This is a genomic window from Streptomyces sp. Alt3 (assembly GCF_030719215.1).
Lineage (GTDB): Bacteria > Actinomycetota > Actinomycetes > Streptomycetales > Streptomycetaceae > Streptomyces > Streptomyces glycanivorans.
Genome location: NZ_CP120983.1, coordinates 4,626,404 through 4,738,959, shown reverse-complemented (window position 1 = coordinate 4,738,959; position 112,556 = coordinate 4,626,404). Strand labels below are relative to the sequence as shown.

109 protein-coding genes, 2 tRNA genes and 2 pseudogenes (2 of these 113 running past the window's edge) are annotated in these 112,556 nt (G+C 70.8%); 44 read left to right on the top strand and 69 right to left on the bottom strand.

Features of this window, described 5'->3' with window-relative positions; translation table 11 throughout:
* Positions 1-60, bottom strand: the 5' end (the start) of a protein-coding gene (locus P8A20_RS20985; RefSeq protein WP_147964479.1) for a TetR/AcrR family transcriptional regulator. Its footprint begins 513 nt before the window's first position; the window shows 60 of its 573 coding nt (coding positions 1-60); it begins with the start codon at positions 58-60; its stop codon lies off the left edge, out of view.
* 177 nt (positions 61-237) lie between these two features.
* On the opposite strand from P8A20_RS20985, the gene P8A20_RS20980 reads away from it, so the two are divergent.
* Entirely contained in the window at positions 238-3,753 is a 3,516-nt protein-coding gene (locus tag P8A20_RS20980) for a S41 family peptidase (protein ID WP_306104026.1), read from the top strand.
* A gap of 113 nt (positions 3,754-3,866) precedes the next feature.
* Here P8A20_RS20980 and P8A20_RS20975 read toward each other — a convergent pair whose 3' ends face one another.
* The 4 genes and pseudogenes from P8A20_RS20975 to P8A20_RS20960 form a co-directional block, all read right to left on the bottom strand.
* Complete coding sequence (locus P8A20_RS20975) at positions 3,867-4,076, bottom strand: hypothetical protein (protein ID WP_147963852.1); 210 nt, start codon at positions 4,074-4,076, stop codon at positions 3,867-3,869.
* Between the two features lie 86 nt (positions 4,077-4,162).
* Positions 4,163-5,047, bottom strand: coding sequence for an SDR family oxidoreductase (locus tag P8A20_RS20970; RefSeq protein WP_147963853.1), 885 nt, complete (start codon positions 5,045-5,047; stop codon positions 4,163-4,165).
* Positions 5,044-5,997 carry an alpha/beta fold hydrolase gene (locus P8A20_RS20965; protein ID WP_147963854.1) on the bottom strand — a complete coding sequence of 318 codons (954 nt, stop codon included), beginning with the start codon at positions 5,995-5,997 and terminating at the stop codon, positions 5,044-5,046. The genes P8A20_RS20970 and P8A20_RS20965 overlap by 4 nt, the downstream gene beginning before the upstream one ends.
* Positions 5,994-7,513: pseudogene (locus tag P8A20_RS20960) on the bottom strand (flavin-containing monooxygenase). Before P8A20_RS20960 ends, P8A20_RS20965 begins: the two are co-directional and overlap by 4 nt.
* 169 nt (positions 7,514-7,682) lie before the next feature.
* Here P8A20_RS20960 and P8A20_RS20955 point away from each other — a divergent pair.
* Positions 7,683-8,324 (top strand): MerR family transcriptional regulator, encoded by a 642-nt coding sequence (locus tag P8A20_RS20955; protein ID WP_147964149.1) that lies wholly within the window; start codon positions 7,683-7,685, stop codon positions 8,322-8,324.
* Between the two features lie 25 nt (positions 8,325-8,349).
* Here P8A20_RS20955 and P8A20_RS20950 read toward each other — a convergent pair whose 3' ends face one another.
* On the bottom strand, positions 8,350-8,730 hold the full coding sequence (locus P8A20_RS20950) for an antibiotic biosynthesis monooxygenase family protein (protein WP_147963856.1): 381 nt from the start codon (positions 8,728-8,730) through the stop codon (positions 8,350-8,352).
* Positions 8,731-8,835: 105 nt separating this feature from the next.
* The gene (locus tag P8A20_RS20945; protein ID WP_147963857.1) at positions 8,836-9,654 is read right to left on the bottom strand and encodes an exodeoxyribonuclease III; all 819 of its coding nucleotides are present in this window, start codon (positions 9,652-9,654) and stop codon (positions 8,836-8,838) included.
* 50 nt (positions 9,655-9,704) lie between these two features.
* On the opposite strand from P8A20_RS20945, the gene P8A20_RS20940 reads away from it, so the two are divergent.
* Positions 9,705-10,193, top strand: coding sequence for a GNAT family N-acetyltransferase (locus tag P8A20_RS20940; RefSeq protein ID WP_306104025.1), 489 nt, complete (start codon positions 9,705-9,707; stop codon positions 10,191-10,193).
* Between the two features lie 39 nt (positions 10,194-10,232).
* On the opposite strand, the gene P8A20_RS20935 is transcribed toward P8A20_RS20940, so the two are convergent.
* Complete coding sequence (locus P8A20_RS20935) at positions 10,233-11,018, bottom strand: SAM-dependent methyltransferase (protein ID WP_147963859.1); 786 nt, start codon at positions 11,016-11,018, stop codon at positions 10,233-10,235.
* 102 nt (positions 11,019-11,120) lie between these two features.
* The gene (locus P8A20_RS20930; protein WP_147963860.1) at positions 11,121-11,633 is read right to left on the bottom strand and encodes an ATP-binding protein; all 513 of its coding nucleotides are present in this window, start codon (positions 11,631-11,633) and stop codon (positions 11,121-11,123) included.
* Positions 11,634-11,848: 215 nt separating this feature from the next.
* On the opposite strand from P8A20_RS20930, the gene P8A20_RS20925 reads away from it, so the two are divergent.
* Positions 11,849-12,694, top strand: coding sequence for a helix-turn-helix domain-containing protein (locus P8A20_RS20925; protein ID WP_147963861.1), 846 nt, complete (start codon positions 11,849-11,851; stop codon positions 12,692-12,694).
* A complete protein-coding gene (locus P8A20_RS20920) occupies positions 12,691-12,897 on the top strand; it encodes a DUF397 domain-containing protein (RefSeq protein ID WP_147963862.1) in 207 nt (68 codons plus the stop codon). Before P8A20_RS20925 ends, P8A20_RS20920 begins: the two co-directional genes overlap by 4 nt.
* Positions 12,898-12,910: 13 nt before the next feature.
* On the opposite strand, the gene P8A20_RS20915 is transcribed toward P8A20_RS20920, so the two are convergent.
* Together P8A20_RS20915 and P8A20_RS20910 are read right to left on the bottom strand one after the other, a co-directional pair.
* The gene (locus tag P8A20_RS20915) at positions 12,911-13,891 is read right to left on the bottom strand and encodes a MarR family transcriptional regulator (RefSeq protein WP_306104024.1); all 981 of its coding nucleotides are present in this window, start codon (positions 13,889-13,891) and stop codon (positions 12,911-12,913) included.
* Positions 13,892-14,241: 350 nt separating this feature from the next.
* Entirely contained in the window at positions 14,242-14,820 is a 579-nt protein-coding gene (locus tag P8A20_RS20910) for a TetR/AcrR family transcriptional regulator (RefSeq protein WP_147963864.1), read from the bottom strand.
* Positions 14,821-14,910: 90 nt separating this feature from the next.
* Here P8A20_RS20910 and P8A20_RS20905 point away from each other — a divergent pair, with 90 nt between their 5' ends.
* Positions 14,911-15,357 (top strand): anthrone oxygenase family protein, encoded by a 447-nt coding sequence (locus P8A20_RS20905; RefSeq protein ID WP_147963865.1) that lies wholly within the window; start codon positions 14,911-14,913, stop codon positions 15,355-15,357.
* Between the two features lie 106 nt (positions 15,358-15,463).
* On the opposite strand, the gene P8A20_RS20900 is transcribed toward P8A20_RS20905, so the two are convergent.
* From P8A20_RS20900 to galU, 9 genes are all read right to left on the bottom strand, one after another.
* Complete coding sequence (locus tag P8A20_RS20900; RefSeq protein ID WP_306104023.1) at positions 15,464-16,327, bottom strand: alpha/beta fold hydrolase; 864 nt, start codon at positions 16,325-16,327, stop codon at positions 15,464-15,466.
* Between the two features lie 268 nt (positions 16,328-16,595).
* Positions 16,596-17,660 carry a saccharopine dehydrogenase family protein gene (locus P8A20_RS20895; RefSeq protein WP_187282420.1) on the bottom strand — a complete coding sequence of 355 codons (1,065 nt, stop codon included), beginning with the start codon at positions 17,658-17,660 and terminating at the stop codon, positions 16,596-16,598.
* A gap of 241 nt (positions 17,661-17,901) precedes the next feature.
* Positions 17,902-17,975, bottom strand: a tRNA-Ala gene (locus P8A20_RS20890).
* Positions 17,976-18,231: 256 nt separating this feature from the next.
* Entirely contained in the window at positions 18,232-19,329 is a 1,098-nt protein-coding gene (gene sepX, locus P8A20_RS20885; RefSeq protein WP_442812086.1) for a divisome protein SepX/GlpR, read from the bottom strand.
* Between the two features lie 157 nt (positions 19,330-19,486).
* Positions 19,487-20,116 (bottom strand): GNAT family N-acetyltransferase, encoded by a 630-nt coding sequence (locus P8A20_RS20880; protein WP_147963869.1) that lies wholly within the window; start codon positions 20,114-20,116, stop codon positions 19,487-19,489.
* 17 nt (positions 20,117-20,133) lie between these two features.
* On the bottom strand, positions 20,134-20,676 hold the full coding sequence (locus P8A20_RS20875) for a MogA/MoaB family molybdenum cofactor biosynthesis protein (protein WP_147963870.1): 543 nt from the start codon (positions 20,674-20,676) through the stop codon (positions 20,134-20,136).
* Positions 20,673-21,173: a cyclic pyranopterin monophosphate synthase MoaC gene (gene moaC / locus P8A20_RS20870; protein ID WP_147963871.1), complete on the bottom strand. Its 501-nt coding sequence runs from the start codon at positions 21,171-21,173 to the stop codon at positions 20,673-20,675. The genes P8A20_RS20875 and moaC overlap by 4 nt, the downstream gene beginning before the upstream one ends.
* A 126-nt stretch (positions 21,174-21,299) precedes the next feature.
* Positions 21,300-22,610, bottom strand: a complete 1,311-nt coding sequence (glp, locus tag P8A20_RS20865; RefSeq protein ID WP_147963872.1) for a molybdotransferase-like divisome protein Glp — start codon at positions 22,608-22,610, stop codon at positions 21,300-21,302.
* A gap of 4 nt (positions 22,611-22,614) precedes the next feature.
* Positions 22,615-23,517, bottom strand: coding sequence for a UTP--glucose-1-phosphate uridylyltransferase GalU (gene galU, locus P8A20_RS20860; RefSeq protein WP_147963873.1), 903 nt, complete (start codon positions 23,515-23,517; stop codon positions 22,615-22,617).
* A gap of 107 nt (positions 23,518-23,624) precedes the next feature.
* On the opposite strand from galU, the gene P8A20_RS20855 reads away from it, so the two are divergent.
* Positions 23,625-24,215, top strand: coding sequence for a 5-formyltetrahydrofolate cyclo-ligase (locus P8A20_RS20855; RefSeq protein ID WP_147963874.1), 591 nt, complete (start codon positions 23,625-23,627; stop codon positions 24,213-24,215).
* Here the strand turns inward: P8A20_RS20855 and P8A20_RS20850 are convergent.
* On the bottom strand, positions 24,202-26,946 hold the full coding sequence (locus tag P8A20_RS20850; protein ID WP_147963875.1) for a penicillin acylase family protein: 2,745 nt from the start codon (positions 26,944-26,946) through the stop codon (positions 24,202-24,204). The genes P8A20_RS20855 and P8A20_RS20850 overlap by 14 nt on opposite strands.
* Positions 26,947-27,224: 278 nt before the next feature.
* Between P8A20_RS20850 and P8A20_RS20845 the strand changes: the two genes are divergently transcribed.
* From P8A20_RS20845 to P8A20_RS20820, 6 genes are all read left to right on the top strand, one after another.
* On the top strand, positions 27,225-28,769 hold the full coding sequence (locus P8A20_RS20845; RefSeq protein WP_261989008.1) for a potassium/proton antiporter: 1,545 nt from the start codon (positions 27,225-27,227) through the stop codon (positions 28,767-28,769).
* 358 nt (positions 28,770-29,127) lie between these two features.
* Positions 29,128-30,408 carry an MFS transporter gene (locus P8A20_RS20840; protein WP_306104021.1) on the top strand — a complete coding sequence of 427 codons (1,281 nt, stop codon included), beginning with the start codon at positions 29,128-29,130 and terminating at the stop codon, positions 30,406-30,408.
* Positions 30,409-30,474: 66 nt separating this feature from the next.
* Positions 30,475-30,816, top strand: coding sequence for an FmdB family zinc ribbon protein (locus P8A20_RS20835; protein ID WP_147963878.1), 342 nt, complete (start codon positions 30,475-30,477; stop codon positions 30,814-30,816).
* 90 nt (positions 30,817-30,906) lie between these two features.
* Positions 30,907-31,749, top strand: a complete 843-nt coding sequence (locus P8A20_RS20830) for an S-methyl-5'-thioadenosine phosphorylase (protein WP_147963879.1) — start codon at positions 30,907-30,909, stop codon at positions 31,747-31,749.
* A 363-nt stretch (positions 31,750-32,112) separates the two neighbouring features.
* Positions 32,113-32,673 (top strand): RcpC/CpaB family pilus assembly protein, encoded by a 561-nt coding sequence (locus P8A20_RS20825; protein WP_306104020.1) that lies wholly within the window; start codon positions 32,113-32,115, stop codon positions 32,671-32,673.
* Positions 32,674-32,792: 119 nt separating this feature from the next.
* On the top strand, positions 32,793-33,254 hold the full coding sequence (locus tag P8A20_RS20820; protein ID WP_306104019.1) for an MscL family protein: 462 nt from the start codon (positions 32,793-32,795) through the stop codon (positions 33,252-33,254).
* A 109-nt stretch (positions 33,255-33,363) separates the two neighbouring features.
* On the opposite strand, the gene P8A20_RS20815 is transcribed toward P8A20_RS20820, so the two are convergent.
* From P8A20_RS20815 to P8A20_RS20790, 6 genes are read right to left on the bottom strand one after another with little or no spacing between them, the layout of a single operon-like run.
* On the bottom strand, positions 33,364-33,591 hold the full coding sequence (locus tag P8A20_RS20815; RefSeq protein ID WP_306104018.1) for a hypothetical protein: 228 nt from the start codon (positions 33,589-33,591) through the stop codon (positions 33,364-33,366).
* A gap of 21 nt (positions 33,592-33,612) precedes the next feature.
* The gene (locus P8A20_RS20810; RefSeq protein ID WP_147963883.1) at positions 33,613-34,017 is read right to left on the bottom strand and encodes a hypothetical protein; all 405 of its coding nucleotides are present in this window, start codon (positions 34,015-34,017) and stop codon (positions 33,613-33,615) included.
* The gene (locus P8A20_RS20805; RefSeq protein WP_147963884.1) at positions 34,014-34,724 is read right to left on the bottom strand and encodes a QcrA and Rieske domain-containing protein; all 711 of its coding nucleotides are present in this window, start codon (positions 34,722-34,724) and stop codon (positions 34,014-34,016) included. The genes P8A20_RS20810 and P8A20_RS20805 overlap by 4 nt, the downstream gene beginning before the upstream one ends.
* Positions 34,721-35,323, bottom strand: a complete 603-nt coding sequence (locus tag P8A20_RS20800; RefSeq protein WP_147963885.1) for a 4Fe-4S dicluster domain-containing protein — start codon at positions 35,321-35,323, stop codon at positions 34,721-34,723. The genes P8A20_RS20805 and P8A20_RS20800 overlap by 4 nt, the downstream gene beginning before the upstream one ends.
* A 7-nt stretch (positions 35,324-35,330) precedes the next feature.
* Positions 35,331-37,655 (bottom strand): molybdopterin oxidoreductase family protein, encoded by a 2,325-nt coding sequence (locus tag P8A20_RS20795; RefSeq protein WP_306104017.1) that lies wholly within the window; start codon positions 37,653-37,655, stop codon positions 35,331-35,333.
* A complete protein-coding gene (locus tag P8A20_RS20790; RefSeq protein WP_147963887.1) occupies positions 37,652-38,812 on the bottom strand; it encodes an MFS transporter in 1,161 nt (386 codons plus the stop codon). The genes P8A20_RS20795 and P8A20_RS20790 overlap by 4 nt, the downstream gene beginning before the upstream one ends.
* A gap of 356 nt (positions 38,813-39,168) precedes the next feature.
* On the opposite strand from P8A20_RS20790, the gene P8A20_RS20785 reads away from it, so the two are divergent.
* Both P8A20_RS20785 and P8A20_RS20780 read left to right on the top strand, forming a co-directional pair.
* Positions 39,169-39,915 (top strand): DUF6227 family protein, encoded by a 747-nt coding sequence (locus tag P8A20_RS20785; RefSeq protein ID WP_306104016.1) that lies wholly within the window; start codon positions 39,169-39,171, stop codon positions 39,913-39,915.
* 158 nt (positions 39,916-40,073) lie between these two features.
* Positions 40,074-41,063 (top strand): helix-turn-helix transcriptional regulator, encoded by a 990-nt coding sequence (locus tag P8A20_RS20780; RefSeq protein WP_147963888.1) that lies wholly within the window; start codon positions 40,074-40,076, stop codon positions 41,061-41,063.
* A gap of 115 nt (positions 41,064-41,178) precedes the next feature.
* On the opposite strand, the gene P8A20_RS20775 is transcribed toward P8A20_RS20780, so the two are convergent.
* Positions 41,179-42,180 (bottom strand): sigma-70 family RNA polymerase sigma factor, encoded by a 1,002-nt coding sequence (locus tag P8A20_RS20775; RefSeq protein ID WP_147963889.1) that lies wholly within the window; start codon positions 42,178-42,180, stop codon positions 41,179-41,181.
* Between the two features lie 147 nt (positions 42,181-42,327).
* Between P8A20_RS20775 and P8A20_RS20770 the strand changes: the two genes are divergently transcribed.
* Entirely contained in the window at positions 42,328-42,909 is a 582-nt protein-coding gene (locus P8A20_RS20770; protein WP_147963890.1) for a GNAT family N-acetyltransferase, read from the top strand.
* On the opposite strand, the gene P8A20_RS20765 is transcribed toward P8A20_RS20770, so the two are convergent.
* On the bottom strand, positions 42,857-43,636 hold the full coding sequence (locus tag P8A20_RS20765) for a dioxygenase family protein (RefSeq protein ID WP_147963891.1): 780 nt from the start codon (positions 43,634-43,636) through the stop codon (positions 42,857-42,859). The two genes, P8A20_RS20770 and P8A20_RS20765, sit on opposite strands and share 53 nt — an antisense overlap.
* Before the next feature lie 184 nt (positions 43,637-43,820).
* Between P8A20_RS20765 and P8A20_RS20760 the strand changes: the two genes are divergently transcribed.
* On the top strand, positions 43,821-44,333 hold the full coding sequence (locus P8A20_RS20760) for a MarR family winged helix-turn-helix transcriptional regulator (RefSeq protein ID WP_306104015.1): 513 nt from the start codon (positions 43,821-43,823) through the stop codon (positions 44,331-44,333).
* A 99-nt stretch (positions 44,334-44,432) separates the two neighbouring features.
* Here the strand turns inward: P8A20_RS20760 and P8A20_RS20755 are convergent, their stop codons facing one another.
* A complete protein-coding gene (locus P8A20_RS20755; RefSeq protein ID WP_147963892.1) occupies positions 44,433-45,953 on the bottom strand; it encodes an MFS transporter in 1,521 nt (506 codons plus the stop codon).
* 193 nt (positions 45,954-46,146) lie between these two features.
* Positions 46,147-46,809: a TetR/AcrR family transcriptional regulator gene (locus P8A20_RS20750; protein ID WP_147964150.1), complete on the bottom strand. Its 663-nt coding sequence runs from the start codon at positions 46,807-46,809 to the stop codon at positions 46,147-46,149.
* Between the two features lie 261 nt (positions 46,810-47,070).
* Here P8A20_RS20750 and P8A20_RS20745 point away from each other — a divergent pair, with 261 nt between their 5' ends.
* A complete protein-coding gene (locus P8A20_RS20745; protein WP_147963893.1) occupies positions 47,071-48,348 on the top strand; it encodes a M6 family metalloprotease domain-containing protein in 1,278 nt (425 codons plus the stop codon).
* 74 nt (positions 48,349-48,422) lie between these two features.
* On the opposite strand, the gene P8A20_RS20740 is transcribed toward P8A20_RS20745, so the two are convergent.
* Positions 48,423-50,153 (bottom strand): class I adenylate-forming enzyme family protein, encoded by a 1,731-nt coding sequence (locus P8A20_RS20740; protein WP_371934408.1) that lies wholly within the window; start codon positions 50,151-50,153, stop codon positions 48,423-48,425.
* Between the two features lie 289 nt (positions 50,154-50,442).
* Between P8A20_RS20740 and P8A20_RS20735 the strand changes: the two genes are divergently transcribed.
* Positions 50,443-50,515, top strand: a tRNA-Arg gene (locus P8A20_RS20735).
* Positions 50,516-50,603: 88 nt separating this feature from the next.
* Here the strand turns inward: P8A20_RS20735 and P8A20_RS20730 are convergent.
* Together P8A20_RS20730 and P8A20_RS20725 are read right to left on the bottom strand one after the other, a co-directional pair.
* Positions 50,604-51,038 carry a hypothetical protein gene (locus P8A20_RS20730; RefSeq protein ID WP_306104014.1) on the bottom strand — a complete coding sequence of 145 codons (435 nt, stop codon included), beginning with the start codon at positions 51,036-51,038 and terminating at the stop codon, positions 50,604-50,606.
* A gap of 269 nt (positions 51,039-51,307) precedes the next feature.
* A complete protein-coding gene (locus P8A20_RS20725; protein ID WP_306105178.1) occupies positions 51,308-52,438 on the bottom strand; it encodes a helix-turn-helix transcriptional regulator in 1,131 nt (376 codons plus the stop codon).
* 147 nt (positions 52,439-52,585) lie between these two features.
* On the opposite strand from P8A20_RS20725, the gene P8A20_RS20720 reads away from it, so the two are divergent.
* Together P8A20_RS20720 and P8A20_RS20715 are read left to right on the top strand one after the other, a co-directional pair.
* On the top strand, positions 52,586-53,008 hold the full coding sequence (locus P8A20_RS20720; RefSeq protein WP_306104013.1) for a VOC family protein: 423 nt from the start codon (positions 52,586-52,588) through the stop codon (positions 53,006-53,008).
* A 142-nt stretch (positions 53,009-53,150) separates the two neighbouring features.
* Entirely contained in the window at positions 53,151-54,272 is a 1,122-nt protein-coding gene (locus tag P8A20_RS20715) for a winged helix DNA-binding domain-containing protein (RefSeq protein ID WP_147964153.1), read from the top strand.
* Between the two features lie 19 nt (positions 54,273-54,291).
* Here the strand turns inward: P8A20_RS20715 and P8A20_RS20710 are convergent, their stop codons facing one another.
* Entirely contained in the window at positions 54,292-55,179 is an 888-nt protein-coding gene (locus tag P8A20_RS20710; protein WP_306104012.1) for an aminoglycoside phosphotransferase family protein, read from the bottom strand.
* Between the two features lie 86 nt (positions 55,180-55,265).
* Here P8A20_RS20710 and P8A20_RS20705 point away from each other — a divergent pair, with 86 nt between their 5' ends.
* Positions 55,266-56,015 (top strand): ATP-grasp domain-containing protein, encoded by a 750-nt coding sequence (locus tag P8A20_RS20705; RefSeq protein ID WP_306104011.1) that lies wholly within the window; start codon positions 55,266-55,268, stop codon positions 56,013-56,015.
* Between the two features lie 33 nt (positions 56,016-56,048).
* Here the strand turns inward: P8A20_RS20705 and P8A20_RS20700 are convergent, their stop codons facing one another.
* The 3 genes from P8A20_RS20700 to P8A20_RS20690 all read right to left on the bottom strand — a co-directional run bounded on the left by P8A20_RS20700 (position 56,049) and on the right by P8A20_RS20690 (position 61,830).
* Positions 56,049-56,966: an adhesin gene (locus tag P8A20_RS20700; RefSeq protein WP_261989011.1), complete on the bottom strand. Its 918-nt coding sequence runs from the start codon at positions 56,964-56,966 to the stop codon at positions 56,049-56,051.
* Positions 56,967-57,014: 48 nt separating this feature from the next.
* Positions 57,015-58,847 (bottom strand): DUF8823 domain-containing protein, encoded by a 1,833-nt coding sequence (locus tag P8A20_RS20695; RefSeq protein WP_147963898.1) that lies wholly within the window; start codon positions 58,845-58,847, stop codon positions 57,015-57,017.
* Positions 58,848-59,100: 253 nt separating this feature from the next.
* On the bottom strand, positions 59,101-61,830 hold the full coding sequence (locus P8A20_RS20690) for a D-alanyl-D-alanine carboxypeptidase (protein ID WP_306104010.1): 2,730 nt from the start codon (positions 61,828-61,830) through the stop codon (positions 59,101-59,103).
* 195 nt (positions 61,831-62,025) lie between these two features.
* Here P8A20_RS20690 and P8A20_RS20685 point away from each other — a divergent pair, with 195 nt between their 5' ends.
* The 4 genes from P8A20_RS20685 to P8A20_RS20670 all read left to right on the top strand — a co-directional run bounded on the left by P8A20_RS20685 (position 62,026) and on the right by P8A20_RS20670 (position 66,458).
* Entirely contained in the window at positions 62,026-62,745 is a 720-nt protein-coding gene (locus P8A20_RS20685) for a GOLPH3/VPS74 family protein (RefSeq protein ID WP_147963900.1), read from the top strand.
* Between the two features lie 239 nt (positions 62,746-62,984).
* Positions 62,985-63,842, top strand: a complete 858-nt coding sequence (locus tag P8A20_RS20680) for a helix-turn-helix domain-containing protein (protein ID WP_147963901.1) — start codon at positions 62,985-62,987, stop codon at positions 63,840-63,842.
* A gap of 247 nt (positions 63,843-64,089) precedes the next feature.
* The gene (locus P8A20_RS20675) at positions 64,090-64,296 is read left to right on the top strand and encodes a DUF397 domain-containing protein (RefSeq protein WP_147963902.1); all 207 of its coding nucleotides are present in this window, start codon (positions 64,090-64,092) and stop codon (positions 64,294-64,296) included.
* A 578-nt stretch (positions 64,297-64,874) separates the two neighbouring features.
* The gene (locus tag P8A20_RS20670; RefSeq protein ID WP_147963903.1) at positions 64,875-66,458 is read left to right on the top strand and encodes a sodium:solute symporter family protein; all 1,584 of its coding nucleotides are present in this window, start codon (positions 64,875-64,877) and stop codon (positions 66,456-66,458) included.
* A 107-nt stretch (positions 66,459-66,565) separates the two neighbouring features.
* Here the strand turns inward: P8A20_RS20670 and P8A20_RS20665 are convergent, their stop codons facing one another.
* From P8A20_RS20665 to P8A20_RS20650, 4 genes are all read right to left on the bottom strand, one after another.
* Positions 66,566-67,681: an ADP-ribosylglycohydrolase family protein gene (locus tag P8A20_RS20665; protein ID WP_147963904.1), complete on the bottom strand. Its 1,116-nt coding sequence runs from the start codon at positions 67,679-67,681 to the stop codon at positions 66,566-66,568.
* 255 nt (positions 67,682-67,936) lie between these two features.
* Positions 67,937-68,410, bottom strand: coding sequence for a carboxymuconolactone decarboxylase family protein (locus P8A20_RS20660; protein ID WP_306104009.1), 474 nt, complete (start codon positions 68,408-68,410; stop codon positions 67,937-67,939).
* Between the two features lie 92 nt (positions 68,411-68,502).
* On the bottom strand, positions 68,503-68,700 hold the full coding sequence (locus P8A20_RS20655; RefSeq protein WP_147963905.1) for a hypothetical protein: 198 nt from the start codon (positions 68,698-68,700) through the stop codon (positions 68,503-68,505).
* A gap of 105 nt (positions 68,701-68,805) precedes the next feature.
* Positions 68,806-69,912: an alkene reductase gene (locus P8A20_RS20650; RefSeq protein WP_306104008.1), complete on the bottom strand. Its 1,107-nt coding sequence runs from the start codon at positions 69,910-69,912 to the stop codon at positions 68,806-68,808.
* Between the two features lie 58 nt (positions 69,913-69,970).
* On the opposite strand from P8A20_RS20650, the gene P8A20_RS20645 reads away from it, so the two are divergent.
* The gene (locus P8A20_RS20645; protein WP_147963907.1) at positions 69,971-70,345 is read left to right on the top strand and encodes a MerR family transcriptional regulator; all 375 of its coding nucleotides are present in this window, start codon (positions 69,971-69,973) and stop codon (positions 70,343-70,345) included.
* 29 nt (positions 70,346-70,374) lie between these two features.
* On the opposite strand, the gene P8A20_RS20640 is transcribed toward P8A20_RS20645, so the two are convergent.
* From P8A20_RS20640 to P8A20_RS20630, 3 genes are all read right to left on the bottom strand, one after another.
* Positions 70,375-70,812 carry a type II toxin-antitoxin system VapC family toxin gene (locus tag P8A20_RS20640; protein WP_306104007.1) on the bottom strand — a complete coding sequence of 146 codons (438 nt, stop codon included), beginning with the start codon at positions 70,810-70,812 and terminating at the stop codon, positions 70,375-70,377.
* Positions 70,809-71,078 (bottom strand): ribbon-helix-helix domain-containing protein, encoded by a 270-nt coding sequence (locus tag P8A20_RS20635; protein WP_306104006.1) that lies wholly within the window; start codon positions 71,076-71,078, stop codon positions 70,809-70,811. The genes P8A20_RS20640 and P8A20_RS20635 overlap by 4 nt, the downstream gene beginning before the upstream one ends.
* Before the next feature lie 84 nt (positions 71,079-71,162).
* Entirely contained in the window at positions 71,163-73,739 is a 2,577-nt protein-coding gene (locus P8A20_RS20630) for a bifunctional FO biosynthesis protein CofGH (RefSeq protein ID WP_147963910.1), read from the bottom strand.
* Positions 73,740-73,859: 120 nt separating this feature from the next.
* Here P8A20_RS20630 and P8A20_RS20625 point away from each other — a divergent pair, with 120 nt between their 5' ends.
* Positions 73,860-74,657, top strand: a complete 798-nt coding sequence (locus tag P8A20_RS20625) for an HAD family hydrolase (protein ID WP_306105177.1) — start codon at positions 73,860-73,862, stop codon at positions 74,655-74,657.
* Positions 74,658-74,691: 34 nt separating this feature from the next.
* On the opposite strand, the gene P8A20_RS20620 is transcribed toward P8A20_RS20625, so the two are convergent.
* Positions 74,692-75,432 carry a FadR/GntR family transcriptional regulator gene (locus P8A20_RS20620; protein ID WP_306104005.1) on the bottom strand — a complete coding sequence of 247 codons (741 nt, stop codon included), beginning with the start codon at positions 75,430-75,432 and terminating at the stop codon, positions 74,692-74,694.
* A 243-nt stretch (positions 75,433-75,675) separates the two neighbouring features.
* Here P8A20_RS20620 and P8A20_RS20615 point away from each other — a divergent pair, with 243 nt between their 5' ends.
* From P8A20_RS20615 to P8A20_RS20585, 7 genes are all read left to right on the top strand, one after another.
* Complete coding sequence (locus P8A20_RS20615) at positions 75,676-77,037, top strand: MFS transporter (protein WP_147963912.1); 1,362 nt, start codon at positions 75,676-75,678, stop codon at positions 77,035-77,037.
* Positions 77,037-78,773, top strand: coding sequence for a dihydroxyacetone kinase family protein (locus tag P8A20_RS20610; RefSeq protein ID WP_306104004.1), 1,737 nt, complete (start codon positions 77,037-77,039; stop codon positions 78,771-78,773). The genes P8A20_RS20615 and P8A20_RS20610 overlap by 1 nt, the downstream gene beginning before the upstream one ends.
* Positions 78,773-79,267: a ribose-5-phosphate isomerase gene (locus tag P8A20_RS20605; RefSeq protein ID WP_147960537.1), complete on the top strand. Its 495-nt coding sequence runs from the start codon at positions 78,773-78,775 to the stop codon at positions 79,265-79,267. The genes P8A20_RS20610 and P8A20_RS20605 overlap by 1 nt, the downstream gene beginning before the upstream one ends.
* On the top strand, positions 79,267-80,085 hold the full coding sequence (locus P8A20_RS20600) for a triose-phosphate isomerase family protein (RefSeq protein ID WP_306104003.1): 819 nt from the start codon (positions 79,267-79,269) through the stop codon (positions 80,083-80,085). The genes P8A20_RS20605 and P8A20_RS20600 overlap by 1 nt, the downstream gene beginning before the upstream one ends.
* On the top strand, positions 80,070-80,867 hold the full coding sequence (locus P8A20_RS20595; protein ID WP_306104002.1) for a sugar phosphate isomerase/epimerase family protein: 798 nt from the start codon (positions 80,070-80,072) through the stop codon (positions 80,865-80,867). The genes P8A20_RS20600 and P8A20_RS20595 overlap by 16 nt, the downstream gene beginning before the upstream one ends.
* On the top strand, positions 80,867-81,736 hold the full coding sequence (locus P8A20_RS20590) for a phosphogluconate dehydrogenase C-terminal domain-containing protein (RefSeq protein ID WP_147960534.1): 870 nt from the start codon (positions 80,867-80,869) through the stop codon (positions 81,734-81,736). The genes P8A20_RS20595 and P8A20_RS20590 overlap by 1 nt, the downstream gene beginning before the upstream one ends.
* Positions 81,737-81,933: 197 nt before the next feature.
* Positions 81,934-83,088 carry a hypothetical protein gene (locus P8A20_RS20585; protein ID WP_306104001.1) on the top strand — a complete coding sequence of 385 codons (1,155 nt, stop codon included), beginning with the start codon at positions 81,934-81,936 and terminating at the stop codon, positions 83,086-83,088.
* Positions 83,089-83,146: 58 nt separating this feature from the next.
* On the opposite strand, the gene P8A20_RS20580 is transcribed toward P8A20_RS20585, so the two are convergent.
* The 4 genes from P8A20_RS20580 to P8A20_RS20565 all read right to left on the bottom strand — a co-directional run bounded on the left by P8A20_RS20580 (position 83,147) and on the right by P8A20_RS20565 (position 89,141).
* A complete protein-coding gene (locus P8A20_RS20580; protein ID WP_147960532.1) occupies positions 83,147-84,631 on the bottom strand; it encodes a peptidoglycan D,D-transpeptidase FtsI family protein in 1,485 nt (494 codons plus the stop codon).
* A 136-nt stretch (positions 84,632-84,767) separates the two neighbouring features.
* Complete coding sequence (locus P8A20_RS20575) at positions 84,768-85,613, bottom strand: LLM class F420-dependent oxidoreductase (protein WP_147960531.1); 846 nt, start codon at positions 85,611-85,613, stop codon at positions 84,768-84,770.
* 222 nt (positions 85,614-85,835) lie between these two features.
* Positions 85,836-87,749 (bottom strand): AMP-dependent synthetase/ligase, encoded by a 1,914-nt coding sequence (locus P8A20_RS20570; protein ID WP_147960530.1) that lies wholly within the window; start codon positions 87,747-87,749, stop codon positions 85,836-85,838.
* A 114-nt stretch (positions 87,750-87,863) separates the two neighbouring features.
* Positions 87,864-89,141 carry an acetyl-CoA C-acetyltransferase gene (locus P8A20_RS20565; protein ID WP_147960529.1) on the bottom strand — a complete coding sequence of 426 codons (1,278 nt, stop codon included), beginning with the start codon at positions 89,139-89,141 and terminating at the stop codon, positions 87,864-87,866.
* 74 nt (positions 89,142-89,215) lie between these two features.
* On the opposite strand from P8A20_RS20565, the gene P8A20_RS20560 reads away from it, so the two are divergent.
* Positions 89,216-90,538, top strand: a complete 1,323-nt coding sequence (locus P8A20_RS20560; RefSeq protein ID WP_147960528.1) for a 3-oxoacyl-ACP reductase — start codon at positions 89,216-89,218, stop codon at positions 90,536-90,538.
* A 3-nt stretch (positions 90,539-90,541) separates the two neighbouring features.
* The gene (locus P8A20_RS20555; RefSeq protein ID WP_306104000.1) at positions 90,542-91,381 is read left to right on the top strand and encodes a MaoC family dehydratase; all 840 of its coding nucleotides are present in this window, start codon (positions 90,542-90,544) and stop codon (positions 91,379-91,381) included.
* Between the two features lie 4 nt (positions 91,382-91,385).
* Here the strand turns inward: P8A20_RS20555 and P8A20_RS20550 are convergent, their stop codons facing one another.
* Positions 91,386-92,006, bottom strand: coding sequence for a TetR/AcrR family transcriptional regulator (locus tag P8A20_RS20550; protein ID WP_147960538.1), 621 nt, complete (start codon positions 92,004-92,006; stop codon positions 91,386-91,388).
* Between the two features lie 246 nt (positions 92,007-92,252).
* On the opposite strand from P8A20_RS20550, the gene P8A20_RS20545 reads away from it, so the two are divergent.
* Entirely contained in the window at positions 92,253-93,440 is a 1,188-nt protein-coding gene (locus P8A20_RS20545) for an alpha/beta hydrolase family protein (protein ID WP_147960385.1), read from the top strand.
* A 39-nt stretch (positions 93,441-93,479) separates the two neighbouring features.
* On the opposite strand, the gene P8A20_RS20540 is transcribed toward P8A20_RS20545, so the two are convergent.
* The 6 genes from P8A20_RS20540 to P8A20_RS20515 all read right to left on the bottom strand — a co-directional run bounded on the left by P8A20_RS20540 (position 93,480) and on the right by P8A20_RS20515 (position 96,757).
* Positions 93,480-94,583: a methyltransferase domain-containing protein gene (locus P8A20_RS20540; RefSeq protein ID WP_306103999.1), complete on the bottom strand. Its 1,104-nt coding sequence runs from the start codon at positions 94,581-94,583 to the stop codon at positions 93,480-93,482.
* Positions 94,580-94,705, bottom strand: a complete 126-nt coding sequence (locus P8A20_RS20535; protein ID WP_306103998.1) for a hypothetical protein — start codon at positions 94,703-94,705, stop codon at positions 94,580-94,582. Before P8A20_RS20535 ends, P8A20_RS20540 begins: the two co-directional genes overlap by 4 nt.
* 215 nt (positions 94,706-94,920) lie before the next feature.
* A complete protein-coding gene (locus tag P8A20_RS20530; RefSeq protein ID WP_187282120.1) occupies positions 94,921-95,082 on the bottom strand; it encodes a hypothetical protein in 162 nt (53 codons plus the stop codon).
* Positions 95,083-95,170: 88 nt separating this feature from the next.
* Positions 95,171-96,016: a helix-turn-helix domain-containing protein gene (locus P8A20_RS20525; protein ID WP_306103997.1), complete on the bottom strand. Its 846-nt coding sequence runs from the start codon at positions 96,014-96,016 to the stop codon at positions 95,171-95,173.
* The gene (locus P8A20_RS20520) at positions 96,016-96,543 is read right to left on the bottom strand and encodes a DUF6879 family protein (RefSeq protein ID WP_147958963.1); all 528 of its coding nucleotides are present in this window, start codon (positions 96,541-96,543) and stop codon (positions 96,016-96,018) included. The genes P8A20_RS20525 and P8A20_RS20520 overlap by 1 nt, the downstream gene beginning before the upstream one ends.
* Positions 96,515-96,757 (bottom strand): hypothetical protein, encoded by a 243-nt coding sequence (locus P8A20_RS20515; RefSeq protein WP_306103996.1) that lies wholly within the window; start codon positions 96,755-96,757, stop codon positions 96,515-96,517. The genes P8A20_RS20520 and P8A20_RS20515 overlap by 29 nt, the downstream gene beginning before the upstream one ends.
* A gap of 201 nt (positions 96,758-96,958) precedes the next feature.
* Between P8A20_RS20515 and P8A20_RS20510 the strand changes: the two are divergent.
* Positions 96,959-97,045, top strand: a pseudogene (locus P8A20_RS20510) (HD domain-containing protein); the annotation flags it as partial.
* A gap of 142 nt (positions 97,046-97,187) precedes the next feature.
* Here P8A20_RS20510 and P8A20_RS20505 read toward each other — a convergent pair.
* The 5 genes from P8A20_RS20505 to P8A20_RS20485 all read right to left on the bottom strand — a co-directional run bounded on the left by P8A20_RS20505 (position 97,188) and on the right by P8A20_RS20485 (position 101,773).
* A complete protein-coding gene (locus P8A20_RS20505) occupies positions 97,188-98,549 on the bottom strand; it encodes a dicarboxylate/amino acid:cation symporter (RefSeq protein ID WP_147958961.1) in 1,362 nt (453 codons plus the stop codon).
* 393 nt (positions 98,550-98,942) lie between these two features.
* A complete protein-coding gene (locus tag P8A20_RS20500) occupies positions 98,943-99,239 on the bottom strand; it encodes a DUF4229 domain-containing protein (protein WP_147958960.1) in 297 nt (98 codons plus the stop codon).
* 161 nt (positions 99,240-99,400) lie between these two features.
* Positions 99,401-99,928, bottom strand: coding sequence for a GNAT family N-acetyltransferase (locus P8A20_RS20495; protein WP_147958959.1), 528 nt, complete (start codon positions 99,926-99,928; stop codon positions 99,401-99,403).
* Between the two features lie 135 nt (positions 99,929-100,063).
* On the bottom strand, positions 100,064-101,227 hold the full coding sequence (gene mqnE / locus P8A20_RS20490) for an aminofutalosine synthase MqnE (protein ID WP_147958958.1): 1,164 nt from the start codon (positions 101,225-101,227) through the stop codon (positions 100,064-100,066).
* 90 nt (positions 101,228-101,317) lie between these two features.
* The gene (locus P8A20_RS20485) at positions 101,318-101,773 is read right to left on the bottom strand and encodes an Lrp/AsnC family transcriptional regulator (RefSeq protein ID WP_147958957.1); all 456 of its coding nucleotides are present in this window, start codon (positions 101,771-101,773) and stop codon (positions 101,318-101,320) included.
* 121 nt (positions 101,774-101,894) lie between these two features.
* On the opposite strand from P8A20_RS20485, the gene P8A20_RS20480 reads away from it, so the two are divergent.
* Entirely contained in the window at positions 101,895-102,044 is a 150-nt protein-coding gene (locus tag P8A20_RS20480) for a hypothetical protein (protein ID WP_187282202.1), read from the top strand.
* A 10-nt stretch (positions 102,045-102,054) separates the two neighbouring features.
* Here P8A20_RS20480 and P8A20_RS20475 read toward each other — a convergent pair whose 3' ends face one another.
* Entirely contained in the window at positions 102,055-102,738 is a 684-nt protein-coding gene (locus tag P8A20_RS20475) for a UbiX family flavin prenyltransferase (RefSeq protein ID WP_147958956.1), read from the bottom strand.
* Between the two features lie 94 nt (positions 102,739-102,832).
* On the opposite strand from P8A20_RS20475, the gene P8A20_RS20470 reads away from it, so the two are divergent.
* Positions 102,833-103,438, top strand: a complete 606-nt coding sequence (locus tag P8A20_RS20470) for a rhomboid family intramembrane serine protease (protein WP_306103995.1) — start codon at positions 102,833-102,835, stop codon at positions 103,436-103,438.
* Here P8A20_RS20470 and mqnP read toward each other — a convergent pair.
* Complete coding sequence (gene mqnP / locus P8A20_RS20465; protein WP_306103994.1) at positions 103,428-104,339, bottom strand: menaquinone biosynthesis prenyltransferase MqnP; 912 nt, start codon at positions 104,337-104,339, stop codon at positions 103,428-103,430. The genes P8A20_RS20470 and mqnP overlap by 11 nt on opposite strands.
* Complete coding sequence (locus P8A20_RS20460) at positions 104,336-105,793, bottom strand: menaquinone biosynthesis decarboxylase (protein ID WP_147958955.1); 1,458 nt, start codon at positions 105,791-105,793, stop codon at positions 104,336-104,338. Before P8A20_RS20460 ends, mqnP begins: the two co-directional genes overlap by 4 nt.
* Positions 105,794-105,882: 89 nt before the next feature.
* On the opposite strand from P8A20_RS20460, the gene P8A20_RS20455 reads away from it, so the two are divergent.
* Positions 105,883-106,290: a PLD nuclease N-terminal domain-containing protein gene (locus P8A20_RS20455; RefSeq protein WP_147958954.1), complete on the top strand. Its 408-nt coding sequence runs from the start codon at positions 105,883-105,885 to the stop codon at positions 106,288-106,290.
* A gap of 63 nt (positions 106,291-106,353) precedes the next feature.
* On the opposite strand, the gene P8A20_RS20450 is transcribed toward P8A20_RS20455, so the two are convergent.
* Positions 106,354-106,794 carry a MarR family winged helix-turn-helix transcriptional regulator gene (locus tag P8A20_RS20450; RefSeq protein WP_147958953.1) on the bottom strand — a complete coding sequence of 147 codons (441 nt, stop codon included), beginning with the start codon at positions 106,792-106,794 and terminating at the stop codon, positions 106,354-106,356.
* Between the two features lie 176 nt (positions 106,795-106,970).
* Here P8A20_RS20450 and P8A20_RS20445 point away from each other — a divergent pair, with 176 nt between their 5' ends.
* Positions 106,971-107,666 (top strand): type 1 glutamine amidotransferase domain-containing protein, encoded by a 696-nt coding sequence (locus tag P8A20_RS20445; protein ID WP_147958952.1) that lies wholly within the window; start codon positions 106,971-106,973, stop codon positions 107,664-107,666.
* Positions 107,663-108,979, top strand: coding sequence for an aldehyde dehydrogenase family protein (locus P8A20_RS20440; protein ID WP_306103993.1), 1,317 nt, complete (start codon positions 107,663-107,665; stop codon positions 108,977-108,979). Before P8A20_RS20445 ends, P8A20_RS20440 begins: the two co-directional genes overlap by 4 nt.
* A gap of 67 nt (positions 108,980-109,046) precedes the next feature.
* Here P8A20_RS20440 and ccsB read toward each other — a convergent pair whose 3' ends face one another.
* The 3 genes in view from ccsB to P8A20_RS20425 are tightly spaced (at most 4 nt apart) and all read right to left on the bottom strand, a layout consistent with a single transcriptional unit that may run on beyond the window.
* On the bottom strand, positions 109,047-110,126 hold the full coding sequence (ccsB, locus tag P8A20_RS20435) for a c-type cytochrome biogenesis protein CcsB (RefSeq protein ID WP_147958950.1): 1,080 nt from the start codon (positions 110,124-110,126) through the stop codon (positions 109,047-109,049).
* Entirely contained in the window at positions 110,123-111,823 is a 1,701-nt protein-coding gene (gene resB, locus P8A20_RS20430) for a cytochrome c biogenesis protein ResB (RefSeq protein WP_147958949.1), read from the bottom strand. Before resB ends, ccsB begins: the two co-directional genes overlap by 4 nt.
* 4 nt (positions 111,824-111,827) lie before the next feature.
* A protein-coding gene (locus P8A20_RS20425) for a cytochrome c biogenesis CcdA family protein (RefSeq protein WP_147958948.1) crosses the window boundary here: on the bottom strand, positions 111,828-112,556 show its 3' portion. The gene runs 45 nt beyond the window's last position; the window shows 729 of its 774 coding nt (coding positions 46-774); its start codon lies off the right edge, out of view — the gene reads right to left on this strand; it ends in the stop codon at positions 111,828-111,830.

Below are 112,556 nucleotides of genomic sequence, written 5' to 3'. Positions count from 1 at the left end.
ATCGAGCACGGCGGCGTACAGCTCACCCTCGCGCTCGGGTGTGAGCCGGCTGCGTGCCATGGTCGACCTCCTCCGAAACTGCGCCTGCTGGATGGTACGTCAGCCGAAGATCAACTAACGGAACGAAACTGTTTCGTACACTTCGAAGGTACTCCCCGTTCGAGCGAAACGAGACAGTTACGCTTGTGTCCTGCACCACAAGTTGCCGCGGGCCCTTCGCGCGGAAAGCATTGGAGGGTGAGTGACGACGTCGCGTATCTCCGTTTCCCGCACCTCCACAAGGACTTGCTCTGCTTCGCGGCGGAGGACGACCTATGGGTCGCTCCCCTCGCCCCGGCAGGACAGCGGCCCGGCCGGGCGTGGCGGCTGACCGTCGACCGGACCAGGGTCGGTCATCCGCGCTTCTCGCCCGACGGCAGCCGTATCGCCTACACGACCTGGCGCACCCTCGATCCCGAGATCCACCTCGTCCCCGTCGAGGGCGGGCCCGCCCGCAGACTCACCTACTGGGGATCGACCGATGCCCGGGTCTGCGGCTGGAGCCCCGACCCCGGGGACTCGTCGCAGATCCTGGCCGTCTCCTCGCACAACCAGCCGTTCTCCTACTTCTCGTGGGCGTACAGCGTCCCGACCGACGGCAGCCCCGGCGGAAAACTCCCCTGGGGGCCCGTCTCCGACATCGCGGTCGCCGACATCGACGGCGAGCGGCGGACCCTGCTGCTCACCGGGAAGCCGCCGCACGAGCCCGCGGCCTGGAAGCGGTACCGGGGCGGCGCCATGGGCCGGCTGTGGCTGCACGGCGAACGGCTGCTGCCGGACATCGGCGGCCACCTGGACGCGCCCATGTTCGTCGGGCGCCGGATCGCCTTCCTCTCCGACCACGAGGGCGTCGGCAATCTGTACTCCTGTCTGATGGACGGCAGTGATCTGCGCCGGCACACCGACCACGACGCGTTCTACGCCCGGCACGCCTCCAGCGACGGCCGCCGGGTCGTCTACCAGTGCGGCGGGGACCTGTGGCTGGTCGAGGACCTGGAGTCGCCGGACGCGGTGCCCCGGAAGCTGGAGGTGCGGCTCGGCGGCCCCCGGACCGGCCGGCGTACGTACCAGGTGCCGGCGTCCAGCCATGTCGACTCGCTGTCCGTCGACGAGACGGGCCGCGCGAGCGCCGTCTCCGTGCGCGGCAGCCTGTACTGGCTCACCCACCGCGACGGCCCGGCCCGCACGATCGCCGACACCCCCGGGGTACGGGTCCGGCTGCCGGAGATGCTGGGCAGCAGCGGACGGGTCGCGTACGTCACCGACGCGGAGGGCGACGACGCGGTCGAGATCGCCTACCTACCCCGGGCCAGCGGCGACCGTCCGCCCCGACGGCTGGCAGCCGGACGGCTGGGCAGGATCCACGAGATGGTCTCCGACCCGGAGGGCGAGCGGCTGGCCGTCGCGTCGAACGACGGCCGGCTGCTCCTGCTGGACACCACGGAGGACGACGTCGAACCGGCCGTGGACCTCCTGGGCCCGGACGGGGATCCCCCTGAAGGGCCCGTACCGCCCGAAGAGCCGGACCAGGGCGTGGCCCCGCCGAGGACCGTCGCCCCGCTGGACGTCCTCACCAGGACGGCCGACCCCGGCGATGCGCCGCAGGGCGCCGGGCCATCGGACGACGGGGACGGGCCTCCTGACGGCGGAACCCCGGACGAGGCTCCGGCGGACGGAACCCCGGACGACGGGCTCACCGAGCTCATCCGCTCCGTGAACGGCCCGGTCCGCGATCTGGCGTTCTCCCCGGACGGCCACTGGCTGACCTGGTCGCACCCCGGCATCGGCCGCTCGCTGCGGCAGATCAAACTCGCCCGGATCACCGGCCCCGGCGCCCCGGTGATGGTGGACGTCACCAACGGCCGCTTCGAGGACGAGAACCCCGTCTTCACGGGCGACGGCCGCTATCTCGCGTTCCTGTCCTGGCGCGGCTTCGACCCGGTGTACGACGTCCACACCGGCGACCTCTCCTTCCCGCTGGGCTGCCGCCCGTATCTGGTCCCCCTCTCCTCGGCCACCCCCTCCCCCTTCGCCCTGCTCCCGGACGGACGTCCGGCGGCGGGCGGCCTGGACCCGGTGGACGTCCCCGAGGGCCCGGTCGAGGGAACGACGGTCATCGTGGAGTTCGAGGGGCTGGAGAACAGGGTGACCCCGTTCCCGGTGTCGGCGTCGAAGTACTCGGCGCTCCAGCCGGTCAGCGGCGGCGGTCTCGTCTGGCTGCGCTGGCCGATCTCCGGCGCACTGGGCGAGACGTTCGCGAACCCGGCGGACATGTCGGGCCGCCCCACGCTGGAACACTTCAACATCGCCAAGGCCCGCAAGACCGAACTGGTCGGCCACCTGGACTGGTTCGCGGTCAGCGGGGACGCGACCCGGCTGGTCGTCATGGACGACGGCGAACTGCGCGCCGTGCCCTCCAACGAGAGCGGCGACAACGACACGACGGTCTTCCTCGACCTGCGCCGCATCCTGCACGACGTCGACCCGGCGGCCGAGTGGCGCCAGGCGTACGGGGAGGCGGGGCGGATCATCCGGTCCTACTTCTGGGAACCCGACATGTGCGGCATCGACTGGGAGGGCGTGCTGGACCAGTACCGGCCCCTGGTCGAACGGGTCTCCTCCCCCGACGAGTTCGCCGATCTGCTGCGCGAGGTACTCGGCGAGCTGGGCACCTCCCATGCCTACGTCTCGCCCGCCCGCCGCAACGAGGGACCCCCGCACTACCAGCGGGCGATCGGGCTGCTGGGCGCCAACCTCGTGTGCAGGGACGGCGAGTGGATGGTCCAGCGCATCCTGCCGGGCGACTCCTCGGACTCGAAGGCGCGGTCACCGCTCGCCGGTGCGGGCATCCGGGACGGCGCCGTCCTCACCCACGTCGACGGCCGGCAGGTGGACCCGGTCGCGGGACCGTACCCGCTGCTGACGGCGGCGGGCGGCACCACGGTGGAGCTGACGTTCCGCCCGGCCGGAGGCGAGTGCGGCGGCCGGTCACGCCGTATCGCGATCGTCCCCCTGGTCGACGAGCGTCCGCTGCGCTACCAGGACTGGGTCGCCAAACGGCGCGAGGTCGTACGGGAGTTGAGCCACGGCAAGTGCGGATACCTGCACATCCCCGACATGGGCGGCTCCGGCTGGGCGCAGTTCAACCGCGATCTGCGGCTGGAGGTGTCGCGCCCGGCACTGATCGTGGACGTACGGGGCAACGCGGGCGGCCACATCAGCGAGCTGGTCGTCGAGAAGCTCACCCGTACCATCCTCGGCTGGGACCTGACCCGCAACGCCCAGGCGGTCTCGTACGCCTCCAACGCCCCCCGGGGCCCGGTCGTCGCCCTCGCGGACGAAGCCACGTCCTCCGACGGCGACATGATCACCGCCGCGTTCCGGCTGCTGAAGCTGGGACCGGTGGTGGGCCAGCGCACCTGGGGCGGAGTGGTCGGGATGACCGGGCGGCACCGGCTCGGCGACGGCACGGTGATCACGGTGCCGATGAACGCGGCCTGGTTCGACACCTACGGCTGGTCCGTCGAGAACCACGGTGTCGAGCCCGACCTGGAGGCGCTGCGCACCCCGCTCGACTGGGCCGAGGGGCGCCACGCGGTGCTGGACGACGCCGTCAGGGTGGCCCTGGACCTCCTGGCCGCCCACCCGGCGGCGACACCCCCCAGCTACGACACCGCCCCGAATCTGCGCAGGCCCCCGCTCCCCCCGAGGTGACCTGCCGGGCCGCCCCTCCGGGGCAGGTTCAACCGGCCCTGGACGCACGAGAAGGGGCGTACCCGGCACCCGGGTACGCCCCAACAGACCGCGGACGTCAGACGCGTCGGCCGTCAGCGCTCGGAGCGCTCACGCGCCTGCTCGCCGGCGTCGCGCGCCCGGTCCCGCGCCTCGGGCCGACGGCCCTGCGCCTGGTCCTGGGCACGCTCCGGGCGGCCGGCGGAGCGCTCGCGCGCCTCGGGCCGCTTGCCGCCCGCCTTCTGCTGCTTGGCCTGGTCGGCGAGCTCCTGCGCCTTGTCCTTGAACTGGTCTGCGATACCCATGCTGTTCACTCCTATGTGGGTGCGTGGGGTCGGCCCCGGTGGGACCTCGCTCAGACTTACACACCCGGACATTCACCGCATTTCGATCATCCGCCCTGGACGCGCTCCGTCTGATCGGCCCGTCCTCCGGCCCCCACGAGCCCCTTGCCGACGCCGTCGAGCCGGGGCCCGAAGCGCTTCATCTCGCGCTGCCCCACGGTCCCTATCACCGTCGGCAGGTACCCCCGGATCGACTGCATCCCGCGCAGCCACCACTGGGCGTAGACGTGCGCGGAGCGCCGTTCGATCCCCGCCACGATCCGGTCGACCGCCGGGCCCAGGGGGTAGGTGCGGTTCGTCGGCCACGGCAGCCGCTGCCTCAACTCCCGCATGACGTCGTCCTCGTCGGCGCCGCGCACCATGTCGGTGTCGGTCCAGGACAGATAGCCGACCCCGACCTTCACGCCCCGGTAGCCGACCTCGCCGCGCAGACAGTGGGCGAACGCCTCCACGCCGGACTTGGACGCGCAGTACGCGCTCATCATCGGCGCCGGGGTGATCGCGGCCAGCGACGCTATCTGCAGGAAGTAGCCGCGGCTCTCCATCAGCACCGGCAGGAAGGCCCGCGCGGTGACCGCGCCGCCTATCAGGTTCACCTCGATGACCCGCCGCCACGCCTCCGGGTCCGAGTCGACGAGCGGCCCCCCGGTGGCGACACCGGCGTTGGCGACGACGACGTCGATCTTCCCGAAGCGCTGCTTGACCTCTTCGGCGACCCGGCTCATCGCCACGTGGTCGGTGACGTCGGCGTGCCAGTGGTCGCTCTCGGAGTGCAGCCGCTCCGAGACCTTCTTCAGCTCGTCCGGCTCCAGGCCGACCAGCGCCAGCGTGGCGCCCCGCGCCGAGAGCTTCCGGGCCAGCAGTTCGCCCACTCCCCGCGCCGCGCCCGTGACGACGACGACCTGTCCTTCGAGACTGCGCCTGCCGCTCATGCGACCTCCTCCTCGCTCACGGCTTCCGCCGTGCTGCCCGCACCTTCAAGAGTGACGTACGAGGCCACCAGCTCGCGGAGCTTCGCCGTGACCACCTCGGGCGCCTCGACCGGTGTCATGTGCCCCATGCCCGCCAGTTCGGTGAGCCCGAGGCTGTGCGGCAGCGCCGCCTCGACGGCCCTCGCGTGCACGGGCGGCGTCAGCCGGTCCTCCGTACCCGCGATCACCGCGGTCGGCAGCCGCAGCTCACGCAGCCGCGCCTCCAGGTCCAGCTCCGCGAGCACGTGCCCCCAGGCGACACGTGCCCCGCGGGGACACGCATGCACGATCCTGGCACAGATATCCACGCGTTCCGGGGCAGAACCACGTCCCATCGTGGCGTACTTGAGGATCATCTTCGAAACCGCGTTGACCGGCCCGAGGGGCGCACGCGCGCCGAGCACCGCCGCGGTCATCCGGGTCCGGAGGGCACCGGCCCGCAGCGGGAGCACCAGCGACTCGGCCGTCAGCCGCGAGCTGCCGGTGCTGCACAGCAGCACGGCCGCCCCGTGCTCCCGTACGGCGTCACGTCCGGCGGCCGCCATCAGCGTCATCCCGCCCATGGAGTGCCCGCCGAGCACCGCCTTCCGCCCCGGTTCGAGCGTGGCTTCGAGAACCGCTTCGAGGTCGTCGGCCAGTGCGCGCGTGCTGTATCCGCCGGGGCCGGCCTCGGGGCTGCGGCCGTGGCCCCGCTGGTCGTAGACGACGACCCGGTGGTCCACCGCCAGATCGCGCACCTGCGCGTCCCAGAAGCGGGTGTTGCAGGTCCAGCCATGGGCCAGGACCACGGCGGGCGCGTCCTCGGGCCCGTGCAGTTCGACGTGGACGCGCGCACCGTCGGCCGAGACGACACTCAGCTCGCGTACGGGCACGGGTGCGGACATGTCCGCCGCCTGCGTCAGCCGGCTCATCGTGCGGCCTCCTCGGTCACGGCCTGCGCCGCGGTTCGGGTGAGTGCGGGGGGACGGACGACCTCGTACTCACCGAGGTCGACCGATCGGGTGGCCCGCCGGAACTCGGCAGTCGTGCCCGGCCAGACCGTGGTGTTGCGGCCGTTGGCGTCGAGGTACCAGCTGGTGCAGCCCCCGGTGTTCCAGACGGTCCGCTTCATCCGCTCCTGGACCCGCCGGTTCCAGGCGCCGACGGCGGAGGGCCTCGCGTCGAGTGCGGCGCGGCCCCCCAGGACGTCCAGCTGGCGCAGGTAGTCGGCCATGTAGTTCAGCTGGGACTCGATCATGAGGATCATGGAGGAGTTCCCGAGCCCCGTGTTGGGGCCGATGATCGTCATCCAGTTGGGGAAGCCCGCGGCGGTCGCACCCCGCAGCGCCTGCATCTCGTCCTTCCAGGACTCGGCGAGGGTGATGCCGTCGGCGCCGACGACCCGGCTGGCGATCGGCATGTCCGTCACATGGAATCCGGTGCCGAGGACGATCACGTCGGCCTCGGTCTCCGAGCCGTCCGACCCGACCAGGGTCGATCCCCGCACCTCGGACAGACCGGAGTCGACCACGTCGACATTCGGCTGCGCGAGCGCCGGGTAGTAGGCGTTGGAGAGCAGGATGCGCTTGCAGCCGATGCGGTACGAGGGCGTCAGCTTGGCCCGCAGGGCGGGGTCCTTGATGGCACGCGCCATGTTGGACTTGGCTATCGACTCGACGAGCCCGAGCTGGTTGGGATGCTTGGTGAAGGCCCCCACCTGCAACTCCCGGATCCCCCAGAGGAGTCCGCGGCGCGCGGTGGCGGTGAGGGGGAGCGCCCTGTGCAGCCACTTCTCGGCGCCGCTGATGGCACGGTCCATGCGCGGCATCACCCAGGGCGGGGTCCGTTGGAAGAGGGTGAGCCGGCCTTCGGCTGGATCTCCGGGACGATCTGGATCGCGGAGGCGCCGGTGCCGATCACCGCGACGCGCTTGCCGCTCAGGTCGTAGTCGTGGTCCCACTGCGCGGAGTGGAAGACCTTGCCGGGGAAGTCGGCCAGCCCGGGGATGTCCGGCAGCTTCGGGTCCGACAGCGGCCCGGTGGCGGACACGACCGTGTCGGCGGTGATCGTGGAGCCGTTGGCCGTCTCGATCACCCAGTGCAGCTCGTCGTTGTCCCAGCGCATGACGGTGACTTCGTGGTCGAGCCTGATGTGCGGGCGCAGCCCGAAGGTGTCGGCCACGTGCTCCAGGTAGGCGCGGATGTGCTGCTGTCCGGAGAAGGTGCGCGGCCAGTCGGGGTTGGGCGCGAACGAGAACGAGTACAGGTGGGACGGTACGTCGCAGGCGCAGCCCGGGTAGCTGTTGTCTCGCCAGGTGCCGCCGACGGAACCGGCGCGTTCGAGGACCAGGAAGTCGGTGATGCCTTCGCGACGGAGGCGGACCGCGGCTCCGAGTCCCCCGAATCCGGATCCGATCACCGCCACTCGTACGTGCTCGTGCTGGGCCATGCTGCCGCCTCCCCGCGGTACGTGCCACGACTCTGCCAGCAATCACTGGCATGGTTGGGAGGGTAGAGCAGCTCCGTACCGATGGGTAGGGGGCGGGACGAGGAAAGTTACCGGCGGTACAACATAGGGTGCGGGGGTGGCTGAAGGACGCGAGCACCGTGAGTACCGCATGGAGGAGCTGGCCGAGGAGGCCGGCATCACCGTGCGCACCCTGCGCTTCTACCGGGAGCGCGGCCTGATCCAGCCACCCCGCCGCGAGGGCCGCATCGCCTGGTACGACGACCACCACCTGGCCCGGCTGCGCACCATCACGGGCCTGCTGGAACGGGGCCACACCCTCAACGGCATCGCCGACCTCGCCGCCACCTTCGACAGCGGCCGCGACGTCGCCGAGGTCCTGGGCCTGGGCGAACCCACCGAGGAGACCCCGGTCCGGCTCACACCCGAGCAACTCGCCGACTACTTCAAGGACCAGGCCACGGCGGAGAACCTCTCCGCCTCCATGGAGCTTGGCTACCTGGGGATCGACGGCGACGAGATCGTCCACATCAGCCGGCGTCTCCTGGACGCCTCGTCCGAACTGGTACGGGCCGGCGTCCCGCTCGACGCCGTGCTCTCCTCGGGCCGCCAGGTGCGTGAGCACGCCGACGCCCTGGCCGACCTCTTCGTACGCGTCCTGCGCACCCACACCGCCGACAGCGATCCGGAGCAACTGCGCACGCTCGCACACGCGGTGGTCGACGCCGAGCTGTCGATGGCTCTGGACCGCAGACTGCGTGAGGACAAGACCCCGGACGGGCCCGGGGAATGACGCCGGACCCCAGGAGTGACGCGGGTCAGCCCGCCGTCGGCCCCTGCGGCGCCGGGGGACGCACGAACGTGTGGCTCCGCTCCACCTTCGCCACGTGCAGCGTGTAGCTCTCGTACCACTCGGCCCGCCCGCGCTCCTGCGCCTCACGGTGCTCGGCGTGGGTCCGCCACGCCGTGAGCGCGTCGGCGTCACGGAAGTACCCGACGGTGATGCCCAGCCCGCCGGGCGTCTGCGCGTGGTCCATCCCCAGATACCCGGGGATGCCCTTCACCAGCTCCTCCATGCGCGCGTCGGTCTCGCCGTAGCCGTCCTGGCTCGGAGTGCGGACCACGGTGAAGACAGCCACGTAGTAGGGCGGTTCAGGGGCCTCGACGGGCGCGACAGGCTCTGAGGAGTGAGCGCTCATGGCGTCACCGTAGAGCGGGCGCACCGGCCGATCCAGCGCCTTCACCGAACAGGCCGGACACCGTGACGCACCGGCCGGTACGTCACGGGCGTACGTACCGGTGCGTCACGGCCGTTCGTAGGTGACCGTCACCGGCGCGTGGTCGCTCCACCGCTCGCCGTGCGTGGCGGCACGCTCCACCCACGCCTTCGCCGCGCGCCCGGCGAGGCCCGGGGTCGCCACCTGGTAGTCGATCCTCCAGCCCGCGTCGTTGTCGAAGGCCCGGCCTCGGTAGGACCACCAGGAATAAGGGCCATCCTGCTCCGGATGCAGCGCGCGGACCACGTCCACGTACGCCGCCTCGTCGAACACGCGGGTCAGCCACTCCCTCTCCTCGGGGAGGAAGCCGGAGTTCTTCTTGTTGGACTTCCAGTTCTTGAGGTCGGCCTCGCGGTGGGCGATGTTCCAGTCGCCGCAGACCACCACCTCACGACCGCCGGCGGCGGCCCGCGCCTTCAGCCCCTGGAGATAGGGAAGGAAGGCCGCCATGAAGCGCTCCTTCTCCTCCTGCCGCTCCGTGCCGACCTCACCGGACGGCAGGTAGAGGCTGGCGACCGTCACCCCGGGGAGATCCACCTCGACGTAGCGGCCGGAGGTGTCGAACTCCTCGCTCCCCGGCACCTCGAACCCGCCGAACCCGATCTGGACACGCTCCGGCGCGCGCCGCGTGAGGATGCCCACACCCGCACGCCCCTTTGCCGCCGCCGGGGCGTACACGGCGTGCCAGCCCTCGGGCTCACGCACCTCCTCCGGGAGCTGCTGCGCCTCCGCGCGGACCTCCTGGAGGCAGATCACCTCGGCCTCGGTCCGCCCCAGCCACTCGACGAAGCCCTTCTTCGCGGCGGCACGGATCCCGTTCACGTTCACGGTGGTAACAGTCAGCATCCAGGTACAGTACCTACGCGGGGCGTGCGCATACATGTACCATTATCCGCATGAATATCCAGCCGCGGCCGTTCGATCACCCCGACGCCGTGAAACTCAACGACTTGGTGCAGCTCGAGTACGCCGAGCGTTACGGCGACGAGGGCGACGTCACACCGCTCGACGCCACCATGTTCGACCCCCCGCACGGGCTGTATCTGCTCACCTACGACGAGCAGGACCGTCCGCTGGCCACCGGCGGCTGGCGCAGCCAGGAGCGGAACCCGGAGGGCTACTCCGACGGCGACGCCGAGATCAAGCGCATGTTCGTGATCGCCGAGGGCCGCGGCCGGGGCCTCGCGCGCCGTGTCCTCGCCGCCCTGGAGGCCGACGCACGCGCCGCAGGCCGGACCCGCATGGTCCTGGAGACCGGGGACCAGCAGCCCGAGGCGATCGCGCTGTACACGTCGAGCGGCTACACGGTCTGCGAGAAGTTCGGCCACTACCGCACGTACGACAGCAGCATCTGCATGGCCAAGCCGCTGGTCGAGCCCTCCTGAGACGCCTGCCTGCGTCAGCCTGAGGCGGTCCGCGACCGCTCAGGGCACCCGCGCCACCCCGACGTGGAACCCGCTCCGCTCGTACACCGGGGCCGGCTCCTCCCGGTACCACTCGGGTGCGGTGACCAGCCCCGGCTCGACGAGTTCCAGCCCCTCGAAGAACGGCTCGACCTCGGCGCGCGTACGCATGCGCAACGCGATCGCGCCCTTCCTGTACGCGGACTCCGTCTCCTTCCTGAGCTCCGGATGCTGGTCGGCGGTCCCGTGCGAGAGAACCAGGTGACTCCCCGCGGGCAGCGCCTCGACCAGGGTGCGGGTGATGCCGTAGGGATCCTGCTCGTCGGGCAGGAAGTGCATCAGCGCGATGAGGGACAGCGCGACGGGCCTGGTGAAGTCCAGCAGCTTCGCGGCCCGTTCGAGGATCTCCTCCGGCTGCCGCACATCGGCGTGGATGTAGTCGGTGGCGCCCTCCGGACTGCTCACCAGCAGCGCCTCCGCGTGACGCAGCACGATCGGGTCGTTGTCCGCGTAGACGACCCTGGCGTGCGGGGTGACGGCCTGGACGACCTGATGCAGGTTGGGGGCGGTGGGGATGCCGGTACCGATGTCCAGGAACTGGTCGACACCCTGCCCGGCGAGCCAGGCGGACGCCCGGTGCATGAACGCCCGGTTCCGGGCCGCGTTCGCCCTCGCCTCGGCGGGCAGCTTCTCCGCGACCTCCTGATCGACCGGGTAGTTGTCCTTCCCGCCGAGCAGCCAGTCGTAGACCCGTGCCGGGTGCGGCTTGCCGGTGTCGATACGGGAGCTGGGTATACCGGCTGTCACAGGGCGCCCTCCATACGGAACCACGGACACACGACCCGCGCCTGACCTGCGCGACCCTCAACAGCGTTCACCAGGAGGGCGGGTGAGCGAGGACGGCCCAGGCTACCGTCCGGCCGCCCTGACGGAAGGGGTCACTCCTCCCCCGGCCCCGATCGCGGGCGAGGCGTCGATCTCGGCCCACACGGTCTTGCCCGGCGCTCCGTCGCGGGGCACCACACCCCACGCCTGGGCGAGCGCCCCCACGATCACCAGCCCCCTGCCCGGCTCCGCCTCCGACCTCGACCTCGACCTCGACCTCGACAGGCCTGGCAGGCTTCCGTCCGGGACGGGCCACCGCTCACCCCGCGTGTCCGAGACCTCCACACGGATGCTGCCCCGCGCCGGCCGTACCAGCCTGAGCAAGGCCCCTCGTCCCGGCACCAGCCCGTGCGTGACCGCGTTGGCGGCCAGCTCGCCGACGACCAGGCTGACGGTGTCGTTCGCCTCGGTGCCGTAGCGGTGACCCCACTCGTGGACACGGTGCGAGGCCAGCCGCCGGGCGAGACGGGCACCACGCGGGGTGGCGTAGAAGCGGAGCTCGAAGGTGTCGCCCGAGGGCTGCGCGGGAGTCGTCATACGCCGAAGATCCCGCGCCCCGGACAGCCCTGACCAGCACCGACACCCGTACGGAACGGCTCTGTCGGGGCACACCCGGTCCGGGACGGGGCTGTACGGCAGGCACGCCCGCTCACCCGCACGGAGTGCGTGCCGGGAAACCGCCTCGCGCCGGACCCGGCCGGTCATAACCTGCTGCCCTGATGCCACTGAGGGCGGACCGGGAGCGAGGAAGCATGGACGGTGCGGTGACGGTGACCGGTACCGCCGAGAGCCCCGTGGACCCGGGCGCAGGATTCCTGCGCAGCTTCGGCCGCCAGGTGAAGCTGCTGCGCGAGGCTGCGGGACTCACCCAGGCGGAACTGGGAACGAGCGTCGGCTACGGCGAAGCGCACATCGCCTCGGTCGAGCAGGGACGGCGCATCCCGAAGCCCGAGATGGTCGAGGCGATGGACCGCGCGGTGGGCGGGCGCGGGGTTCTGGTGGCGATGAAGGGAGAGGTGGAACGGGCTCGTTACCCGTCGTTCTTCCGGCAGTACGTCCGCCTGGAGGCAGAGGCAGCCCAACTGCACGCCTACGACAGCCATGTGGTGAAGGGCCTGCTCCAGACGGAGGAGTACGCACGGGCGGTGTTCGAGATGTGGCGCCCCCTCCTGGACGCCGACACGGTGGAGCAGCGAGTGGCCGCACGCATGGAGCGACAGAGGCTCTTCTCACGCCGACCGGCTCCGCTGCTGAGCTTCGTCATCGAAGAGACCGTCCTCCGACGCCCGCTCGGCGGACGGATTGTCCTGCGCGCCCAGTTGGAGCAACTCCTGCTCCATGGCCACGAGCGCAACATCGAGATCCAGGTCATGCCGACCGAACGGGAGGAACATGCCGGGCTGGCGGGGGCGTTCACGTTGCTACACATCGGGGATCGGCGCAGGATGGCGTACATGGAGGTGCAGAACGAGAGCGCACTGCACTCGGATCCGAAGAAGGTCGGCGCCTTCGAGTCCACCTACGGAGTGCTCCGCGCGCAAGCGCTCACTCCGAGGGAGTCGCTGACCTTCATCAAGAAGCTGTTGGGAGAGCAATGAAGACTGAACTGCCGGCGTCGCCGACGGACGCGCCGAACTGGTTCAAGAGCAGCTACAGCGCGGGCAACGGGGGCGACTGCGTCGAGGTGGCGGCAACCCCCACCTCCGTCCACGTCCGCGACTCCAAGCACACGGACGGGCCGGTCCTGACGGTCGGGCAGGGTCAGTGGGCCGCGTTCGTGCGGATGACGGCGCGAGGCTGAGCCCCGTCCCGACTCAGGGCATCCGCAGCTTGTCGCGGAGGATCCGCACATGGGCCTCGATGTCCCGCTCGGCGACCGGTACGTCAGACGTCGGGACCGCCCCTTCCGGGGCCCGGCGGCAGGCGCGGCAGAGGCCGTCGGGCAGGGCTTCGGCCGGTCCGGGGCGCCCGCATTCCGTGCATTCGACCAGGACGGTGCGTACGGACGCGGCCGGAGCGGCGACGGCCTCCGGCAGTCGCGCCGGAACCTTGTCGGTGAGGCGGCGACGGACGAAGCCGACCGGCGAACCGATCCGGTCGGGCAGTCCGGAGATCAGGGCCCGGGTGACGTACTCGGCGTCCACGCCGCGCTCGAACCAGGCCGCCGCCAGGCCCTCCAGGACGGCGCAGTCGGCGGCGGAGAGCGCCAGACGCGGTTCCACACGCCCGAGTCGGGCCAGGGCCAGGTACGCCGGGGACGGCCCCTCGGCGGCAGCGGCGACCGGAGCTTCAGGGACGCGCTGCCGGGGAACGGCGGGCGTCGCACTCTCCGGCTCCGTGGGCGCCGCCTCCACGGCGGCCTGTCCGACGGCGGCCTGTCCGGGAGTCCCGTCGGCGTCCGACGCGAGCTGCGCCGCCCACCACTCGTTGTCGCGGGCGGTGCGGGACCAGAAGGTGAGGGTGACCCAGCGGCTCTGCCCGAGGCTCTCCACACGGCAGCGCACATGTCGGAGGTGCCCGGCCACGGCCAGCCGCCTGAGCGCGGTGCCGATGGCCATCTGGCCGTACAGCGGAAGGTCCTTGGCCAGGGACTTGATGTCCATGGCGGCCCCGTCGGGCAGGTGGTCGACGTAACCGGCGAGATACCGCTCCCGCTCGGGCAGCAGGGCGAAGTCAGCGGGACCGGGGAGGCGTTGACCGGGCGCGGATCGCTTGCCGTAGCCGGTGCGGGCCTGGCGGTACGGGCGCGAGGGTGCGGGTGCGTGCGGGGCGGAGCTAAGGTGCTGGGCAGCCACGAGATCGTCTTTCTTGGTTGCGATCTTGAGGTCAGACCCCGGCCGGTGCGCTAACACCGCGTCGGGGTCGACGCGTTGTGGGCACCGTAAACAGTCGCGACTCTGCGCCGCAACTCGCTCACGATTAGTCATACTTGCTGGCCGTGACGGGGTGGGGAGGGTGGGGAGGTTTCCTCAACCCCCTTTTTCCACCCCCCGGATGAACAACAGGGCTCGACCCCCGGACCTCGGATCCCGGCTCCCGAAGCCCGAAGCTCAAGCGCCGGACAGGGGACCGTTCATGGCCCCTCGAACGAGTGATGCGGCGATTCCGGAGCTCGGGCCCCGAGCTTCGGGGCCCGAGCTTCTCGTCAGAACGCGGCGAGGCGGTCCACCAGCAGGCCCACCCTGACCTCGGTGTGCTCCGGCGGGAGCCGTCCCGCCCGGGTCAAGGTGACCAGCCCGTGCAGGGCCGCCCAGAACGTCTCGGTGTACAGCCCCGGGTGGACACCGTCGCCCGCGACTTCGCCGAGGGTCTCCAGCAGGGCGGCGAAGGCGTCCTTCAAGGGCTCCGGCGTGTCCTCCCGTGCGTACGCGAGACCGCCGTCGAGCTGGAAGATGGCGTCGTAGACCGCCGGGTTGCGTGCGGCGAAGTCGAGGTAGGCGCGGGCGAGGGCGGTGACCCGGGCGCGCGGCCCGTCCGCGGCGGAGGTCGCGGCCCGCACCGCCGCGGCCATCTCTGTGGCACCTTCCAGGGCGACCGCGCCGATGATCTCGCGCTTGCCCCGGAAATGGCTGTAGAGGACGGGCTGACTGTATTCGATGCGCTCGGCGAGCCGACGGGTGGTGACCGCGTCCCAGCCCTGCTGCTCGGCGAGTTCGCGGGCCGTGGCCACGATGAGGCGCTCGCGGCCCGCCCGCTCACGCTCCTTGCGTTCCTGGACTGACATGTCGCGACCCTAGCACCGCTAGACAATCGAGCGGCAGCAGGACTAGCGTTGCTTCATCAGCTAGCAACGCTAGATCCCAGGGGGCTCGGCATGCTCGACGCACTTCAGGTCTTCACCGTCGTGGTCGTCGGTGTGATGGTGGGGGTGGAGTTCTCCGTCGCCTTCGTCATGAACCGCATCTTCGACGCACTGCCCGGCGACGGCGGCCAGCTCGGCCGCGCTCACGGAGGCCGGATGCTCGGCGCCGTGATGCCGTTCTGGTACATCGGCTCGCTCGTCCTCGTCGCGGTCCGGGCCGTCGCGGGGTGGCACCACGACGGCACCGGCCTCACCGTCACCGCCGGCGCGCTGCTGATCGTCAGCGTGATCATGTCGGTCCTGCTGCTCGTCCCGATCAACAACAGGGGCAAGACGTGGACCCCGGAGAACCGGCCCGAGGACTGGAAGGAGCAGATGAACCGCTGGGACCGCTTCCACTACGTCCGCGTCGCCGTCATCGTCGCCGCCTTCACCCTGCTGGTCGCCGCCGTCGCCTGAGCCTGCGGGCGGGCACCCGTCGATCACCGGCCGACAGGTGCCCTGGGCGCGACGAGAAGCTTCCCCAGCACGGACCTCGGACGCCCATCCGCGCCGGGTCCGCAGGTCAGGAGTCTGCGGTCACGAGCGCGGCGATCTCACCCAGGACCCGGGCCGCCGGCGCCGGCTCGACCAGCCACTTCAGGTGGCTGCTGGTGAGCGTCCGGACGTCGTAGGGGTTCTCAGGCGTCAGCGCGTCACCCTCGCGGATCATCCGGTCCTGCATGGCGAGCGGCACGCTGGTGTCCTCGGTCAGCCGGACGTACGACTTGGGGATCAGCCCCCAGGTGTGGGCCTGCGCCCGGTCGTCGGGCGTGCCGACGTCGAGGTTCTCGTCGGGCTGGAAGGTGTTGAGGAGGGCCATGAACTCCTCGTCCGTCCCGTCGGCGAGGAAGGCAGCCTTGAAGGCCGCGAGGACGCCGGGGTCCGCGGTGCGGAAGTTCGAACGCAGCAGCCCGAGTTCGGCAGGGTTCCCGACCATCCCCGAGGCCAGCCCCTTGGCATCGACCGTGGCCATCTCGGGCTCGGCATAGTAGGCGCCGACGTCGAGGTCGACGGGGCACCAGGCGGAGACGTGGACGAGACGGTCGATCAGGTCGGGCCGCTGGTTGGCCGCGACGGTGGCCGTCATGCCGCCGCGGCTGTGCGAGACGAGGACGACGGGCCCGTTCCGCTTGGCCCGCTCCAGTATCCCGACGAGGTACGCGGCGTTGTCGGCGAGCGTGACGCCCCTGATGGCCCCGGGCGCGGTGGCGAGCACTTCGAGGTCCTGCGGCGCCTGGTAGGCGCGCGAGTACGTGGCCGCGAACCCGTGCCCCGGAAGGTCGACGGCGACGGAGCGGTGCCCGAGGAGGCCGAGTTCGGCTTGGAGCGGCGCGAAGGAGAAGGAGTTCGCGAAAGCGCCGTGAACCAGTACGAACGTAGGTTGCATCTGTCTGCTCACTTTCTGGCCTCTGCGACGTCGGCGGCACGCGCACTACCGGTTCCGGCGACGCGAACCACCGCACGGCCGGGGCCGGGGCCGGTTGAGAAGTGTCGAGCACGGTGTTCCGAGGGCGGCCCAGGGCAAGCTGCCCATCGTTCGACGCTTGACAGTACTCAGCGAAATGTCATGCGCACTACGCGGACGAGTGCTTCCGCTTGTGTATTTCCGCCGGACGGCCGACCTCGTCACCGTTCGTGCGTGGGGGCCGTTTCCATCACCTACTGGCTTGCGGCCGAGAAGACGCCCCCCGGTCGCGCAGCTCGAAGGAGAGGTGCGCGGATAGTGCTCGGAGGAAGTCGGCAGCATCGAAGATCCCGCCCGCGGAGGCGACCCCGACCGTCCTGGTCCGCCCCGCGAGGATGCGGGACACCGCCTCCACCGCCAGCGGCGCGGTGACGGCGTAGATGTCCTGGCCCCGCGCCACCGCGCGGCGCTCCTCTTCACCCGAGCGCACGACGACGTCGACGAGGAACGTCTGCGCGGAGCGGCCTGTCCCGTCGACCGCGGTCGGCGCCGGGGTCCGAGGGGCCGACAGATCCCCGGCCGCGTCGGTGGTCATGTAGGTGGTCACCTCGGGGACGGACAGATGGCTGGGGACGGTGACGACGTCGGCCATCGTGAACTCGCCGAGGACGGCCCTGGTGCCCATCGGCTCGGGGAAGGACCACTCCACGGTGGGCAGGGCGTCGTCGTGGTACTCCAACTGCCCCTTCGCGTAACGGACGCGCCGGCCGTCGCGCCGCTCCCCCGAGACCTTGCCGGCGGCCCGTGTCCCCTCCGTGGGATGCCAACTGCTCAGCCCGTACGCGATGTGCGCCTCGTCCGCCGTGGCCCAGTCACCTATCGCAGCGGTGACCAGCAGATCACCCAGGCCGCCGAAGAAAGCCATGGCGGGAACGACCACGACTCCGGCGGCGCGGGCCCGGTCCGCGAAGTGGGCGAACGTGTCGACATTGGCCTCGATCTCCGCCGCCACGTCCACGTACGGAATCCCTGCCCGCAGCGCCGCCTCGATCAGCGGGGCGGCGGTCGTGGCGAAGGGACCGGCACTGTTCACGACGGCCGCCGCACCGGCCAGGGCACGGTCGAGGGACTCCGGATCGCCCACCGACGCCGGTCTGACGTCGAGCCCGGGACGTTCCTCCGCGAGGGCTCTCAGCTTCTTCTCGTCGCGCCCGGCGAGAACGGGCACGAACCCACGCTCCAGCAGCTCGGCCACCACGAATCGTCCGGTGTGCCCGTAAGCCCCGTAGACCGCGACCGTGTTGTTCGTCGTCATGACCTCTCCCCGTGCCTCGTCGACCGATGACGACCATCGTGGCGCGGACTCACACTCGTCCGTGAGTGTCCGGAACGACAGCACCCGTACAGTTCCGGACACGGCCATGGCCACGGACACGGCCGCACCACGTTTCGTGCCGACCGCCATCGAGCCGATACGGCGTCCGGCTGTGTCCCACGGCAGAGAAACGACGAGATCCCGCCCGATCTTTCGATCGGACGGGATCTCGTGTGTGCGGTGGACCTGTGGGGATTTGAACCCCAGACCCCCTCGATGCGAACGAGGTGCGCTACCAGACTGCGCCACAGGCCCTTGCAACGAGTGAAACTCTAGCACCCCTGTGGGGGTGCTCGGAAATCCGTATCCCGGCAGGTCACCGAGCCGGGCCCGCGGGCTTCTCCGGCGGGAAGTGCCGAAGTCGCTCGGGGTCGCCGGGGCGCCGTACGGGCCGAGGCCGATCAGGGGACGCGGAACGCCGTCACCGGGGCCTGAGCGGGGCTCGACGCCGTCGCAGCCGTCGCCGTGGCGGCATCGGACAGGGAAGAAGGACGTTCGGGGTGGGGCCGGGTCACTCGTTGGCCGCGCGCGGCCTGTCCTCGTCGTCGTACTGGTCGAAGAGGGGCGTGCGGCCTCGGTCGCGGGTGCGCTTGGGCGGGGTGCCGCGGCGGCGCGGGGCGGGCTCGGCCTCGGGTGCGGGGACGTCGTGGCTGCCGGTCCGGGTGGGATCGGACTGGCTGGACCGGGCCGCGCTCCACGTCTCCGGGTCGCCGACCTCCACCCCGCCCCTGGTGCGCGGGGCGACGGGGGCGGTGACATAGGTCGGCAGCGGCACCGGGACGGGCTCCCAGCTGTCGCCCTGGGCCGGTCCGCGTTCGCGCTGCTGGTCCACCCACTCCGCATGGTCGGTCTGCTCGACCAGGGCGCGGCGGCCGGCCTCCTGAGGAGAGACCGTCGGAGCCGGTGCGGGCGCCCCTCCAGGCTCCTCGTCCGGCTCGGCGGGAGCCGGGGACGCGGGCTGGTGCCTGCGGGGGTGGTTCTCGCGCAGCCGCTGCGCGGCGACCTCGGCACGCCGTCGGTCCATGGTGAAGACGAACCGGCGGCGTTCCTGACCCCGCAGATGAACGATGTAGGTGCTCAGCAGCACGGCGGGAACGGCCGGCGCCCACAGGAAGCGGAGTCCGCCCACCGCCGCGACGATCGCGCCGAGCGTGAAGGCCATGAAGAGCATCGTGGTCGTACGCCGTCGGCGCGCCAGGACCTGCGACCGGCGGCGCCGCTCGCGCTCCGACTCCGCGCCGGAGGGGCGTCGGCGTCGCGCCTGGGCCGGCAGGCGGTCCTGCTCGGCCCGGTCGGATGCCAGGTCGTGCAAGCGCACTTCCGTATGTGCCGGGGGCGCGGAAAAGGCCCGGACGTCGACGGACTCCATACGGTCCGTGACGGCATCCGGGTCCACGTCGCCAGGCGCCTCCTCGGCATCCCGCTCCCGCAGCTCCTTGGCGTAACGGCGCTCCATGGCCGCCCGTCCGGACAGCAGCCGGATGGCGGTGCTGAAGCGTTCCGTCGGACGCGCTTCGTTGAGCTCGTCCTGCCTGCGGAGCCACATCGGGACCAAGTAGGCGGCCCATGCACCGACGATGACTGCGTAGATGAGGCCGCTGCTGCTCACGCTCACACCGTAGAGGGGTTTGCACGGCAGCATCCGCCAATTGGCCCGGTGTGTCGCACGATCAGGCTCATATGACGGACTTTTTTTGCGATTGTTCGGGTCAACAGTCGACGAAAGTGATGCCGATTACCTTCGCGGACCGATCAAATTCGAACACTTATTTCATTTCCCCGGGCGTGTGCGACGTACCCGGCGTACCCGGCCGCACCCTGCGCCAACGCCGCAGCAGCCCGTCCGGAACTTCCTCGGCGGTGAGGGCGAAGATCAGGTGGTCCCGCCATGCGCCGTCGATGTGCAGATAGCGTGGACGCAGCCCTTCCGCACGAAATCCGAGTTTCTCCACGACCCGTCGGCTGGGGCCGTTCTCGGGCCGAATGCAGACCTCGATCCGGTGCAGTCCGACGTCACGGAAACAGTGGTCGACGGCGAGCGCGACCGCGGTCGGCATGACACCCCTGCCCGCCACGCTCCGGTCGACCCAGTAACCGACATGGCCCGAGCACATCGAGCCCCAGGTGATGCCGGCCACCGTCAACTGCCCCACGAGACGGCCCTCGTACTCGATGGCGAAGGGCAGCATCCGGCCGGCGTTCGCCTCGGCGCGCAGGTGGCGGATCATCTGCCGGTAGGTGGGGCGCTGAGCCACCGGGCCGCCGGGGGCCGGCGGCGGGACGGTGGCCTCCCAGGGGCGCAGCCAGTCCCGGTTGCGCCGGTTGACCTCGCGCCACACGCTCTGGTCACGCAGCTTTATGGGGCGGAGGGTGACGGTGCCGTCGGTCAGGATCACCGGCCAGGTCCGGACGTTCAGCTCGGGCTCCCCGGTCGGGGGTGATCGCCGCCGCGCAGCTGGTCGACGGCGTGCACCAGCAGCCTGCTCAGGACCGCGAGGCCGTCGCGCACTCCGCCGGTCGAGCCCGGCAGGTTCACGACGAGGGTGCCGTCCGCGATGCCCGCGAGGCCGCGGGAGAGCGCGGCAGTGGGTACCTTGTCGCGGCCCTCGGCGCGGATCGCCTCGGCGATGCCCGGGATCTCGCGGTCCAGGACGCGCCGGGTGGCCTCGGGTGTGGCATCGGTGGGCGAGATCCCGGTACCGCCGGTGGTGACGATCACGTCGTAACCCGCGGCGACGCCGGCCCGCAGGGCGGCCTCCACCGGATCGCCGTCGGGCACGATCTGCGGGCCGTCGACGGCGAAACCGAGACCGGTGAGGGCCTCGGAGATGAGCGGGCCGCCCTTGTCGGCGTACACACCGGCGGAGGCGCGGTTGGAGGCGGTCACGACGAGGGCGGAGTACGGGGCGGCCGAAGCGCCGCCGAGCGGGGCCTCTCCGCTGCCGGGCGCGGTCATGCGTCGGCCCCCTCCGGCGCGGGGCGCCTGTAGTCGCCGGACTTGCCGCCCGACTTCGCCTCGACCCGCACGTCCGTGATCACCGCGTTCTTGTCGACCGCCTTGATCATGTCGATCACCGTGAGCGCGGCGACCGACACGGCGGTCAGGGCCTCCATCTCGACCCCGGTGCGGTCCGTGGTCTTCACCGTGGCCAGGATCTCCACCGCGTCGTCGGCGACGCTCAGGTCGACCTTCACTCCGGACACGGCCAGCGGGTGGCAGAGCGGGATCAGGTCCGGGGTGCGCTTGGCACCCATGATCCCGGCGATGCGCGCGGTGGCGAGCGCGTCCCCCTTCGGGACGCCCTCGCCCCTGAGGAGTTCGACGACACGCGGCGACACGAGGACCCGGCCGCTCGCCCGGGCGACACGCGCGGTGACGTCCTTCTCCGACACGTCGACCATGCGGGCGGCGCCCGCCTCGTCGATGTGCGTCAGCCTGTTCTGCGTACTCAACTCACTCCGCCTAGCGGTAGGGCGCCGGTTGCCCGCCCGTCCCGCGCCGAGGGGCGGAGCGAGGGGCCCGGGGAGCTTCCCCCGGTAAGGCACAGCGCCAGATACCGTACCGCCACCGCCGGGAAGTCAGCGGAGGAGGATCACCTCGACCTCCGCGCCGGGCTCGGCGGAGGTGACGTCCTCGGGCAGGACGATCAGCGCGTCCGCCTGTGCGAGGGCGGCGATCAGATGCGATCCGGGCCCTCCGACGGGCGTCACGGTGCCGGCCTCCGCGTCATGGGTGCCCCGCAGGAACTGACGCTTGCCGGACGGCGAGGGGAGCGCCTCACCGGTGTTCAGCGTGGCCCGGACCGATGGGCGGTGGACGTCCTCCATGCCCATGAGCGTCAGGATCGCCGGCCGGACGAACAGCTCGAAGGAGACGTACGAGGAGACCGGGTTGCCGGGCAGTGCCAGCAGCGGCGTGTGGTCGGGGCCGATCGACCCGAAGCCCTGCGGTTTGCCCGGCTGCATGGCGAGCTTGCGGAAGTCGACGCCCCCGCCCGCCTCGTCCGCGTCGCCCACGGACGACAGGGCCTCCTTGACCACGTCGTACGCCCCGACGCTCACACCGCCCGTGGTCACGACGATGTCAGCACGGATCAGCTGGTCCTCGATCGTGGCCCGCAGCGTCTCGGCGTCGTCGGCGACCGCCGGCACGCGGTAGGCGATGGCTCCCGCGTCCCTCGCGGCAGCCGTCAGCGCGAAGCTGTTGGAGTCGTAGATCCGGCCGCCGGTCAGCTCCTCACCCGGCTGTGCCAGCTCGCTGCCGGTGGACAGCACCACGACGCGCGGGCGGGGCCGCACCCGCACCGTCGAGCGGCCGATCGCGGCGAGCAGGCCGATCTGAGGGGGGCCGACGACCGAACCCGCGCGCAGCGCCAGGTCCCCGGGGGTCACGTCGCTGCCCTTGGCCCGGACATGGGCGCGGGGCTTCACGGGCCGGTGGACGCGGACCTCGCCGCTCGCCCCCTCCGGGGCGTCGCTGTGGGCCCGCATGGTGTCGGCCGGGCCGCCGCCCGTGCCGCCGTCGGTCCACTCGACCGGGACGACCGCCTCGGCGCCCGCGGGCAGCGGGGCACCCGTCATGATGCGGGCGGCCTCGCCGGGGCCCACGGACCGGCCGTCGGGCAGGCCTCCGTCGCCCGCCGCGACGTCACCGATGACGGTGAGGACGGCGGGGAACTCCTCGCTGGCGCCCTCGACGTCGGAGATCCGGACGGCGTACCCGTCCATCGAGCTGTTGTCGAAGGGCGGCAGGGCCACCTGCACCACGACGTCCTCGACCAGGACGCATCCCTGGGCGTCGGGCAGTTGCAGCTCGATGGGCTCGAGCGGCTTCACCGCGGCGAGGATGTCCTCAAGGTGCTCGTCCACCGACCAGATCGTGCCGCTCAAGCTTTTACAACTCCTCGGTGACGTAACTGCGCAGCCAGGTCCGGAAGTCCGGGCCCAGGTCCTCACGTTCGCACGCGAGTCTGACAATGGCACGCAGATAGTCGCCACGGTCACCGGTGTCGTAGCGGCGGCCCTTGAAGACGACACCGTGCACCGGGCCGCCGATCTTCTCGTCCTCGGCCAGCAACTGGAGGGCGTCCGTGAGCTGGATCTCGCCGCCGCGGCCGGGCTCGGTCCGTCGCAGTATGTCGAAGACCGCGGGGTCCAGGACGTAGCGGCCGATGACGGCGAGGTTGCTGGGCGCGTCAGCCGGGTCCGGCTTCTCGACGAGCCCGGTGACCCGGACGACGTCCCCGTCGGCGGTCGCCTCGGTGGCGGCGCAGCCGTACATGTGGATCTGCGCGGGGTCGACCTCCATGAGCGCGACGACGCTGCCGCCCTCACGCTCCTGGATCTCGACCATGCGGGCGAGAAGGGGGTCGCGCGGGTCGATGAGGTCGTCGCCGAGGAGGACGGCGAAGGGCTGGTCGCCCACGTGCGGCGCGGCGCAGAGGACGGCGTGACCGAGACCACGCGGGTCGCCCTGGCGTACGTAGTGCATGGTGGCCAGGTCGCTGGACTCCTGGACCCGGGAGAGACGTTCCGCGTCTCCCTTGCGGGTGAGCGCGGACTCCAGCTCGTAGTTCCGGTCGAAGTGGTCCTCAAGGGGACGCTTGTTCCGGCCGGTGACCATCAGTACGTCGGAAAGACCCGCCGCGACCGCCTCCTCGACCACATACTGGATGGCCGGCTTGTCGACGACAGGCAGCATCTCCTTGGGAGTGGCCTTGGTGGCCGGCAGGAACCGGGTGCCGAGACCTGCAGCTGGGATGACAGCTTTGCTGATCCTGGGGTGCGACTGAGTCATGCGCCGAACTCTAACGCGCGCATATGGGCGGAAGATGAGCGTCCGGTTAACTTCGTTCTCATACATCCACATAAGCGAGCAGATGCGAGCACCCGTTGAGCCATGACATGTCCCAAAAGGCAGCCTTGCGGCGTGAACTGCTCGCTGCACGGAGGCTCCTCACCCAGGATGACGTCGGAAGGACCGCTGCGGTTCTGTCCGCGTCGGCCCAGAATCTTCCCGAGCTGACCGAAGCCCGGACCGTGGCGGCCTATGTGTCCGTGGGCCGCGAGCCGGGGACGCACGCGCTCCTGGACGCGCTGCGGGCGCGGGGCGTCCGCGTGCTCCTGCCGGTCCTCATGGAGGACAACGACCTGGACTGGGCTCTGTTCGAGGGCGCGGAGCACCTCGTGCCCGCAGGCCGGGGACTCCTGGAACCGGACGGCGCACGTCTCGGGCCACGGGCGGTCCTGGACGCGGACGCCGTGCTGCTGCCGGGACTGGCCGTGGACGGGCGCGGGATGCGGCTGGGCCGCGGCGGGGGCAGCTACGACCGGGTGCTGGCCCGGCTCTCGTCGGCCGGCGCCCACCCCGCCCTGGTCGTCCTGCTGTACGACGACGAGGTGGTCGCGCGGGTTCCCGAGGAACCGCACGACCACCCCGTGGATGCCGTGGTCACGCCGGCCGGAGCGCGGCGCTTCCCTTCTAGGGCTTCTTGAGCGTCAGGGTGTCGACGGTGGACTTCTTCACCGCGTCCTCCCCGTAGGACCAGTCGAGCAGCTCACCGTCGACCCACTTGTCGGTCTGGTCGGTGTAGTGGGCGCTGAAGGCGTGCCCCGAGGAGCCGGTGAGGTTGATCCACCGGGACTTGTCCCAGTCCCCCACGTTCACGACCATCCGCATGGACGGGACCCAGACGACCTCGTAGCCGCCGGCCGCGTTCCAGCCGGTGGCGTTGACCGCCGCCTCGCCGCCGCCGAGGTCCCAGGGACCGCGGTTCAGGGCCCGCTGCAGGAGGTCGGGGCCCTCCTTGCCGAGCGTCTGGTTGCGCAGGGTCATCCGGTGCAGCCGGCCCCAGCTCCAGGTGTTCATGTTCTTGCCGAGCTTGGCGGTCAGCTCCCAGCGGGCGTCCTCCATGGCGCGGGCGAAGAGCTCGTCACGGCTGTCGATCGCCTCTTCGCGCCCCTTGGCCGGGACCTTCCACCACTCGTTGTCCTGGTCGTCCAGGATGTTCTCGACCACCTCGTACCAGCGGTCGCCGCCGTCGGGCTGCGCCGCATCCGGGGCGCGCTGACCGCACTCGCGCACGAGCTTGTCCTGCTCGTCCACCGGCCCGGTGCCGGCGACCGGCCGCACGTAGATGCAGTCGCCCTTGGCACGCATCTCCTTGGGGAGCTTGTTGCCGAAGGCCAGCTTGAGGATGTTGCGCCAGACGCCGTTGAAGTAGGCGGCGGCGGCGGAGTCGGACTCCTGGGTGTAGTCCCAGCCCTCCAGCAGCTTCTGCGCCTCACGGACGCTCTTGTCCGAGATGCCGATCTTCTTCAGCTCGGGCACCAGCTTCGCGGCGATCGCGCTCTGGTTGTCCATCTGCATCGTCTGCATGTCGTCGGTCGAGATCTTCTCGCCGCCGTCGAGCTTCTTCTGGATCAGGTCGTTGATCCGCTGGCTGCGGGTGCCGTAGCCCCAGTCCTTGGTGAGCATGTGCTCGTAACCGTCGCCGATGACCGCCTGGTTGGCGGTGACGATGTAGCCACGGTCGGGGTTGTACTCGTACGGCAGCTCGTCGAACGGGACGGGGTCCTTCTCCCAGCCGTACTTCGGGTTCCAGCCGGGGCTCGGCATCGTGCCGTCGCCCTGTGTGCGGACCGGGATCTTGCCGGGCGCCTGGTAGCCGATGTTGCCCTTGGTGTCCGCGTAGATCAGGTTCTGCGAGGGCACCTCGAAGTTCGCGGCCGCCTTGCGGAAGCTCTTGAAGTCCTTGGCCCGGTTCAGCTGGAAGACGGCGTCCATGGACTTGCCGGGGTCCAGTGCCGTCCACCTCAGGGAGACCCCGTACCCGTCGCCGCGGTCGGGCGCGTTGCTGGTGACGGGAGCCTTCTTGCCGACCTTCGAGAGCTCGTTGCTCCGGTCGGACACGAGCGGGCCGTTGTTGGTCTCGCGGACCGTGATCTTCCGGCTCCTGCCGCCCGCGACCTTGATGGTCTCCTCGCGGGTGACGAAGGGCTCGGTCCTGCCGTCGTACTGGTAGCCGTCGGCGGAGACCTTCTCCAGGAAGAGGTCGGTGACGTCGGCCCCGAGGTTCGTGAAGCCCCAGGAGATGTCCTGGTTGTGGCCGATGATCACACCGGGCATCCCGGAGAACGTGTACCCGGCCGTGTCGTACTGGCAGGACTCCGAGACCTGACGGCAGTGCAGCCCCATCTGGTACCAGAGCGAGGGGAGCTGCGGCGCCAGGTGCGGGTCGTTGGCCAGGAGCGGGTTCCCGGTCGTCGTGTGGTCGCCGGAGACGACCCAGGAGTTCGATCCGATGCCGTTGCCGTTGGGGCCGAGCAGCGCCGGGATCTCGTCCAGGGTGTCGGAGAGCGCGGAGAGCTGGGTGTTCAGGCCCTCGGTCGCACCCTCGACGGTCTGGGAACCGATGCTGTCCGACGGCTCGGCCTCGGGGTCGAACTCCCCGGTGACCGGGGAGACCGCACCCTGGTCGACGATCGGCTTGTTCTTCTCGAACGGATAGTCCGGGTAGAGGTCCTTGATCTGCTCCGTGCTGAGCCTGCTGGTCATCAGCGAACGGTCGATCTCGTCCTGCATGTTGCCGCGCAGGTCCCAGGCCATCGCCTTCAGCCAGGCGACCGAGTCGACCGGGGTCCACTCGGTGGGCTCGTAGTCGTTGGTCAGGCCGAGTGCCGCGTACTCGACGGAGATGTCCTTGCCGTCCTTGCCGTCCAGATACGCGTTCACCCCCTCCGCGTACGCCTGGAGGTTCTTCTTGGTGTCCTCGTCCAGGACCTTGTCGTACTCCTCCTGCGCGACCTTGCGCCAGCCCAGCGTGCGCAGGAAGGAGTCGGTCTCGACCTGGCCGGAGCCGAACATCTCGGAGAGCCGTCCGGACGTCATGTGACGGCGTACGTCCATCTCCCAGAAGCGGTCCTGGGCCTGGACGTACCCCTGGGCGCGGAAGAGGTCGCTGTCGGTGTCGGCGTATATCTGCGGGATCCCGTAGTCGTCGCGTCTCACGTCGACGTCTCCGGAGAGGCCCTTGAGCTCGATCGACCCGGTGGTCTGCGGGTAGGAGGCCCGGACCGTGGAAACGGACCAGTACGCGCCGTACCCGACACCCGCGACAAGCGCCAGCACCAGGACGATCACGAACAGGCGGGCGCGACGCCCCTTCTTCCGGCCGGTCTTCTTCGCATCGGAAGACCCGGAAGGGGCGGTTGTGTTGGCGGGCATCGCTGTCCTTAGAGGGGCAGGGTGGTCCTGGGAGTGCAGGAGCAACCATAGGCGCCCCGCGGAAGCCACTCGGACGCGGTATGGGGATGCATCCATTTGCGCACCGGTTCGCACGAACACTCGAAGGCGTCAAGAAAACGTTAAAGATTAGGTAAGGTAACGAAGTACTGGCCGCCGGAGGCCGATCCGGAAGGCGTACGCAGGGAAGGAAACGGACCCTGACTGTCCACGCGCTCAACGAACTTCTGCTCGTCTGCTCACTCGTCCTGCTGGTCGCCGTGGCGGCCGTACGCATTTCGTCCCGCAGCGGGCTCCCCAGCCTGCTCCTGTACCTCGGCATCGGTATCGCCATGGGCCAGGACGGCATCTTCGACGTCAAGTTCGACAACGCCGAGCTGACCCAGGTGATCGGCTACGCCGCCCTGGTCGTCATCCTGGCCGAGGGCGGGCTGGGCACGAAGTGGAAAGAAGTGAAACCCGCTCTTCCGGCGGCGGCGGTCCTGTCGACCGTCGGTGTGGGCATCAGCGTGGGTGTCACCGCGAGCGCGGCGCACTATCTCGTCGGCCTCGACTGGCGGCAGGCCCTGATCATCGGCGCCGTCGTCTCCTCCACCGACGCCGCGGCCGTCTTCTCCGTCCTGCGCAGGGTTCCGCTCCCCTCCCGGATCACGGGTGTCCTGGAGGCCGAGTCCGGCTTCAACGACGCCCCCGTGGTCATCCTGGTGGTGGCGTTCTCCGCCGTCGGCCCGGTGGAGCACTGGTACGTGCTCGTCGGCGAGATAGCCCTGGAACTGGCCATCGGCGCGGCGATCGGCCTGGCCGTGGGCTGGCTCGGCGCCTACGGCATCCGCCACGTGGCGCTGCCCGCGTCCGGGCTCTACCCCATCGCCGTGATGGCCATCGCGGTGTCCGCGTACGCCGCCGGCGCCATGGCGCACGGCAGTGGATTCCTGGCCGTCTACCTGGCCGCGATGGTCCTCGGCAACTCCAAGCTTCCGCACTGGCCCGCCACCCGCGGCTTCGCCGACGGGCTCGGCTGGCTGGCGCAGATCGGCATGTTCGTCCTGCTCGGACTGCTGGTCACCCCGCACGACCTCATCGACGACTTCTGGCCCGCCGTGGTCGTGGGGCTGGTCCTCACCGCCGTCGCCCGGCCACTGTCCGTCTTCATCAGCCTCGCGCCGTTCCGCCTGCCCAAGCGGGAGAAGACGTTGATGTCCTGGGCCGGGCTGCGCGGCGCCGTCCCCATCATCCTGGCGACCATCCCGATGGTGTCCGGGATCGAGGGCAGCACCCGGGTCTTCAACATCGTCTTCGTGCTCGTCATCGTCTACACCCTCATCCAGGGGCCGACACTGCCCTGGCTCGCCAAGGCCCTGAAGATCTCCGAGGACCCGTCCGAGACAGCGGACCTCGGCATCGAGTCGGCTCCGCTGGAGCGGCTGCGCGGCCATCTGCTCTCGGTGGCCGTCCCCGGCAGGTCCAGGATGCACGGCGTGGAGGTGGCGGAACTCCGGCTGCCCGCCGGGGCCGCGGTCACCCTCGTCGTGCGGGAGGGGACGAGCTTCGTCCCCGCCCCCTCGACAGTGCTGCGCCGCGGGGACGAGCTGCTGGTCGTCGCGACCGACCCCGTGCGCGACGCCACCGAGGCGCGTCTGCGTGCGGTCGGCGAGGGCGGCAAGCTGGCCGGCTGGCTGGGCACCGGCGGGGCGACCGCCCCGGCTGCGGAGGTGCCGCACCTCGCGAAACTGGCCAGGAAGCTGACCAAGGGCGGCGAGGAGCACGAAGGGGACAAGGCGGGCAGCAGGCGGGCCCGCCACTGAGCTCGGACCACCTCCGGGGGACGTGGGGCGCCTGTATGCAATCGCGGGCGCACCACGACCCGCAAGGTGCGCCTGACCTGCACTCACGGGCAATCACAGGCTCACCCAGGAACAGAACCTGTAACATGAAGGACCGGATCTCTTGATCCACACGATTCGAACCTGATCGACCAACTCTGTCTGATGCAGAGCTGGCGCGACCGTATGGCGGTCGTGGCGTCCTCTCGCCCCTGGAGCGAGCCGCCCGGCATCTACCGCAGTCCCGCGCGAAGAGGACAGCTCTCGGCAGTTCCCGCATGCCCCGCACCCCGGTGCGGCCCCGGGGACACGGCCACCAGGCGGCAGAAAGGCATGGACCGTGGCGTCCACGGTCTCCGACCGCCCCGGTTACGGGCAGTTGCTGCGCACCCCGGGTGCGTGGACCTTCCTCCTCCCGGGCTTCGCCGCCCGGCAGCCCTTCGCGATGCTGACCATCGGCATCGTGCTCCTGGTTCAGCACACCACAGGCTCCTACGGCAGCGCGGGTGCCGTGGCCGCCGTCTCCGGTGTCTCCATGGCCCTGTTCGCGCCGCAGAGCGGCAGGCTCGCCGACCGGTTCGGCCAGCGCGCCGTCCTGGTGCCGGGCGTCCTGGTGCACGCGGCGGCCGTCGGCACCCTCACCGCGCTCGCCCTGGCGGACGCGCCCCTGTGGGCGCTGTTCCTGGCCGCGGTGCCCACGGGGGCGTCCATCCCGCAGGTCGGGCCGATGGTGCGCGCCCGGTGGGCCGCCCTGCTCGGCGCGGCGCCGGGTCGTCCCGCCTCCCCGCTGATGGCCACGGCCGCCGCCTTCGAGTCCGTGACGGACGAGTTCACGTTCGTCATCGGCCCCGTGCTCGCGACGGCGCTGTGCACGGGCGTGCACCCGGCGGCCGGACTGATCGCCGAGGCGGCGCTGACGCTGCTGGGCGGCGTACTGTTCGCCGCCCAGCGCTCCACCCAGCCCGCACCCAACGGCGCCGCCACGGCCTCCGAGCCGCACCGGTCGGCGCTCTCCGTTCCCGGGGTGAGGGTCCTCGCGGTCACGTTCCTGGGCATCGGCTCCGTCTTCGGCGGCATGCAGGTCTCCCTGACGGCGTTCTCCGAGGAGATCGGCCGGCCCGGCGTGAACGGGCTGCTGTACGGCGTCTTCGCGGCCGGCAACATGCTGGCCGGCATCGCCTGCGGCGCCATCGCTTGGAAGAGCAGCCCGCGCCGCCGGCTGGTCGTCGGCTACGTGGCCCTGACACTGACCGCGTCCGGGCTGTGGGCCGTGCACTCCGTACCGCTGCTGGCGGGACTCGGTCTGCTGGTCGGCCTGTGCATCGCTCCCGCGCTGATCAGCGGCTACACGTTGGTCGAGGCACTGGTGCCCTCGTCCGCCAGGACCGAGGCCTTCACCTGGCTGACCGGCGCGGTGGCACTCGGCCAGGCGGCGGCCGTCACGGTGGCCGGACAGCTCGCCGACGCCCACGGCGCGAGCACCGGTTTCGTGGTCCCGCTGGCCGGTACCGCCCTGGCCCTGGCGACCCTGCTGGCCCTGCGTTCACGGCTCACGCCGCGGCTCCCAGGACGGACGGTGGCACGTGGGATCGGTCACCGCGAGCCGGTCACGGTGGACTGATCGCTCGGAATACGTCAGTATGGAGCGTCGTTAGCACTCATTGAGTGAGAGTGCCAGGAGGAGCAAGTGCCGACCTATCAGTACCAGTGCACCGAATGCGGCGAGGGCCTCGAAGCGGTGCAGAAGTTCACCGATGATGCCCTGACCGTGTGCCCGAACTGCGAGGGACGCCTCAAGAAGGTGTTCTCGGCCGTCGGCATCGTCTTCAAGGGATCCGGTTTCTACCGGAACGACAGCCGCGGCTCGTCGTCGAGCAGCACGCCGGGCACGTCGTCGTCCTCGAAGACGTCCGACTCGTCCAGCGGGTCGGCCTCGTCGAAGACGGACGCCAAGCCCGCCGCTTCCGCGTCGTCCTCGGCCTCCTCCTCGGCTTCCACGTCGTCGTCGAGCGGCACCTCGGCCGCCTGAGGCAGCCCTCGGACACCACACGTTCCACCCGGACCCCGCTGATCGACTCGGCGGGGTCCCGGTCGTGCGCGCCCGGTTAGTGTGACCCGCATGGTGAACGCAGACACAGCGGAAATCGGCGTCATCGGCGGATCGGGTTTCTACTCCTTCCTCGACGACGTGACCGAGGTCAAGGTCGACACCCCGTACGGGGAACCGAGCGACTCCCTCTTCCTGGGCGAACTCGGGGGCCGCCGCGTGGCCTTCCTCCCACGCCACGGCCGCGGCCACCACCTGCCTCCGCACCGGATCAACTACCGCGCCAACCTCTGGGCGTTGCGCTCCGTCGGCGTACGCCAGGTGCTCGGCCCCTGTGCGGTCGGAGGTCTGCGTCCGGAGTACGGGCCGGGCACCCTGCTGGTGCCGGACCAGATGGTCGACCGCACCAAGGCCCGCACCCAGACGTTCTACGACGGTGAGCCCTGGGCGGACGGCACCCGGCCGAACGTGGTGCACCTCGGCTTCGCCGACCCGTACTGCCCCGGGGGACGCAAGGCGGCCCTGGCGGCGGCGCGCGGACGCGACTGGGAACCGGTGGACGGAGGAACCCTGGTCGTGGTCGAGGGCCCGCGCTTCTCGACCCGTGCCGAGTCGCGCTGGCACGCGGCGATGGGCTGGTCGGTCGTCGGGATGACGGGCCACCCGGAGGCGGTACTCGCCCGCGAACTGAACCTCTGCTACACGACGCTGACGCTGGTCACGGACCTCGACGCCGGGGCGGAGGCCGGCGAGGGCGTCAACCACTCGGAGGTGCTGGAGGTGTTCGCGGCCAACGTCGACCGACTGCGGTCGGTGCTCTTCGACGCGGTGGCCGCTCTGCCCGCGAACGAGGACCGCGACTGCGTCTGCGCGCACGCGCTGGACGGGCTCGACACGGGTATCGCCCTGCCGTAGCCGGCGGGGAGGGTGAAGTCCGCTGGGCCGGTCGGGCCGGGACGGTGAGACCGGGGTGGGCGGGCGGCTGGGAGGGTGGCTCGGAGGGCGGGCCTGGTGGGCCGGTCGGGACGGCTCGGCTCGGTTGGTACACCCGAGGGCCATCTCCCGTACGGGTGGCCAGGTTGTCCACATCCTGTGAGTTGTCCACAGGCATCAGCGGCATCTCCGAGCAGGGTGGATCGTGAGGGGAGTCCGGCGGGTCGGCCCGCCGGACTCCCCTCACGCTTTCCCCGGTCGGTTCCTCGCGGCTTTCGCGCCTTCCCGCGCGATCCCCCGCGCGGAAATGCCTGGGGATCGCCCTCACGGCAGGTGGTGCTGGCCATGTCCCCTTCGATGCCCGATACGCGTCCCGCGTCCCCCGCCCCGTGCGGCGTACCGTCCTTCGGACCCCTGCGGGTGCGGGGCGGTGGTGGCCGACGGCTCCGGCGGGCGTTGCGCGGACAACGGCGGGCGCTGGCAGCCGGGTTCGCGCTGGCCTCCGCCGTGCTCGCGCTCTCGGGATCGGGCGGCGAGAAGGGGGCGCTCGCCGCCGCCGGGGGCGCGCCACCGGGGCCCGAGCGGCGGGCGGTCCGGCTGGTGTCCGCCCCGGTGCGGATCGCCGACGCCGCGACGGTCGGGCTGCTGCGGCCCGGTGACCGCGTCGATGTGATCGCCGCGGTCGAAGGCGACGCGGAAGCCAGGGTGGTGGCACGCGACGTCCGGGTTGCGGAGGTCCCACGCGGTGCGGGCGTCGGAAAGACCCTGTTCCCGGAGGCAGGCAGCCTGGCGGGCGCCGGGAGCGGAGCTCTGGTGGTCCTGTCCGTCGAGCGGGAGACCGCGGCGGCCCTGGCGGGTGCCGGTGCGTCGGGGCGGCTCGCGGTGGCGGTGTCCTATGCCGAATAGAACAGGTATCGCGTCAACTCACTCGTCGGATGTACCCGATTGGACACTGCGGTCCTCTGCCGCCTTATGTGGCGGGGCAGTTCACTCCCCCCAAGGCACGTACAGAGGAAGGCCCACCTGTGAGCGAGAAGAAGGTCGGCCTGCTGGAGGGTTTCAAAGCCTTCCTGACGCGGGGCAATGTGATCGACCTTGCGGTCGCCGTCGTGATCGGCGCCGCTTTCACGAACGTGGTGAACGCGGTCGTGAAGGGACTCATCAATCCGGTGGTCGGCGCCTTCGGCACCCAGGACCTGGAGAAGTACACGTCCTGTCTCCGCGGTCCCTGCGTCGAGGACCCGGAGACCGGCAGGACGGACGGCATCGAGATCCTGTGGGGCTCGGTGCTCAGCGCCACCCTCAGCTTCCTGATCACCGGCGCCGTCGTCTACTTCCTGATGGTGCTGCCCATGGCGAAGTACCTCGCCAGGCGTGCGGCGGCCCAGGCGGCGAAGGAGGGGGTGCAGGAGACGTTGGAGGTGAGCGAACTGGAGGTGCTGAAGGAGATCCGGGACGTGCTGGTCGCCCAGCGTGGCCAGGCGTAGGCGCAGCGGAACCGGGGCCGGGCATAGCGGAACAGGGGCCGGCCCGGCAGGACCGTGGCCAGGCGTGACGGGGCCGGGGCCGGTGGGCCCGGATCGCCACCGGCGGCTGTCAGATGTGGTGAGGCGGCTTCTCGTCGAGGAAGCGCGCGAGGTCGGCGGCACCGCCACCGGCGGGAGCCCGCTCACCCCACCCCTGGTCCGTGTCGTCCGAGGACTGCCTGTCCAGCGGATCGTCGAAGATCAGAGCCGGGGGCTTGGGTCCGGGCTCCTGGGTCGGCCGCTGCCGCGGCTGCGACGGCTTCGGTTCTCGCGGTCCGGGGGCGGGGGCGGTACTCATGTCTCCAGGGTACGGCCGGGCTCAGCGGTCCTTCGGATCGAGCAGCCAGAGCCCCAGCACGACCAGGAACGACAGGCACAGGAACCCGGCCCCCCACCAGGCGGTGCCCGTGTCGCCCTCCATCCACACGTTCACGACCTCCGTGAGCGCCCACAGCTGGCCGACGACGACGCTCAGGGCCAGCACCAGCCGGGCCGTCAGCTTCGCGGAGCGCTCGGGTTCCTGCTCCGAGCCCGCCCCCGGGCCCGGGCCGGTGTGGCGTACCCGTGGATCGGCGTACCCGCTGGTGGGCCGGATCTGGGGGTAGCGCTCGTGCAGGGGCCGGTTCAGTTCGGGGCGCGCGCTTCCCGGGTGGTAGTCGGGATAGGCGGTCCCGGCGGTGTCGGGGGGCCGCGGCGGCTCGACCGGGTCCAGGGGCTCGGTCATGACCGCCTCCCCGTGGACGTGCCGTCGGAGGCAGCCGGCGCGGAGGCAACCGGCGCGGGCGGTGCCTCGGCGCCGCCTCCGGTACCGGGGCAGCCGATCCGGGCGGCGAGATCGGGTCGGTCCTGGCCGAGCTGGCGGCACAGTCCCTCCTCGACGCTCTCCCCCGAGCGGGTGGTGCCGACGGCCCAGATACTGCCGTCCTCGAGCTCTGTCATCACCACCTTGGGCAGTCCGCGGGGCGGCGGGCCCGCCGTGACCTCACCGGTGCGTGCGTCGAAGACTCCCTCGTGACAGGGGCAGTAGAGCTCCCCCTCCGTACCGCGGTCCTTGCGCCAGAGCACGGCGCAGGCAAGGTGGGTGCAGACCGCGGAGTAGCCGACGAGTGTGCCGTCGTCCATCCGCACGGCGACCGCCCGGTCCTCGTCCCCGGGATAGCGGAAGGCCAGGGACTCCCCCGGCAGCAGCTGCGCGGCGATCCGCTTCGGGGCCGGAGCCTTCCCGTCCTCCGTCTCGCCGTGCCGGTGGAGGATGCCACCCGCCACGGCCAGACCGCCCACGGCGAGACCGCCGGAGACGGTGGCGACGATGCGGAGGTAGTCGCGCCGGGTGGTCAGCGAGTCGGCGCCGATCCTGTCGTGCAGGGCCTCACGGGGGTCGTTCCCGGAACCGTTGTCGGGACCCGGCTGCTGCTGTTCGGTGACGCTCATCGGCGGACGTCCTTCCCGTTGATCTCGACGACGGGAAGTCCGCCCGGCACCGGCCACTGGACCCGTTCCGCGGGGACGACCATGGCCACACCGGTGCGGACCTCGCTCTCGCCGAAGACGAAGGTGTCGGCGACCTGCACACCGGGGCGTTCCGCCTGGAGCTCCTCGAGGGTGCCGTAGAAGAGCGCGCCGGTAGGACAGACGGTGGCGCACATGGGGGCGAGGCCGTAGGCGGTGCGGTCGTAGCAGAGGTTGCACTTCATCTGCAGCTTCGCCTGGAGGTCGATCTTCGGAACACCGAAGGGGCACGCGTTCACACAGTTCGCGCAGCCGATGCAGCGGGTGGTGTCGGCCTGCTGCACGACGCCGTCGGCGGTGACGAGGATCGCGTCGGCCGGACAGACCTCCGCGCAGGGCGCCACGGGATCCTCGCAGTGCATGCAGACCGTAGGAAGGGAGGCGACGGACGACCCCTCGTCGGTGTAGTCGAGGTGGATCATCGATTTGCCGCGGTGCGAGTCGCATTCCCGGCAGGCGGAGACACAGGCCTGGCAGCCGATGCAGCGCCCCGGGTCGATGAAGATCGTTCTGCCCATCATCCGGGCATCAGCTCCTTTCCGAGGTGCCGCGGCCCTGTGGGGCCGTCGGCGGCAACGGGTCGGTGCGGGAGACCTGGGTCTCGGGGTAGGCGACGTGGCCGGGTGCGACCGGCGGCGCGGGCACCTCGTCGATCGTCGCGGCGTGCTCGATGCGGCAGGCGCAGACCTTGTACTCGGGAATCTTGGAGCGCGGGTCGAGGGCGTCGATGGTGAGGGCGTTGGCCGCTGTGGGAACGGGCCAGTGGTAGGGGATGAACACCGTGTCGGGCCGGATCGCCTCGGTCACCAGGGCGGGGAAGACCTCGCTGCCGCGCCGGGTGACGACGCGTACGGGTTCGCCGTTGCGGAATCCGTGCGAGGGATGGACCTCGGCCCAGGGGCGGGGGGTCTGCTCGACGAGAGCGCCCAGCCTGCGGGTCTGGTTGCCGGAGAGGAAGTGTGCGACGGTGCGCCCGGTGGTCAGCGTCATGGGGTGCTCGTCGTCGTACGGGTCGGCCGGGGGGTGCCACTCGACGACCTGCATGTGGATCTTGCCGTCCGTGTGGTAGGTCGTGCCGTCCTCGAACAGCCGGGGAGTGCCCGGGTGGTCGGTGGACGGGCAGGGCCAGGAGATCCCGCCGGTCTCCTCCAGCCGCTCGTAGGTGATGCCGGAGTAGTCGATGACGGTGCCTGCGGAGGCCCGGCGGAGCTCGTCGAAGACATCACGGGAGCCGCCGAACGCGAATTTGTCCCCGGCCCCGAGGCGGCGGGCGATCTCACACATCGCCCAGGTGTCGGTCCGCACACCGGCCGGCGGTTCCTGTGCCTTGTTGTGCTTGACGACCCGGGCCTCGGCGTTGGCCATCACTCCTTCGTCCTCGGCCCAGATGGTGACGGGGAAGACGACGTGCGCGTTCGCGGCGGTCTCGGAGAGGAAGAAGTCGAACTGGGCGTGGAACTCGGTGGTGTCGTACCCCTCCTTGACCACCGCGTAGTTGGGGAGCGAGACGAAGGGGTTGTTGCAGATGCCGATCAGCCCACGGATCTCCCGGCGCTGCATCTGCCAGACCATCTCCATCATCGAGGTCCCCGCGGCCGGGAGTTCCGACTCCTCGATGCCCCAGACCTCACAGATCTGCCGCCTGTGCTCCTCGTTGAGGATGGAGCGCCCGCCGGGGAGGAGATCGGCCTTCTGGCCGTGCTCACGGCCTCCCTGGCCGTTGCCCTGCCCCGTGAGGGTGCCGTAGCCGGCGCCCGGCTTGCCGATGTGGCCGGTGGCGGTACAGAGGTTGATCACGCTGAGGCAGTTCTCCACGCCCTGCGTGTGGTGTTCGATGCCCCGGGCATGGAAGGCCATGGCCTTGGGCGCCCGGGCGAAGGCGCGGGCGACCTGGACGATCTGCTCCGCGGGGACCCCGCAGATCTCGGCGGCCCGGGCCGGGGGGTACTGGGCGACGTTGGCCTTGACCTCCTCCCAGCCGGTGGCGTGGGCCGCGAGGTATGCCTCGTCGGTGAGGCCCTCCTCGATGACCACGTTCAGCACGGAGTTGAAGAAGGCGGAGTCGGTGCCCGACCTGAGCGCCACATGGATGTCGGCGGTACGCGCGACGGCCGTCTCGCGCGGGTCGATCACGATCAGCGTGGCACCGCGGTCCCGGGCTCCCCAGACGTACTGGGTCAGCACCGGGAAGCACTCGCCGACGTTGGCTCCGGCAAGGAGCAGGCAGTCGGTGAGCAGGATGTCGGAGAAGGGGTTGCCGGCCCGGTCGATGTTGAAGGCGAGCTTGTTGGCACCGGCGGCGCTCACCATGCAGAGCCGGCCGTTGTAGTCGACGTGCCGGGTCTTCAGCGCGACCCGGGCGAACTTCCCGACCAGATAGGTCTTCTCCGAGAACAGGCTCGCCCCGCCGAGCACACCGAAGGCGTCCCGCCCGTGTGTCTGCTGGATGCGCTTGATCTCCGAGACGGTGAAGTCGAGCGCCTCGTCCCACGAGACCTCCCGCAGTTCCTCGTCCCGGGAACGCCGCATGAGGGGCGCGGTGAGCCGGTCCGGGTGGTTGACCTGCTGGTAGGCGTTGATGCCCTTGGGGCAGAGCCGCATGCGGTTGATGTCGTGGTTGCGGGGCTCCACGCCGAAGACCTTGCCGCCGTGGTCCACGCGGAGGTACATCCCGCACTGGACGCCGCAGAAACAGCAGTGCGTGGGGACGAGCGTCTCGCCGTTCTGGTCGGCGTGCCACCGGTCGGCCGGGATGCCGCCCGCGTCACGGAAGCCGCGGGTGCCCGGCGGCGCGAGCGAGGGATCGAGGGGGACAACCGTACGGCCGTCGGCTGCGCGTGGGTCCGCGGTCACTTGAAGCCCTTCTTGACCTGGGTGAGATAGGCGTTGCCGCGCAGCACGCGCTTGCAGCGCGGGCAGTATTCGGCCCATGCGTCGAAGCCGAGTTCGAGGTCCTGCATGGTTCCGCGCAGGTTCTCGACGTACGGGCCGGTGTCGATGGCCTCACCGCAGCGGCGGCAGGCGAAGACCTCGTCGTCCTGGCGGTCGGTGTACTTGAAGAGCTGCATGCCGACCGCAGCCGGGCGCTGCACGATGTGGAAGAACTTCCCGAACGGGATGTAGATGAGGGTGAAGACCACCGAGACCATGTGGAGGATCGCCAGGAACTCGTACCCCCCGCCGTGCAGGAAGATCGAGGAGAAGGTCAGCAGCAGGCCCGTGACCGAGATGATGATCAGGGCGAGCAGCGGCACCATGTCGTAGGCGAACCGCTGTCCGGTGATGGCCCCGCGGTCCTTCATCCGGCGCCAGAGGAAGTACGAGGCGCCGGGGATGACCAGGACCGCGGCGAGGTCCAGACCGTGGAACATCACCCAGCCGATGAAGTTCAGCGAGTCGAAGCCGAGGATCTTGATGCCCCAGATGCGCATTTCGTAGCCGGGCCCCGAGCCGCTGCCGGAGGTGAAGGTGAACCAGCCCCAGGTCAGCGGGAAGGTGATCAGCGCGGCCAGGATGCATCCCCAGAAGATCAGCTGGTGGGCTGCCCAGCGCGCGTGGGAGCGGGCCCCCAGGAACTTCTGGAAGCCCAGATAGGTGGCGATCATCTTCGGCAGCGCGGTGGGCGTCCTGCGGAAGTTCTCGGCCGAGAACAGGCTGCGCCAGCCGTTCTTGAAGAGCCGTCGGGCGCCGGGCGCGGAGACCCAGACCGTGTAGCGGTAGGCCACGCCGAAGGCGAGGAACACGGTGGCGACGGCGTACGGGAGCAGCGCCGAGTCGAAGTCGTGCAGCAGGCGGCTGCCGAACACGATGGCGAGGATCAGCAGGCCGGACACGACGGCACCGGCCAGGGCCGCACGGCCCGAGACGGACCGGGGCAGGCGCCGGGCGGCCCTCGCGACCACGGAGGGCCCCTCCCCGGAAGGCCGTCCGTCCGGGCCTCCGGACGTGCCGGTGCGGGCACCGGGCTCGGACTGCTCGGCTGCGGCGGGCGGTTCTGGTGGCTCGGTCACCCGGCCACCGTAGGGCCGAAATAGGTACTTGGTCCCGTTATATGCATCGATGGTGTGGCCGCGTCGCCCAAGTGGCCCGCGCCACCACGAAGGCCTCCAGGGCGGCCCGCGGGGGCCGACGGCCCCGGATGCGCGCACCCTCGTACAGCGAGCTCCGCGGCGCATCCCGAGGCGGCCGGGAATCTCTCGCGTGGGATCGCGGACACACCGGGGATCTCTCGCGCCGCACTGCGGGCGGGCCGGGAACTTTCCGCGTGCGCCGTACGTTTTTTGCGAACCCCGGTCACGATGTCAGACCCAGGGACTACGTTATGCACGCATCAGGTAACACGCGGCAACGGCCTGGAGACAGCACCTTGAGCGATCCGTACGAGACAACCGAGCAGCACCTCGAGCGACTCCTGCGATGCGCCCTCAACTCCTTCGACCTCTCCGACACCACGGTCGACCGGCTCGGGACGGCCCTGGCACACAGCAGTGCCCTGCACTCGTCACACCACAGCTCCGTGCTGCACCGCGAGACCTACCGGCACAGCTATCTGCTCTCGGACGGCACCACGCTGACTCTGTGGGAGCTGGTACACGGAGGCGGCAGAGCCGTCCCGGCCCCCCGCCGCCACGAGTTGTACGACGACGAGGGCGAGGCCCAGCTCGCCGCCTCGCGCCTCGTCGGCAGCCACTGGGACACCCCCGCCCTCGGTGACGACAGCCTGCGGGAGGACCTGGAGGCGCTCGCCCTGCTCATGAGCGTGCCCCCGGCGCCCCTCCCCCGCATGTACGCCCCGGACAATTCGGCGGACCACGCCCGCCGGGTCCTGCGCCGCGCGGAGAACGGCGACCGGCCGGGCGCCGCGACGGCCGGTCGGCTGCGGACGGCCTTCGCCCACCACATCACGCAGGTCTTCGGCCGCCAGTACCGCGTCGACGGCCGGGACGCCGGCTTCACGCTGTACGAGCACGCCTTCCTCCTGCTGGACGGCAGCGAGACCAGCCTGTGGGAGGTCGAGCACACGGCCACACCCGACGGCCGCCACATGTGCGAGGTCTACGACGACGAGCAGACGGCACGCCTGGCCATGGAGGACCGCACCCGGATCTGCTGATCGTGGGCGGGCCCCGGCGCCCGCGCACAGGAGCGACTTCCCGGCGCCCTCGCACAGGAGCGACGCCCCGGCGCCCTCGTGCCGGCGCCCGCGCGCAGGAGCGGCGGATTTCGGCATCAGGCCGGATCCTGACCTGATGGGGCGGCATCCTGGGACCCATGACGGACACCCCGGCACGGCTTCTGCGTCTGCTGTCGCTCCTCCAGACCCCGAGGGAATGGCCGGGCAGCGAGCTGGCCGGCCGCCTGGAGGTCAGCCCGCGCACCATCCGCCGCGACATCGACCGGCTCCGGGACCTCGGCTACCCGGTGGAGGCCTCGCGCGGCTCCGTCGGCGGCTACCGGCTGGTCGCGGGCACCGCCATGCCGCCCCTCCTCCTGGACGACGAGGAGGCGGTCGCCATCGCGGTCGGGCTGCGGGCGGGGGCCGGGCACGCCATCGAAGGGGTCGACGAGGCGTCCGTACGGGCCCTGGCCAAGCTGGAGCAGGTCCTCCCGGCACGACTGCGGCACCGGGTCTCCTCCCTGCAGAACGCCACCGTGCCCCTCACCCGCGGCGACGGCGCGACCATCGACCCGCGGACGCTCACGGTGATCGCGTCGGCCGTCACCGCGCGCGAACGGCTGCGCTTCGGCTACCTGGCCGGGGACGGCGCCGCGTCGAAGCGGCAGGCCGAGCCGTACCGGCTGGTGAGCACGGGCAGCCGCTGGTATCTGGTCGCCTACGACCTGGACCGTGAGGACTGGCGCACCTTCCGGGTGGACCGTGTGAGTGAACCGTTCGCCACCGGGGCCCGTTTCAGCCCGCGCGAGCTGCCCGCCGGGAGTGAGGACGGCGCCGAGCTCCTCGCCCGGTCGATGTCCCGGCTCCAGCCGGAACTGCACATCGACGTGACGTTCGAGGCGGCGGCCGAGGTCGTGGCGGCCCGGCTGCCGGCGGAACTCGGTGCGCTGGAGCCGAGCGGTGAACACAGCTGCCGCCTGCGCACGGACTCCCGGAGCTCCGTGGAGTGGGTGGCCCTGCGGCTCGCCCTGGTGGGTTGCGCGTTCGAGGCGCTCGGGCCGCCGGAGCTGGTGGAGCACCTCGGCGTCCTGGGCGACCGTCTCTCGCGTGCCGCTTCACGTCCTCCGGAGGCGGGCCGGACATGAATGAGCCCCGGCGCCGGGGGGGGTGGGCGCCGGGACTCAGCTCAGGGGACCGGAAAGGAGACCGGTCGTCGGGCCGGTGCGAACCGGCTTGATGGGGAGATTACGGGTTAATGGCTCACGCCGCAGCGTCAAAGCCCGTGTCGTGAGCCATTCGCTTCAATTCGAGCAGTGCGTGCTTCTCGATCTGCCGGATCCGCTCCCGTGTCAGACCGTGCTGCTTGCCCACCTCGGTGAGGGTCCGCTCGCGGCCGTCCTCGATCCCGTAACGCATCTTGATGATGGACGCGGTGCGGTTGTCGAGCTTGCCGATCAGGTCCTCCAGCTCCTCGCTCCGCAGCAGTGTCATCACCGACTGCTCGGGCGAGATGGCGGACGTGTCCTCCAGCAGGTCCCCGAACTGGGTGTCGCCGTCGTCGTCCACGGACATGTTCAGGCTGACCGGGTCACGGGCCCAGTCCAGGACGTTGCCCACGCGCTCCGCGTTGGTGTCCAGCTCGGCGGCGATCTCCGCGTGCTCCGGGTCGCGGCCGTTCTCGCGGTTGAACTCGCGCTGCACCCGCCGGATCCTGCCGAGCTCCTCCACGAGGTGGACGGGAAGGCGGATCGTGCGGGACTGGTCGGCGATGGAACGGGTGATGGCCTGCCGGATCCACCAGGTGGCGTACGTCGAGAACTTGAAGCCCTTGGCGTAGTCGAACTTCTCGACCGCGCGCACCAGGCCGGCATTGCCCTCCTGGATCAGGTCGAGGAGGGGCAGGCCCGCCCTCGGGTAGCGCCTGGCCACGGCAACGACGAGTCGGAGGTTGGAGCGGATGAATACGTCCTTGGCGCGCTCGCTCTCGGCGACCAGCGCCTCCAGCTCCTCACGCTTCGCTCCACCGGCGTCGCTCTCCACGACACCGTCGAGTATCTGCTGGGCGAAGACGCCCGCCTCGATCGTCTGGGAGAGCTCGACCTCCTTGGCGGCATCGAGCAGCGGTGTGCGAGCGATCTCGTCCAGGTACATGCCGACCAGGTCGCGATCGGCGATCTCCCCGCCCACGGCGCGAACACTGCTTGCTCGGTCGGTCCCGCCGGTGCTGGCGGACGAACGACGAGCGACGGCACGGGTGGCCATGCGAGCTCCCTTGCTGAGTAGGTCGCGACACCCTCCCGGGTGCCCTGCATCCGATGGAAACAACGACTGGAATCCGGACAGAATTCCCACGGGGACCATTCACTTTCGAGATCATGCAGTACCCTGTCGCCTCCAACGGGAGGACAGATGGTGCAGATACCCACAGAGCTGCAGGTCAGGCCCGGAGTGGAGGGCGATCTGGAGGCCCTCACGGACATCTACAACCATTACGTCCATGAGACCGCGCTCACATTCGACACGGTCACGTTCACCCCGCAGGAGCGAATGTCCTGGTTGCGCTCCCACCCGGAAGACGGCCCCCATCGGCTTCTGGTTGCTCTGGACCCTGGTACCCGGGACGACGCACCACATGTCCTCGGGTACGCCACCAGCAGCCCGTACCGCCCCAAGGCGGCGTACAGCACCTCGGTCGAGGTGAGCGTGTACTGCGCACCGGGCACCACGGGCCGCGGCGTCGGCACCCTTCTCTACAAGGCCCTCTTCGAGACTCTCGCCGACGAGGACGTCCACCGCGCCTACGCCGCGATCGCCCTGCCCAACGAACCGTCGGTCCGGCTGCACGAAGCCTTCGGCTTCCGCCTCGTCGGGACGTACGAGGAGGTGGGCCGCAAGTTCGGCCGCTACTGGGACGTCTCCTGGTACGAGCGGCCTCTGCTCAGCCGAACTGCACCGAGCGCTTCGCCAGACCCATCCAGAAGCCGTCGATGACGCTGCGCCCCTGACCGAGCTCGGCCTCGGCCGCCCCGAGCGTGACGAACAGCGGCGCGAAGTGCTCCGTGCGCGGGTGGGCCAGTTTGCCGGCCGGCGAAGCGTGCTCGAAGTCCAGCAGGGAGTCGATGTCCTGGGCCTGGAGCGCCCGGTGGCCCCAGTCGTCGAACTCCGCGGACCAGCCCGGGGTGCCGCCGGCGTGGCGCAGTGCCGCCAGGTTGTGCGTGAAGAAGCCGCTGCCGACGATCAGCACGCCCTCGTCCCGCAGCGGGGCGAGCTTGCGCCCGATGGCCATCAGCTTCTGCGGGTCGAGTGTCGGCATCGAGATCTGGAGGACGGGGATGTCGGCACCCGGGAACATCTCGACCAGCGGGACGTACGCACCGTGGTCGAGGCCGCGGTCCGGGATGTCCTGGACCGGGGTCCCTGCGCCGCGCAGCAGCTTACGGACGTCGTCCGCGAGCTTCGGGGCCCCCGGGGCCGCGTACTGGACCTGGTAGTAGTGCTCGGGGAAGCCCCAGAAGTCGTAGACGAGCGGCACGGGCTCGGTGGCACCGAGAGCGAGCGGAGCCTCCTCCCAGTGCGCGGAGACCATCAGGATCGCCTTGGGGCGGGGCAGCCCCGCCGACCAGGCGGCCAGCTCTCCGGGCCATACCGGGTCATCGGCGAGCGGCGGCGCGCCGTGGGAGAGATAGAGGGCGGGCATACGTTCCGCTGCGACTGTCATGACACTCCCATTCCTCTGCCGATCAAGGTATGTGTGTTCTCTACAGGTACCGGGGAACGGGCAACTGCGTGAGCACCCGGGATTCGGCGGATCGGCTCTTCGGGCCCGAATCTTTGAATCTTCAAGTTCCAACTACCAGAGACCTTAGCTCTATCTAGTTCAACTTTCAAGAAAAGGTCGTACAGTGGAGTACATGACCACGGCATCATCCGGCGGGCCCCGGTGGCTCACCGACGAAGAGCAGAGCGTGTGGCAGGCGTACCTCCATGCCACCACGCTCATGGAGGACCATCTCGACCGCCAGTTGCAGCGCGACGCCGGCATGCCGCACACCTACTACGGACTGCTGGTCCAGCTCTCCCAGGCCCCCCGCCGCCGCAAGCGCATGACGGAGCTGGCCAAGGACGCCAAGATCACCCGCTCCCGCCTCTCGCACGCGGTCGCCCGGCTGGAGAAGAACGGCTGGGTCCGCCGCGAGGACTGCCCCTCCGACAAGCGCGGCCAGAACGCGGTCCTCACCGATGAGGGCCACGACATGCTGGCGCGGTCCGCACCGGGGCACGTCGAGGCCGTGCGGCAGGCGATGTTCGCCCGGCTCAGCCCCCGGCAGGTGAAGAGCCTCGGTGAGATCATGCAGGTCATCGCCAGCGGCCTGCAGCCGGAGGACACGGACGCGGATCTGCCCTGGCTCCGCTGAGCGGAGCCAGGGCAGACATGCCGCGACCGGCGTCGAGGGCCGCCGGACCTCACGCCCGACGGCCCGGCGCCGGACCGGTCACCCGGTCCGGCGCATCGTTCAGTGGGCGACGACAGGGATCTTGAACTCGTCCTCGGCCCCGTCCGCCAGACCCCCGGAACCGGATGCCGCACCCGTTCCCGGACGTCCGGTGTTGATCAGCGTCACCGCGATCGCCGAGGCTGCGACCAGGATGCCGACCGCCCACCAGATGGCGGCGGCGAAGCCGCTGACCATGGCCTGGAGCTGCAGCAGCTTCGGGTCGGCCGCACCGGCGGCGTGGTCGGCGATGTAGGCGGTGGTGGCACCGGCCGCGATGGTGTTGAGCAGCGCCGTACCGATGGCACCGCCGACCTGCTGCGAGGTGTTCACCATCGCGGAGGCCACACCCGCGTCACGCGACTCGATGCCGTGCGTGGCCAACGACATGGCCGGCATGAACGCCGTACCCATGCCCAGCCCCAGCAGCAGCTGGCCCGGCAGGATGACGGCCGCGTAGGAGGTGTCGATGTCCAGCTGGGTCAGCAGCAGCATGCCGATGGCCGCCACCAGGAAGCCGGGACCCATCAGCAGCCGCGGCGGGACCCGCGTCATCAGCCGTGCGCCGATCTGGGTGGAACCGGTGATCATGCCCGCGATCATCGGCAGGAACGCGAAGCCGGTCTTGACCGGCGTGTACCCCTTGACCACCTGCAGGTAGTAGGTGAGGAAGAGGAAGAGCCCGAACATCGCGATGATGGCGAGACCCAGCGAGAGGTAGACCCCTCCGCGGTTGCGCTCGGTCAGGACGCGCAGCGGCAGCAGCGGGGACTTCACCCGCGACTCGGTGACGACGAAGGCCATCAGCAGGAGACCGGCGGCGACGAACATGCCGATGGTCAGCGAGTCCGACCAGCCGGCCGACTCGGCGCGGGTGAAGCCGTACACCAGGGACACCAGGCCCAGCGTGGACAGGACGACGCCGGGGATGTCGAGCTGGGAGCGGTTGCGGCCGCCGGCCGGCTCCCGGATGACGAAGTACGCGCCCGCGGCGGCGATCACGGCGAACGGGATGTTGACGAAGAACGTCCAGCGCCAGTTCAGGTACTCGGTGAGGAAGCCGCCCAGGATCAGGCCGACCGCGCCACCGCCACCGGCGATGGCACCGTAGATACCGAAGGCCTTGGCGCGCTCCTTGGCGTCGGTGAACATCACCGCGAGCAGCGAGAGCGCGGCCGGTGCCAGCAGGGCCCCGAAGACACCCTGGAGGGCGCGGGAGCCGAACATCATGGCCTGGCCGGTGGCGGCACCGCCGAGCGCGGAGGCCAGGGCGAAGCCGATCAGGCCGACCAGGAAGGTCCGCTTACGGCCCCAGAGGTCGGCTATACGCCCACCGAAGAGCAGAAGCCCGCCGAACGCGAGCGCGTACGCGGTGATCACCCACTGCTTGTTGCCGTCGGAGATGCCCAGGTCGGTCTGGGCCGACGGCAGGGCGATGTTCACGATGGTCGCGTCGAGCACGACCATCAGCTGGGCGAGGGCGATGAACGCCAGCGCTTTCCAGCGGCTGGGATCCGGAAGGGTGCCGGCTGTTTTCGACATGGGAGTAGCCACCTAAGGGCACGAGAAGTTGCGAATTCGGCGGCCGGGACGCGGACGGGCCGTGTGCGGAGCCGAAAAAGGGCGAGCTGAACCGGCGGCAGGATCTCTGTGTCAGGACCTGGCCGGATTCATGGGGCGGGTGCGGGCCGCAGGGGGCCGTGGGTCTGTGGGTCGGTTCTCCGGTGCGCGGGCGTCAGGACCCTGCGCGCAGGTCCTCCAAGGTCGCCGCCGATCCCGGCAGCTCGGAGCGGGCCGGGGATTCCAGACCGTCCAGGAAGAGCTGCAGATGGCGATGGGTGAACCGGTCGATGTCCAGGCAGGCGATGCCGGGCAGCGGCCGGGTGAGCTGGGAGAGGGCGACGAGCACGTCACCGACGGCGATGTCGGTGCGCAGCCTCCCTGCGGACTTGGCACGCTCCACGAGCCCCTCGACGGCCTCTTCGAGACCACGGCGCTCGCTGAGCAGATCAGGGTGCTCGGTGTCGAAACCGCCGGACAGCATCGGGCACAGGGCGCCGATACGTTCGTCGGCAGCCGCGTGCACGAAGCGGCTGAGCGCGGCGAAGGGGTCTGCCTCGGCCGCGACGGCCTCCTCCAACCGGTCGGTGGTGCGGGAGGTGACGGCGAGGACGACCTCATGGATCAGGGCCGCACGGTCGGGGAAGTTCCGGTAGAGCGTGGCGTTGCCGACCCCGGCCCTGCGCGCGATCTCGTCGAGCGGCACGTCAGGCCCGAATTCGACGAACATCTCGCGCGCGGCCGTCACGATCCGCTCCCTGTTGCGCAGCGCGTCGGCCCGCGGACGGGGCGTGCGGCGCGGTGCGGCACAGGTGGCGGTTTCGACGACGGACTCCACGACCACGGCCCTTCCCTCCGGTTGCGTACGCCCCTCCGGGCCAACCGGGGAGCGTGTCCCCGTTTCGGGGGAACACAGATTCAAACGGGGAGAGGGTCCCCGGTTATTTCACGCATCGGTGTGACCTGAGCCACAAACTGGAGTCCCGCTGAATTCCCCCCATCGGCGCACCCAGCGAGCGGTCCCCCACGACCCGGCACAGGCTGATCGCCAGAGCGCAGTCAGAGCCGGCCGGCTGCCGCGGACCGAAGGCGACGCCCTATGCAGCAGCCCCGCCACCGGATACGCGGACATCGCCGCCCCCTCGCCCTCGCCGGAGCGACAGCCCTGGTCATCGCGACGATGGCATCGGCCAGCAGCACCCTCCCCGTCGCCAGCCGCGCCTCCGCCGGTCCGGTGGCCACGCCGAGGGGCACCGGCCTCGCACCGTGCCGGATACCCACGGCCATGGGCGTGCAGATGTCGGAAGGGGTACCGACCCCCCCGGGCTACGCACGCTCAACCGGCCGGATCAGAGCCCTCAACCTGATGATCGACTTCCCTGACGCGGAGGCGAAGGAACCGGCGGCGGACCGGCTCGCGGAATTCTTCCCGCAGACCTCCGACTGGTTCCGCACCAGTTCCTACGGCCGGCTCACCTACGTGCCCGAGGCACCCGTGAAGGACTGGCTCCGGATGCCGCTCCCGTTCTCCGAGTACGGCATAGAACGCGGATCACCGTACGAACCCGGCTACCGCAAGATGGTCAAGGACCTCGTGACCGTCGCGGACCCGAAGGTCGACTTCTCCGAGTACGACCTGGTCAACGTACTGGTCACCCCGAACGCCGGACCCTCCGCGCTCGACACCGTCCTGTCCGTGACCTTCTCCGGCAACGACGACGCGCCCTCCGCCGACGGCGTCCCGCTCGCCAACACGTCCTTCGTCTACAGCCGTCAGGACGACGGCTCGGGCTCCTACACGGAGACCGGCTACCGGGTGCTCCCCCACGAGAACGGCCACGTCTTCGGGCTGCCCGACCTCTACACCATGGAGGGCGGCGGCTCCGTGGGGCACTGGGACATCATGTCCGAGGACTGGGGGGCCAACAACGACCTCCTGGGCTGGCACAAGTGGAAGCTCGGCTGGCTGGACAACGACCAGGTCAGCTGCGCCGCCATGCCCGGAACCAGCGAACACGTCCTGGAGCCGCTGGCCACGACGGGCGGCCCGAAGCTGGCCTTCGTACCGGTGAGCGCCCAGTCCGGCTACGCGGTCGAGGTACGGACCGCGGAGGGCAACGACGAAGCCGTCTGCCGGCCCGGCGTCCTCATCTACAAGGTGAGCTCCGACGTGGACACCGGGCAGGGCCCCGTCGCCGTCGAGGACAGCACCGAGGACAGCGGGGGATGCACCCGCCGGCCGAACGTGCACACGGAGCTGTCCGACGCCCCGTTCGAACCCGGTGAGACGTTCACCGACCGGGCCGACGGCATACGGATATCCGTGGTGGAGAAGGACCCCGACGGAAACTACCGGGTACGGATCACCCGGCCGTGAGACCACCACCGCCGCCCGGCCGACCCTGACCGGCCGCGGGACCACCGGGCGGCCGACCCTGACCGGCCGCGGGATCACCCGGGCTGGCGCTCCTGGACCGTGCCGCGCAGCTCCCGCTTGAGGATCTTCCCCGTCGCGTTCCGGGGCAGCGGCTCCCGCGTCACCCTCACATGGGCCGGGACCTTGAACGCGGCCAGGCTCCGGCCCACATGGGCCCGCAGCGCGTCCGCCGTGACCACGGAACCCGGCCGCACCCGGACGACCGCCGCGACCTCCTCGCCCAGCACGGGATGCGGGACACCGAGCACCGCCGCGTCCTCGACGTCGGGGTGGTCGTGCAGTACGGCCTCGACCTCCACGCAGTACACGTTCTCGCCGCCCCGGATCACCATGTCCTTGATCCGGTCGACGACGTACACCCGCCCGTCCCGCGCGACGGCGAGATCCCCCGTACGGAACCAACTGCCGCTGAACGCCCCGGCCGTCGCCGCCTCGTCGCGCCAGTATCCGCGGACCAGGGACTGGCCGCGCAGCCACAGCTCGCCCGCCTCACCTTCCGGCAGTGCCTCACCGGCCGGTCCGGCGATCCGTACCTCGGTGACCGGCGTCGGGGTGCCGACGGAATCCGGATGCGCCCGGTAGGCGGCACCGAAGTTGGCCAGCACGCCGCCGCTCGTCTCGGTCAGTCCGTAGCCGTTGCGCGGCTCGATCCGCTCGCCGTACCGGGCCGTGAGGCGCGCGACCAGGTCCGGTGGAGCCGCCGCTCCACCGGTGTTCAGCCCTTTCAGGCCCTCCAGACCGTCACCCGTGTGCTCCGCCGCCGCGAGCAGTTCGAGCGCGGTGGCCGGGACGCCCGCGTAGTGGGTGACCCCGTGCCGCCGGATCAGCCGCAGGGCCTCACCGGCGTCCCACTTCGGCATCAGGACGAGGGTGCCGCCCGTCGACATCGCCGCGTACAGGCTGGTGAACGCCGCGACGTGGAAGAACGGGAACGTCATCAGGGTGACCGACGCCGGCCCCTGCCCTGGGATGACGCCGCGGCCCAGCGCCGAGGCAGCCGCCTGGTAGCGCGGGTTGAGAGCCGCGCCCGCCTGCGCGAGATGGGTGGCCACGGCTCCCTTGGGCCGGCCCGTCGTGCCGGAGGTGTAGATGATCGTGGCATCGTCCTCGGGCCGGACCTCCACCTCGGGCGGCGCCGCCGAGGGATCGGGCTCCGGCAGGTCCGCGTACCGCTCGGCACCGGGCGGCGCCTCTCCCGTCTCCTCGTCGTGGAAGACGACGAGGCGCGCCCCCGCCTTCCTGCCCCACTCGGCCACCTTCGGCACCTGCTCACCGTCGACCAGCAGCACCTTCGGCTCGCAGTCGTCGAGGGCGTGCCCGAACTCCCCCACGGTCCACCAGGTGTTGAGCGGTACGGCGACGAGCCCGGCCAGCTGTACCGCCCAGAAGGCGATCTGCCACTCGGGGTGATTACGCATCGCCACCACGGCCCGGTCACCGGGGCGGAGCCCGTACGTCTCGTTGAGCCGGCAGGCCAGGGCGGAGGCGGCGGCGAAGAACTCACCGTAGGAAAACGTCCGTTCGCCCGAGACGAGGAACGGCTGGTCACCGAACGCCCAGGTGGCCTCCACGAACTCCCTCAGCGTGCGGGGGCCGTTGGCGTACACGAGCGTGCCCTGTTCGGATCGCACCACTGCGAACGGGGCGCCCGGGGCGGTAAGCGACGCCTCGACACGGGCGCGGTCCCCCTCGATACGGGCATGCCCCTCCGGGTCGGACGGACGGCTGGGATCGGTGTGCGGCACGATCGGCCTCTCCACGTGCTGGCTCAGCGGCCCGGCGACGTTATGCCCGCGCCGGGGCCCCGTCAAGGAGACCGCGCGGCAGTCCGCACGGCAGCTCGTACCGCCGCCGCCCCGTCGCGGCTCGGCAGACCGCCGCACCACATAACCCTCCGGGCCCCGAGCAGCCACCCGCTACACTGTCACCGGTGAGGCGGCCGTCATCGGCCGCACCACGACGACACTGCTGGAATCCAGCTGTCCGGGACCACGGCCACCGCCGGGCCCTCGGACACGGGCCCGGCAGATCCCGGCCTTCGTAGCTCAGGGGATAGAGCACCGCTCTCCTAAAGCGGGTGTCGCAGGTTCGAATCCTGCCGGGGGCACAGCACAAAGGGCCAGTTCGGGGGCTTGATCCTCTCGAACTGGCCCTTCTGCGTGGTCACGTCGCGTGCGAAAGCTTGTCGGTGATCGTCACCCCGCCAGGGGCAGGGCCGCCGCTATCGCGTTCCGTTCCTTCCGCCCGAGCAGCGGGAACACGATCTTCAGGCCCTGCTCTCGGTCCGGCGAGGAGACGACGAAGGACGAGTTGAGCACGCGCTCCTTGACCTCTGTGCGCACCAGGCCGGCGCGGGGAATCGTCATCAGGTGCTCCTCCGGCCGGGCGAACGTCGGATTGGCGCGGAAAATGAAGATGCGGCGGCCTGTCATCGCCAGGTACATGGGGGTCGGCACCGGAACCACGGCCATTCCGCCGCCGCTCATGATCGCCGAGGCGATCGCGAACGCCGCGGTACGGCGCACGGACACCGACTTCAGGTTGACGATGCTCGCCACCTCGACCTGCTCCCCAGGTTCGAGCATGGGTTCAACGGCGGCCAGCAGCAATCGACGACGCTTCCCGTTCACGGGGTACTCCTGCACGTTCGGTCTCGACCGGCGGGATTCTCCCGCCCGGGATACGACAGTCCGGCGTCGGACGGGGTCGCAGGAGGTCGCAGTCCGAGGAACAGCCGCGGGCCGGACTCCCTCGCGAGATCCGGTCGGCGTGAGCTGTCGGCACACTTTGCCATACGGGCCCTCGGTCGACGGCGCGCGGGAAGCCATTTCAACTAGAAGCTGTTCAGGACATTTCCATGGCACTGATCGGGGTTCGGACGGGGCAGCAATGTCCGAAATCACTGGGTGAGCGCAGAGGTGGAGGTCGCGGCGGCCGCGTAGCGAGTGGCGAGTTCGGCGAAGGCGTCGGTCAGTTGCGGCGGACCGACCACGTGGATCGCCGTGCCGAAGTGGCCGAGCGTGGCTGCGAGGCCGGTCCACGACCAGGAACCGAGGGTGAGACGGCAGCGTTCGGCGCCGAGTTCCTCGACGACCCCGTCCTGCGCATAGGGGGCCACAGCCTCTGCGGGGAGGTCGAGGACGACCTGCCCGCGGCAGGGCCACTCGGCGCTGGAACCGTCCGTCCCGCGGAATCGGCCGGTGACGAACGCGGCCACGTCCCCGCCGGGGAGCTCGCGTGGGGTGAAGCGCGGGCCGGTGGGGGTGCGGGGGCGCAGGCGGTCGACGCGGAAGGTCCGCCAGTCGTCGCGGTCGAGATCCCAGGCGAGCAGATACCAGCGGCCGCGCCAGGTGACGAGGTGGTGGGGCTGCGTCCGACGGGGTGGCCCGGCGTCGGCCGCACGGGGTGGCCCGGCATCGGCCGCACGGGCAGGAACAGCGTCGGCGGCACGGGCAGGAACAGCGCGGACCCCAGGACCAGCCCCGCCCGCAGGATCGGCGCGGACCGCAGGAACAGCGGCGGCCTTCGTCTCCTGCCCGTAGTCGAACCTCAGCTCCTCATGGGCGCGGATGACCCGGCCCAGTTCCATGAGGACCTCCGTAACCGCCGGGGAGGTGCCGCTGTCGTCCGGCGTCCGTACCGCGGTCGATCGCAGCATGTCGATGCGCCGGCGCAGGCGCGGCGGCATGACCTGGCGGACCGTGGCCAGGGCCCGCGCCGCGTCCTCGCCGATCGCGCCGTTGCCCGCCACCGACTGGAGAGCCACGGCCAGGGCGATGGCCTGGCCGTCGTCGAACAGCAGCGGGGGCAGTTGCGAGCCGGCGTCCAGGCGGTAGCCGCCCGCGGGCCCCTTGAAGGCGCGGATCGGGTAGCCCAGTTCACGTAGTCGGTCGATGTCGCGGCGCACCGTGCGCGGGGTGATGTCGAGTCGGTCGGCGAGGTCGCCGCCGGACCAGTCGCGGTGCGCCTGGAGCAGCGACAGCAGCGCGAGCAGCCGTGAGGACGTCTTCTGCGGGGCCATGGTCACCATTCTGCCCGGAGTGCAGGACACTCCCTGTCCTCTACCGGTGGAATGGTGATCGTCGAGAACCCCGGGGAGGCACGGCTTCCCGGGGAGCGAGGTTGCCGCCGCCCACCCGGCGGTGCACCTCGACGAACAGCCGGCAAGGAGAAGATCATGTCCGTCACGACCACCACCCACCTGAACTTCCGGGGCGACGCACGGGCGGCGCTGGACCACTACCGGTCCGTCTTCGGCGGGCGCATGACCGCCGTCACGTACAAGGACACCGGCGCCGCGCAGAACGGGAACGAGGCGGACTGGCTGGTGTGGGGCGAGGTGGTGGGCGACGACGGCTTCCATGTCATGGCCTACGACGTGCCCTCCTCGCTGCCCTGGAACCAGGGCGACCGGCCGTTCTTCGTGTCCGTGCGCGGTGACGACGCCGACGGGATCAGCGCCCTGTGGCAGAAACTGGCGGAGGGTTCGACGGTGGTCCAGCCCCTGGCGTCATCGCAGTGGGCACCGCTCTACGGCATGCTCACCGACCGCTTCGGCGTGACCTGGGTCCTGGACGTGGCGGCCCCGTACAACGGCTGATCCTCGTCCGACACGGGCCGAAGGGGCGGGCCGCGCGGCGACGGCCCGGCAGAGGCGAACCGACAAGGAGACAGGCACCGTGCAGAAGCGACAGCTCGGGCGTTCCGGCACCGGGGCGGACGCCCCGCGGCGGCCAGGGCCCATGGCCGTACTCGGGCCCCGTGCCCTCAACCGCGCCACCCTGGCCCGCCAGCACCTCCTCGAACGGACCACCGCGCCGGTCGAGGAGGTGGTGGCGCACCTCTGCGGCCTGCAGGCCCAGGAACCCCAGGAGCCCTTCACCGGCCTCTGGTCGAGGCTGTACGCCTTCACACCCGACCGGCTCGACCGGGCGCTGACGGAACGGCGCGTCGTACGCACGCATCTGATGCGCCGCACCGTCCATCTGGTCGCGGCCGACGACGCGCTCTCCTGGCGGGCCCGTCACGACGCCATGCTGCGCCAGCGGGTGCTGGCCACCTACCGGCACGAGCTCGCCGGTGTCGATCTCGACGAACTCGCCGCGGCCGGGCGAGCGGTCATGGCCGACCGGCGGCCCCGCACCATGGCCGAACTGGTCGACGCCGTACAGGACCGATGGCCCGGACCGCCCCGCCGCGCACTGGGGGAACTCCTCGTCGCGGCCCTCGTCCCGATGGTCCAGCTGCCCCCGCGCGGCCTGTGGCGGACGAAGAGCGGCGTACGGAATCTGCCCCTGGCCACCTGGCTCGGACGGGACGTCACCCCGCTGCCCGGGAGCGACGAGGGCCAGGAGGGCGACGACCCGGCCGGACAGCAGTTGGTACGCCGCTACCTCGCCGCCCACGGCCCCGCCGCCACCGCCGACATCCGCGCCTGGAGCGGTGTGGCGGGTCTCCCTGCGGCGGTCCGGGCCCTCCGGGACGAGCTGGTCACCTTCCGGGACGAGCGCGGCCGGGTACTGCTCGACCTGCCGGACGCACCCCGCCCGTCCCCGGACACACCCGCCCCCGTCCGGTTCCTCCCGGCCTTCGACAATGCGATCCTCGGCTACCAGGACCGCAGCCGCATCATCGACGACGCCCATCGCGGCCTGTCCGTCGCGGGCCTGCGCGCCGTGCTCGTCGACGGGCGCGTCGCCGCCACCTGGACGACGGACGACCGGCGGCTCCTCGTCACGCCCCTGCGAGCACTCTCCGCCCCGGAGCGGCAGGCCGTCAGGGTTGAGGGCCATGACCTGGCCACCTTCCTGGACCGGGGAATCGACCGGGTGGACATCGCGGCCGTCCGAACCGCCATCGGCTGAGCGGCGGCCCCGGCGGCGGTCACCCCGCGCTGCCGGCCCGCCCCGTCTCCTCCAGGATCTCCCCGATCACATGCCGTGCGGTCGACGCCATCATCTGGTTCGACGTCCGGTAGTACGAGAGCTCCATGAGCGCGATGGACAGGGCCCATCCCCGGGCCCGCACCCACTCCGCCGCGTCCGCCCCCACCCGCGTACGGAAGTGCCGCCTCGGCCCGGCGGGCAGCAGGTACCAGCCCGCGATCAGGTCGACCGCGGGGTCGGCGAGCCCCATGCAACCGAAGTCGATGACCGCGCCGAGCCGGCCGCCCGAGACCAGGACGTTGCCCGGCTGCAGATCTCCGTGGACCCACACGAGCGGGCCCTGCGGGCCGGGGGCGCCCAGGGCGTCGGACCAGACGGCTGCCGCCCTCGCGATGTCGATGACGCCGTGCAGCGTTTCCAGAGCGCCCCGGGTGGCCGTGTCCCGTGCGGCAAGCGGTTCACTGCGGTAGGCGGGCGGGGCGTCGGTGGTGTCGACGCGGCGCAGCGCCAGGACGAATTCCGCGATGTCGGCGGCGAGGCAGGCGCCGCCCGAACCGACGGCCGGGTTGTCGCCGTCGATCCAGCGGCAGACCGACCATGACCAGGGGTAGCCCTCCGCGGGCACGCCCTCGGCCAGCGGGACGGGGACGGCGAAGGGAAGGCGCTCGGCGAGGCGGGGCAGCCAGCGGTGCTCCGCCGCAACGTCCTTCGAGCCGCCCTCGACGCGTGGCAGCCGCACCGCCAGTTCCGTCCCCAGCCGGTAGACGGCGTTGACCGTTCCGTGGGATCCGACCCGCTCGACGGGAAGATCCGCCCAGTCGGGAAACTGTGCGGCGAGCAGGCGTCGTACGAGCGCCTCGTCCGTGTACGTCCCGTCGGCGTGCATCCGGCCCATGGAAGCCGAACCCGGCGCGGGTTGTCGACCGAAATCCGGTGGGCGGCACCTGCCCCGCTGCGGCAGGATCCGTGCCCATGCGCCTCATACTCCCGCCCCGTCTCACCGCCTCCGCCCGAACCCTCCGGGACACCGCCCGGCGACGGGGCCTGCGCATCACGCAGCTGCCGGACAGCACGGTGCCCGGGGAACTGCTCGGCGGGGACGCCCATCTGCACGCCGGCCCGTCCTTCGCCGACGCCGTGGCCCCCGCGCTGGGCATCCTTCCGCTGGAAGCCCCCACCGACTGGCTGGCCCGGCTGCCCACCACGTTCGTCCGGCGCGAGATCCGCGCGATGCCCATCCGTGAGGCGTACGGACTGCGCCGCCCGGTCTTCGTCAAGTCCCCGAACGACAAGAGCATCCCGGCGCTGGTCTACGCGGACGGGTCCCGGCTGCCGGGGCCGGACGCGGTCGGTCCGGAGACGGTGGTACTGGTGAGCGATGTCGTCACCTTCGATGCCGAGTACCGGCTGTACATGCTGGACGGGCAGGTCCACACCGGCAGCCGGTACGCCACATCCGGACGGCTGGACCTGGGTCCCCTGTCCCCCGGAGCTCATGCGTTCGGCTCGGATCTGCTCGCCGCCGCCGGGCACACCCTGCCGTCCGCGATCGTCGTCGACGTCGGGACCACCGACACGGGGCAGTGGGCGGTCGTGGAGGCCAACGCGGCCTGGGCGAGCGGGTGTTACGTCTCCGACCCGGACCGCGCCCTGGACGTCGTACTCAGGGCCGCCGGTCCGGCCGCGCAGCTGGCGGAGCGCGACGCGGCGTTCGTCCGGTGACAGGGACCTCGGGGCGCCGGACGGTGCCGGCGTTCAGCGGCAGGAGGCCTTGAGCTGAGCCGCGGCGTGGTGCGCGCCCACCAGTTCCGCGTCGCCCCAGTCCCGGCCGCGGTCGACGAGCTGCACGGCGAAGGTGTCCCCCTTGACCGGGTAGCTCCGTACGTCGACGGCGGTACCCCGGTGCTCGGGCTGGCGCACGGCGAAGCCCGTGTACGCCGAGTCCGTGTCGCGCGGGTCGGAGAGCACCCGGTAGACGCTCGGGGCGCCCGCCACATCGCTGTCCCGGACACTGCGCGGCACGAAGACCGTGAGCGCGCACTCGCGGAAGCCGTCACCGAGGTACCAGGACCAGACGGCGCTGCTCCCCCGGTCCTGGTCCGGGCTCCCCGACATGGGGAGGGCACTGAACCGGCCGTCGCACGGGCTCTCCCCGAAACCGCCCGACTCGACGGTGTACCAGCCCGCGTCGCCGTTCTCGAACCGCCCGTTCTCCATGTAGGCACCCGTGGTGCAGCCGGGCCCGGCCCACGCCGTGAAGCGGTAGCTGACCGTGGTGGCGGAAGGTTCCGGGGTGACGTCGCCGGGCTCCACGGGGTCGGTGCCGCCGGGCGGCTCCGTCTCATCGGTTCCGGCCTGCCCGATCCGGGTCGGGGCCCCGCCACCGACCGGTGCCGGCACGGCTCCGGCCCGGCCCACCGCCTCGGGGCGCGCCCCTCCAACGCCCTCGGCGAGCAGTGACGCGGCGGCGGCCAGCCCTCCCACGGCCACCACGACGCCCGCCGCCAGCAGAGCCTTCCGCCGCCGGGTGAGCGTGGAGACCCGGCCCATGAACGTCTCCTGGGCTATCCAGGAACCGCTTCCGTGCGGCGAGCGCTCCACGGAACCGCACCGGGGACAGACCATGCCCGGCAGCGGACCGGTGCGTTCACCGCCGTGATGTTGGCACCTCATGGCAGCACACCATGCCAGTGCTGCCCGCCCGGAGGGAGACTTCCCGCACTATTGCCACAGTTCCTCGGGGCAAGGCGTGCCCGGTTGCAGCTGGTACGGCGCCGCCAGGCGGTAGACGCCCGCGCGCGGGGCCAGGAGCTCGGTCCACTCGTCGCCGTCGCCGTCCTCCTCCACCTTGATCAGGCAGCCGTGGGCGTTGGTGAAGCTCTTCGGAGCCTCGCTGTCCTCCGCCGAACGCTTCTTGGACTCCTCCGTCTCCTGAGGACGCTCCACGCTCTTGCCCTCGTCGTCCACGACGGCGAGCCACCGGGAGTACGGGATCCGGATCAGGACACGGCCCGCCGTCTGCACGCGGATCGTCAGCTCGTCGTCGCCGGCCCTCTCCACCGTCGCCGGCGGGTCGGCGAGCGGCACCGGGTCCAGGACCCGGAACAGCTTCCAGTTGGCGTCGCTCCAGACGGCCTTCAGGTACGGCTGCCCCTTCTCGACGAGCGCCGCCTCCTGCTCGCCTCCGGAGTCGGGCTTACCGGTCGGCAGCACCACGTAGTGGACGGCCCAGCGGTCGAGCCACTCGCGGTAGTTCACGGGGTCGAGGGTGTCGTCGTAGAAGAGCGGGTTGCGCTTCATGTCGGCCTGCCGGTTCCAGCCGCGGGCCAGGTTCACGTACGGCGCGAGCGCGGAGGCCTCGCGGTGGCTGCTGGCGGGGACCACCTCGACCCTGCCACGCTCCGCCCCGACGTTCTGGAGCTGGTTGACCAGCGGGGCCAGTTCGCGGTTCCAGGACGCGGCGGGTGCGGTGCGGACGATGTCGTCGACGCCCTTGAAGCCGATCCAGAAGTTCAGCCCGGCGAAGACGACGATCAGCGCGTACCAGCGCCGGGTGCGCGGCGCCGTGTACGGGAGCGCGGCCAGCAGGACGACCCCGGCGAACAGCATCGCCATCCGCGACACGTTCGAGCCGATCTGCGAGTCGACGACGTACGTCAGGAGCGTCCCGGCACCGTAGACCGCGGCGGCCGTCCGCACGGTGTGCCAGTCGCGGGGCACCAGGAAGAAGACGAGGACCGAGTAGAGGAAGGGCAGCGACAGGGTCCCGAGAGCCATCGGCTGGGTGCCCGAGAACGGGAACAGCCACGCGGAGAGGACCACCACCGCGACGGGCGCCAGACCCAGCGCGTACGCCCCGGGGCGCCGTTTGTTCAGGAAGAGGGCCGCGGCGACCACACCGAGGAAGAGCCCGGCGACCGGGCTGCCCGCCGTCGCGAGCCCGGCCAGCGGCGCGGCGACGACGGCCTTCGCCCACCGCTTGTAGCGCCAGCGGTGGGGCCAGCAGAACACCGCGGCGACGGCACCGAGCGCGAACATCATGCCGAGCCCGAACGTCACACGGCCCGACAGGGCGTTGCACAGGTAGGCGAAGACTCCGGCGAGTGCGCACGCCAGGGGGTTTCGGACGGCGGGCACCCGCACCAGGATCAGGGCCGTGAGCGCCGAAGACACGGTGCCGACGACCATCATCGTCGTACGGACGCCGAGCACCGACATCAGGTAGGGCGACACCACGCTGTACGAGACCGGGTGCATGCCCCCGTACCAGGCGAGGTTGTACGCGGTGCCGGGGTGACGGCCGACGAACTCGGCCCAGGCGTCCTGGGCTGCGATGTCGCCACCGCTGTTCGCGAAGAAGAAGAACCAGAGAAGGTGCACGGCGGCGGCCACCGCGGTCGTCAGCAGCACCGGATGGCGCCGCAGACGGCTCCGTATCGAGACGTCGGGGTCCTTGCCGTCCCCTCCGTCCGCCTGGGCCGGGATCCGCACGGAGATGCTCTCGGCGGACGGCGGCGGGCCTGTGTTCGCCCGTGTCGGCTCAGCGGTGGTCACTGCGACTCTCCCCGTCCTCGCCCGGGCCTGCCGAACCGTCCTCGTACCGCACGGACCTCATCCGTCGTACCCGGAAGGACGCGTCCCGGCGCCCGCCCGTTGCTTTCGGGACGCTAGCACGCGGCAATTTCTACGCGCTGCCCCGTCGACGGACAAGGCGCTGCCCCATCGGCCGACATCCCCTGTCCCACGACGCCGTCGGCCCCTGCCCCCGCGAGGGCGGGGGCAGGGGCCGACGGGGGCCGAGAGCCGGTCAGCCGATGCGGGTGAGCTTGTCGCCGAAGCCCGGTTCCGTCATCGCGCTCCGGAGGGCGACGGGGGCGGAGACCTTGCCGGTGCCCGTGCCGACCGTCACCTCACCGACGACGGTGCCCGCCTCCGCCACGTGGGCGGGGGTCTTCCCGCCGTCCGTGAGCTTCAGGTCGACCTCGAGGCCACCCCAGCCGACGGCCTTCAGGTCCTTGGTCGCGACCACCGGGGTGCGGGTACCGAAGCCGTTGTCCACGTAGCCGACGACCTGGCCCTTCTTGACGACGGTGGCGGAGTCGACGCCGTCCTGGGCGGTCTGGATCAGCGCCAGGCTGCTCTGCAGGGCGCGCTGCAGCTTGGCGTCCAGGGTCCCGTCGACGTCGGCGCCCATGACCGCTCCGATGATCCGCCGGGACTTGCCGTCGATGATCGTCTCGGCGGTCCAGACGAGGTTGCCGCCCGCAGGGGTCGACGAGCCGGTCTTGATGCCGCTCACGCCCGGTTCCAGCAGGATGTTGTTGTTGTTGTAGATCATCTTGCCGATGCCCGGGATCTCGGCCTGCGGCATGTTCACGATCTCCCGGAAGACATCGTTCTGCATGACCGCCTTGGCCAGCTTGAGCTGGTCGGCCGGGGTGGACCGGGTGGTGGACTCGAGACCGCTCGGGTCCGTGTAGACCGAGTTCGTCATCCCGAGGTCCTTCGCCGCCGCGTTCATCTTCTCGACGAACGCCTTCTCGGTGGTGGCGTCCCACCGGGCGAGGAGCCGGGCCACGTTGTTGCCGGAGGGGATCATCAGGAGCTGGAGCATCTGGCGCTCCGTGTACTTCTGCCCCTCCTTGATCGGCGCCGTCGACTCGTCCGGGCGGTCCGCCTCCTCGCCGGCCTTCGCGTCGACCTCGATCTGCTCCCCCTTCTCCTTACCGGTGATGGGGTGCCCCTGGAGGATCACGTACGCCGTCATGATCTTGGCGACGCTCGCGACCGGCGCGGACTTCTCCTTGCCGTACGTGCCGATGGTGCCGACGCCCTCGACCTCGACGGCGCCCTGGCCCTCCTCCGGCCACGGCATGTCCAGCTTCTCGCCGCCGAAGGTGTACGTGGGGTCGGCGGAGAGCGTCAGCACGGGGTCGGGCAGCGGCCGCACAGCCTGCGCGATCGCAAAGATGACAAGGAGCAGCAGGACCAGCGGGGTCCAGATCTTGACCCGCCGTACCGCGGTACGGACCGGGGTTTCCGGGGGCGGCGGGGTGTTCGTGAGCTCCGCGAGCAGGTCGAGCGGCGGCCTGGGCGGCATGGGCTGCTGCCGGGTCCGCTCGGCCTCGACGAGACCTGCACCGGGAGCCCCGGGCGTGCCGGGTCGCGCGGCGACGTCAGGGGTGACCGTCGGTCCGACGACGGCCGCGGGGCGTACGTCGTCCGAGCGCAGCGGCACGAACTTGCTCGTCCGCTCCGCGGGGGTCTCGGGAGCCTCCGTGGTCCCGGCGACCTTGGAGGCCCAGGAGGGCTTCCGCTCGGCCTCCTTCTCCGGCGCAGGCTCCTCGGTCTTCGCCGGCTCCTTCGCCTGCGCCTTCGCCTTCGCCGGCAGCTTCAGCGCGGTCGTCGGCTGGTCGAGCTGTTCGGCCCGCGGCGCCTTGAAGACGGCGGTCGGATGATCGATTCCTCGCCCGTCGGACGCGGACTCCGGCTCCTTGGCCGGGGTCGCCTCCTCGCGGGTCTTCGGGACCCGGGGACCGCCGACGGGGGCGGGCGCCGCGGTGGCGGCGGCCGGAGCCTTGTCGGCTTCGGCTTCGGCTTCGGCTTCGGCGGAACCCTTGGAGGCGGCACCGGCGGACGGCTTGTCGTCGGCAGCGGCGTCGGCGTCCGTGGGTGCGTCGGTGTCCGGCGTCGTCACGTCGGCAGCCGCCTTCGTCGCCCCGCCGTCGCTCGTCGCCTTCTCGTCGGTGACGGCCGCACCGTCTCCGTCGGCAGCCTTGCCGTCGGCCCCGGACGGGTCGGCGTCAGCCTCGGGCGCCTTGTCGGCGTCCTCGGGATCGCCGTCCTGAGCTGCGGCTTCCTCGTCGGGCCCGGTCGCCACCCACGCGGCCACGGCGGCGCGGAGCCGCGCGTCCGTCGGCTTCGGCGCGGTGTCCGACCCTGCCTCGGGCTCAGCGCCCGAAGCGGCCTCGGCGGCCTCCTCACGCCCGGAGTCGCCGACGGGATCGGAGTCCGAAGCCCGCCCGGAGTCGGCGGCCCGCTCGGAATCGGCGGCACCGGCCCCCTGCTCCTCGTCGCCCTCGGGCACGGCGTCGACCTCGGCCTCGGCTTCCGCCTCAGGCCCGGCACCGGCACCGGCACCGGAATCGGCCACCGGCTCCGGCTTCGCCGCCTCGCCCGGTCCAGCCGCGCCCGCAGGCGCTCCAGGCGCCTCGGGGGCTCCCCCGGTCGCGTCGTCCGCCTCGGAGGGTGCCGAGGCGCCCTCCTGGGGCGTGGAGGCCCCTCCAGGGCCCTCTGCGCCCTTCGCGGACGCGGAGGCGTCCTCGGACGCCTCGGCCTTCGCGGACGGCGGCAGACGGAAGACCGCCGTCGCGCTGTCCGTCCCGGCGTCCGCCGACCCTTCCGCCGCTTTCCCGACCGCCGTGTGCCCGTCCGCCTCAGCGACCGGTTCGCGGAACACGGCGAAGCGCGGATCGCGCTCCTCAGCCGTCCCCGACGACTTCCGCTGATCCGACTTGCCGGGGGACTCGCCCGCCACCGATACCTCCTGAAGAGCCGCGGGGTCACGCCCGCACCGTGTCCGAACCATCTACCAGTGTCCTGTGTGAACCCCTGGCCGAGCCGCTAGACGAGAACGACATAGCTAACGGTTCCCTCACAAAGCACCCAGGCACCCTCGACAGACCATTGTGAGAGGGGTCACCCTGTCACTCATCCACGCGGGGAGGCATGGATGGGCAGGAGCCGCAGAACAATTCCGGAGGAGCTTCTGCTGCTCGCTCTGGACCCGACCACGGGTACCACAGCGCAGCCGCAGTCGCTCGACCTCGGCCTGGCCGGGGCACAGCTAGTGGAGCTGGCTCTGGCAGGACGGATAGCCCCTGACGGGGATCGTATCGCCGTGGTGATGCCACGGCCGACAGGAGATCCGACTCTGGACTCCGCACTGGAGCTGCTGCGCCGTCGTGGCAGCCCGGTTCGGGCGGTCCACTGGATCGGCGGACCCCGGTTGGGACTTCGCCAGATCTACCTCGCTCATCTGGAGCGGTGCGGCATGGTTCATGCCGTGGCGGGCCAGATGTGCGGAGTGCTGCCGACGACTCGCTACCAGGCGACGGACACGGCAATCAGCAGGGACATCAGAGCCCGGCTGGACAGCGCGATCCGCACCGGCGTACCACCGGACCCGCGGACCGCGGCGCTCGCCGCACTGGCCCACGCGGTCGGACTCGGCAAGCACCTGTACCCCGGGAACGAGGGGCGTTCATCGCGCTCCCGGCTCCGGGACCTGATCAGACATGACCCTATGGGCGGACTCGTGGCGCATGCCGTGATGGACGTCCAGAACGGTGTGGCCGTCCAGCCGCGCCGTAATCAGCAGGCGGCAGGCGTGCCGTTGCAGCCGCAAGCGCAAGCTCACCGCGGCAGCATGGCGCACACCTCCGTCCACTGACAGCACGACCGCGCGGACACTTGCGCGGGGTACCGAATACCGCCGCACCGACGTCCCCATGACCCGGTTCGGGAGCCGCACCAGGCGCGGGGCAGCCGGATCCACCGGCTGCCCCGCGCTCTTGCGTGCCGTCATTGCGTGTGACGATTTCCCAGCGCGCCCGGGGGCCCGGGTGGCAATCTGCTGAGCAGCAGATACACACAGCTACAAGAGCTGCATAGCCCGGAGGTGCCGTTCCCGTGCCGACCAACGTCAATCCCACCGTCAGACGACGCCGGTTGGGTCAGGAATTGCGCCGCCTCCGCGAGATCAAGGGCATGACGGCCGAGGAGGTCGCGGAGAGGCTGCTGGTCTCGCAGTCGAAGATCAGCCGTCTGGAGAACGGCCGCCGTTCCATCAGCCAGCGCGATGTACGCGACCTCTGCGGGGTCTACGAGGTCGAGGACCACCGGGTCGTCGACTCGTTGATGCAGATGGCGAAGGACTCCCGCCAGCAGGGCTGGTGGCACGCCTTCGGCGACATCCCGTACAGCGTGTACATCGGGCTGGAGACGGACGCCGAGTCCCTCCGGGTGTACGAACCCCAGATCGTCCCGGGGCTGCTGCAGACCCGCAGTTACGCGGAGGCGCTGATCAACGGCGCCCTGCCCGAGGCTCCGCCGTCCGACATCGAGAAGCGGGTGAACGTCCGGGCCCGCCGCCAGGACCGCGTCAACGCGCCCGAGCACCCGCTGCGTCTGTGGGCCGTGATCGACGAGTCCGCCCTGCGCCGGCTGGTGGGCGGCAAGCAGGTCATGCTCGAACAGCTGGAGCACCTCGTCGAGCAGTCCAAGCTGCCGCACGTGACCGTGCAGGTGCTGCCCTTCGAGATGGGCGCCCACCCCGGCATCAACGGTCAGTACGCCGTTCTCGAGTTCCCCGACGCCGCGGACTCCAGCGTCGTGTACATCGAGGGGGTCACCAGCGACCTCTACCTGGAGAAGGCGAACGACGTGCAGCGCTACAGCGTCATGTACGAGCACCTGCGGGCGCAGGCGCTGAACGTGGACCAGACCCGCCAGTTCATCGGCGACATCGCCAAGGGCTACACCCGCTGAGAGTCCGGTGTCACCAACGCGAACAGGACAGTCCGACAAGGGCTGATGTGCGGGAAATGCTGTGATGCAGGTGAGGTGGGAGCGGGAAGATACACCGCCCCCACCTCACAGCGGAAGACCTGCACGGAATATGCCATCCGGTCGAGTGAACGGCTGCACCACCAAGCGATGTTGGCGAGTAGCGTCGATCACGCCAACAGGAACGAAGTTGGTGCCACTCACATCAACTCTCTGAACCGGAGTGAACATGGCCATTCTTCAGGGTGCTACGGAAAACTGGACGAAGTCGTCGTACTCCGGCGGCAACGGTGCGTGCGTCGAAGTGAAGTCGCCCGTCACACAGGCCATCGCCGTGCGCGACTCGAAGGCGCCCGAGGGCCCCTCGCTCTCCTTCGTGTCCGGAGCGTGGAACACCTTCGTGAGTGACGTCGCGTCGGGCTCGATCAACGCCTGACGCATACGTCGACCTCTCGGATCCGCGCTGCGTCCGGTCGCCGCACACGACCGTCAGGAGCCCTCTCGACCGGCCCGCCGTCCTGGCCGAGGGGGCTCGGCTTCCCGCCCGGGCCGGCGCCACCCGTCGACGTACGCACACATCACGACCACAGCGATCGACACCGACCACGCGCTCGGCGCCGTCGGTGCGTCAGTCACGTCGTGCAGCTTTCCCCTTTCTCCGACCGCACGGGACCCGCATCCCGTGCGGTCGTTCTGCGTTCTCGGGCGTTCCTGCGTTTCCGTGTTCCTGCGTCCGCGCGTTCCTGCTCGCGTCGGACTCTGCACAGCCTGACGAAGTGCTCGCTCATCGTGTGGCCGTGGTCACGCTCACGACAACGCCCCGCAAGGTCAAGAACACGTAAAATCGTTCGCCTTGCTGATCTGCGTTCACATCCCTGACCAAGAAATCCTTGACCGTGGACCCGGACAAGCGGTTCAATCCCCCAAGTCCCCGTTCCCGCACGGGGATCCCGCTGAACGGCCGTACTGACGAAGTGCGTTCCCGTTCACAAGGCGGACCCCTGGAGGGGGCACATGAACAGTCTCGACTGGGCCGTGCTCATCGGATACTTCGGTGTGATGGTCGCGATCGGACTCTGGTCGCACAAGCGCGTGGACAACGTCAGCGACTTCTTCACGGCCGGCGGCAAGATGCCGTGGTGGCTGTCGGGCATCTCGCACCACATGTCCGGGTACAGCGCGGTGATGTTCACCGGCTACGCCGGGATCGCGTACCAGTACGGTGTCACGTCCTTCGTGACCTGGTCGCTGCCGATCGCGATCGGCATCGGGATCGGCGCGAAGCTCTTCGCCCCCCGGCTCAACCGGCTGCGTTCGCGGCTGCACGTCGCCTCGCCGCTCGAATACCTGAAGAACCGCTACAACATCCCGACCCAGCAGGCCCTGGCCTGGTCCGGTCTGCTGCTGAAGATCGTGGACGTCGGTGCCAAGTGGGCGGCCATCGCCACCCTGCTCTCCGTCTTCACCGGCATCACCCTGACCCAGGGCATCTTCATCACGGGTGCCATCACCGCCGTGTACTGCACGGTCGGCGGACTGTGGGCCGACGCGCTCACCGAGCTCGGACAGTTCATCATCCAGCTCTTCGCCGGTCTGGCCATGCTCTTCATCGCCATGAGCAAGCTGGGCGGCTTCAGCTCGCTGTGGACGGTCTGGGACAAGCTGCCCGAGGGCCACACGAGCCCGACGGCCGGCCCGTACACGGTGACGTTCCTGCTGGCGTACCTCTTCATCAAGACCTTCGAGTACAACGGCGGCATGTGGAACCAGGCCCAGCGCTACATGGCCACGGACTCCGCTCGCTCCGCCACCCGTTCGGCCCGGCTCTCGGCCGTGCTGTGGCTGGTCTGGCCGACGGTGCTCTTCTTCCCGATGTGGGTCGCCCCGCTGCTCGTCGAGGCCAAGAAGCCCGACGCGTCCGACAGTTACGCCCTGATGACCGAGCAGTTGCTGCCGCACGGACTGCTGGGTCTGGTCGTCGTCGGCTTCTTCTCGCACACGATGGCCATGTGCTCCTCCGACGCCAACGCCATCTCGGCGGTCTTCACCCGTGACATCGCACCGGTCCTCTCGAAGTCGGCCCGCACCTGGAGCGACCGCAGCGGTCTGCTGGCCGCGCGGCTGTCCACCCTCGCCTTCCTCGGGCTCTCGATGGCACTGGCGACCCAGATCAACTCGCCGACGTTCAAGGACATCATCTCGGTCGTCATCAAGTGGGTGGCCGGGCTCATGGGCCCGATCGCGATCCCGTTCATGCTGGGCCTGCTGCGCAGGTTCCGCCGTTCCGGGCCCACCGCGGCGCTCACCAGCTGGGCGGCCGGGCTGCTCGCCTTCTACCTCACCAACTACAACTTCGACGGTTCGGTGAAGACGGACGTAGCCCTGCAGTACCAGGTGGCGCTGCCGCTGGCGATCTCCCTCGTGCTCTACATCGCCATCGGGTTCATCAAGCCCGAGGACACTCCGGAGCGCGACGCGCTGATCGATCTGATCAACTCGGACGACGGGGGCCCCGAGGGCGGAGCCTCGGCTGCGGCCCTCCCGCTGCAGAAGTCCGGACCCGGAAGCACGGGGGTCGTGGAGGGCGTGAAGGACTGACCCGCCGCGCAGGCGGGAGTCACACGGACGGTGGGCGGGCGCGGCGGCGCCCGCCCATCCCTGTTCTCCCCGCCCTCGCCCCGAGGCGTCCGTACGGTCGGGCCCGCTCAGTCCCGGGGATAGCGGGCCAGCCAACCCGGGGCGGCCGCGGTGGGACTGTGCAGGGCCGGCCCCTGGGTCATCTCCATCGCGAAGTCGTCGGAGAGTTCGAGGAGGGTCGAGCGCCCCTCCAGTTCCGCCAGCCAGCCCGGCGGCAGCGCCGTCTCGCCGTGCAGCGCCCCCAGAAGGGCCCCGCAGACGGCTCCCGTGGCCGCGGAGGGCCCGGAGTGGTTCACGGCGAGCCGCAGACCGTGACGCATGTCCTCGCCGACCAGAGCGCAGTACAGCGCCACGGCGAGCACCTCCTCCGCGGAGTCGGTGTCGCCGAGCGCCTCGATGAGGGCGGGCCCGGGGATCCCCTGGCGTACGGAGCCGAGCGCCTGCCTCAGCGCGTCGGTGACCTGCTCGCCGCCCGGCCGTTCGGCGAGCAGCGCCAGAGTGCGCTGGACCGAACCGTCCAGGGTCTCCCCGCGAGCCAGTCCGTGCACCATCACGGCGAGCGCTCCGGCCGCGAGCTGGGCGGTGGCGTGCCCGTGGGTGTGGGCGGCGCACTCGACGGCCAGCTGGAGGACGAGCTGGGGCTCCCAGCCGACGAGCAGCCCGAAGGGCGCTGAGCGGGTGAGCGCGGCCGAGTCCCGTGCCGCCGGGTTCTTGGGTACGGCGAGCGTGCCCATCGTGGAGTCACCGAAGCCGGCCAGGCACTCCCTGGTGGGGGCGCGGCGGGTGTAGAGCCACTCCTCCCTGGCCAGCCAGCCGTTGTCCTTGCGACGCTCGTCGGGCCCCCAGGCGCTCTGGGTGGCCGCCCAGCGCAGATGGGCGCGGTGCACGTCGGTGGGCGGGTGCCAGGCTCCGGTGTCGCGGCGGACCTGGGCCCGGATCAGCCCGTCGACGGTGAAGAGCGTGAGCTGGGTGACAGCGGTGACGGCACCGCGTCTGCCGTGCACCGGGACGAAGTCGGCGACGCCCTCCGCGCCGTGGGTCGCGCGTATCGCCTCCAGGGTGAGCCCGGAGACCCCCGCTCCGAGCGCGTCCCCGATGGCCCCGCCGAGCAGGGACCCCCGTACCCGGCCGCGGAAGTCCTGCTGCTGGGCGCGGCCCCAGACGGCTGTGGTCCCTGTGGTCACCGTGCCCCCTTTTTCCTCCGACTCACAGTGCGACTGCGCAAGCACTGTAATCGAACGGGAACGGTGGGCTCATAGGCGGAACGCTATGTACGGACTAGCGCGACGGAGCACTTTTGAACGGCATTCCTCACGTTATCCGGGGCCATTTCCCCGCATGTATCCCGGACGGAATTCCCGGGCCCCGGCCCACCTCGGGCACGGACACTGCCCCCGTCCGCCGGGACCGCGCGAGCGGCCCCGACGGCGGACGGACCGTCAGCCGAACTGGCCGGGCTGGTAGTCCCCGGCCGACTGCCGGGTCATGACGTTCAGCCGGTTGTAGGTGTTGATCACGGCGATGAGGGCCACCAGGGCGAGGAGCTGGTCCTCGTCGTAGTGCTTGGCCGCGTCGGCCCACGCCTCGTCCGTGACCCCGCCCGCCGCGTCGGCGATGCGCGTGCCCTGCTCGGTCAGTTCCAGGGCGGCGCGCTCGGCGTCGGTGAAGACCGTGGCCTCCCGCCAGGCCGCGATCAGGTTCAGCCGCAGCGCGGTCTCACCGGCCTCGGCGGCTTCCTTGGTGTGCATGTCGAGGCAGAATCCGCAGCCGTTGATCTGACTGGCGCGGATCTTCACGAGTTCCTGCGTGGCCGCCGGAACGGCCGACTTGCCGACCGCCATACCCGCCGAATTGATGTGCTTCAGGAACGTGGCCGCGAAGGGGTTTCCGAAGACGTTCAGACGCGCTTCCATCATGAGCTCCTATGCGTTGCTGCCGGGCTGGTTACACCCTCATGACGGAGCGGCCCCGGCCGAACGTGACATGGGCGCGTGTGATCCACGTCTCAGGCGGGCGCGGGCCTCTCCCCGCACTCCGCGACCCGCAGCGCGTCCCTGAGCGACTCGGCCGTCCGCGTCAGGGCGAAGCGCACCGCCGGCTCCCCGGCCACCGGGTCCGCGAGCACCGCCTCCGCTCCGGCCGGCACCGCGAAGCCGGACGCGGCCCCTTCGGCGCGGGCGTTCACGGGCTCATGGGCAGCCACCTGTGGCTGATGTGGGAGCCGAACGGCAGTCCCGTTGCCTACGTCGAGGGCAACGGATTCGGCGAGTTGACCGCCCGCATGGACAGCCTTCGTCACCCAAGCGGCTCACCCCACGGCGTCGAGCGTCGGATAGTCCGTGTAGCCCGTCTCCCCGCCGACGTACATCATGTACGCGTCCCGGACCTGGTTCACCGGGGCGCCCGTGCGCATGCGGTGGATCAGGTCTGGGTTGGCCAGGAAGGGGCGGCCGAGCGCGATCAGGTCCGCTCCGGCGGCCAGCAGCCGCTCGCCGTGGGCGATGCCGCCGTCGTCCGGGATGCGGTCCTTCGGCAGCACGGGGTTGGCCATCAGCGTGCCCGGCCAGTCCTTCCGGATCCGCTGGAAGACGAGGTCCTCCGGGTCGGCGTACCCCACGTGCAGATAGGCCAGGCCGCTTCCCGCCAGGGCCCCGAGGAGCGCGGGGTAGATCTCCTCGGTGTCGCCCTCCTCCATGCCGTTGACCGTGCTCCACGGCGAGATGCGCAGGCCCACACGCTCCGGGCCGATCGCCGCCGCCACCGCTTCGGTCACCTCCACGACGAAACGGATGCGGTGGGCCACGGGCCCGCCGTAGGCGTCGGTCCGCCGGTTGGTCCCCTGGCCCAGGAACTGGTGGAGCAGATGGCCGTTGGCGCTGTGCACCTCGACGCCCTCGAAGCCCGCCTCGATCGCGTTGCGTGCGGCGGAGGCGAAGTCCGCCACGGTGGACGCGATGTCCTCCTCACTCATCTCGCGGGGCACCACCGAGGGCACGCGCCCGGCCGGGGTGTGGATCGTCTCCGGCAGTGCTATCGGCGAGGGCGCGACGGGCGTCAGTCCGCTGGTGTCGGGGTGGCCGGCGCGCCCGCCGTGCTGGATCTGGAGGAACATCCGCCCGCCCTCCGCACGGACCGCGTCGGTGACCCGGCGCCATCCGGCCACGTGGGCCGGGCTGTGGATCGCCGTGATGTTCGGGTACGTCTGCCCCACCGGATTCGGGGTGGAAGCCTCGGCGATGATCAGTCCCGCCGTGGCGCGCTGGGCGTAGTAGGTGGCCATGAGCGGGGTCGGCACGCCCTCGGGGGTGGCACGGTTCCGGGTCAGCGGAGCCATCACGAGGCGGTGGGGAAGGGTGAGGGGACCGAGCGCGACGGCCTCGAAGAGCTTCTGCGGGGAAGCGGATGCGTTCGTCATGCAGGAACGGTAAGAATTGACACCGGTGTCAGGTTCAAGTCCTGGAGGCGAGGCAATCATGCGGATCGGCGAGCTGGCCCGGCGTACGGGCGTCAGCGAACGCTCCCTGCGCTACTACGAGGCCCAGGGAATCCTGAAGGCCGACCGTACCCCCGGTGGCCACCGCGACTACCCGGAGGGCGCGGTCGACCGCGTGATCCGCATCCAGGAGTTCTACGCCGCCGGGCTGTGCAGCTCCAAGATCGCCGAGCTGCTGCCCTGCGTACGCGACACGGACGGCGGCCCCTCCGCGATCGCCACCCCGCGCCTGGTGGGCGACCTGACCCTGGAGCGCGACCGCATCGACCGCAAGATCGACGAGCTGCGCCGCTCCCGGGAGGTGCTGGACGACGTGATCACCACGGCGGCGGGCGGGAGCACGGAAGGGGACTGAGCCGCAGGGCCGGGTCACATGGACACCGCTCAGAGATCGTCCGGCAGGATCCTGAAATGGGCGTAGCGCCCGGCAAGCGGCCGTAGCACCCTGAAGTCCCGCAGATCTCTCGTCAGAACGGCGTCGGTGTCGTACTCAGCCGCCAGCGCCACATTCACCGCGTCCACGAGATCCAGGTCCAGCGAGCTGTACCGGGCCCGTACGGTCAGCGCCGCATCGAGGATGTCCGGCGTCGGAGGAGCCAGCACCAAGCGCAGTTCTCCGGTACGAGCTGTCAGGGATCGGAGGATGCCGTCGGCGGCGCGGCGCCCGGCCCTGACCGTGGCGACCTGGTGCACCTCGGTGAGCGCGAGGGGGTTGGCGACGAGGAGACCGCACTGATCGGCAGCCTTGCGCGCGGCAAGGTGGTCAGGATCGGAGCGGTTGTACAGCACCAGCAGTCCGGACGTGTCGACGATGGCGATCAAGCCGCATGACCCCGATTACGGTTCTCACGCTCGGTGAATCCGTCGGAGACCACATCACGCACTTCTTCTCGCGCCACCGGTCCACCGAGATCGAAGGTTTCCCCGTCCTCCACGAACGGCTGGTCCCAGACCCGCCGGGCAAGCGCTATGCGGTGGATTCCTTCGCGGATCAACTCCGCCTCCGACACACCGAGCCGGATCGCCGCCTCCTTGATCAAGGCGAGGTCCGCATCGTCCGCGTACACATTTGTCCGCTTCAAGGCCATGTGTCGATGGTGCAGCTTGTGTACCACCTCCGCGCTCCCCGCCTCCGACGGGAAGCGCGGCGGCGGGAAACGCGGAGCCGAACCTCACCCCTCCAGCACGGGCAGGAGCTCCGGCAGGTGGCCGTCCGAAGCCGTCGCAGCGGTGACGCGCTCCTGGGGGACCTCGCCGTACAGCGTCGTGCGCGGCTTCGCCGGGCGGCCGGCCAGGTCGGCGATGGCGACGAGGTCCTGGATCGAGCGGTACGAGCCGTAGCTGGAGCCCGCCATACGGGAGATGGTCTCCTCCATCAGGGTCCCGCCCAGGTCGTTCGCGCCCGAGCGCAGCATCTCGGCGGCGCCCTCCGCACCGAGCTTCACCCAGCTGGTCTGGATGTTGGTGATGTGCGGGTGGAGCAGGAGACGGGCCATCGCGGTGACGGCCCGGTTGTCCCGGTCGGTGGGTCCGGGGCGGGCGATTCCGGCCAGGTAGACCGGGGCGTTGGTGTGGATGAAGGGGAGGGTGACGAACTCCGTGAAGCCGCCGGTCTCCTGCTGGAGGCGGGCCAGTGTCCTGAAGTGGCCGAGCCAGTGGCGGGGCTGGTCGACGTGGCCGTACATCATCGTGGACGAGGAGCGCAGGCCCGTCTCGTGCGCCGTCCGGATGACGTTCAGCCAGTCGGCCGTCGGCAGCTTGCCCTTGGTGAGGATCCAGCGGACCTCGTCGTCGAGGATCTCCGCGGCCGTGCCGGGGATCGAGTCGAGCCCGGCCTCCTTGGCGGAGGCCAGCCAGTCACGGACGGACATGCCCGTGCGGGTCGCGCCGTTGACGACCTCCATCGGTGAGAAGGCGTGGACGTGCATGCCGGGCACGCGCTCCTTCACCGCGCGGGCGATGTCGAAGTACGCGGTGCCGGGCAGGTCGGGGTGGATACCGCCCTGCATGCAGACCTCGACCGCGCCGACGTCCCATGCCTGTGCGGCGCGGTCGGCGACCTGGTCCAGGGAGAGGGTGTAGGCGTCGGCGTCCGTACGCCGCTGGGCGAAGGCGCAGAAACGACAGCCCGTGTAGCAGACGTTGGTGAAGTTGATGTTCCTGGTGACGATGTAGGTGACATCGTCACCGACCACGTCGCGGCGCAGGGTGTCCGCGATCCGGCACAGCTCGTCGAGTGCGGGCCCGTCCGCGTGGAGCAGGGCGAGGGCCTGGTCGTCGGTGAGCTTCGTCGGGTCGTCGGCGGCCTGGCTCAGGGCCTGGCGTACGTCGGTGTCGATCCTCGACGGGACCATCCCCGGGGCGGCCGCCTCCCGCAGGGCCTCCCAGTCGCCGTAGACCACGTCGAAGTCGTCGCGCCGGTCGCCGGTGCGCCCCTCGGTGTCGATGGTGCGGTGCAGATCGGTGCGGCCTGAGGCGTTGAAGCCCTGGTCGGGCTCCTGCCAGGGCAGCCCGGCCGGGATCGCGCCCTCCTTCGCGAGGCCAGTCTCCGGGTCGGCGAGGGCCCGCACGTGCGGGAGGAGACGCGGGTCGAGCCAGGGTTCGCCGCGCTGGATGAACTCCGGATAGATGGTGAGGCGTTCCCTGAGCTGGAATCCCGACTCCGCTGTGCGCGCGGCCAGTTCGTCGATGTGCGGCCAGGGGCGCTCGGGGTTCACATGGTCCGGGGTGAGGGGCGAGACGCCGCCCCAGTCGTCGATGCCCGCACCGATCAGCAGGGCGTACTCGGCGTCGACGAGGTTCGGCGGGGCCTGGATGCGGGCCGAGGGGCCGAGGATGTGGCGGGCGACGGCGATCGCGGCGGCCAGCTCCTCCAGCTCGGCGTCAGGCATCCCGCGCATCGCGGTGTCCGGCTTGGCGCGGAAGTTCTGGACGATGACTTCCTGGATGCCGTGGTAGGCGCGCGCCGTCCTGCGGAGCTCGAAGAGGGAGTCGGCACGCTCCTCGTAGGACTCGCCGATCCCGATCAGGATGCCGGTGGTGAACGGCACGTTGGACCGGCCCGCGTCCTCCAGCACCCGGAGCCGGACGGCCGGCTCCTTGTCCGGGGAACCGTGGTGGGGGCCGCCCTTCTCGGACCACAGCCGGGTCGCCGTCGTCTCCAGCATCATGCCCATGGAGGGGGCGACCGGCTTCAGCCTCTGCAGGTCGGTCCACGTCATCACGCCGGGGTTCAGGTGCGGGAGCAGCCCCGTCTCCTCCAGCACCCGGACGGCCATGGCACGCACGTACGCCAGGGTGTCGTCGTAGCCCTCGGCCTCCAGCCATTCCCGCGCCTCGGGCCAGCGGTCCTCGGGCCGGTCGCCGAGCGTGAACAGGGCTTCCTTGCAGCCCATTTCCGCACCCTTGCGGGCGATGTCGAGGACCTCGTCCGGCGACAGGAACATCCCGTGCCCCGCCCTGCGGAGCTTCCCCGGCACGGTGACGAAGGTGCAGTAGTGGCAGGTGTCACGGCAGAGCCGGGTCAGCGGGATGAAGACCTTGCGGGAGTACGTGATCACTCCCGGCCGGCCCGCCGCTTCGAGGCCCGCGTCCCGGACACGGGCGGCGGACGCGGCGAGGTCGGTCAGGTCCTCCCCCCGTGCCTGGAGCAGTACCGCGGCCTCGGCCACGTCGAGGGCGACACCGTCGCGGGCCCGCCGGAGGGCGCGCCGCATGGCGTTGGTCGTGGGGCGCTGAGGATCGGTCATGATCCGAGCATACGAGCGTGCCGCCTCTCGCGGACCAGGGCCCGAGTCCGGCGTAACCACCCCTCCGGCACTGGCGCCTTGACCGTTATGCCCTACTTGCCCCCTAGGCTCGGAGGGGTGATGAAAACGATCGTCTTCGACACCGGCGAAACCCTCGTCCGCGACGACCGCCACTGGGCCTCATGGGCCGACTGGCTCGGGGTCCCGCCGCACACGGTCAGCGCGCTGGTCGGCGCCGCCGTCGCCCAGGGCCGCGACCGCACCGACGCGCTGCGGGTCCTGCGTCCCGGGATGGACGTCGGCGAGGCCCTCCACGCCCGTGCGGCGGCCGGACGCGGCGAGTACCTGGACGAGACGGACCTCTACGCCGACGTACGGCCCGTTCTGGCCGATCTGCGCGCGCTCGGCCTGCGGATCGTCGTCGCGGGCGACGGGACGGCCCGGGCCGGGGAGCTGCTGAGGGCCCTCGACCTGCCGGCCGACCTGGTCGTCACCTCGGAGGAGTGGGGTGCCGCCAAACCGGACCGGGAGTTCTTCGCCCGCGTGCTGGAGGTGTCGGGCGCCGAGCCGGAGGCCACCCTGTACGTGGGCGACCATCCCGCCGACGACCTCTTCCCCGCGAAGTCCTCGGGGCTGCGTGCGGCGCACATCCGCCGCGGCCCGTACGGGCATTGGTGGGCGGACCACCCCGACGTCGTGGAGACGGCGGACTGGCGGATCAGCGCGTTGACCGAGCTGCCGGCACTGCTGGGCGGAGCAGGGCGGCGGAAGGCGTTCGCCACCCCGTCCGCACGACCGGCCCCGGCGGCGGAGTCCACGCCTCCGGGAGGGGAGCCGGACCCCCTCCCGGCGAAGGCGGCCGGTCTCCCGGCGGAGACGGCGGAGGAACCCGCACCACCCGGGCAGTCGCGGGCCTGAGCGCCGCCACCCGGCCTACGCGCCTGCGCGCCGCCTACTCGTCGTCCCCACTCAGCGAGAGCCTCAGCCGGTCGCTCGCGAGCCTCATGTGCTCGGCCATCGCCGCGTCCGCGCCCTCCGGGTCCCCCGCCCGGATCGCGTCGAGCACGGCCCCGTGCTCGTGCAGCGTCCCGCTGACGGTCCCCTCGATGTCTCCCGCCCGCTCCATCCACACCTGGAGCAACGCCCGGATGGAGTGCAGGATGTCGCTGAGAACCGTGTTGCGGGCGATGCTCGCGGTCTCCAGGTGGAAGGCGATGTCGGCGTCGATGAACGCCTTGACGTCCGTCCCCGCCTCCCGCATCCGCTCCAGGTGCGCCTCCAGCCGCTCGACGTCCTCCTCGGACGCCCGGTCGGCGGCCAGCCGTGCCGACATGCCCTCCATGAAGGTGCGGACCTCGACCAGGTCCTGCGTCCGGCGCTGACCGAGCATCAGGCCCCAGTTGATGGCCCGCGGCAGGAACTCCGAGGTCCCCTCACGGACGTACGAGCCCGAGCCCGGCCTGATCTCGATGATGCCGAGGACGTCCAGCGCGGACAGCGCCCCGCGGACGCTGGAGCGCGCGACGCCCAGGGCGTCGGCGAGCTGGCGCTCGGCGGGCAGGCGCGTACCCGGCTTCAGGTTCCCCTCGGACAGATGATCAAGGAGTCGCCTGGCCACCTCACTGACCGAGGACTCCCGTACGACGGGGCGCAGGAGTGACGTGAAATCGGGCGCTTCGGGCTGCGTGGACACGCTGACCAGTACATCAGACGGGGCCGGGGAACCCCGGAGCGGGCGGACGATAACGCGCTCATCGGTCCAGGAGAAGAGCTCAGGGGAGCGACCTACGTCACTTTGGTAAATTGGTGACCAATTTAGGATCCAGGGCTAGCTTGGAGTTGTTCACCGGCCGGAAACACAACCTTCCACGGTTCGCCTTCACCTGCCGGAGTAGACACAGAACCGGACAAAGCGGTCCGCAAGCGAGGAGTCTCCATGGGCGCCACTGCGCATTCAGCGATCGAGAGATCAGCGATCAAGAAGGTCTCGGTCCGGCTCGTCCCCTTCGTGGCCCTGATGTTCTTCGTGAACTATCTGGACCGGACGGCCGTCTCCTTCGCGGAACCCAACGGCATGGGGCAGGACCTCGCGCTCACCGCGGCGCAGTTCGGCTTCGCCTCCGGCGTCTTCTTCATCGGTTACATCATTCTCGAAGTGCCCAGCAACATGGCACTGCACAAGTTCGGCGCCCGGCGCTGGCTGGCCAGGATCATGGTGTCCTGGGGCGTCGTCGCCCTCCTCTTCACCTGGGTGCAGAACAGCGAGCAGCTGTACACGCTCCGCTTCCTGCTCGGTGTCGCCGAGGCCGGCTTCTTCCCCGGCGCGATCCTCTTCCTGAGCCAGTGGGTGCCCTCCCGGCACCGTACGAAGGTGCTCGGCCTCTTCTACCTGGCACAGCCCCTGACCACCGTCATCGGCGCCCCGCTGGCCGGCTGGTTCATCAACCAGCACGGGCTCTTCGGCCTGGAGGGCTGGCGCGTCATGTTCCTCGGGGTGTCCATCCCGGCGATCCTGCTGGGCGTCGTCGCCTGGTTCTACCTGATCGACAAGCCGGCCGACGCGAAGTGGCTGACCCGCGACGAGAAGGAATGGCTGACCGCGGAGCTCGCAGCCGAGAACGCCGGCAAGACCGGCGCGGACGAGAAGTCCAACCACGGCAAGGAGGCCCTGAAGGCGGCCTTCACCAACAGCCGCGTCTGGATCCTCGCCCTCATCTACTTCGGCTTCATCTACGGCCTGTACGCCCTCGCCTTCTTCCTGCCGACGATCATCAACGGCTTCCAGGAGCAGTTCGGCACGACGTTCAGCGTGATGGACAAGGCCCTGATCACGGCCATCCCGTACCTCCCGGCCGCGATCGTCCTCTACTTCTGGTCCCGGCACGCCACCAGGCACGGTGTCCACACCTGGCACATCGCGGGACCGGCCGTCGTGGGCGGGATCTCCATCCCCCTCGCCCTCTACATGGGTTCGCCGGCCGCCACGGTCGCCGTCATCACCGTCACCGCCTGTGCGATCTTCGCGGCGCTGCCGGTCTTCTGGTCCGTCCCCTCGCAGTTCCTGACCGGCGCGGCAGCCGCCGCCGGTATCGCCCTGATCAACACCGCGGGCAACGTGGCCGGCTTCGCCGCCGGATACGTGACCGGCTGGCTGAAGGACTTCAGCGGTGCGTACTACCTGCCGCTGTTCCTCGTCGGGGCCTTCATGCTCATGTCCGCCGCGCTGATGCTGTGGCTCGCCAAGCGGTCCAAGGACCACGGCGCGCACCACGGCCGCCCTCTCGCAGAGGTTCGCTGATGACCCGCCTGTCCAACGACCCCGCAGCCTTCGCCGACGAGGCGCTCGAAGGCTTCGTCGCCGCCCACCCCCGCAGGGTCCGCCAGGTCCCCGGCGGGGTGGTCCGGGCCACCCGCACCGCCCCCGGCCAGGTCGCCGTGGTCGTCGGCGGCGGCTCCGGGCACTACCCGGCCTTCTCCGGGCTGGTCGGCCAGGGCCTCGCGCACGGCGCGGCCGTCGGCAACGTCTTCGCCTCGCCCTCCGCCCACCAGGTGCGCCAGGTAGCCCGGGCCGCCGAGACCGGCGGCGGGGTCCTCCTCGCCTACGGGAACTACGCCGGTGACGTCCTGCACTTCGGCCAGGCCGCCGAGCGGCTGACCGCCGAGGGCATACCCACCCGCACGCTCGGCGTCACGGACGACATGTCCAGCGCATCGCCCGACGAGGCCCACAGGCGCCGCGGGGTCGCCGGGGACCTGGTCGTCTTCAAGACGGCCGCCGCCGCGGCCGAGGCCGGGCACCCGCTGGACGAGGTGACACGGATCGCGGAGCTGGCGAACGCCCGTACCCGCTCCTTCGGTGTCGCGTTCTCCGGCTGCACGCTGCCGGGCGCCGACCACCCGCTCTTCACGGTGCCCGAGGGCCGCATGGCCGTCGGCCTCGGCATCCACGGCGAGCCCGGCATGGGCGAGCGGCCCGTGCCGACCGCCGACGAGGCCGCAGAACTCCTGGTCTCCACCGTCCTCGGCGAACTCCCCGAGGGCGTCGGGTCGCCGCAGGGCCGACGGGCCGCGGTGATACTCAACGGCCTCGGCTCGGTGAAGTACGAGGAGCTGTTCGTCGTCTACCGCCGGGTCGCCCAGCTCCTCGCCGAGGCCGGCGTCGAGGCCGTCGACCCCGAGGTCGGCGAGCTGGTCACCAGCTTCGACATGGCCGGGGTCTCGCTGACCCTGTGCTGGCTCACCGACGAGCTGGAGCCGCTGTGGACGGCCCCGGCCGACGCCCCCGCCTACCGCAAGGGCACCGTCGAAGCTGCGGACCTCTTCGTCCCGGACCCCTCCGCGGAGACAGCCGAGGACACCGTCCCGCCCGCCACCGACGACTCCCGCGAGGCGGCCCGCACCGCGCTCGCCGCCCTGCGTGTCCTCAAGGACACCGTCGACGTCCACGCCGACGAGCTCGGCCGGATCGACGCGGTCGCCGGTGACGGCGACCACGGCATCGGCATGCAGCGCGGCTCCACCGGGGCGTACGAGGCGGCCGTACGCGCCGAAACGCTCGGCGCCGGTGCAGAAACGCTTCTGCACCGGGCTGCCGACGCCTGGGCCGACCGGGCCGGCGGCACCTCCGGCGCCCTGTGGGGTGTCATCCTCCGGGCCGTCGGAACCGCGCTCGGCGACACCGCACGGCCCACGGCCGCCGAGGTCGCCTCCGGCGTCGCGCAGGCGTCGGCGGGCGTGATGGAGCTGGGCAAGGCGGAGGTCGGCGACAAGACCATGGTCGACGTCCTCGTCCCCTTCTCCTACGCCCTCACGGCCGCCACCCGGGCCGGACAGCCCCTGGCCACCGCCTGGGACACCGCCGCGCACTCCGCGTCCGCCGCCGCGCAGGCCACCGCCGACCTGCTCCCCCGGATGGGCCGCGCCCGCCCGCACGCCGAGAAGAGCCTCGGCACCCCGGACGCCGGAGCCCACTCGCTCGCCCTGATCGTCCGCGCCGTGCACGGCGTGTTCGTACCGACCCTGGAGAACCACTGATGTCCGAGAAGCTCCGCATCGTCGTCGGCTCCGACGACGCCGGCCACACCTACAAGGAAGCCCTCAGGAAGGACCTGGAGGCCAGCGGCCTCGTCGCCACCGTCACCGATGTGGGTGTCGACGCGGACGGGCACACCGCCTACCCCAAGGTCGCCATCGCAGCCGCCGAGATGGTCGCCCGGGGAGAGGCCGACCGCGCCCTGCTCGTCTGCGGCACGGGCCTCGGGGTGGCCATCGCCGCGAACAAGGTCAAGGGCGTCCGTGCCGTCACCGCCCACGACTCCTTCTCCGTCGAGCGCGCGGTCCTCTCCAACAACGCCCAGGTCCTCACCTTCGGCCAGCGCGTCGTCGGTCTGGAGCTCGCCCGCCGGCTGGCCTCCGAGTGGCTGACGTACCGCTTCGACGAGGCCTCGGCGTCCGCCGCCAAGGTCGCGCTGATGGACGACTACGAGAACCAGAACGACCACGAGAACCAGCAGGAAGCCGCAGCCTGATGCCCGCCGCGCAGAACACCGCGCAGAACACCGCGCGCCCCCGGGTCACGATCGGGGTGAGCCTGAAGATGTACTTCGGCCACCACGAGACCCTCAACTGGGCCCGCAGCATCGCCTCCCTCGCCGCCCGGCACCCCGCCGTCACCGGCGGCACGGCCGAGCTGTTCGTGCTGCCCGCCTTCCCCGCGCTCGTCCCGGTCACCGGGATCCTGGCCGGCACGGAGGTGCGCACCGGGGCGCAGGACCTGGCCACCGACGACTCCGGTCCCTACACCGGCGAGGTCAGCGGTGCCCACCTGCACGAGATCGGTGCCCGCTACGCCGAGGTCGGCCACGCGGAGCGCCGCCGGCTCTTCGGCGAGGGCGACACGGTCGTCGCCGCGAAGACGGCCGCCGCCCTGCGCAACGGGCTGACCCCGGTGCTCTGCGTCGGCGAACTCGACCAGGTGGCACCCGCGGAGGCCGCCGCCCGCACGGTCGCCGAGGCCGAACGCATCCTGGCCACGGCGTCCCACGAGGGCCCCCTCGCCCCGGTCGTCCTCGCCTACGAACCGCAGTGGGCCATCGGCGCGCCCCGGCCGGCCTCCCCCGACCACATCCGCACGGTCTGCGAGGCCCTCACCGCCTGGCTCGCCACCCAGCCCGCCCTGGCAGGCAGCCGCGTGATCTACGGCGGAAGCGCGGGCCCCGGCTTGCTCACCGAACTGGGCACCGGCGTCGACGGGCTGTTCCTCGGCCGCTTCGCCCACGACCCGGCAGCGGTGGGTCGCATTCTCGACGAGACGCTGGAAGGAGCCCTCGCATGTCCTACGGCCTGAGCACCTACGCCTTCTTCTGGCGCGTCTCCGACCGGGCCCCCCGCCCGCTCACCCTCGACGAGATGCTCGCGCAGACCCGGGAGATGGGCGGCGAGGTCTTCCAGATCTGCGACTACCCGCCGATCGAGACGTACGACGACGAACAGCTCGACGCCCTGCGCGCCACGGCTGCCGGGCACGGCATCACGCTGGAGCTGGGCACCAGGGGTGTACGCACCGAGCACCTCGCCGCCTATCTCCGCATCGCGCGGCGCCTGGGGGTCACCCTGGTGCGCTCGATGCTGAACACCGCGGACCACCGGCCGACCGTCGCGGAGGCCACCGCCCTCCTGGGCGAGGCGGTCCCCGCCTACGCGGCGGCAGGTGTCACGCTCGGCCTGGAGACCTACGAACAGGTCTCCACCGACGACCTGCTGGCCGTCGTGCGCGGCGTGGACAGCCCGCACCTGGGCGTCGTCCTCGACCCGGGCAACAGCGTCGCCCGGCTGGAACGCCCGGTGGACGTCGTCGAGGCCACCGCCCCCTACGTGGTGAACATCCACGTCAAGGACTTCTCGTTCTCCCGCCGCGACGGCTGGGTCGGCTTCACCTTCGCCGGCTGCCTTCTCGGCGAGGGCCTTCTCGACTACGGCCACATGACCGCAACGGTCCGGCCGGACGAGCGGGGCATCAACCAGATCGTGGAGCACTGGCTCCCCTGGCAGGGCGAGTTCGAGGAAACCGCCCGCCTGGAGGACCAGTGGACCCGGCACAGCATCAACACCCTTCTGAGGAGCAAGTAATGGCCACCGGATCCAGGACCGTCGCCGTCATCGGGGCCGCAGGCAAGATGGGCCAGCGCGTCTCCAACAACCTGGTCAAGAGCGACTTCACCACCCTCTTCGCCGAGAACTCCCCCAAGGGCCAGGAGCTCATCCGTGAGCTGGGCCGCGAGCTGACGGACAGCGCCGACGCCGCCGCACAGGCCGACGTCGTGATCCTCGCCGTCCCGGACGTCGTCCTCGGCACGGTCTCCGAGCAGCTCGTCCCGGTCATGAAGCCCGGCGCGATCCTGCTGACCCTGGACCCGGCCGCCGCGTACGCGGGTCTGCTGACCCGCCGCGCGGACGTGCACAACGCCGTGGCGCACCCCTGCCACCCGTCGGTGTTCCTGGAGCGCACGACGAAGGAGGAGTGGGCGGACACCTTCGGCGGCATCGCCGCCCCGCAGGAGGTCGTCGCCTCCTTCGAGCCCGCCGCCGAGTCCGCCGACCCGGCCGCCCAGGAGCTCGCCGAGGCCGTCATCTCCACCATGTACGCCCCGGTCGTCGAGGTGCACTGGGTGACCGTCAAGCAGCTCGCGGTCCTGGAGCCGACCCTCGTCGAGACGATCGCCTGCATGGTCGGCGCCCTGCTGACCGAGGCCCTCCACGAGACCGTCCACACCGTGGGCGTCCCGGAGAAGGCGGCCCGCGCCATGCTCCTCGGCCACACGCAGGTCGCGCTGGCCAACACCCTCAAGGGCTCGAACCCGTTCTCCGACGCGTGCCTGATCGCGATGGACTACGGGCGCGAGTCGATCGTCCGCGACGACTGGAAGAACGTCTTCCAGGACGACGAGCTCGACAAGGTCATCACCCGGATGCTCAAGATCAAGGAGATCAAGCGCTGACCCGGTCCTGACCACCGGTCCACCGCTCGGCTCCCGCAAAACGGGCCGGGCCCTCCATCAGGGGTGGAGGGCCCGGCCTTTCGTGCGCGTGACCCCCGGGACTGCGTACGCCCGTGATCCACGCGTGACCACCGCCCCGTAACCTCCCACCGGTCCCGGGGAATTCACGGGGTCTGCGAGCGATGCGGGGGCAGTTCATGACATACGGACGCGCGGCGGTACCGGCTGTGGCGGGGGCGCTGCTCCTCACGGCTCTGCTGTGGTGGGCGGGAGCGAGCGTGAACGCGCTGCATCTCCAGGGCACGGCACAGGTGCTCGGCCCCAAGGCGGTCGCCGACCTGGAGTACTGGCTGAACCCCTGGTCGTACGATCCGCCGGAATCGGTCCGGCTGGGCACCCTGGCACAGGGCGGGACCGGCGCCGGCTACCTCGCCCTGTACGGGACCGCGATGCAGATCCGGTTCGCCGCGGTCTTCGCCTTCTTCGTGCCGGGGGCGCTGCTCCTCGTCCGCAGGCTGCCTCCGGTGCACCGGAGGCTGCCGGCCACGCTGCTGGCGCTGTGGGCCTGGGGCATGGTGGCCGGGACCCTGGCGGTCACGGTGTCCGCGCCGTGGATGATCGCCTCGCAGGGGCGCGGAAGTTACCGCTTCCTGCCCCAGCTGGCCGGCATGATGACCGCCGGACGGCAGATCCTGGTGCTCCTCGCCCTGGTCGCCGCGGTGGTCACCGTGCTGATCGCCCGGATCACCGCCAAGGGCGCCGGGGAGCTGCCCCGGGCCGTCGTCCCGGCGCGCGCCGCCCGGGTGGCGGCCACCGTGGGGACCCTGGTCGTGGCGGTGTCCCTGGTCGTCCTCTCGTACCAGCCGGTCGCCGCGCGCATCCAGACCGTCTCCCTGTCCGGGGCCCTGCTCTCCGAACCCGGCGACTTCCTGCGCCAGTGGCTGCTGCTCGGCGGCTGGGCCGGGCCCGCGGGTACGTCGATCGGTGACTGGCTGCTGTACCGCGCCGCCGACGGGCTGCTGCTCGCCGTGGTGTGGTGCGCGCTGCGGTGGCTCCCCGGACTGCTGACCCGTGCCACGGTGCCGGCGATGGCGGCCGGGTCGGTCTGCGCGACCGTCATGGGGCTGCTGGCGGGCCAGCTGCTGCGGATGGCGGTGGACTCGACGGGCCTGGCCATGCTCTACGGACCGGTGCACGTGATGTCGGCCCTCGGTACCGGAGTGCCCGCCGCCCTCTTCGTCGGCTCCCTGGCGGGCGTGCTCGCGGCCCTGGCCCTGCGGTGGGCGGGTGGCCGCGCACCGGACGCCCCCGCACCGCCCGCGGTGGCGCCGGAAAGCCCCGCCGCCGTATGACGCGACCGCCCGCCCGGTGATGCGCCGGGCGGGCGGTCGGGAGGCGGTTCCGGGTCTTCTACTTCCCGAGAACCGCCTTCATCACGTTCCTGGCGATCGGACCGCCGAGGCCACCGCCGGAGATGTCCGAGCGGGAGATGTCCATCGCGGTCGGGTCGATGAACACCGCGACCGCCACCGACTGACCGTCGGCCTTCTTGCCGTACGAGACGAACCAGCCGTACGGGACTTCCTTCGTCACGTCGTTACCGCGCTGGGCCGTACCCGTCTTGCCGCCCACCGTCACACCGTCGATCAGGGCGCGCTTCGCGCTGCCCTCCTTGGCGGTGAACTCCATCATCTCCTGGATCTTCTTCGCGGTCTCCTCCGAGACGGCGTCGCTCTTGAGCTGCGGCTCGTGCTCCTCAAGGGTGGTGAGGTCCGGGCCGACCAGCTTGTCCACGATGTACGGCTGCATCAGCTTGCCGTTGTTGGCGAGGGCCGCGGTGACCATCGCCATCTGCATCGGGGTGCTCGTGAGGCTTCCCTGGCCCATGCCCGTGAGGGCGGTACCGGGCTTGTCGAGCTTGTCCGGGTAGAGGCTCTTCGTGGCGAGCATGTCACCGAAGGCGTCGGAGTAGACGTCCTCGTTGAAGCCGAACTTCTCGGCCGTCTCACGCATCCCCTGGTCGCCCACCTTCAGGGCCGCGTCCAGGAAGACGTTGTTGCAGGAGAACTGCATGGCCACCTTCAACGACGCCTTGTTGCACGCCGCGTCGCCGGCCTCACTGCTGATCGTCTTCGTCGACAACGGAAGCGGGTAGGGGGAGACCGCTTCGGTCGGCGCGTCGACGTCGTCGATCACACCGTGCTCCAGGGCCGCGGCCGCCGTCAGGATCTTGAAGGTGGAGCCCGGCGGGAAGGTCTCGCGCAGCGGGCGGTTGGCCAGCGGCTTGCTCTTCTCGTCGATGAGGGCCTGGAACTTGTCGCCCTCCTTGAAGGAGTTGCCCGCGAAGACCGAGGGGTCGTACGAGGGGGTCGAGACCAGGGCGAGGACCTTGCCGGTCGACGGTTCGAGGGCGACGACCGCGCCCCTGGCGTCGAGTTCGGTCAGGTCCTTGTAGGCCACCTCCTGCGCCTTCGGGACGATGGTGGTGACCACGCCGCCGCCGCGCCGCTCCTCACCCGTGAGGATGTCCTTCGCGTGCCGGAAGGCGAAGCGCTCGTCCTGGCCGCTGAGGATGCTGTCGTACGTCTTCTCCAGGAGGGACATGCCCTGGGCCTGGGAGGCGTAGCCGGTGACGGGGGCGTACATCGGGCCCTGCTTGAAGGTGCGCTGGTACTTGAAGTCGGTCCCCTCGACCAGCTTCGACCCGGTGACCGCCTTGCCGCCCACGATGATGTCGCCGCGCGGGGTGGCGAACTGCGTGATCTTGACCCGGCGGTTGTGCTCGTGGGTCGCCAGCTCCTCGCTCTTGGCGTACTGGAGCCAGTTGGTGCGTATCAGTAGAGCCAGCATCAGCAGCCCACAGAAGATGGCTATGTGCCGCAACGGCCTGTTCATCGTGCTCCCGCTCCCCAGGCAGCCGAGCACACACGCACACGGGCCGCACCATCGATGTCCGGAGGTGATAGATGCGATTTTAGCGTCGGCGGTTGCGCCGACGGATCACGGTAGGGCCTAATCGGCCACGGTTTGCTCACAGATACGCCGCGTAGGCGTCCAGAGCGCGCAGGACCTCCGCCTCCTCGGCCGGGGGAAGCTGCAGGACGACCTCCTCGACACCCAGCTCCGCGTAGTACTCCAGCTTCCCCTGCGCGGGCCGGACGGCGTACGGCACCACCTGGAGATGCTCCGGGTCGCGCCCCGCCTCCTCCCACGCCGTGCGCAGCTTCGGCACGGACTCCGACAGCCCGCGCCCGCCGATCGGCAGCCAGCCGTCCGCCTCCCGCGCGATCCGTTCGAACAGCTTCGGGCCCGCCGCCCCGCCGATCAGGGTGCGCGGGCCGCTCACCGGACCGCGCGGCTTCTGCACCGGCTTCGGATAGGCGTGGCTCGCCCGGACCGATCCGAACGCACCGTCGTAAGCAGTCGGTTCCTCCGCCCACAGAGCACGCATCAGGGCCAGCCGGTCACTGCCGAGCGCACGCCGGGTCGACCACTCCACACCGTGGTCGGCGGCCTCCTCCACGTTCCAGCCGTAGCCGATGCCGAGCGTCAGCCGGCCACCGGAGAGGTGGTCGAGCGTGGCGGCCTGCTTCGCCAGATCGATGGGGTCGTGCTGGGCGATCAGCGTGATGCCGGTACCGAGGGCCAGCCGCTCGGTGACGGCGGCGGCCTGCCCGAGGGCGACGAAGGGGTCGAGCGTGCGGCCGTATTCGGGCGGCAGTTCACCGCCCGCCGGGTACGGGGTGTCCCGGCTGACGGGGATGTGGGTGTGCTCGGGCAGGTACAGCCCGGCGAATCCGCGCTGCTCCAGCTCGCGCGCGAGCCGCACCGGCGTGATCGTCCCGTCGGTGAGGAAGATCGTTGTGGCGATCCGCATGGGGGGCTCCTCGGTCGTCGTCCGTGACGGGTCCACGGTATGCGGTGGAGCGCGCGGCCGGGGCCGTCACGCGGAGCCGGGCGCCCGGATCACGGCCACAACTCCCCAACTCGCCAACTCGCCGCTGGACGCTGAACCGAGGCGAGCGGCGCCCCGTCCGGCCACCGGAGCGCCCCTTCGCCTCCACTTCCCCGGCAGCGGCGGGGCGACCGCCGGTCCGGGCTACTTGCGGTACAGCTCCTCGATCTCCGCGTCGAAGTCCCGTGTGATCGCGTCCCGCTTCAGCTTCAGCGACGGGGTGAGGTGTCCGCTCTCCTCGGTGAAGTCCTTCGGCAGGACCGTGAACTTGCGGATGGACTCGGCGCGCGAGACCAGCCGGTTGGCCTCGTCGACCGCGCGCTGGAGCGCGCCGCGCAGCTCCTCGTCGTGGACGAGCTCACGCAGGGGGACGTCCTCCTTCTTGCGCATCCGGCGCCAGTGGGCGAGGCCGTCCGGCTCCAGGGTGATCAGGGCGCCGATGAACGACCGGTTGTCCCCGACCACCATGCACTGGCTGACCAGCGGGTGGGCACGCAGCCAGTCCTCCAGCGGGGCGGGCGTGACGTTCTTGCCGCCCGAGGTGATGATGATGTCCTTCTTGCGGCCCGTGATCGTGAGATAGCCGTCCTCGTCCAGGGCCCCCAGGTCACCCGTCGGGAACCAGTCGCCCTCGACGCCGGGGACGGCCTGGCCGCGCTCCGTGTCCCAGTAGCCCTGGAAGACCTGGCCACCGCTGAGCAGGACCTCCCCGTCGTCGGCGATCCGTACGGCGGTGCCCGGCAGCGGCCAGCCCACCGTGCCCAGACGCGGCTTGAGAGGTGGGGTGACCGTGGCGGCGGCCGTGGTCTCGGTCAGGCCGTAGCCCTCGAAGATCTGGATGCCCGCCCCCGCGTAGAAGGCGGCCAGGCGGTGCCCCAGCGGGGAGCCGCCGCAGATCGCGTACCGGACCTGGCCGCCCAGCGCGGCACGGATGCGCCGGTAGACCAGCGGGTCGTAGAGGGCGCGGGCGGCGCGGAGACCGAGGCCGGGACCGGGCCCCGTGCCGTGTTCGGCGGCCTCGACGGCCTCGCCGTAGCGCTGCGCGATACGGGCCGCGCGGTCGAAGGACGAGGCGCGGCCCATCTTCTCGGCGGTGGCCCGGCCGGTGTTGTAGACCTTCTCCAGCACGTACGGGATGGCCAGCAGGAACGACGGCTTGAAGCCGGCCAGGTCCTCCAGCAGGTCCTCGGTCCGGATCGACGGCGCGTGCCCCAGCCGGACCCGGGCGCGCATGCAGCCGATCGCCACCATCCGGCCGAAGACGTGGGAGAGGGGCAGGAAGAGCAGCGTGGACGCCGGGTACTTCGACACCGACTTGAAGACCGGGTGGAGCAGCTCGATGGCGTTGTCGACCTCGGCGAAGAAGTTGCCGTGGGTCAGGGCGCAGCCCTTGGGCCGGCCCGTGGTGCCCGAGGTGTAGATGAGGGTGGCGGGGCTGCCGGGTTCGAGAGCTGCACGGCGGGCGGCGACGAGCGCGTCCGGTATGTCCTTGCCGAGCGTCTTCAGCCGGCCCAGGGCACCGGTGTCGAACTGCCAGAGGTGCGCGAGGTCCCCGAGTTGCTGTCGCTCCTGGCTGACCAGCCGACCCTGCTCCTTCGTCTCCACGGCGCAGGCGACGGCCCCGGAGTCCTGGAGGATCCAGCGCGTCTGGAAGGCCGAGGACGTGGGGTAGACGGGCACGGTGACCAGCCCGGCCGCCCAGGAGGCGAAATCGAGCAGCGTCCACTCGTAGGTCGTACGGGCCATGATCGCGATCCGGTCACCGCTCCGCAGCCCCTCCGCTATCAGTCCCTTGGCGACGGCCTGGACCTCCGCGGCGAACTCGGCGGCGGTCACGTCCTGCCAGGTGCCGTCGGACTGCTTACGGCTGAGGACCGCCTCGGACGGGGCCTCCCGGGCGTTGTCGAAGGGGATCTCGGCGAGTGAGCCGCTCCGCACGACGGGTGCGAGCGGCGGCACGGACACTTCACGTACGGCCCCGTCGGCCCCCCTGACCTTGGTCGGCTCGACCAGGACGGGAACGGCGGGCGCGGCGGATACGGCGGCGGGCGTGGACACGAGCGGCTCCTCGACATGGGGTCCGGCGCCGGGCCCGTCCCTGGGCCCGGCGCCGGGGCGGCTGCTGGGTGCGCGGGTTCGTTCACGTACGGATGCGACTGCGGGTCTCAGGGGTCAGGGGCGTTCCAGGATGGCGGTGACCCCCTGGCCGCCCGCGGCACAGACCGAGATCAGGCCCCTGCCCGGGGCGTCCCGCTCCGCGAGGAGCTTGGCCAGGGTCGCCACGATCCGTGCGCCCGTCGCGGCGAAGGGGTGCCCGGTGGCGAGGGACGACCCGGCCACGTTCAGCTTGTCCCTGTCGACGGGCGCGAGGCCCTGCTCCTCCCAGGCGGCGAGGGTCGCGAGGACCTGGGAGGCGAAGGCCTCATGGATCTCGAAGAGGTCGAAGTCCTCCACGGTCAGCCCGGCACGCTCCAGCATGCGCGGCACCGCGTGGGCCGGCGCCATCAGCAGCCCTTCCTCACCGGCGACGTAGTCAACCGCGGCCGTCTCGTACAACGACAGATAGGCAAGCGGCTCCAGGCCGCGCGCCTCGGCCCACTCCTCGCTCGCCAGGAGCACGGTGGCGGCACCGTCGGTGAGCGGTGTCGAATTGCCCGCGGTCATCGTCGCGTCGGGGTGATCCGCGCCGAACACCGGCTTCAGCGTGGCGAGTTTCTCCACCGTGGAACCGGGGCGCAGGTTCTGGTCGCGTTCCAGACCGAGGTGGGGTACGACGAGGTCGTCCAGGAAACCGCGTTCGTACGCCGCGGCGAGCCGCTGGTGACTGGTCGCCGCCAGCAGGTCCTGGTCCTCGCGGGCCACTCCCCACTTCCGGGCCGTGACCGCCGCGTGCTCGCCCATCGAAAGGCCGGTACGGGGCTCGGCGTTGCGCGGGATGTCCGGGACGAGGTGGCTGGGGCGGACCGCGGCCAGCGCCTTGATCCGGGCGCCCGTCGACCGGGCCCGGCGGGCCTCCAGCAGGATCCTGCGCAGCCGGTCGTTGACGCCGAGCGGCGCGTCGCTCGTGGTGTCCGCGCCGCCCGCGATCGCCGAGTCGACCGCGCCGAGTGCGATCTTGTTGGCGGCGGCGACGACGGCCTGGAGCCCGGTGCCGCACGCCTGCTGGATGTCGTAGGCGGGGGTACGCGGGTCGAGGGCGGAGCCGAGGACGGTCTCACGGGCCAGGTTGAAGTCCCGGCTGTGCTTGAGGACGGCGCCGGCCACGAACTCGCCGACCTGCTGCCCCCGCAGGCCGAAGCGCTCGACGAGACCGTCCAGCGCGGCGGTCAGCATGTCCTGGTTGGACGCCCGCGCGTACGGGCCGTCGGAGCGGGCGAACGGAATACGACTGCCGCCGATGACCGCGACCCTGCGCGGCTGCGGAAGTGCGAGGGGGATCAAATCGACCAACTCATCTCGACAACTCCTGACCCTTGAGTAACCTTACTCTGGAGTAAATCTACGACCGAGCAGGAGTCCAGACAATGGCCGACCGCTATCTGCACTTCACCGGCACCGCACCCGGCCGTTTCCTGAGTCGCAGGCTCGGCCTGCCCCAGCCCGCGCCGCTCCGCCGCTGGACCCTGGAGACCCCTGCCCTCGAAGGGCCGTTGCTGCACCTCACGGCAGGTGACTCCACCCACGCGGACACGCTCGGCCCGGTGCTCGCCGCGACCGGCCTGAAGGTCACCACCCGGGCCGAACGCCCCGTCGCCGTCGTCCTGGACGCCACCGGCGTCACCACGGCCGCCGGCCTCGCCGACGTGCACGCCGCTCTCCACCCCGTCGTACGGTCGCTCGCCGGTGGAGGCCGGGTCGTCGTCCTCGGCACCGCGCCCTCGCCCGACGACCACCACCAGGCCGCGGCCCAGCAGGCACTGGAAGGGTTCGTACGCTCGCTCGGCAAGGAGCTCGGCCGGGGCGCCACCGCGCAGTTGGTGCGGCTCGCCCCCGGTGCGGACGCCGCCTCGGCCGAATCCACGCTGCGCTTCCTGCTGTCCCCCCGCTCCGCGTACGTCAGCGGCCAGGTCGTCCAGCTCACCGCCGACGCCCCCGGCGAGGTCACCGACTGGGCGGCGCCCCTGTACGGACGCACCGCCCTGGTCACCGGCGCGGCACGCGGCATCGGGGCGTCCGTCGCCTCCGTACTCGCCCGGGACGGCGCCCGGGTCATCTGCCTGGACGTCCCGCAGGCCCAGGAGGAACTCGTACGCACCGCCGACCGTCTGGGCGCCACCGCCCTGCCGCTGGACATCACCGCACCCGACGCCGCCGACCTGATCGCCGCGGCGGCACCCGACGGCCTGGACGTCCTCGTCCACAACGCCGGCATCACACGCGACCGCCGGCTCGCCAACATGCCGGCGGACCGCTGGGCCTCGGTCATCGACGTCAACCTGGACAGCGTCCTGCGCACGACGGACGCGCTCCTGAAGGCGGGCACGGTCAACCGGGGCGGCCGGATCGTCGCCACCGCCTCCATCGCCGGGATCGCGGGCAACAACGGCCAGACCAACTACGCGGCCAGCAAGGCCGGCATCATCGGCCTGGTCCGCTCGCTGGCCCCGCGCGCCGCCGCCGAACACGGCGTCACCGTCAACGCCGTCGCGCCCGGCTTCATCGAGACGAAGATGACGGCCGCCGTGCCCCTCTTCATCCGGGAGGCCGGACGCCGGATGAACTCCCTGTCGCAGGGCGGGCTCCCGGTCGACGTCGCCGAGACCACCGCGTGGTTCGCCCAGCCCGCGTCCGGCGCCGTCAACGGCCAGATCGTGCGGGTCTGCGGCCAGAGCCTGCTGGGGGCCTGACCCATGACCGGCCTGAGCCTCTCCCTCGTCCGCGGGGCCGTCACCTCCCCGTTCAAGCGGGCGGGGCGGCCCGACGCCGCGCTGCCCGCCGGCCGCGAGGTGCTCCCGCCCGGACGCATCGCTCCCGGCCCCCTCGCCGCGTACAGCAGGGTGTGCGGTTTCGCCGAGTCGGGACCGCTGCCGATCACCTACCCGCACGTGCTGGGCTTCCCGGCCGCCATGCGGCTGATGACGGCCCGCGACTTCCCGCTGCCGGTGCTGGGACTGGTCCACACCTGGATCGAGATCACCGCCCACCGGGCGCTGCACCCCACGGACGCACTCGAAATCACCGTGTACGCCGACGGGCTGACGCCCCACCGCCGCGGCACCGAGGTCACGATGGTGACCGAGGCACGCCTCGCGGGCCGCCTCGTCTGGGAGTCCCGCAGCGGCTATCTGTCGCGGCACGCGACGGGAACGACGACACCACCGTCGGCGCCCCCGGCCTCACCGCCGGAGCTGCCCGCCGTGGCCGAGTGGCGGCTCCCCGCGGACCTGGGCCGGCGCTACGGCGCCGCCTCGGGCGACCGGAACCCCATCCACCTGCACCCCGTGACGGCACGGCTCTTCGGCTTCCCCCGGCACATCGCGCACGGCATGTGGACCGTCGCCCGCTGCCTGGCGGAGGCCGGGAGCGGGACCGTAACGGGCGGACCGTGCCGGATCCGTTCCGTGCGGGCGGACTTCAGGGCACCCGTCCCGCTGCCCTCCACCGTCACCTACGCCGCCGACGGCACCGCCTTCCAGGTGCGCGGCGGCAGCCGCGTCCACCTCACCGGCAGCGTGACCCGGGAGGAGTGACCCCTCATTCCCCCCGGGACTGCCAGCCGCGCCCGTGCATGAGGTTCTCCAGCCCCGCCCAGGAGAAGTTCATCAAGGTGGTGGCGGCCTCCTTGGCCGAGACGCCGGGAGTGACGTTCGCCCATCCGGCGAGCGCCTCCGCCGCCCCCACCAGCGCCTGCGCGAGCCCCGTCACATCCCGGTCGGGCAGCGCGGGATCACGGTGCGCCTCACGCGCCGCCGCACCGATCAGACCCGTCACGAACGCAACGATCTCCTTGCGCAGCACCCCCACCTCGCTGACGAACGGCTCCCCGTGCGAGCTCGCCTGCTGGTGCAGCACCGCCCAGCCGTCCGGGTTCTCCGCCGTGTGCGTGAAGAACGCCCGCAGCCCCGACCACAGTTGCCGGTCAGCGGGAATCCCCGGCTCCACCCCCGCCTGCACGGCTTCCACCAGCGCTTTCGACTCGCGGCGGATGCACGCGGTGAAGAGCTCCTCCTTGGAGTTCAGGTACAGATAGACCAAGGGCTTGGACACACCGGCCAGTTCCGCGATCTCGTCCATCGAAGCGGCCCGGTACCCGCGCTGCGCGAACGTCCGCACGGCCGCGTCCATCATCTGCTGCTCACGCACCGCGCGCGGCATCCGTTTGCTCTTCACTGCACTCACGTCAGACGTCCCTCCCGCCCCCACTGCGCTGCTCCCCCGGGTAAGAGTACGGCGCGGCCCTGTGGCCCGCCGTACGTAAGGAGAACCGCCGGGCCGCCCTGGCCGGGAGTCGTCCCACAGGACCCTCCCGGCGCACCCCGTACGCCCCAGGTCCCCCACGGAGGTCACACCTCAGGCCGATGCCCTCGCCCTGTTCCGTTCCCTAGTGTCCCTGGCATGACGATGAGACTCCGCAGACGGACCGCTGTCACCGCCCTGTCAGCCCTGCTCCTGCTCGCCGCGCCCGCCGCCACCGCACACGCCTTACCGGCACCGCGGGCCTCCACCTCGGCGGAAACGCTCGAACTGCCCCGCCCGACCGGCCCGTACGCCGTCGGCACCGAGGTCCTGCACCTCACCGACCACGACCGGGCCGACCCTTGGGTCCCGGAGGCGGGGGGCCGGGAGCTGATGGTGTCCCTCTACTACCCCGCCGGCACCGGGCGGCGGGGCCCGGCCGCTCCCTACATGAGCGCTGGGGAAGCCCGGCTGGTGTTGGCCGCCGCCGGGCTGGGAGACACCGTGCCACCGGCGGCGCTCAGCTCGCTCGGTACCCACGCGCGCCTCGGCGCCCGGACGTTCCACGGGCACTTCCCCCTGGTGCTGCTCTCTCCCGGATTCGGCAACCCCCGGGCGACGGTGACCTCGCTCGCCGAAGACCTGGCGAGCCGCGGCTACGTGGTCGCCAGCGTCGACCACGCCTACGAGTCCGCAGGGACCGAGCTGCCCGACGGCCGGCTGCTGACCTGCGTGGCCTGCGAGAAGATGAAGTCCGCACCGACGGAGGAGGCCCGGAAGGAACTGGGCAGGCTCGTCTCCACCGGAAGGGCCACCGACCTCTCCTTCGTACTCGACCGGCTGACCGGCGATCGTCCCGCCTGGAAGAACTCCCGCGTGATCGACCGGCGTCGGGTCGCCGTGGCCGGCCACTCCATCGGCGGGAGCGCGGCGGCGTCGGCGATGCTCGCCGACTCCCGCTTCGACGCGGGGATCAACATGGACGGCACCTTCTTCGAGGACATCCCCGCGACAGGCCTCGGCGGGCGTCCCTTCATGATGATGGGCACCACGTTCCATTCCCCTGGCAGCCCGGACACCTCCTGGAACCAGGGCTGGCAGCGGCTGGACGGCTGGAAGCGCTGGCTCGGCGTCGAGGGCTCCGGCCACTCCAGCTTCACGGACATACCCGTCCTGGAGGACCGGATGGGTGTGACGCTCGACCCCTCGGTCACGCTCACCACCGACCGGCAGGTACGGATCACCCGGACCTACGTCGCCGCCTTCCTCGACCAGCACCTGAAGGGCCTGCACCGGTCCCTCCTGGACGGGCCCACGCCGGGCAACCCCGAGGTGGTCTTCAACAACCCCTGACACGCACCGGGGCCCGTCCGGACCTCAGGCCGTCCGGCCTCAGGTCCGGACGGGCTCGATCACCGAGTGCGGATCACGGAGCCAGACGCGCTGCCCCCGGTCGGTCACGGTCAGACCGAACCGGTCGTGGCCGGGCCGGCCGAGGGCCTCGTACTCCAGCCAGGTCTGCTCGACGTCCTCCCAGAGGAGCCCGGGGCCGTACTGCCGGACGTCCCCTCCGGTCTCGGCCGTGGCAGCGGCCCCGTCCGCGCGGGTCACCCACACCTGGGCGCCGTCGGCGGTCTGCTGGTGGGTGAGGCGTACGCCGGGCAGCCGGGCCCCGGCGTACAGCGCGAATCCGAGCGTGAGGAGCCGGGCCGGGTCCACACCCGCGGCGCGAGCCCGGCCCCCCGCTCCGTCGACCTGATGCGGGCTCTCACGATGGGCCCGCATGGGCATGTACGACGCACCACCGCAGAAGGGCCCGTGCGCGGTGCCGTCCTCCTGGACGTCGAGCCGGACCAGGGCACCGGACCAGAAGTCCCGCGCGAGCGGGGCGACGACGATCCCACCCGCCCTGACCTGCCGGACGAGGGCATGTGGGACGTACCGCAGGGCGCAGGTCGCGATCAGCCGGTCCACCGGCCCCGTGCCGGGCCACGGCTGCTCGCCGTCCCCGACACGCAGATGCGGCCGGTACCCGGCCTCCACCAGGAATGCCGCTGCCTGCCGCGCGACGACCGGGTCCAGCTCGACGCTGTGGACACGTTCGTCGCCGAGCCGCTCGGAGAGCAGCGCGGCCACGTACCCGGTGCCGGTACCGATCTCCAGCACACGGTGCCCGTCCTCGACCTGGAGCAGCCCGAGCATCCGGGCCACCATCGACGGCTGGCTGTTCGACGAGGTCGCGACACCCGGTCCGTCCCCGGCCCCGTCGTCGAGCTGGGTCACGACCGGCTCGTCGCTGTTGACCAGGGCCATCCAGCGGTCCGTACCGACGACCGGCTCACACCCGTCGGGGAGCTGCCGCCAGACTTCCGCCGGGACGAACCGGCTGCGCGGCACGGCGTCGAAGACCCGCCGCCAGCGGGCATCGAGCAACCCGCGATCGGCGAGATCCTGGACCAGGTCCGCGTACGTGCGGATTGCGCGGGCCGTGCTCATGGGCGCGGGCCGTACGTGGGACCGCTGCCGTCCGGGGACGGCGGGGTGGGCGGCGGCGTCCAGGGCTTGTCGGAAGGTGCGCCGCCGTGCTTGCCATCGTCGGCCTGCTGTGTGGTGGTCATCGTGCTTCTCCTTCGCTGGGGGTGAGGCCGGCCGGTTGCGGAAGGCCCGCCCGGCCGGGTTCATGGGGTGTGGCAGGGACATGCGCAGCGATGTACTTCGATCGGGCGCTCCCACATCGGTGCACCGGGAAGCCGTAGTTCGCCCGGCCCGGGACATTCACGGTGCTCACCGATCCGGCACGGCGATGCGAGCCCGGCCTCGGGTGGCACCGACTTCACGGCTGCCGCGCCGTGCGTGCCGTGCGCAAGCAGCGCGGACACGCGCAGTCCGGCAGGACGGACGAGGCCATGGGCTGCGCCAGAGGCACGACTTCGGCCTCCTCGCGCACCACCCGGACCCCGCCGTCGCGGTTCACCTCGTACACCTTGATGGTCATCACGGGTAAGCCCCCCGTCGCATTCGGTGAGGAATACAGAAACCGTACGATCGGGCCGGCGGGGGTGGGGGAGGGTTTCTACGTGTTTCTACGCGAGCTCGGAGACGGCACGAGCAATCAGCCGCAAGGCCGCCGGTCCGGTGGCCGCGTGCGCGCCCAACTCCTCGTGCGCAGTCAGGTACTCCGCAACCTCGGAGGGCGTCGTGATGGTGACGGCGGCCGTCAAGAGCTCCACCCCCACCTGCTCCGTGTCGAAGATCGTGAAGGTTTCCAGAGGCCACATCGCCGCCGCTCGCGACGGCACGATACCGAGGGTCACTGACGGCAGAGCCGCCGCCTGGAGCACATACCCCAGCTGCTCGGTCATCGTCTCCGTGCTCCCGACCTGCCGCCGGAGAACGGACTCCTCCATCAGGATCGGGAAGCGCCTGCCCGCGCGCCGGATGATTCGGGACCGCTCCACCCGAGCCTCGGCCGCAGCCGCCGAGTCGTCCGGCGTGCGGCTGAATCTTGCGATCTCCGAGAGCAGCGCGGTCGCGTATGCACGCGTCTGGAGCATGCCCGGGATCACGCTGGAGCTGTACACCCGCATGACCTTGGTCCGTTCGTACAACGGGGTACGGGCCTGCTGCACGCCACGAAGGCCTGCCCGCTGGACCCGCCGCCACTCCGTGTACATCTGGTGCGCCTGACGCGCGGATGCGATGAGGTCCGCAGCCTCGCCCTCCGCACCGCACGCCCTGCACCACGCACGGATGTCCTCGTCCGACGGCTGCGACCTGCCACTCTGCAGACGGCTGACCTTCGAGCCCTGCCAGCCGGTGAGCTCCGCCAGCTGCTGCCCCGACAGGCCCGCGTCGGAGCGAAGGCCGCGCAGCCGGATCGCTATCCGGTCGCGCGCCTCCTGGGCGCGGGCTGACGAGGACATGGCCATCAGTCGAGCATGAACTCCGCATGCGGCACGGCTCGGTCCCACACCGCGGCGAATGCCGCCGCGGCCTGCTCTGCGAAGCCCAGGCGGTCATCGAGCTCGTCGCGGAGGTGCGTTCCGTCACCTGCGAAGTGATGCCATCGGATCAGCCGGCCGTCGAAGAGCCAGAAGTCGTGGGCCGGCAGGAGCAGCCCGAGCGCCAGGTCACGGGAGAGCCACCGCACGTCCTCGCCCGCCTCGACGTTGCGTGGCGTGCACGCGTGCTCGAACCGGATGTACTCCGTCGCCGGGAGGCTCACGGCCCGGGCCCGCTGGACGGTGACCCCACGGTCCACGGCGTCAGCGACCGAGTCGTGGAACGGACCCCACCACGCCGACCGGTCCTCGACGCTCGCCAACCCGCCTGCGCGCCATGCCTTCAGGTCCTGGTCCTCCTCGTCGACCGCGTAGACGTCACGGGTTTCCAGGTGCACGGCCGACGTCGAGCACTGCGCCAGGAGCTCAGCGAACGGGGGCAGCGGCCGCGACACCGAGCGCCTCCTTCAGGACCTCGGTCATCCGGACCGGAAGGCGGACCACTGCCTCACTGCCCGGGATCGGGCCTGTCTCCAGACACTTCGCCTCGAGCTCGGGACCCGCTTTCCAGCCCTGAATCACGAACTCCTGTGCCACGTCGTCGTACCAGACGCTCGGGCAGTGATCACCGTTCGTCTCGGGGTCCTTCGCAATGAAATGCAAGGTCATGGCCGTCTCCACCGAGCTGGAATTGCGCGGGTTTCTACGGCTGTACAGGCCCATGGTGCAGCTACGGAGGCACGCTGGGGGCCGGAACGCACGAAGGCCCCCGAAAGGGTTTGGATGGACGGGAGTTGTCGGCGCGCGCGTCGAGAACTGGAAGGCATCCGGTACGCGATCCGCCTCGCCGAGGCGTGAGAGGAGACGGGCGTGGCTGACGACCTGTCCGCAGTGGGGCGCTTCTTGTACGAGGTCGGCACGCTCAAGCACACCCGCCGAACCGGCTGGTGGATGGCGGACGAACCTCTCAGGCAGGGCACGCTCGACTGCTTCGCGCCGCCCTCGGCGAGAGCGGCGCCTGACCCCGGACGCACGAAACCGCCCCGCCCCCGGCCGGAGCCGGGGTCGGGGCGGTTCTTCGTGCGGGGCGCGGGTGTCGCTAGGCGGCGACGGGAACACCCTTCGGCTCCGCGTCGTGTGCCTCGGGCTCGTCGACCGGGGAGGACGAAGCCGAGTTGTACGCGTCGTGGTCGAGGATCTTCTCGCGGGCCGCGACGATCACCGGGACGAGTGCCTGGCCGGCCACGTTGGTGGCGGTGCGGATCATGTCCAGGATCGGGTCGATGGCGAGGAGCAGGCCCACGCCCTCCAGCGGGAGGCCGAGGGTCGACAGGGTGAGGGTCAGCATGACCGTGGCGCCGGTGAGGCCGGCGGTGGCCGCCGAGCCGATGACCGAGACGAACGCGATCAGGATGTAGTCACCGATGCCCAGCTGGACGTCGAAGATCTGCGCGATGAAGATCGCGGCCAGCGCCGGGTAGATCGCGGCGCAGCCGTCCATCTTGGTCGTGGCGCCGAACGGGACGGCGAAGGAGGCGTACTCCTTCGGGACGCCGAGGCGCTCGGTGACCTTCTGGGTGACGGGCATCGTGCCGACGGAGGAGCGGGAGACGAAGGCCAGCTGGATCGCGGGCCAGGCACCCTTGAAGAACTGGAGCGGGCTGACCTTGGCGACCGTCGCGAGCAGCAGCGGGTAGACGCCGAACAGCACCAGGGCGCAGCCGATGTAGACGTCGGCGGTGAACGTCGCGTACTTGCCGATCAGGTCCCAGCCGTAGTCGGCGATCGCGTAGCCGATGAGGCCGACGGTGCCGATCGGAGCGAGGCGGATGACCCACCACAGGGCCTTCTGGAGGAGCTCCAGGATCGACTCGCTGAGGGTGAGGATCGGCTTGGCCTTCTCGCCGAGCTGGAGCGCGGCGATACCGGCGACGGCGGCCATGAAGACGATCTGCAGGACGTTCAGCTCGGTGAAGGGCGTGATGACGTCCGTGGGGATGATGCCGGTGAGGAAGTCGAGCCAGGAGCCCGCGTTCTCGGGCTTGGCGCCGTCCTTCGGGGTGAGGCCGGTACCGGAGCCCGGGTTGGTGACCAGGCCGATCGCGAGGCCGATGGCCACGGCGATCAGCGAGGTGATCATGAACCAGAGCAGCGTGCGGGTGGCGAGCCTCGCGGCGTTGTTGACCTTGCGCAGGTTGGTGATCGACACCAGGATCGCGAAGAAGACGAGGGGCGCGACGGCCAGCTTCAGCAGCTGGACGAAGATGTGGCCGACCTGGTCGAGCGTGGTGTAGAGCCAGCTGATCTCGTAGCTGCGGGTGATCCAGCCGAGCAGGACACCGAGGACCAGACCGGCGACGATCTGTATCCAGAAGGGGATGCTCGGCAGACGGAAACCGGAGCCGGACGGCTTACCGGCCTCGGCCTCGGTCTCGGCGGGGGACGCGGAATTCGCGGACACGGACACACTCCAGATGTGACGCATCGGAACGTACGGGGACAGATGTACGGCCGTGCGGTCCAACAGGGGGACGGGGGTGCGGCGCCCGCGTCAAGGGGCGGCGCCGCTGCATGATGCCGGTTCAGACGTTGCGGCAACAGACCGCGGACATACAGCGGCAGAGATCGACATGCAGGCGCACCACGAGCGGGACGCCCAGGGCGTGATGGGTGCGCACTGCGGTAATCATGTCGAATACGTTAACACTGCAACTTTGAGAACCTCAAAGGTCCACTTCTTGATCAACTTTGACCGCGGTGACTCCGGGCACGCCGAAGCCCCGGTACGGGAGCTGCTGCTCCGGTCCGGGGCTTCGTTCGTACGGGGTGCGGTGTGAGGAAGCTTACGCGTCGCCTACTGCGTGAGGCTGTCCTCACGGGTGCGGTTCGCCTCGAGCTTGGCCTTGGTCCGGTCCACCGAGGAGATGATCTGCTCGGACATCTCGTCGCGCTGCTTGCGGAGCAGGATGAAGCTGAGCGGCGCGGAGAGGACGAGGCCGAGAAGGATGACCCAGACGACGTTGGAGCCGCCGACGCCCGAGGGCAGCACACCGAAGTGCACGGCGACACCGGCGATGAAGAAGCAGCCGACGAAAATCAGCAGCCGCATGGCGGTGTACCGGATCGTTGCGCTCGGCTTGGCAGCGGGCACGGCTGGCCTTCTCTCTACGTCCGACGTTCCTGCGGTCGCTCAGTGCGGTCGTTCAGTGCGGGATTCCTGCCCGACCAGTGAAGCATGCCCCGAATTCGATCAGTTCGCAGGGTTCCGCGGCGACCGTCGGAGGAGGAGTTCGCAGGTCTTCCGGGCCGCCGCTACCGGGAGAGCGGGAGCAGCATGATGATGTCGTCGCGGTAGTCGTCCTCGGCGACCCGGATGGCGTCCGGGACCCGGCCCACCTCCTTGTACCCGCAGGAGGCGTAGAACCGGTCGGCGCCGGTGCCGCCCCGGCAGGTGAGGCGGACGGCGCCGATGCCGTCGAGCCCCCGGGCCGCGTCGGCCACGGCCGCCATCAGTTCACGCCCGTAGCCCCTGCCCTGGTGGCGGGGGTGGACCATCACCGTGTAGACGCCGATCCAGTGCCGCATGAGCCGGTGGGTGTTGTGGGTGAGGAAGGCGGTGGCCGCCACCTCGCCGTCCTCGTCCCGTCCGACCACCAGGTGGGTGCGGCCCTCGGCCATCGCCGCGAGGTGCTTGACCAGCTCCGGCCGGACGTCGTCGGCGGTGACGGGGGCCACGAAGCCGACGGCTCCGCCGGCGTTGGTGACGTCGGCCCATAGCGCGGTGATGCCGTCCCGCAGGGGCCGGTCGAACGCGGGATCCACTTCGAACGTAAGCGCCATGCCCGCACATTAACTATTACGTGCCGCGTCCTTCAAACCGCGTCCGTCACGCGAGAAAGCCCCGGCCCAGGGACGGCGGGCCGGGACTTCCGTACAGCGGGACACCGGGCGCCCGCGAGGAGCGGGCGCCGGGTCTCAGACGCGCATCGGCTGCGGCGTCTCGCGCCGGTCGGCGTCCGGGCCGGGGTACTCGCGCAGGATCTCGTAGCGGGTGTTGCGCTCCACGGGCCGGAAGCCCGCGTCCCGGATGAGGTCCAGCAGGTCCTCGCGGCCGAGCTTGTTCGGGGTGCCGTAGTCGTCGGCGTCATGCGTGATCTTGTACTCGACGACCGAACCGTCCATGTCGTCGGCGCCGTGCTGGAGCGCGAGCTGCGCGGTCTGCACGCCGTGCATCACCCAGAAGACCTTGACGTGCGGGACGTTGTCGAAGAGCAGCCGCGAGACCGCGAAGGTCTTGAGCGCCTCGGCGCCGGTCGCCATGGACGTCCGCGCCTGGAGGGTGTTGCGGACCTTGCCGTCCTTCATGTCGACGAAGTCGTGCTGGTAGCGCAGCGGGATGAAGACCTGGAAACCGCCGGTCTCGTCCTGCATCTCCCGCAGTCGCAGCACGTGGTCGACGCGGTGACGGGGCTCCTCGATGTGCCCGTACAGCATCGTCGCCGGGGTCTTGAGACCCTTCTCGTGCGCGAGACGGTGGATGCGCGACCAGTCCTCCCAGTGGGTGTTGTGGTCGACGATGTGCTGGCGGACCTCCCAGTCGAAGATCTCCGCGCCGCCGCCGGTCAGCGACTCCAGACCGGCCTCGATCAGCTCGTCGAGGATCTCGGAGGCCGAGAGCCCCGAGATCGTCTCGAAGTGGTGGATCTCCGTCGCCGTGAAAGCCTTGAGCGCGACCTCCGGCAGGGCTTCCTTGAGGGCGCTGAGCGAGCGCGGGTAGTAGCGCCACGGCAGGGTCGGGTGCAGCCCGTTGACGATATGCAGCTCGGTGAGGTTCTCGCCCTGCATCGCCTTCGCGAGCCGGACGGCCTCCTCGATGCGCATCGTGTACGCGTCCTTCTCGCCCGGCTTTCGCTGGAACGAGCAGTACGCGCAGGACGCGGTGCACACGTTGGTCATGTTGAGGTGCCGGTTGACGTTGAAGTGGACGACGTCGCCGTTCTTCCTCGTACGCACCTCGTGGGCCAGCCCGCCGAGCCATGCCAGGTCGTCGGACTCGTAGAGCGCGATCCCGTCCTCGCGGGTCAGCCGCTCGCCGGCCCGGACCTTCTGCTCCAGCTCGCGCTTGAGTCCCGCGTCCACCAGGGCGCCTCCATATCCTCTGTCCAGCCGTTCCGGCAGCCCACGGTACTCCCCCGCCTTCCGGACGGGGCGACCCCCACCCACTCGGCGTCACACCTCTTCGGGGAGCTCTCCGACCCTGTTCTCCCACTTGGTGGAGAGGACGACCGTGGTGCGGGTCCGGGAGACCCCCTTGGTGCCGCTGAGCCGGCGGATCGTCCTCTCCAGGCCGTCCACGTCACCGACCCGGACCTTGAGCATGAACGAGTCGTCGCCCGCGATGAACCAGCAGTCCTCGATCTCCGCGAGGTCCTTCAGCCGGTGCGCCACGTCCTCGTGGTCGGCGGCGTCGGAGAGCGAGATGCCGATCAGCGCGGTGACGCCCAGCCCCAGCGAGGCGGAGTCCACGGTCGCGCGGTAGCCGGTGATGACCCCGGCGGTTTCCAGCCGGTTGATGCGGTCGGTGACGCTGGGCCCGGAGAGCCCTACGAGCCGTCCCAGCTCGGCATACGAGGCCCTGCCGTTCTCCCTGAGGGCCTGGATGAGCTGCCTGTCCACCGCGTCCATATGACTGAGACCTTCCATTGTTCAGCAGTACCGCGAGTTTACGTGTAGAATCTAAGGCGCAACAGGGTCAAGCCCTGTAAATCTTCTCCAGCATCCATAAAACGCTTTCGAATCTTCAGGAGTGAACTTCACCGTGTACTCGATCGAGATGGCCTACGCCCGAATGCGCGAGCTGCAGGACCTGGCCAACCGCTCGCGTGCCCACCAGCCCGCCGCCGCCCAGCGCGTCGACCGCACCCGCGCCCCGGGCGCGAACAGGAAGAAGCGCTGACCCCACCGGTTCAGCCCCGGGAGGCGCCACCGAGCTCCCCCTCCCACCGGCGGTACAGCTGGTGCGGCACACCCGCCGCGTCCAGCACCCGCCCGGCGACGAAGTCCACCAGGTCCTGGATGTGCGTCGCCCCCGCGTAGAAACCCGGAGAGGCGGGCAGCACGACCGCGCCCGCCTCGTCCAGCGCCACCATCTGCTTGAGCGTCGAACCGCTGAGCGGAGTCTCACGGACGGCGACGACCAGCTTCCGCCGCTCCTTGAGCGTCACGCTCGCGGCACGCTGGAGCAGGTCCTTCGAGAGCCCGAGCGCGACCCCGGCGACACACGCCGTCGACGCCGGGACGATCAGCATCCCCTTCGCCGGGTACGACCCCGAGGACGGCCCGGCCGCGAGGTCCCCCGCCGCCCAGTGGCGCACCTCGCCGATGTCCGGCCGGTAGGTGTCCGGCTTCCCGTCGGCACCCCGCGACAGCCAGCTGCGCAGGTCCTCCTGCCAGTGGGCGTCCCGGTAGGAGATACCCGTCTCGTCCAGGAGCGTCAGCCGCGAGGCGCGGCTCACCACGAGATCGACGCTCTCCCCCGCAGCAAGCAGCCCACGCAGCACCGAGGCAGCGAAGGGTGTGCCCGATGCGCCCGACACCCCGACAATCCAAGGCCTGCGCTGCTGTTGACTCGTCGAACTCGCGGCTGTCACACCACCGAGCCTATCCGGCACCCCGCATCAGGAACCGAGCCAGGGGCTCCGGACGTTGCAACGGTGAGGGAACAGTCATGGACAGGGGGTGACCATGCCGGTCACACGCACGAGCGCCACCGCACGGGCCGTCACGGCCGGCGTCGTCATGCTCGCCTGGATCGCGCTGCTGTGGCTGCTGGAGGGCATCGACACGGCGACGGGCCACTCCCTCGACACCTACGGCGTCAGTCCGCGCGATCCCGCCGAGCTGGCCGACATCGTGCCGTCCGCGTTCCTGCACAGCGGCTGGGAACACGTGGCGTCCAACAGCGTCCCGCTGCTGGTCCTCGGCTTCATCGCCGCGCTGGGCGGCCTGGGCAGGTTCGCGGCCGTGGTCCTGGTGGTCATCGTGACGTCCGGCCTCGGCGTCTGGCTGACCGCGCCCGCGAACACCGTGACGCTCGGCGCGTCCGGTGTGGTCTTCGGACTCTTCGGCTATCTGCTGGTCCGCGGCTTCGTGGACCGCCGCCCGCTGGACGTGGTCATCGGCGTGGTGATCGCCGCGGTCTACGGCTCACTGCTCTGGGGCGTCCTGCCGACCGAGTCCGGCATCAGCTGGCAGGGCCATCTCTTCGGCCTCATAGGCGGGGTGGTGGCGGCGTTCGCCTTCCGCCGCCCCCGCCGCCCCCGGGAGCCGTACGACTACGTCACGGTGTGAGACCGCGCACCAGCAGGTCGAGCAGGGCGCAGGCGAAGAGCGCGATCCCGATGAAGCCGTTGACCGAGAAGAACGCCCGGTTCAGCCGGGACAGGTCGTGCGGCCGCACGACCCGGTGCTCGTACACGAAGGCGACGGCGACGATCACCATGCCGATCCAGTAGAAGATCTCCGCGTCCGTCGCCAGCCCGAACCACACCAGCAGCCCGGTCGTCACCACGTGGCAGACCCGCGCGCCCCAGAGCGCGGCGGGGATGCCGAAGCGGGCGGGGAAGGAGAGCACTCCGTGGGCGCGGTCGGCCCGCACGTCCTGGCAGGCGAAGATCAGGTCGAACCCGCCGATCCAGATGCCGACGGCGAGCCCCAGGATCACCGCGTCCCACGACCAGCTGCCGGTGACCGCCAGCCAGGCACCGATCGGGCCGATGGCCTGGGCGAGGCCCAGGATCGCGTGCGGGAAGTTCGTGAACCGCTTGCCGTACGGGTAGACGACCATCGGCACGACCGCCACGGGTGCCAGGATCAGGCACAGGGGGTTCAGCAGGGCCGCGGCACCGAGGAAGAAGGCGAGCGCGACGATCGCCCCGGTCCACGCGGACCTCACCGTGACCGCGCCGGTCACGAGCTCCCGGCCCTCCGTGCGCGGATTACGGGCGTCGATCTCCCGGTCGATGATCCGGTTGGCGGCCATCGCGAAGGTACGCAGTCCGACCATCGCGATGGTCACGAGCAGCAGCGTGCCCCAGTGGATGTTCCCGTCCAGCCTGAACATCGCGGTCAGCGCGGCGATGTAGGCGAAGGGCAGCGCGAAGACCGAGTGCTCGATCATCACCAGCCGCAGGAACGCGCGGGACTTGCCGCGCGGCTGCGGGACAGCAGCCGCCGAGGCCGATGCACTCACAGGCCGTACTCCTTCCACCGGCGGTCGACCTTCGCCGCCGTCTCCGGGTCGGACTCGACCATCTCCGGCCAGCCTCCGTCCCGCGTGTACCCCTCCTCGGGCAGCTTGCGCGTCGCGTCGATGCCCGCCTTGCCACCCCAGAACTGCTGGTAGGAGGCGTGGTCGAGATGGTCGACCGGGCCTTCGGTGACCGTCAGGTCCCGCGCGTAGTCGGTGTTCCCGAGCGCACGCCAGGCGACCTCGTGCAGATCGTGGACGTCGCAGTCGGAGTCCACGACCACGATCAGCTTGGTCAGCGACATCATGTGCGCCCCCCAGATGGCGCTCATGACCTTCTGGGCGTGCTTCGGGTACTTCTTGTCGATCGAGACGATCGCGCAGTTGTGGAAGCCGCCCGCCTCCGGCAGGTGGTAGTCCACGATGTCCGGGACGATGATCTTGAGCAGGGGCAGGAAGAACCGCTCGGTCGCCCGCCCCAGCGGGCCGTCCTCGGTGGGCGGCCGGCCCACGACGATCGACTGGAGCAGCGGACGCTTCCGCATCGTCACGCAGTCGATCTTCAGCGCGGGGAAGGGCTCCTGCGGGGTGTAGAAGCCGGTGTGGTCGCCGAACGGCCCCTCGGGCAGCATCTCGCCCGGCTCCAGCCAGCCCTCGATGACGACCTCGGCCTGCGCCGGGACCTGGAGCGGAACGGTCTTGCAGTCGACCATCTCGATCCGCTTGCCCTGGACGAAGCCGGCGAAGAGGTACTCGTCGATGTCCCCCGGCAGCGGCGCCGTGGAGGCGTACGTGACCGCGGGCGGGGCCCCGAACGCGATGGCGACGGGCAGCTTCTCACCCCGCCTGGCGGCCACCTGGTAGTGGTTGCGGCTGTCCTTGTGGATCTGCCAGTGCATCCCGATGGTGCGCCTGTCGTGGCGCTGGAGCCGGTAGAGCCCGAGGTTGCGGATACCCGTCTCCGGGTCCTTGGTGTGCGTGAGACCGAGGTTGAAGAAGGAGCCGCCGTCCTCGGGCCAGGTGAAGAGCGCGGGCAGCTGGTCGAGGTCCACGTCGTCGCCGGTCAGCACGACCTCCTGGACGGGGGCGCTGTCGGACTTCACCTTCTTCGGCGGCAGGTGGCTCACCGACCCGAGCTTCCCGAACGCCTCACGGATCCCGACGAACCCCTGCGGCAGCTCCGGCTTGAGCAGACCGCCGATCCTGTCGCTGATCTCGGCGTAGGACTTCAGCCCGAGCGCCTTGAGCAGCCGCCGGTCCGTCCCGAAGACGTTCATGGCCAGGGGCATGGACGCCCCCTTGACGTTCTCGAAGAGCAGCGCGGGCCCGCCCGCCTTGTTCACCCGGTCGACGATCTCGCCGACCTCCAGGTACGGGTCGACCTCGGCCTTGATGCGCTTGAGATCGCCCTCGCGCTCCAGAGCACGGAGCAGGGAGCGAAGATCGTCGTAAGCCATACGGTCAAGTATCGGACACCGGCTACCCTGGGCCCGTCACCGGGGGCGGTCCGTGCGCCTCCCCACCTCATCTCGGGGGATCCTTCACGATGCTCAGGGCCTTGATCTACCTTCTGCCGCTGGCGCTGACGATCTTCGCGTTCATCGACTGCCTGAACACGCCTGAGGACGAGGCGAAGCACCTGCCGAAGATCGCCTGGGTCTTCATCATCCTGCTGTTCTGGATCGTCGGGCCGATCGTCTGGCTCGCCGCGGGCAAGATGCGCCACGCGCCCGAGGGCGGCCGCACCCCTTCGGAGTGGCACCGCAGGCAGCGCACCACCTGGGTGGCGCCCGACGACAATCCCGACTTCCTCAAGTCGCTGAAGGACGAGAACAAGAAGGACGAGTCGCTCCTCAAGGACTGGGAGGCGGACCTGCGCCGCCGCGAGGAGGAGATCAAGCGCCGGGAGAGCGGCACGGGTCCCGAGGACCCGACCCCGCCGGCGGCCTCATGACGTCCCCTCATGACGTTCCCCTCATGAGGCGTTCGTCATAAGGCGCTCCTCATGAGGCGTTCCTCATGAGGACAGCAGTCGCCCCAGCCGCTGGAGCAGGGGCAGCAGAGCCGTGCGCTCCTGCGGGGTGAGGGCCTCCAGGGCGCCGTGCACCACCCGCATCTCGGCGCGGATGCGGTGCGCCAGCTCGGTGCCCTCCTCGGTGCGCGCGGCCACCTTGGAACGGCGGTCGCCGGGCGCCGGGGTGCGTGTCACCAGGCCTCGGGCCTCCATGCGGCCGATGAGCCCCGTGGCGTTGGACGCGTCACACACCAGATGACTGGCCAGCGCGCTCATGGGCATGGGCTCGTTGAGGGCGATCAGCGCGCGGGCCTGCGAGGTACTGAGGCCGTGACGACCGGCGACGGCGGTGAGGTCGTCGTGGTGGCCGCGGACGACGACTGCGAGGGGTTCCAGCAGTTCGTCCGGAGTAGGGACGGCGCGGGGTGCGGGTTCCGTCGTCATGGTCGGTCATCCTTCGGTCGGTACGCGTGGTCCGGAGGCCTGGACTCCGGCCGCCACGCACCCGCATTCATTTGACATGCTCAACTTTGACCCGTTACATGAACGGTATTGCTTGAGCATATCAAGCTTCGCGTTCCGCGCGTCCTTCGTCCAGCGTCTCGTAGGGAGCACCCCCCATGCCCTCCGTACTCTTCGTCCTCACCGGTGCCGACCACTGGACCCTCAACGACGGCACCGCCCATCCCACCGGCTTCTGGGCGGAGGAACTCGCCGCCCCGCACCGCGTCTTCACCCAGGCCGGCTTCGACATCACCGTCGCCACCCCCGGCGGCGTGGCGCCCACGGTCGACACCGCCAGCCTCGCCGCCGAGGCGAACGGCGGCCAGGAGCAGGCCGACGCCGTGGCCTCCTACCTCGCCGCGATCGACGAGACGCTGCGCATCCCCGCCCGCCTCGAGGACATCGTGCCCACGTCCTACGACATCGTCTTCTACCCCGGCGGCCACGGCCCCATGGAGGACCTGGCCGTCAGCGAGGTGTCCGGCCGGCTGCTGACCTCCGCGCTGGACTCCGGCACCCACGTCGCCGTCCTGTGCCACGCGCCCGCCGCCCTGCTGCCCGCCCGCCGCGAGGACGGCAGCTGGCCGTTCGCCGGCTACCGCATGACCGGCTTCAGCAACGCCGAGGAGACCCAGGCGGGCCTCGCCGACAAGGCGCCGTGGCTGCTGGAGAACCGTCTGGTGGAGCTCGGCGCCGACTACGCCTCGGCCGAGCCCTGGGCGGTCCACACCGTGCACGACCGCAACCTGCACACCGGTCAGAACCCGGCCTCCTCCGAGCAGCTGGCGCGCGAGATCGTGGCCGCCCTGTGAGCGCCGCCGCAGAGTCCCCGGCGGAGGTCGTCGCCCGGCTCCGTGCCACCTTCCGCACCGGCCGCACCAGGGACCTCGCCTGGCGCACCACCCAGCTGACGCGGCTGCGCGCCCTGCTCACCGAGCGCGGCGACGAACTGGCCGAGGCGCTCCGGGCCGACCTCGGCAAGAGCCGCAAGGAGTCCTACCGGACCGAGATCGACTTCACGGTCCGGGAGATCGACCACACCCTGGAACGCCTGGAGGAGTGGCTGCGGCCCGAGCCCGCCCCCGTACCGGCGGTCCTCGCGGGCGCCACCGCCCACACCGTGCAGGACCCGCTCGGCGTCGTCCTCGTCATCGCCCCGTGGAACTACCCGGTGCAGCTGCTGCTCGCCCCCGTCGTGGGTGCGCTGGCCGCGGGCAACACGGTCGTCGCCAAGCCCAGCGAACTGGCACCCGCGACCTCCGCCGCGGTGGCCCGGCTGCTGCCGGAGTACCTGGACACGGACGCCGTCGCCGTGGTGGAGGGCGCGGTACCGGAGACCACCGCGCTGCTGGCCGAGCACTTCGACCACATCTTCTACACCGGCAACGGCACGGTCGGCAGGATCGTCATGACCGCCGCGGCGAAGCACCTCACGCCGGTGACCCTCGAACTGGGCGGCAAGTCGCCGGTGTTCGTGGACCGCGACACGGACCTGAAGACGGTGGCCGCCCGGCTGGCCTCCGGGAAGTTCCTCAACGCCGGCCAGACATGTGTCGCGCCCGACTACGTCCTGACCGACCCGGAGACCGCCCCGGCCCTGGCGGACGCACTCTCGGCCGCGGTCGAGGGCCTGTTCGGCCAGGACGCGTCCACCAGCCCGGAGTACGGCCGGATCGTGAACGAGCGCCACTTCGACCGGCTGGTCGGCCTCCTGGACTCCGGCCGCACGGTGACGGGCGGGGCCCACGACCGGGACGAGAAGTACATCGCCCCGACCGTGCTGGCCGATGTCTCTCCCGACTCCCCCGTGATGGGCGAGGAGATCTTCGGCCCGGTGCTGCCGATCGTCACCGTGGACGGGCTCGACGAGGCCATCGGCTTCATCAACGACCGTGACAAGCCGCTGGCCCTGTACGCGTTCACCCAGGACCAGGCCGTGCGGGAACGGCTGCTGACCGAGACCTCCTCGGGCGGCGTGGGCGTGGGTCTGCCGCTCGCCCATCTGACCGTCTCGGACCTGCCCTTCGGCGGGGTCGGCGAGAGCGGCATGGGCAACTACCACGGCCGGTACTCCCTGGAGACGTTCAGCCACCGCAAGGCGGTCCTGGACACCCCGCTCGGCTGAGAGCACCTACGGCGGGAGGGCGCGACCAGCGATGGTCGCGCCCTCCCGTCGTACGCGGGTGTGCCCGTCAGACTCCGGCGTAGGAGTGCTTGCCGGTGACGAAGATGTTCACGCCGTAGTAGTTGAAGAGCCAGCAGCCGAAGGCGACCAGCGCCAGGTAGGCGGCCTTGCGGCCCTTCCAGCCGGCCGTCGCGCGGGCGTGCAGGTAGGCGGCGTACGCGACCCAGGTGATGAAGGACCAGACCTCCTTGGGGTCCCAGCCCCAGTAGCGGCCCCAGGCGTCGCCCGCCCAGATCGCGCCCGCGATGATCGTGAACGTCCACAGCGGGAAGACGGCGGCGTTGATGCGGTAGGCGAAGGTGTCCAGGGACTTCGCGGCAGGCAGCCGCTCCATGACGGAGGTCGCGAACTTCCCGGGCGTGCCGCCGCTCGCGATCTTGTTCTCGTAGCTGTCGCGGAACAGGTAGAGCAGCGTGCCGACGGCGCCCAGGTAGAAGACGGCGCCGCAGATGATGGCGGTGGAGACGTGGATCCACAGCCAGTAGGAGTGCAGCGCGGGGACCAGCTGGTCGCTGTCGGTGTACAGCGTGGTCGTCGCGATGCCCAGGTCCAGCAGGACCGTGGTGACCAGCATCAGACCGATCCAGCGGACGTTCTTCCTCAGCGCCAGGAGGATCAGGTACGCGCCGACCGCCACGGTGGAGAAGGTGATCGAGAACTCGTACATGTTGCCCCAGGGGGCCCGCTGCACCGACAGGGCGCGTGCGACGACTCCACCCGCCTGGACCGCGAAGGCGACGACGGTCAGGGAGACCGCGATACGCCCCCACAGGTCACCCTTGAAGGTGCCGCCGGCCGCACCGGGGCCGTCCGGGACGTCCCGGGAACCGGCGGCGGAACGCGTCACGACCTGGGGGCGCTCCAGCACGGCGGTGCCGCCCTTCTGCGCGGCCTGCACCTTCACCGCCGGACCGGTGGCCGAGTCCTTCTTGAGCGCGGCGGCCGTGCGGCCGACCTTGCTCCGGCTGCCGAACACCCACTCCGCGATGTGCGCGAAGAAGGCCAGGGTGTAGACGGCCATCGACGAATAGATCAGCGTGTTGCTGATGTTCGCCAGATTCTCGTTGGTTGCGGCGGCGAGATTCACTTCTCAGCCCCTTCGGCAGGTTCTTCGGAGGGTTGCTCGGGACGGTGGTCGGGATCGGGTCCGGACGCGGTCGGTGCCTCGGTGTGGAGCGCGACCGCGAGGTCGGTCAGCTCCTCGGGGAGCTTCGCGGACTCACTGCGTCCCAGGCCCGCCATCTCGACGACGGTGACACCGTCCGCCCCCCGCACGGCCCGCACCCACACCCGGCGGCGCTGGATGAAGAGCGATCCGGCGAGGCCGATGATGGCGGCGACGGCGCCGGTGAGCGCCCATCCGCTCGCGGGCTGACGCGTGATCTGGAAGCTGGCCCACTCCTCGACGCTCTCGAAGGTGATCGACCCCGCGCCGTCGGGGAGCTTCATGGTCTCCCCCGGGCGCAGCCGCTTCTTCAGCTTGTCCCCGTTGCTGTCCTTGAATTCCTTCATCTTGGACGTGTCGAGCTGGTAGACGTTCTGCGGCAGCCCGGAGTCCACGCCGAGGCTGCCGTAGTAGCCGTTGAGCGCGAGGACCGGGTAGTCGAGGCCGGGGTACTGCGAGAACATCGTGCCCTGGCCGTCACCGGCGAACGTCGGCACGAAGAACGCCTGGAAGCCCAGCTGGGACTTCTTGCCGTTCTTGTCCTTGTAGCCGTCCATCACCTTGATCGCGCCGGTCGAGGTGACGTTGTTGTCGATGGGCAGCAGAGGCACCGCGCTCCGGTAGACCTCCTTGCCCTCGCCGTCCTTGACGGAGATGACCGGGGCGTAGCCGTGCGCGTTGAGGTAGACCTTCGTACCGTCGACGACGAGCGGCTTGTTGACCTCGATGACCTTCTTCCTCGTCTCCCCGTCCGCGCCCTCGGCGTACGTCACGCGTGCCTCGTAGGTGCGGGGCGTCCCGCGCTGGGGGCCGTTGCGCTCGTACGTACCGACGAAGTCCTGGAGGTCGAAGCTGAAGGGGGTGAGATCGTCGTCGTCGAAGAGCGAACCGGACTTGAAGTCGTCGTACTGGGTGATGGTGTTGGCGAACCCGTCGCCCTCGACGACCAGTTTGCCGCCCTCGGACTTGAAGAGCTGCCCACCGGCGAACGCGACCAGCATGACGATCAGCGCGATGTGGAAGAGCAGGTTCCCGGTCTCGCGCAGATAGCCCTTCTCAGCCGCGACCGCGTCACCGACGACGTGCGAGCGGAAACGCCGCCTGCGCAGGATGGAGAGGGCGACCTCACGGACCTGCTCGGGTTCCGCGTCCGTGCGCCAGGTGGTGTAGGCCGGCAGCCGCGTCAGCTTCTTCGGCGCGCCCGGCGGGCGGCCACGCAGCTGCCCGACGAACTGCCAGGTGCGCGGGACGATGCAGCCGATCAGCGAGACGAACAGCAGGATGTAGATCGCGGAGAACCACACCGAACTGTAGACGTCGAAGAACTGCAGCTTCTCGTAGACCGGGCTGACGGTGGTGTGGGCCTCCTTGAAGGTCTGCACCTTCAGTTCGTCCACGCTGTTCTGCGGGATCAGCGAGCCGGGGATGGCGCCGAGCGACAGCATGAACAGCAGGATCAGCGCGACCCGCATGGAGGTGAGCTGCCGCCAGAACCAGCGGGCCCAGCCGATGACGCCCATGGAGGGCAGGGAGGCCGCCGGCTCCTCGCGCGGAGCGGTGGAGAGCTGTTCCCCGGCCTGGCCGAGGTCGCGCTCGTCCGTGGTGTTCGTGTTGCTCATGGACTCAGATCCCCACAGTGAAGCCGTTGGACCAGACCTGCATCTCCTGGATGAGCACGTCCCACGCACCCGTCAGCAGGAGGATTCCGGTCACGATCATCATGCCGCCGCCGATCCGCATGACCCATGCGTAGTGGCGTTTGACCCAGCCGAACGCGCCGAGCGCCCGGCGGAAGGCGATCGCCGCCAGGACGAAGGGGACACCGAGCCCCAGGCAGTACGCCACGGACAGGATCGCCCCACGTCCGGCGGTCGCCTGGTCGAAGGCGAGCGCGTTGACGGAGGCGAGCGTCGGTCCGAGACAGGGTGTCCAGCCGATCCCGAAGAGCGCGCCGAGCAGCGGCGCTCCCGCCAGCCCGGTCACCGGCCGCTTGTGGATGCGGAACTCGCGCTGCGTCATCCAGGGCAGGAGGCCCATGAAGAAGATCCCCATGAGGATCATGAGCGCGCCGAGGACCTTGGAGAGCGTCCCGCTGTACTCCTGGAGCGTCTGGCCGAAGAAGCCGAAGAGCGCGCCGCCGGAGACGAACACGGCGGTGAAGCCGAGGACGAAGAGCGAGGCGCCGACGACGGTCCTGCCCCTGCGGCGTTCGGCGAGATCGGCGCCGCTGACCCCGGTGACGTAGCTGAGGTAGCCGGGCACGAGCGGCAGGACGCAGGGCGAGAAGAAGGAGACGAGCCCTCCGAGCAGGGCGATGGGCAGCGCCACTATGAGGGCCCCGCCGGCCACCGT

Bases quoted from the DNA above. Each gene is read 5' to 3' on its own strand.
- P8A20_RS20780 (WP_147963888.1), top strand. From the start codon at position 40,074: ATGACGGACACCCCGGCACGGCTTCTGCGTCTGCTGTCGCTCCTCCAG.
- P8A20_RS20895 (WP_187282420.1), bottom strand. From the start codon at position 17,660: ATGACGACGAACAACACGGTCGCGGTCTACGGGGCTTACGGGCACACC.
- P8A20_RS20660 (WP_306104009.1), bottom strand. From the start codon at position 68,410: ATGGAAGCGCGTCTGAACGTCTTCGGAAACCCCTTCGCGGCCACGTTC.
- P8A20_RS20955 (WP_147964149.1), top strand. From the start codon at position 7,683: ATGGAGGAGCTGGCCGAGGAGGCCGGCATCACCGTGCGCACCCTGCGC.
- P8A20_RS20775 (WP_147963889.1), bottom strand. From the start codon at position 42,180: ATGGCCACCCGTGCCGTCGCTCGTCGTTCGTCCGCCAGCACCGGCGGG.
- P8A20_RS20605 (WP_147960537.1), top strand. From the start codon at position 78,773: ATGTCCGAGAAGCTCCGCATCGTCGTCGGCTCCGACGACGCCGGCCAC.
- P8A20_RS20920 (WP_147963862.1), top strand. From the start codon at position 12,691: ATGAAGACTGAACTGCCGGCGTCGCCGACGGACGCGCCGAACTGGTTC.
- P8A20_RS20900 (WP_306104023.1), bottom strand. From the start codon at position 16,327: ATGCAACCTACGTTCGTACTGGTTCACGGCGCTTTCGCGAACTCCTTC.
- P8A20_RS20700 (WP_261989011.1), bottom strand. From the start codon at position 56,966: ATGAGGTGCCAACATCACGGCGGTGAACGCACCGGTCCGCTGCCGGGC.
- P8A20_RS20540 (WP_306103999.1), bottom strand. From the start codon at position 94,583: ATGAGCACGGCCCGCGCAATCCGCACGTACGCGGACCTGGTCCAGGAT.
- P8A20_RS20495 (WP_147958959.1), bottom strand. From the start codon at position 99,928: ATGGCGCTTACGTTCGAAGTGGATCCCGCGTTCGACCGGCCCCTGCGG.
- P8A20_RS20550 (WP_147960538.1), bottom strand. From the start codon at position 92,006: ATGCCGCGCGCGGTGCGTGAGCAGCAGATGATGGACGCGGCCGTGCGG.
- P8A20_RS20950 (WP_147963856.1), bottom strand. From the start codon at position 8,730: ATGAGCGCTCACTCCTCAGAGCCTGTCGCGCCCGTCGAGGCCCCTGAA.
- P8A20_RS20525 (WP_306103997.1), bottom strand. From the start codon at position 96,016: ATGGCCATGTCCTCGTCAGCCCGCGCCCAGGAGGCGCGCGACCGGATA.
- P8A20_RS20675 (WP_147963902.1), top strand. From the start codon at position 64,090: ATGGCCATTCTTCAGGGTGCTACGGAAAACTGGACGAAGTCGTCGTAC.
- P8A20_RS20575 (WP_147960531.1), bottom strand. From the start codon at position 85,613: ATGCGGATCGCCACAACGATCTTCCTCACCGACGGGACGATCACGCCG.
- P8A20_RS20580 (WP_147960532.1), bottom strand. From the start codon at position 84,631: ATGAACAGGCCGTTGCGGCACATAGCCATCTTCTGTGGGCTGCTGATG.
- resB (WP_147958949.1), bottom strand. From the start codon at position 111,823: ATGAGCAACACGAACACCACGGACGAGCGCGACCTCGGCCAGGCCGGG.
- P8A20_RS20805 (WP_147963884.1), bottom strand. From the start codon at position 34,724: ATGAGCGTCACCGAACAGCAGCAGCCGGGTCCCGACAACGGTTCCGGG.
- P8A20_RS20460 (WP_147958955.1), bottom strand. From the start codon at position 105,793: ATGGCTTACGACGATCTTCGCTCCCTGCTCCGTGCTCTGGAGCGCGAG.
- P8A20_RS20645 (WP_147963907.1), top strand. From the start codon at position 69,971: ATGCGGATCGGCGAGCTGGCCCGGCGTACGGGCGTCAGCGAACGCTCC.
- P8A20_RS20875 (WP_147963870.1), bottom strand. From the start codon at position 20,676: ATGACCGCGCCCGGCAGCGGAGAGGCCCCGCTCGGCGGCGCTTCGGCC.
- P8A20_RS20710 (WP_306104012.1), bottom strand. From the start codon at position 55,179: ATGCACGCCGACGGGACGTACACGGACGAGGCGCTCGTACGACGCCTG.
- P8A20_RS20725 (WP_306105178.1), bottom strand. From the start codon at position 52,438: ATGGTGACCATGGCCCCGCAGAAGACGTCCTCACGGCTGCTCGCGCTG.
- P8A20_RS20800 (WP_147963885.1), bottom strand. From the start codon at position 35,323: ATGATGGGCAGAACGATCTTCATCGACCCGGGGCGCTGCATCGGCTGC.
- P8A20_RS20715 (WP_147964153.1), top strand. From the start codon at position 53,151: ATGGCCGTACTCGGGCCCCGTGCCCTCAACCGCGCCACCCTGGCCCGC.
- P8A20_RS20630 (WP_147963910.1), bottom strand. From the start codon at position 73,739: ATGACCGATCCTCAGCGCCCCACGACCAACGCCATGCGGCGCGCCCTC.
- P8A20_RS20560 (WP_147960528.1), top strand. From the start codon at position 89,216: ATGGCCGACCGCTATCTGCACTTCACCGGCACCGCACCCGGCCGTTTC.
- P8A20_RS20590 (WP_147960534.1), top strand. From the start codon at position 80,867: ATGGCCACCGGATCCAGGACCGTCGCCGTCATCGGGGCCGCAGGCAAG.
- galU (WP_147963873.1), bottom strand. From the start codon at position 23,517: ATGACTCAGTCGCACCCCAGGATCAGCAAAGCTGTCATCCCAGCTGCA.
- P8A20_RS20930 (WP_147963860.1), bottom strand. From the start codon at position 11,633: ATGACGACTCCCGCGCAGCCCTCGGGCGACACCTTCGAGCTCCGCTTC.
- P8A20_RS20945 (WP_147963857.1), bottom strand. From the start codon at position 9,654: ATGCTGACTGTTACCACCGTGAACGTGAACGGGATCCGTGCCGCCGCG.
- P8A20_RS20765 (WP_147963891.1), bottom strand. From the start codon at position 43,636: ATGACAGTCGCAGCGGAACGTATGCCCGCCCTCTATCTCTCCCACGGC.
- P8A20_RS20910 (WP_147963864.1), bottom strand. From the start codon at position 14,820: ATGTCAGTCCAGGAACGCAAGGAGCGTGAGCGGGCGGGCCGCGAGCGC.
- P8A20_RS20815 (WP_306104018.1), bottom strand. From the start codon at position 33,591: ATGAGTACCGCCCCCGCCCCCGGACCGCGAGAACCGAAGCCGTCGCAG.
- P8A20_RS20595 (WP_306104002.1), top strand. From the start codon at position 80,070: ATGTCCTACGGCCTGAGCACCTACGCCTTCTTCTGGCGCGTCTCCGAC.
- P8A20_RS20470 (WP_306103995.1), top strand. From the start codon at position 102,833: ATGCCGGTCACACGCACGAGCGCCACCGCACGGGCCGTCACGGCCGGC.
- P8A20_RS20585 (WP_306104001.1), top strand. From the start codon at position 81,934: ATGACATACGGACGCGCGGCGGTACCGGCTGTGGCGGGGGCGCTGCTC.
- P8A20_RS20530 (WP_187282120.1), bottom strand. From the start codon at position 95,082: ATGACCATCAAGGTGTACGAGGTGAACCGCGACGGCGGGGTCCGGGTG.
- P8A20_RS20515 (WP_306103996.1), bottom strand. From the start codon at position 96,757: ATGACCTTGCATTTCATTGCGAAGGACCCCGAGACGAACGGTGATCAC.
- P8A20_RS20850 (WP_147963875.1), bottom strand. From the start codon at position 26,946: ATGCCCGCCAACACAACCGCCCCTTCCGGGTCTTCCGATGCGAAGAAG.
- P8A20_RS20600 (WP_306104003.1), top strand. From the start codon at position 79,267: ATGCCCGCCGCGCAGAACACCGCGCAGAACACCGCGCGCCCCCGGGTC.
- P8A20_RS20635 (WP_306104006.1), bottom strand. From the start codon at position 71,078: ATGGCCTTGAAGCGGACAAATGTGTACGCGGACGATGCGGACCTCGCC.
- P8A20_RS20650 (WP_306104008.1), bottom strand. From the start codon at position 69,912: ATGACGAACGCATCCGCTTCCCCGCAGAAGCTCTTCGAGGCCGTCGCG.
- P8A20_RS20975 (WP_147963852.1), bottom strand. From the start codon at position 4,076: ATGGGTATCGCAGACCAGTTCAAGGACAAGGCGCAGGAGCTCGCCGAC.
- P8A20_RS20970 (WP_147963853.1), bottom strand. From the start codon at position 5,047: ATGAGCGGCAGGCGCAGTCTCGAAGGACAGGTCGTCGTCGTCACGGGC.
- P8A20_RS20610 (WP_306104004.1), top strand. From the start codon at position 77,037: ATGACCCGCCTGTCCAACGACCCCGCAGCCTTCGCCGACGAGGCGCTC.
- P8A20_RS20615 (WP_147963912.1), top strand. From the start codon at position 75,676: ATGGGCGCCACTGCGCATTCAGCGATCGAGAGATCAGCGATCAAGAAG.
- P8A20_RS20455 (WP_147958954.1), top strand. From the start codon at position 105,883: ATGCTCAGGGCCTTGATCTACCTTCTGCCGCTGGCGCTGACGATCTTC.
- P8A20_RS20810 (WP_147963883.1), bottom strand. From the start codon at position 34,017: ATGACCGAGCCCCTGGACCCGGTCGAGCCGCCGCGGCCCCCCGACACC.
- P8A20_RS20925 (WP_147963861.1), top strand. From the start codon at position 11,849: ATGGACGGTGCGGTGACGGTGACCGGTACCGCCGAGAGCCCCGTGGAC.
- P8A20_RS20940 (WP_306104025.1), top strand. From the start codon at position 9,705: ATGAATATCCAGCCGCGGCCGTTCGATCACCCCGACGCCGTGAAACTC.
- P8A20_RS20905 (WP_147963865.1), top strand. From the start codon at position 14,911: ATGCTCGACGCACTTCAGGTCTTCACCGTCGTGGTCGTCGGTGTGATG.
- P8A20_RS20545 (WP_147960385.1), top strand. From the start codon at position 92,253: ATGAGACTCCGCAGACGGACCGCTGTCACCGCCCTGTCAGCCCTGCTC.
- P8A20_RS20830 (WP_147963879.1), top strand. From the start codon at position 30,907: ATGGTGAACGCAGACACAGCGGAAATCGGCGTCATCGGCGGATCGGGT.
- P8A20_RS20555 (WP_306104000.1), top strand. From the start codon at position 90,542: ATGACCGGCCTGAGCCTCTCCCTCGTCCGCGGGGCCGTCACCTCCCCG.
- P8A20_RS20625 (WP_306105177.1), top strand. From the start codon at position 73,860: ATGAAAACGATCGTCTTCGACACCGGCGAAACCCTCGTCCGCGACGAC.
- P8A20_RS20755 (WP_147963892.1), bottom strand. From the start codon at position 45,953: ATGTCGAAAACAGCCGGCACCCTTCCGGATCCCAGCCGCTGGAAAGCG.
- P8A20_RS20535 (WP_306103998.1), bottom strand. From the start codon at position 94,705: ATGACCACCACACAGCAGGCCGACGATGGCAAGCACGGCGGCGCACCT.
- P8A20_RS20485 (WP_147958957.1), bottom strand. From the start codon at position 101,773: ATGGACGCGGTGGACAGGCAGCTCATCCAGGCCCTCAGGGAGAACGGC.
- P8A20_RS20825 (WP_306104020.1), top strand. From the start codon at position 32,113: ATGTCCCCTTCGATGCCCGATACGCGTCCCGCGTCCCCCGCCCCGTGC.
- P8A20_RS20855 (WP_147963874.1), top strand. From the start codon at position 23,625: ATGTCCCAAAAGGCAGCCTTGCGGCGTGAACTGCTCGCTGCACGGAGG.
- P8A20_RS20450 (WP_147958953.1), bottom strand. From the start codon at position 106,794: ATGACGACGGAACCCGCACCCCGCGCCGTCCCTACTCCGGACGAACTG.
- P8A20_RS20745 (WP_147963893.1), top strand. From the start codon at position 47,071: ATGCAGCAGCCCCGCCACCGGATACGCGGACATCGCCGCCCCCTCGCC.
- P8A20_RS20670 (WP_147963903.1), top strand. From the start codon at position 64,875: ATGAACAGTCTCGACTGGGCCGTGCTCATCGGATACTTCGGTGTGATG.
- P8A20_RS20720 (WP_306104013.1), top strand. From the start codon at position 52,586: ATGTCCGTCACGACCACCACCCACCTGAACTTCCGGGGCGACGCACGG.
- P8A20_RS20770 (WP_147963890.1), top strand. From the start codon at position 42,328: ATGGTGCAGATACCCACAGAGCTGCAGGTCAGGCCCGGAGTGGAGGGC.
- P8A20_RS20685 (WP_147963900.1), top strand. From the start codon at position 62,026: ATGGGCAGGAGCCGCAGAACAATTCCGGAGGAGCTTCTGCTGCTCGCT.
- P8A20_RS20705 (WP_306104011.1), top strand. From the start codon at position 55,266: ATGCGCCTCATACTCCCGCCCCGTCTCACCGCCTCCGCCCGAACCCTC.
- P8A20_RS20965 (WP_147963854.1), bottom strand. From the start codon at position 5,997: ATGAGCCGGCTGACGCAGGCGGCGGACATGTCCGCACCCGTGCCCGTA.
- P8A20_RS20445 (WP_147958952.1), top strand. From the start codon at position 106,971: ATGCCCTCCGTACTCTTCGTCCTCACCGGTGCCGACCACTGGACCCTC.